Origin of the sequence: Methanoculleus oceani (assembly GCF_023702065.1) — an archaeon.
Taxonomy (GTDB): Archaea; Halobacteriota; Methanomicrobia; order Methanomicrobiales; family Methanoculleaceae; genus Methanoculleus; species Methanoculleus oceani.
In genome coordinates, this window is record NZ_QFDM01000001.1 from 498,119 (window position 1) to 611,341 (window position 113,223).

At 61.5% G+C, this 113,223-nt stretch carries 109 protein-coding genes, 4 tRNA genes and 1 pseudogene (2 of these 114 only partly in view); 60 read left to right on the forward strand and 54 right to left on the reverse strand.

Annotation, left to right across the window (positions count from 1 at the left end; translation table 11 throughout):
* The 3 genes from DIC75_RS02650 to DIC75_RS02660 all read left to right on the forward strand — a co-directional run.
* Positions 1-92, forward strand: the 3' portion of a protein-coding gene (locus DIC75_RS02650; protein ID WP_250986459.1) for a glycosyltransferase. It extends 781 nt beyond the left edge of the window; 92 of the gene's 873 nt are visible here — the last part of the coding sequence; its start codon lies beyond the left edge, outside the window; it ends in the stop codon at positions 90-92.
* Positions 89-1,387: a glycosyltransferase family 4 protein gene (locus DIC75_RS02655; RefSeq protein ID WP_250986460.1), complete on the forward strand. Its 1,299-nt coding sequence runs from the start codon at positions 89-91 to the stop codon at positions 1,385-1,387. Before DIC75_RS02650 ends, DIC75_RS02655 begins: the two co-directional genes overlap by 4 nt.
* A gap of 306 nt (positions 1,388-1,693) precedes the next feature.
* A complete protein-coding gene (locus DIC75_RS02660; RefSeq protein WP_250986461.1) occupies positions 1,694-2,395 on the forward strand; it encodes a class I SAM-dependent methyltransferase in 702 nt (233 codons plus the stop codon).
* A gap of 163 nt (positions 2,396-2,558) precedes the next feature.
* Here DIC75_RS02660 and DIC75_RS02665 read toward each other — a convergent pair whose 3' ends face one another.
* From DIC75_RS02665 to DIC75_RS02680, 4 genes are all read right to left on the reverse strand, one after another.
* On the reverse strand, positions 2,559-4,796 hold the full coding sequence (locus DIC75_RS02665; RefSeq protein WP_250986462.1) for a sulfatase-like hydrolase/transferase: 2,238 nt from the start codon (positions 4,794-4,796) through the stop codon (positions 2,559-2,561).
* Positions 4,797-4,889: 93 nt separating this feature from the next.
* The gene (locus tag DIC75_RS02670) at positions 4,890-6,269 is read right to left on the reverse strand and encodes a class I SAM-dependent methyltransferase (protein ID WP_250986463.1); all 1,380 of its coding nucleotides are present in this window, start codon (positions 6,267-6,269) and stop codon (positions 4,890-4,892) included.
* A gap of 509 nt (positions 6,270-6,778) precedes the next feature.
* Complete coding sequence (locus DIC75_RS02675; protein WP_434220817.1) at positions 6,779-10,093, reverse strand: S8 family serine peptidase; 3,315 nt, start codon at positions 10,091-10,093, stop codon at positions 6,779-6,781.
* A gap of 309 nt (positions 10,094-10,402) precedes the next feature.
* The gene (locus tag DIC75_RS02680) at positions 10,403-10,807 is read right to left on the reverse strand and encodes a hypothetical protein (protein WP_250986465.1); all 405 of its coding nucleotides are present in this window, start codon (positions 10,805-10,807) and stop codon (positions 10,403-10,405) included.
* A gap of 223 nt (positions 10,808-11,030) precedes the next feature.
* On the opposite strand from DIC75_RS02680, the gene DIC75_RS02685 reads away from it, so the two are divergent.
* The 6 genes from DIC75_RS02685 (at position 11,031) to ablB (ending at position 15,833) form a co-directional block, all read left to right on the forward strand.
* Positions 11,031-11,198: a hypothetical protein gene (locus DIC75_RS02685; protein WP_250986466.1), complete on the forward strand. Its 168-nt coding sequence runs from the start codon at positions 11,031-11,033 to the stop codon at positions 11,196-11,198.
* Between the two features lie 267 nt (positions 11,199-11,465).
* Positions 11,466-11,657, forward strand: a complete 192-nt coding sequence (locus DIC75_RS02690; RefSeq protein WP_250986467.1) for a hypothetical protein — start codon at positions 11,466-11,468, stop codon at positions 11,655-11,657.
* Complete coding sequence (locus DIC75_RS02695; RefSeq protein ID WP_250986468.1) at positions 11,654-11,983, forward strand: type II toxin-antitoxin system PemK/MazF family toxin; 330 nt, start codon at positions 11,654-11,656, stop codon at positions 11,981-11,983. Before DIC75_RS02690 ends, DIC75_RS02695 begins: the two co-directional genes overlap by 4 nt.
* Before the next feature lie 429 nt (positions 11,984-12,412).
* Positions 12,413-13,549: a glycosyltransferase family 2 protein gene (locus DIC75_RS02700; protein WP_250986469.1), complete on the forward strand. Its 1,137-nt coding sequence runs from the start codon at positions 12,413-12,415 to the stop codon at positions 13,547-13,549.
* 141 nt (positions 13,550-13,690) lie between these two features.
* Positions 13,691-15,004 carry a lysine 2,3-aminomutase gene (kamA, locus tag DIC75_RS02705; protein WP_250986470.1) on the forward strand — a complete coding sequence of 438 codons (1,314 nt, stop codon included), beginning with the start codon at positions 13,691-13,693 and terminating at the stop codon, positions 15,002-15,004.
* A complete protein-coding gene (ablB, locus tag DIC75_RS02710) occupies positions 14,994-15,833 on the forward strand; it encodes a putative beta-lysine N-acetyltransferase (protein WP_250986471.1) in 840 nt (279 codons plus the stop codon). Before kamA ends, ablB begins: the two co-directional genes overlap by 11 nt.
* A gap of 18 nt (positions 15,834-15,851) precedes the next feature.
* Here ablB and tfrB read toward each other — a convergent pair whose 3' ends face one another.
* Together tfrB and tfrA are read right to left on the reverse strand one after the other, a co-directional pair.
* The gene (gene tfrB, locus DIC75_RS02715; protein ID WP_250986472.1) at positions 15,852-17,315 is read right to left on the reverse strand and encodes a fumarate reductase (CoM/CoB) subunit TfrB; all 1,464 of its coding nucleotides are present in this window, start codon (positions 17,313-17,315) and stop codon (positions 15,852-15,854) included.
* Entirely contained in the window at positions 17,312-18,943 is a 1,632-nt protein-coding gene (gene tfrA, locus DIC75_RS02720; RefSeq protein ID WP_250986473.1) for a fumarate reductase (CoM/CoB) subunit TfrA, read from the reverse strand. Before tfrA ends, tfrB begins: the two co-directional genes overlap by 4 nt.
* Positions 18,944-19,015: 72 nt before the next feature.
* On the opposite strand from tfrA, the gene DIC75_RS02725 reads away from it, so the two are divergent.
* On the forward strand, positions 19,016-20,404 hold the full coding sequence (locus DIC75_RS02725; protein ID WP_250986474.1) for an aspartate kinase: 1,389 nt from the start codon (positions 19,016-19,018) through the stop codon (positions 20,402-20,404).
* Positions 20,397-21,395, forward strand: coding sequence for a phosphoribosylformylglycinamidine cyclo-ligase (purM, locus tag DIC75_RS02730; protein WP_250986475.1), 999 nt, complete (start codon positions 20,397-20,399; stop codon positions 21,393-21,395). The genes DIC75_RS02725 and purM overlap by 8 nt, the downstream gene beginning before the upstream one ends.
* A 275-nt stretch (positions 21,396-21,670) precedes the next feature.
* Here purM and DIC75_RS02735 read toward each other — a convergent pair whose 3' ends face one another.
* The 4 genes from DIC75_RS02735 to DIC75_RS02750 form a co-directional block, all read right to left on the reverse strand.
* The gene (locus DIC75_RS02735; protein ID WP_250986476.1) at positions 21,671-21,907 is read right to left on the reverse strand and encodes a hypothetical protein; all 237 of its coding nucleotides are present in this window, start codon (positions 21,905-21,907) and stop codon (positions 21,671-21,673) included.
* A gap of 78 nt (positions 21,908-21,985) precedes the next feature.
* On the reverse strand, positions 21,986-22,513 hold the full coding sequence (locus DIC75_RS02740) for a ZPR1 zinc finger domain-containing protein (protein WP_250986477.1): 528 nt from the start codon (positions 22,511-22,513) through the stop codon (positions 21,986-21,988).
* Positions 22,513-22,890, reverse strand: coding sequence for a cell division protein SepF (locus DIC75_RS02745; RefSeq protein ID WP_250986478.1), 378 nt, complete (start codon positions 22,888-22,890; stop codon positions 22,513-22,515). The genes DIC75_RS02740 and DIC75_RS02745 overlap by 1 nt, the downstream gene beginning before the upstream one ends.
* 50 nt (positions 22,891-22,940) lie before the next feature.
* Positions 22,941-23,438: an RNA-binding protein gene (locus DIC75_RS02750; RefSeq protein WP_250986479.1), complete on the reverse strand. Its 498-nt coding sequence runs from the start codon at positions 23,436-23,438 to the stop codon at positions 22,941-22,943.
* 110 nt (positions 23,439-23,548) lie between these two features.
* Between DIC75_RS02750 and DIC75_RS02755 the strand changes: the two genes are divergently transcribed.
* The 3 genes from DIC75_RS02755 to purF are packed head-to-tail and all read left to right on the forward strand — an operon-like array spanning position 23,549 to position 25,421.
* Positions 23,549-23,776 carry an LSM domain-containing protein gene (locus DIC75_RS02755; protein ID WP_011843085.1) on the forward strand — a complete coding sequence of 76 codons (228 nt, stop codon included), beginning with the start codon at positions 23,549-23,551 and terminating at the stop codon, positions 23,774-23,776.
* Positions 23,777-23,792: 16 nt separating this feature from the next.
* A complete protein-coding gene (locus tag DIC75_RS02760; protein WP_082122590.1) occupies positions 23,793-23,975 on the forward strand; it encodes a 50S ribosomal protein L37e in 183 nt (60 codons plus the stop codon).
* Between the two features lie 9 nt (positions 23,976-23,984).
* Positions 23,985-25,421 (forward strand): amidophosphoribosyltransferase, encoded by a 1,437-nt coding sequence (gene purF / locus DIC75_RS02765; RefSeq protein WP_250986480.1) that lies wholly within the window; start codon positions 23,985-23,987, stop codon positions 25,419-25,421.
* A 12-nt stretch (positions 25,422-25,433) separates the two neighbouring features.
* On the opposite strand, the pseudogene DIC75_RS12315 reads toward purF, so the two are convergent.
* From DIC75_RS12315 to DIC75_RS02775, 3 genes and pseudogenes are all read right to left on the reverse strand, one after another.
* A pseudogene (locus tag DIC75_RS12315) lies at positions 25,434-25,739 on the reverse strand (zinc ribbon domain-containing protein); the annotation flags it as partial.
* A gap of 12 nt (positions 25,740-25,751) precedes the next feature.
* A complete protein-coding gene (locus tag DIC75_RS02770; RefSeq protein ID WP_250986481.1) occupies positions 25,752-26,588 on the reverse strand; it encodes an RNA-guided endonuclease InsQ/TnpB family protein in 837 nt (278 codons plus the stop codon).
* 421 nt (positions 26,589-27,009) lie between these two features.
* A tRNA-Met gene (locus DIC75_RS02775) sits at positions 27,010-27,084 on the reverse strand.
* A 335-nt stretch (positions 27,085-27,419) separates the two neighbouring features.
* Between DIC75_RS02775 and trxA the strand changes: the two genes are divergently transcribed.
* Positions 27,420-27,836, forward strand: a complete 417-nt coding sequence (trxA, locus tag DIC75_RS02780; RefSeq protein ID WP_250986482.1) for a thioredoxin — start codon at positions 27,420-27,422, stop codon at positions 27,834-27,836.
* On the opposite strand, the gene DIC75_RS02785 is transcribed toward trxA, so the two are convergent.
* From DIC75_RS02785 to DIC75_RS02840, 12 genes are all read right to left on the reverse strand, one after another.
* Positions 27,833-28,180, reverse strand: a complete 348-nt coding sequence (locus DIC75_RS02785) for a 4a-hydroxytetrahydrobiopterin dehydratase (RefSeq protein ID WP_250986483.1) — start codon at positions 28,178-28,180, stop codon at positions 27,833-27,835. The genes trxA and DIC75_RS02785 overlap by 4 nt on opposite strands.
* A 112-nt stretch (positions 28,181-28,292) precedes the next feature.
* Positions 28,293-28,862 carry a flavodoxin family protein gene (locus DIC75_RS02790; protein ID WP_250986484.1) on the reverse strand — a complete coding sequence of 190 codons (570 nt, stop codon included), beginning with the start codon at positions 28,860-28,862 and terminating at the stop codon, positions 28,293-28,295.
* A gap of 1 nt (position 28,863) precedes the next feature.
* Entirely contained in the window at positions 28,864-29,967 is a 1,104-nt protein-coding gene (locus DIC75_RS02795) for a DUF362 domain-containing protein (RefSeq protein ID WP_250986485.1), read from the reverse strand.
* Between the two features lie 131 nt (positions 29,968-30,098).
* Complete coding sequence (locus DIC75_RS02800; RefSeq protein ID WP_250986486.1) at positions 30,099-30,581, reverse strand: GNAT family N-acetyltransferase; 483 nt, start codon at positions 30,579-30,581, stop codon at positions 30,099-30,101.
* 10 nt (positions 30,582-30,591) lie between these two features.
* The gene (locus DIC75_RS02805) at positions 30,592-31,998 is read right to left on the reverse strand and encodes a PAS domain S-box protein (RefSeq protein ID WP_250986487.1); all 1,407 of its coding nucleotides are present in this window, start codon (positions 31,996-31,998) and stop codon (positions 30,592-30,594) included.
* A gap of 66 nt (positions 31,999-32,064) precedes the next feature.
* Entirely contained in the window at positions 32,065-33,384 is a 1,320-nt protein-coding gene (locus DIC75_RS02810; protein ID WP_250986488.1) for a hybrid sensor histidine kinase/response regulator, read from the reverse strand.
* A 17-nt stretch (positions 33,385-33,401) separates the two neighbouring features.
* Entirely contained in the window at positions 33,402-35,888 is a 2,487-nt protein-coding gene (locus DIC75_RS02815) for a hybrid sensor histidine kinase/response regulator (RefSeq protein ID WP_250986489.1), read from the reverse strand.
* Between the two features lie 11 nt (positions 35,889-35,899).
* Positions 35,900-38,260 carry a methyl-accepting chemotaxis protein gene (locus tag DIC75_RS02820; RefSeq protein WP_250986490.1) on the reverse strand — a complete coding sequence of 787 codons (2,361 nt, stop codon included), beginning with the start codon at positions 38,258-38,260 and terminating at the stop codon, positions 35,900-35,902.
* Between the two features lie 148 nt (positions 38,261-38,408).
* Positions 38,409-39,383: a chemotaxis protein CheW gene (locus DIC75_RS02825; protein ID WP_250986491.1), complete on the reverse strand. Its 975-nt coding sequence runs from the start codon at positions 39,381-39,383 to the stop codon at positions 38,409-38,411.
* Between the two features lie 63 nt (positions 39,384-39,446).
* Entirely contained in the window at positions 39,447-40,313 is an 867-nt protein-coding gene (locus tag DIC75_RS02830; RefSeq protein WP_250986492.1) for a DUF4097 family beta strand repeat-containing protein, read from the reverse strand.
* Between the two features lie 25 nt (positions 40,314-40,338).
* On the reverse strand, positions 40,339-41,175 hold the full coding sequence (locus tag DIC75_RS02835; RefSeq protein WP_250986493.1) for an ABC transporter permease: 837 nt from the start codon (positions 41,173-41,175) through the stop codon (positions 40,339-40,341).
* Positions 41,176-41,182: 7 nt separating this feature from the next.
* On the reverse strand, positions 41,183-42,133 hold the full coding sequence (locus DIC75_RS02840) for an ATP-binding cassette domain-containing protein (RefSeq protein WP_250986494.1): 951 nt from the start codon (positions 42,131-42,133) through the stop codon (positions 41,183-41,185).
* Between the two features lie 347 nt (positions 42,134-42,480).
* Here DIC75_RS02840 and DIC75_RS02845 point away from each other — a divergent pair, with 347 nt between their 5' ends.
* Positions 42,481-42,975: a hypothetical protein gene (locus tag DIC75_RS02845; RefSeq protein WP_250986495.1), complete on the forward strand. Its 495-nt coding sequence runs from the start codon at positions 42,481-42,483 to the stop codon at positions 42,973-42,975.
* A gap of 37 nt (positions 42,976-43,012) precedes the next feature.
* Here the strand turns inward: DIC75_RS02845 and DIC75_RS02850 are convergent, their stop codons facing one another.
* Complete coding sequence (locus DIC75_RS02850) at positions 43,013-43,213, reverse strand: hypothetical protein (RefSeq protein WP_250986496.1); 201 nt, start codon at positions 43,211-43,213, stop codon at positions 43,013-43,015.
* A gap of 220 nt (positions 43,214-43,433) precedes the next feature.
* Here DIC75_RS02850 and DIC75_RS02855 point away from each other — a divergent pair, with 220 nt between their 5' ends.
* From DIC75_RS02855 to DIC75_RS02875, 5 genes are all read left to right on the forward strand, one after another.
* Positions 43,434-43,598, forward strand: coding sequence for a hypothetical protein (locus DIC75_RS02855; RefSeq protein WP_250986497.1), 165 nt, complete (start codon positions 43,434-43,436; stop codon positions 43,596-43,598).
* A gap of 5 nt (positions 43,599-43,603) precedes the next feature.
* A complete protein-coding gene (locus DIC75_RS02860; RefSeq protein WP_250986498.1) occupies positions 43,604-44,902 on the forward strand; it encodes an arginine deiminase family protein in 1,299 nt (432 codons plus the stop codon).
* Positions 44,903-44,906: 4 nt separating this feature from the next.
* Positions 44,907-45,851 (forward strand): carbamate kinase, encoded by a 945-nt coding sequence (gene arcC / locus DIC75_RS02865; RefSeq protein WP_250986499.1) that lies wholly within the window; start codon positions 44,907-44,909, stop codon positions 45,849-45,851.
* Between the two features lie 62 nt (positions 45,852-45,913).
* Positions 45,914-46,252 (forward strand): DUF5518 domain-containing protein, encoded by a 339-nt coding sequence (locus DIC75_RS02870; RefSeq protein WP_250986500.1) that lies wholly within the window; start codon positions 45,914-45,916, stop codon positions 46,250-46,252.
* Positions 46,253-46,317: 65 nt separating this feature from the next.
* Entirely contained in the window at positions 46,318-46,692 is a 375-nt protein-coding gene (locus DIC75_RS02875) for a DUF5518 domain-containing protein (protein ID WP_250986501.1), read from the forward strand.
* Here DIC75_RS02875 and DIC75_RS02880 read toward each other — a convergent pair.
* A complete protein-coding gene (locus DIC75_RS02880; protein WP_250986502.1) occupies positions 46,682-47,902 on the reverse strand; it encodes an MFS transporter in 1,221 nt (406 codons plus the stop codon). The genes DIC75_RS02875 and DIC75_RS02880 overlap by 11 nt on opposite strands.
* A 142-nt stretch (positions 47,903-48,044) precedes the next feature.
* Between DIC75_RS02880 and DIC75_RS02885 the strand changes: the two genes are divergently transcribed.
* The 4 genes from DIC75_RS02885 to DIC75_RS02900 all read left to right on the forward strand — a co-directional run bounded on the left by DIC75_RS02885 (position 48,045) and on the right by DIC75_RS02900 (position 51,770).
* On the forward strand, positions 48,045-49,421 hold the full coding sequence (locus tag DIC75_RS02885; protein ID WP_250986503.1) for an MFS transporter: 1,377 nt from the start codon (positions 48,045-48,047) through the stop codon (positions 49,419-49,421).
* An 87-nt stretch (positions 49,422-49,508) separates the two neighbouring features.
* Positions 49,509-51,125, forward strand: coding sequence for an ATP-binding protein (locus tag DIC75_RS02890; RefSeq protein WP_250986504.1), 1,617 nt, complete (start codon positions 49,509-49,511; stop codon positions 51,123-51,125).
* 85 nt (positions 51,126-51,210) lie between these two features.
* Positions 51,211-51,369 (forward strand): rubredoxin, encoded by a 159-nt coding sequence (locus tag DIC75_RS02895; RefSeq protein WP_250986505.1) that lies wholly within the window; start codon positions 51,211-51,213, stop codon positions 51,367-51,369.
* A 239-nt stretch (positions 51,370-51,608) separates the two neighbouring features.
* Positions 51,609-51,770 carry a rubredoxin gene (locus DIC75_RS02900; protein WP_434220818.1) on the forward strand — a complete coding sequence of 54 codons (162 nt, stop codon included), beginning with the start codon at positions 51,609-51,611 and terminating at the stop codon, positions 51,768-51,770.
* Positions 51,771-51,876: 106 nt separating this feature from the next.
* Here DIC75_RS02900 and DIC75_RS02905 read toward each other — a convergent pair whose 3' ends face one another.
* Positions 51,877-52,398 carry a RimK/LysX family protein gene (locus DIC75_RS02905; protein WP_250986506.1) on the reverse strand — a complete coding sequence of 174 codons (522 nt, stop codon included), beginning with the start codon at positions 52,396-52,398 and terminating at the stop codon, positions 51,877-51,879.
* Between the two features lie 157 nt (positions 52,399-52,555).
* Here DIC75_RS02905 and DIC75_RS02910 point away from each other — a divergent pair, with 157 nt between their 5' ends.
* Positions 52,556-52,924, forward strand: a complete 369-nt coding sequence (locus tag DIC75_RS02910) for a nuclear transport factor 2 family protein (RefSeq protein ID WP_250986507.1) — start codon at positions 52,556-52,558, stop codon at positions 52,922-52,924.
* On the opposite strand, the gene thiE is transcribed toward DIC75_RS02910, so the two are convergent.
* The 3 genes from thiE to DIC75_RS02925 form a co-directional block, all read right to left on the reverse strand.
* Positions 52,921-53,556 carry a thiamine phosphate synthase gene (gene thiE, locus DIC75_RS02915; protein ID WP_250986508.1) on the reverse strand — a complete coding sequence of 212 codons (636 nt, stop codon included), beginning with the start codon at positions 53,554-53,556 and terminating at the stop codon, positions 52,921-52,923. The genes DIC75_RS02910 and thiE overlap by 4 nt on opposite strands.
* Positions 53,546-54,394 (reverse strand): hydroxyethylthiazole kinase, encoded by an 849-nt coding sequence (thiM, locus tag DIC75_RS02920; RefSeq protein WP_250986509.1) that lies wholly within the window; start codon positions 54,392-54,394, stop codon positions 53,546-53,548. Before thiM ends, thiE begins: the two co-directional genes overlap by 11 nt.
* 85 nt (positions 54,395-54,479) lie before the next feature.
* Positions 54,480-56,348, reverse strand: a complete 1,869-nt coding sequence (locus tag DIC75_RS02925; RefSeq protein ID WP_250986510.1) for a PAS domain S-box protein — start codon at positions 56,346-56,348, stop codon at positions 54,480-54,482.
* Positions 56,349-56,920: 572 nt separating this feature from the next.
* Here DIC75_RS02925 and DIC75_RS02930 point away from each other — a divergent pair.
* A complete protein-coding gene (locus tag DIC75_RS02930; RefSeq protein ID WP_250986511.1) occupies positions 56,921-59,083 on the forward strand; it encodes a PAS domain S-box protein in 2,163 nt (720 codons plus the stop codon).
* 291 nt (positions 59,084-59,374) lie between these two features.
* On the opposite strand, the gene DIC75_RS02935 is transcribed toward DIC75_RS02930, so the two are convergent.
* Positions 59,375-59,459, reverse strand: a tRNA-Ser gene (locus DIC75_RS02935).
* 51 nt (positions 59,460-59,510) lie between these two features.
* Here DIC75_RS02935 and DIC75_RS02940 point away from each other — a divergent pair.
* Positions 59,511-59,714 (forward strand): ubiquitin family protein, encoded by a 204-nt coding sequence (locus tag DIC75_RS02940; RefSeq protein ID WP_250986512.1) that lies wholly within the window; start codon positions 59,511-59,513, stop codon positions 59,712-59,714.
* Between the two features lies 1 nt (position 59,715).
* On the opposite strand, the gene thsA is transcribed toward DIC75_RS02940, so the two are convergent.
* From thsA to DIC75_RS02965, 5 genes are all read right to left on the reverse strand, one after another.
* On the reverse strand, positions 59,716-61,305 hold the full coding sequence (gene thsA / locus DIC75_RS02945; protein ID WP_250986513.1) for a thermosome subunit alpha: 1,590 nt from the start codon (positions 61,303-61,305) through the stop codon (positions 59,716-59,718).
* A gap of 191 nt (positions 61,306-61,496) precedes the next feature.
* Positions 61,497-62,111 (reverse strand): orotate phosphoribosyltransferase-like protein, encoded by a 615-nt coding sequence (locus tag DIC75_RS02950; RefSeq protein ID WP_250986514.1) that lies wholly within the window; start codon positions 62,109-62,111, stop codon positions 61,497-61,499.
* A 22-nt stretch (positions 62,112-62,133) separates the two neighbouring features.
* Positions 62,134-62,589 carry an NOB1 family endonuclease gene (locus tag DIC75_RS02955; protein ID WP_250986515.1) on the reverse strand — a complete coding sequence of 152 codons (456 nt, stop codon included), beginning with the start codon at positions 62,587-62,589 and terminating at the stop codon, positions 62,134-62,136.
* Positions 62,586-63,572, reverse strand: a complete 987-nt coding sequence (gene rtcA / locus DIC75_RS02960) for an RNA 3'-terminal phosphate cyclase (RefSeq protein WP_250986516.1) — start codon at positions 63,570-63,572, stop codon at positions 62,586-62,588. The genes DIC75_RS02955 and rtcA overlap by 4 nt, the downstream gene beginning before the upstream one ends.
* The gene (locus DIC75_RS02965; protein ID WP_250986517.1) at positions 63,559-64,416 is read right to left on the reverse strand and encodes a ribose-phosphate diphosphokinase; all 858 of its coding nucleotides are present in this window, start codon (positions 64,414-64,416) and stop codon (positions 63,559-63,561) included. The genes rtcA and DIC75_RS02965 overlap by 14 nt, the downstream gene beginning before the upstream one ends.
* A gap of 81 nt (positions 64,417-64,497) precedes the next feature.
* Between DIC75_RS02965 and lonB the strand changes: the two genes are divergently transcribed.
* The 17 genes from lonB (at position 64,498) to DIC75_RS03050 (ending at position 80,897) form a co-directional block, all read left to right on the forward strand.
* The gene (gene lonB, locus DIC75_RS02970) at positions 64,498-66,435 is read left to right on the forward strand and encodes an ATP-dependent protease LonB (protein WP_250986518.1); all 1,938 of its coding nucleotides are present in this window, start codon (positions 64,498-64,500) and stop codon (positions 66,433-66,435) included.
* Positions 66,436-66,441: 6 nt separating this feature from the next.
* Positions 66,442-67,770 (forward strand): TldD/PmbA family protein, encoded by a 1,329-nt coding sequence (locus tag DIC75_RS02975; RefSeq protein WP_250986519.1) that lies wholly within the window; start codon positions 66,442-66,444, stop codon positions 67,768-67,770.
* Positions 67,767-69,059 (forward strand): TldD/PmbA family protein, encoded by a 1,293-nt coding sequence (locus DIC75_RS02980; RefSeq protein ID WP_250986520.1) that lies wholly within the window; start codon positions 67,767-67,769, stop codon positions 69,057-69,059. Before DIC75_RS02975 ends, DIC75_RS02980 begins: the two co-directional genes overlap by 4 nt.
* Positions 69,060-69,323, forward strand: a complete 264-nt coding sequence (locus DIC75_RS02985; RefSeq protein ID WP_250986521.1) for a pro-sigmaK processing inhibitor BofA family protein — start codon at positions 69,060-69,062, stop codon at positions 69,321-69,323.
* A gap of 586 nt (positions 69,324-69,909) precedes the next feature.
* Positions 69,910-70,554 carry a ferric reductase-like transmembrane domain-containing protein gene (locus DIC75_RS02990; protein ID WP_250986522.1) on the forward strand — a complete coding sequence of 215 codons (645 nt, stop codon included), beginning with the start codon at positions 69,910-69,912 and terminating at the stop codon, positions 70,552-70,554.
* Positions 70,555-70,673: 119 nt separating this feature from the next.
* The gene (locus DIC75_RS02995; RefSeq protein ID WP_250986523.1) at positions 70,674-70,826 is read left to right on the forward strand and encodes a hydrogenase maturation nickel metallochaperone HypA; all 153 of its coding nucleotides are present in this window, start codon (positions 70,674-70,676) and stop codon (positions 70,824-70,826) included.
* The gene (locus DIC75_RS03000; RefSeq protein WP_250986524.1) at positions 70,810-71,346 is read left to right on the forward strand and encodes an alpha/beta hydrolase; all 537 of its coding nucleotides are present in this window, start codon (positions 70,810-70,812) and stop codon (positions 71,344-71,346) included. Before DIC75_RS02995 ends, DIC75_RS03000 begins: the two co-directional genes overlap by 17 nt.
* Before the next feature lie 51 nt (positions 71,347-71,397).
* The gene (locus DIC75_RS03005; protein WP_250986525.1) at positions 71,398-71,727 is read left to right on the forward strand and encodes a V-type ATPase subunit subunit G family protein; all 330 of its coding nucleotides are present in this window, start codon (positions 71,398-71,400) and stop codon (positions 71,725-71,727) included.
* Positions 71,714-73,657, forward strand: coding sequence for a V-type ATP synthase subunit I (locus tag DIC75_RS03010; RefSeq protein WP_250986526.1), 1,944 nt, complete (start codon positions 71,714-71,716; stop codon positions 73,655-73,657). The genes DIC75_RS03005 and DIC75_RS03010 overlap by 14 nt, the downstream gene beginning before the upstream one ends.
* A 4-nt stretch (positions 73,658-73,661) precedes the next feature.
* Positions 73,662-73,919 (forward strand): ATPase, encoded by a 258-nt coding sequence (locus tag DIC75_RS03015; protein WP_250986527.1) that lies wholly within the window; start codon positions 73,662-73,664, stop codon positions 73,917-73,919.
* 11 nt (positions 73,920-73,930) lie between these two features.
* Positions 73,931-74,509, forward strand: coding sequence for a V-type ATP synthase subunit E family protein (locus tag DIC75_RS03020; protein WP_250986528.1), 579 nt, complete (start codon positions 73,931-73,933; stop codon positions 74,507-74,509).
* 12 nt (positions 74,510-74,521) lie between these two features.
* On the forward strand, positions 74,522-75,580 hold the full coding sequence (locus tag DIC75_RS03025) for a V-type ATP synthase subunit C (protein ID WP_250986529.1): 1,059 nt from the start codon (positions 74,522-74,524) through the stop codon (positions 75,578-75,580).
* Between the two features lies 1 nt (position 75,581).
* A complete protein-coding gene (locus DIC75_RS03030; RefSeq protein ID WP_250986530.1) occupies positions 75,582-75,887 on the forward strand; it encodes a V-type ATP synthase subunit F in 306 nt (101 codons plus the stop codon).
* Positions 75,884-77,638 (forward strand): ATP synthase subunit A, encoded by a 1,755-nt coding sequence (locus DIC75_RS03035; protein WP_250986531.1) that lies wholly within the window; start codon positions 75,884-75,886, stop codon positions 77,636-77,638. The genes DIC75_RS03030 and DIC75_RS03035 overlap by 4 nt, the downstream gene beginning before the upstream one ends.
* 2 nt (positions 77,639-77,640) lie before the next feature.
* Positions 77,641-79,026, forward strand: coding sequence for an ATP synthase subunit B (locus DIC75_RS03040; protein WP_250986532.1), 1,386 nt, complete (start codon positions 77,641-77,643; stop codon positions 79,024-79,026).
* A 6-nt stretch (positions 79,027-79,032) separates the two neighbouring features.
* Positions 79,033-79,659 carry a V-type ATP synthase subunit D gene (locus DIC75_RS03045; RefSeq protein WP_250986533.1) on the forward strand — a complete coding sequence of 209 codons (627 nt, stop codon included), beginning with the start codon at positions 79,033-79,035 and terminating at the stop codon, positions 79,657-79,659.
* Positions 79,660-79,682: 23 nt separating this feature from the next.
* Positions 79,683-80,897 carry a phosphoglycerate kinase gene (locus tag DIC75_RS03050; protein ID WP_434220819.1) on the forward strand — a complete coding sequence of 405 codons (1,215 nt, stop codon included), beginning with the start codon at positions 79,683-79,685 and terminating at the stop codon, positions 80,895-80,897.
* A gap of 825 nt (positions 80,898-81,722) precedes the next feature.
* On the opposite strand, the gene DIC75_RS03055 is transcribed toward DIC75_RS03050, so the two are convergent.
* From DIC75_RS03055 to minD, 4 genes are all read right to left on the reverse strand, one after another.
* Positions 81,723-82,580, reverse strand: a complete 858-nt coding sequence (locus DIC75_RS03055; protein ID WP_250986534.1) for a damage-control phosphatase ARMT1 family protein — start codon at positions 82,578-82,580, stop codon at positions 81,723-81,725.
* 42 nt (positions 82,581-82,622) lie between these two features.
* Positions 82,623-82,696: transfer RNA gene (locus DIC75_RS03060), tRNA-Pro, on the reverse strand.
* Between the two features lie 62 nt (positions 82,697-82,758).
* Positions 82,759-82,962: a hypothetical protein gene (locus DIC75_RS03065; protein WP_250986535.1), complete on the reverse strand. Its 204-nt coding sequence runs from the start codon at positions 82,960-82,962 to the stop codon at positions 82,759-82,761.
* Positions 82,959-83,744 (reverse strand): cell division ATPase MinD, encoded by a 786-nt coding sequence (minD, locus tag DIC75_RS03070; protein ID WP_250986536.1) that lies wholly within the window; start codon positions 83,742-83,744, stop codon positions 82,959-82,961. The genes DIC75_RS03065 and minD overlap by 4 nt, the downstream gene beginning before the upstream one ends.
* A 356-nt stretch (positions 83,745-84,100) precedes the next feature.
* Between minD and DIC75_RS03075 the strand changes: the two genes are divergently transcribed.
* Positions 84,101-84,460 carry a roadblock/LC7 domain-containing protein gene (locus DIC75_RS03075; protein ID WP_250986537.1) on the forward strand — a complete coding sequence of 120 codons (360 nt, stop codon included), beginning with the start codon at positions 84,101-84,103 and terminating at the stop codon, positions 84,458-84,460.
* Complete coding sequence (locus tag DIC75_RS03080; protein ID WP_250986538.1) at positions 84,460-85,095, forward strand: response regulator; 636 nt, start codon at positions 84,460-84,462, stop codon at positions 85,093-85,095. The genes DIC75_RS03075 and DIC75_RS03080 overlap by 1 nt, the downstream gene beginning before the upstream one ends.
* A 125-nt stretch (positions 85,096-85,220) precedes the next feature.
* Here DIC75_RS03080 and DIC75_RS03085 read toward each other — a convergent pair whose 3' ends face one another.
* A complete protein-coding gene (locus DIC75_RS03085) occupies positions 85,221-85,652 on the reverse strand; it encodes a phosphate-starvation-inducible PsiE family protein (RefSeq protein ID WP_250986539.1) in 432 nt (143 codons plus the stop codon).
* 189 nt (positions 85,653-85,841) lie between these two features.
* On the opposite strand from DIC75_RS03085, the gene DIC75_RS03090 reads away from it, so the two are divergent.
* From DIC75_RS03090 to DIC75_RS03130, 9 genes are all read left to right on the forward strand, one after another.
* A tRNA-Lys gene (locus tag DIC75_RS03090) sits at positions 85,842-85,915 on the forward strand.
* A gap of 78 nt (positions 85,916-85,993) precedes the next feature.
* Entirely contained in the window at positions 85,994-86,245 is a 252-nt protein-coding gene (locus DIC75_RS03095; RefSeq protein ID WP_250986540.1) for a DNA-directed RNA polymerase subunit H, read from the forward strand.
* A 25-nt stretch (positions 86,246-86,270) separates the two neighbouring features.
* Positions 86,271-87,830 carry a DNA-directed RNA polymerase subunit B'' gene (locus tag DIC75_RS03100; RefSeq protein ID WP_250986952.1) on the forward strand — a complete coding sequence of 520 codons (1,560 nt, stop codon included), beginning with the start codon at positions 86,271-86,273 and terminating at the stop codon, positions 87,828-87,830.
* On the forward strand, positions 87,827-89,641 hold the full coding sequence (gene rpoB / locus DIC75_RS03105; protein ID WP_250986541.1) for a DNA-directed RNA polymerase subunit B: 1,815 nt from the start codon (positions 87,827-87,829) through the stop codon (positions 89,639-89,641). The genes DIC75_RS03100 and rpoB overlap by 4 nt, the downstream gene beginning before the upstream one ends.
* A gap of 21 nt (positions 89,642-89,662) precedes the next feature.
* Positions 89,663-92,311 carry a DNA-directed RNA polymerase subunit A' gene (locus DIC75_RS03110; RefSeq protein WP_250986542.1) on the forward strand — a complete coding sequence of 883 codons (2,649 nt, stop codon included), beginning with the start codon at positions 89,663-89,665 and terminating at the stop codon, positions 92,309-92,311.
* Positions 92,312-92,319: 8 nt separating this feature from the next.
* Complete coding sequence (gene rpoA2, locus DIC75_RS03115) at positions 92,320-93,480, forward strand: DNA-directed RNA polymerase subunit A'' (RefSeq protein ID WP_434220821.1); 1,161 nt, start codon at positions 92,320-92,322, stop codon at positions 93,478-93,480.
* An 11-nt stretch (positions 93,481-93,491) separates the two neighbouring features.
* Positions 93,492-93,779, forward strand: a complete 288-nt coding sequence (locus DIC75_RS03120) for a 50S ribosomal protein L30e (RefSeq protein WP_250986544.1) — start codon at positions 93,492-93,494, stop codon at positions 93,777-93,779.
* A 3-nt stretch (positions 93,780-93,782) separates the two neighbouring features.
* Positions 93,783-94,232 carry a NusA-like transcription termination signal-binding factor gene (locus DIC75_RS03125; protein ID WP_250986545.1) on the forward strand — a complete coding sequence of 150 codons (450 nt, stop codon included), beginning with the start codon at positions 93,783-93,785 and terminating at the stop codon, positions 94,230-94,232.
* 225 nt (positions 94,233-94,457) lie between these two features.
* Positions 94,458-95,924 (forward strand): hypothetical protein, encoded by a 1,467-nt coding sequence (locus tag DIC75_RS03130; protein WP_250986546.1) that lies wholly within the window; start codon positions 94,458-94,460, stop codon positions 95,922-95,924.
* A 291-nt stretch (positions 95,925-96,215) separates the two neighbouring features.
* Here DIC75_RS03130 and DIC75_RS03135 read toward each other — a convergent pair whose 3' ends face one another.
* The 3 genes from DIC75_RS03135 to DIC75_RS12320 form a co-directional block, all read right to left on the reverse strand.
* Positions 96,216-97,292 (reverse strand): DUF1786 domain-containing protein, encoded by a 1,077-nt coding sequence (locus DIC75_RS03135; RefSeq protein ID WP_250986547.1) that lies wholly within the window; start codon positions 97,290-97,292, stop codon positions 96,216-96,218.
* An 85-nt stretch (positions 97,293-97,377) separates the two neighbouring features.
* Positions 97,378-100,782 (reverse strand): anaerobic ribonucleoside-triphosphate reductase, encoded by a 3,405-nt coding sequence (gene nrdD, locus DIC75_RS03140; RefSeq protein WP_434220822.1) that lies wholly within the window; start codon positions 100,780-100,782, stop codon positions 97,378-97,380.
* 221 nt (positions 100,783-101,003) lie between these two features.
* A complete protein-coding gene (locus DIC75_RS12320; protein ID WP_352151424.1) occupies positions 101,004-101,165 on the reverse strand; it encodes a hypothetical protein in 162 nt (53 codons plus the stop codon).
* A 339-nt stretch (positions 101,166-101,504) separates the two neighbouring features.
* Here DIC75_RS12320 and thpR point away from each other — a divergent pair, with 339 nt between their 5' ends.
* Positions 101,505-102,044, forward strand: a complete 540-nt coding sequence (thpR, locus tag DIC75_RS03150) for an RNA 2',3'-cyclic phosphodiesterase (protein WP_250986549.1) — start codon at positions 101,505-101,507, stop codon at positions 102,042-102,044.
* Positions 102,041-103,414 carry a CCA tRNA nucleotidyltransferase gene (cca, locus tag DIC75_RS03155; protein WP_284738349.1) on the forward strand — a complete coding sequence of 458 codons (1,374 nt, stop codon included), beginning with the start codon at positions 102,041-102,043 and terminating at the stop codon, positions 103,412-103,414. The genes thpR and cca overlap by 4 nt, the downstream gene beginning before the upstream one ends.
* Positions 103,415-103,601: 187 nt before the next feature.
* On the opposite strand, the gene DIC75_RS12325 is transcribed toward cca, so the two are convergent.
* From DIC75_RS12325 to DIC75_RS03170, 3 genes are all read right to left on the reverse strand, one after another.
* The gene (locus DIC75_RS12325; protein ID WP_250986551.1) at positions 103,602-104,765 is read right to left on the reverse strand and encodes a chloride channel protein; all 1,164 of its coding nucleotides are present in this window, start codon (positions 104,763-104,765) and stop codon (positions 103,602-103,604) included.
* Between the two features lie 76 nt (positions 104,766-104,841).
* On the reverse strand, positions 104,842-104,979 hold the full coding sequence (locus tag DIC75_RS03165) for a hypothetical protein (RefSeq protein ID WP_250986552.1): 138 nt from the start codon (positions 104,977-104,979) through the stop codon (positions 104,842-104,844).
* An 82-nt stretch (positions 104,980-105,061) separates the two neighbouring features.
* Positions 105,062-106,420 (reverse strand): PAS domain S-box protein, encoded by a 1,359-nt coding sequence (locus tag DIC75_RS03170; RefSeq protein WP_250986553.1) that lies wholly within the window; start codon positions 106,418-106,420, stop codon positions 105,062-105,064.
* A 456-nt stretch (positions 106,421-106,876) separates the two neighbouring features.
* Between DIC75_RS03170 and DIC75_RS03175 the strand changes: the two genes are divergently transcribed.
* Positions 106,877-107,293: a hypothetical protein gene (locus DIC75_RS03175; protein WP_250986554.1), complete on the forward strand. Its 417-nt coding sequence runs from the start codon at positions 106,877-106,879 to the stop codon at positions 107,291-107,293.
* A 148-nt stretch (positions 107,294-107,441) separates the two neighbouring features.
* Here the strand turns inward: DIC75_RS03175 and DIC75_RS03180 are convergent, their stop codons facing one another.
* Genes DIC75_RS03180 through DIC75_RS03190 form a run of 3 tightly spaced genes read right to left on the reverse strand, consistent with a single transcriptional unit; the run spans position 107,442 to position 109,490 of the window.
* A complete protein-coding gene (locus DIC75_RS03180) occupies positions 107,442-108,191 on the reverse strand; it encodes an ABC transporter permease (RefSeq protein ID WP_250986555.1) in 750 nt (249 codons plus the stop codon).
* A gap of 2 nt (positions 108,192-108,193) precedes the next feature.
* Positions 108,194-109,177, reverse strand: a complete 984-nt coding sequence (locus DIC75_RS03185; RefSeq protein ID WP_250986556.1) for an ATP-binding cassette domain-containing protein — start codon at positions 109,175-109,177, stop codon at positions 108,194-108,196.
* Between the two features lie 52 nt (positions 109,178-109,229).
* Positions 109,230-109,490 carry an AbrB/MazE/SpoVT family DNA-binding domain-containing protein gene (locus tag DIC75_RS03190; RefSeq protein ID WP_250986557.1) on the reverse strand — a complete coding sequence of 87 codons (261 nt, stop codon included), beginning with the start codon at positions 109,488-109,490 and terminating at the stop codon, positions 109,230-109,232.
* Positions 109,491-109,865: 375 nt separating this feature from the next.
* On the opposite strand from DIC75_RS03190, the gene glnA reads away from it, so the two are divergent.
* Positions 109,866-111,194 (forward strand): type I glutamate--ammonia ligase, encoded by a 1,329-nt coding sequence (gene glnA, locus DIC75_RS03195; RefSeq protein WP_250986558.1) that lies wholly within the window; start codon positions 109,866-109,868, stop codon positions 111,192-111,194.
* Positions 111,195-111,274: 80 nt separating this feature from the next.
* On the opposite strand, the gene DIC75_RS03200 is transcribed toward glnA, so the two are convergent.
* The 3 genes in view from DIC75_RS03200 to DIC75_RS03210 are tightly spaced (at most 5 nt apart) and all read right to left on the reverse strand, a layout consistent with a single transcriptional unit that may run on beyond the window.
* Positions 111,275-112,294, reverse strand: a complete 1,020-nt coding sequence (locus tag DIC75_RS03200; RefSeq protein ID WP_250986559.1) for a Coenzyme F420 hydrogenase/dehydrogenase, beta subunit C-terminal domain — start codon at positions 112,292-112,294, stop codon at positions 111,275-111,277.
* A 5-nt stretch (positions 112,295-112,299) separates the two neighbouring features.
* Entirely contained in the window at positions 112,300-113,037 is a 738-nt protein-coding gene (locus DIC75_RS03205) for a GltB/FmdC/FwdC-like GXGXG domain-containing protein (RefSeq protein ID WP_250986954.1), read from the reverse strand.
* Between the two features lie 5 nt (positions 113,038-113,042).
* Positions 113,043-113,223, reverse strand: partial view of a glutamate synthase-related protein gene (locus DIC75_RS03210; protein WP_250986560.1) — the end only. It continues 1,331 nt past the right edge of the window; the window shows 181 of its 1,512 coding nt (coding positions 1,332-1,512); its start codon lies off the right edge, out of view; its stop codon occupies positions 113,043-113,045.

Sequence of the window (113,223 nt, forward strand, 5' to 3'; positions counted from 1 at the left end):
GAACTATGGGTGAGAATGGCTATCAGGCAATGAGGAATATGAATTTATCGTGGGATCATGTTGTCGATAAACTTTTGGGGCCGATGCGATGAAAATAGCGTACTTCTCGCCTGTATCCCCCCAGAAAACTGGAATTGCCGATTATTCTGAAGTTGAGTTGCTGCCATACCTCCCCCATCACTTGGATATTGATATTTTCATTGACACGAAAATACGGCCAAATAATGACGATTTAAAGAAAAAATTTAATATCTATCCATATACCGATTATGAGAAAATGAAGGAATCCTATGACATCCCACTCTATCACGTGGGGAACAACGAGTGTCACGACTATATCTATCGTTCTCTAATAAAAAACCCTGGAATTACTATTTTCCATGACATCTATTTACATAACTTCTTATGGAGTGTTTCTATTGGTCAAGGCAGCACTGATCGCTATAGAGAAGAGTTTAAATATTGTTATGGTGAAGAGGGGTTGAATATAGCAGACCGCGCGATTGGAACAGGTGCATATCCGGAGTTTGACTATCCCCTCATTAAAAGAATCCTTGACCACAGTTTGGGAGTCATTTGCCACAATGATTTTAGCATACAGGTTGCCCTTAAAGAGAAACCCGACGCTAGTATCACGAAAATTCACCATCCTTTGACGATCCCCCAAGAGATAAAAGATCTGGAAAGTCAGAATGCCCGGAAGATTAAGGAAAACCTTTCAATAGAGGCGAAGAAACCGATTATTGTAAGTTTTGGTTTCATATCGTCGCATAAGCGGTATCATGTCTTGCTGAGAGCGTTTAAGAAACTATTAGTTGAATTCCCTGATGCAGTTCTTCTCCTCGTTGGAAAAGATCTCATGGGAATTGATAATCTGATCACCAGTCTCGGCCTAGCAGGATCAGTTATTAAGGCTGGTTTCGTTCCTTTCACAGACATCGTCAAATTCCTTGCCATTGCAGATTTTTGCGTCAATCTCCGGCACCCAACGGCAGGTGAGACCAGTGGAAGTGTTCTGAGAATCATGGCAGCGAAAAAGTCCGTCATCGTCTCAGATGTGGGATGGTTCTCTGAAATCCCAGAAGATTGCTGCCTTAAGGTGGCAGTAGATTCCCATGAAGAGGACCTCCTCCTTGCATACATGCAGACTCTCGCTGCGAATGCTAGAATGCGCGAGGCCATCGGAGAGAACGCACTGCGATGGGTAGAGCGTGAACATAACCCCCAGAGAATAGCAGAAGAGTTTTATCGGTATATCAAGTCGGTTGTTGACGGGGATGAGATCGTGATGACACGGGTATCAGAAGCGTTGCTGCATCTGGGTGTTGACGAACAGGATGATAATTTGCTGAGGCACGTCTCAGCATCAATACGGGGTATACTGTAGGAGGGATAAACGGGAGTACAGCGGAAATCCCAGTTCTCCAATGGTACCCTAAAACCTTTCCCTGTAGTGTAAGCCTTCAATAACAGATTGTAGTTTTAAACGGATACGATACATTTTTTAGTGTTTGATGTGAATTTTGAGTCAGATTCACTTAATTAGAAATATTTAGCGAATTACTAGGGTAATGATGTTTGGTGAGAACTATGAACATTGAAATAGACTATCCCATAAATCCGAGGTCGAGATGGACCTCGCTTAAACCGAATAAAGCTCTGCATGATATCATCGAACTCAATGGAGATATCTATGGCAGGTACTATCAGACGATTTCTGCAATTCAAAGAAAAATTCCGGGTAATTTCCCGGGACTTAGATCCTAGAAATCCCTCTGAGCCAAATTGGTTCAATGGTTTTATTCCGGGGCTGGATGCTATTTCACTCTATGGGTTTCTTTGTGTGAATAATCCCAAGCGATATGTGGAAGTAGGTTCTGGTAATTCCACCAAGTTTGCCCGGAAGGCGGTTCAGGACAATCACTTGCAGACAAAGATTACCTCGATCGATCCGTACCCTCGGGCGGAAATCGATAAAATCTGCGATGAAATCGTCCGTAAACCTGTCGAAGATGTCGATATTGCTCTTTTTGAAGGACTTGAAGCAGGGGATATCCTCTTCGTGGATAACTCACACCGCGTATTTACGAATTCGGATGTCACAGTGATATTCCTCGATGTTCTGCCGTGCTTGAAACCGGGCGTCCTTGTGGAGTTTCATGACATCTTCCTCCCATATGACTATCCGGAAGAATGGAATGCCAGATACTACTCAGAACAGTATACGTTGGGGGCGTACCTTCTTGGTGGTGGAAAAGATACTGAAATCCTGCTGCCGAATTGCTATATTTCTCATATTCCCGATCTGCATCGTATATTGTCTCCAATCTGGGGCGATCCCTTGATCGATATTGTTGAAACGTATGGGGGTTCATTTTGGGTTATAAAAAAGTGAATATCCTCACGAGACATCTATCATTGAGGCCGTATCCCCTCTAACTTTTGATTTCGGCAAGCCCGATCACATAGTTGCTCTGTCGAAATTTATCACCTTCGAATCCGGCCAAGGTTTTTGGGATGCTATAGGGCCGGGCGCCGATCTGGAGTATCCCGTTCTATCATGTTTGTGTCCATAGTTGTCCACCTTCTATTTCCATTGAGTGAACAGCTATTGCTAAATCCCTTTCATCCTCCGATCGCCCCAGATCTTTAGGTGATGTAGCATCAGGGAACTCAAAGGCAATATACTGGATTTCTCCCTCCAGTACATTATGAGGTATTAATACTGTCTTTTCCTGGGTTCCAGGTTGATCAAACAGCCACTCGCCTACCCAGTGCTCATTCACGTAAACAGTCACCCGCTGCTGGTCTAATGCCTCCCCACTGAGATAGGGAGATGCTGTGATTTTAAGAGCGAGGTCTGAATCTGTGTTTTCCGGTTGAACTGCCAGTACAGCATTATGACCATCAGTCCAGGTAAATCCCTCTTCTGGACCAGACCACCCGGCGAGTTGATATGTCTGTGCGTTCCCCTCTTTTCCAAAGAGAATCTCTGTTTCAGATTTATATACCGGTAAAGGTATAAGGCCTTGCCCAGGCTCGTAGATCTGAACAGTTGGTGCCCAAGAGTTACGGAACCAACTATGACCATTTATGGAATATTCTCTCAAAGGGGGGAGGTAATCTAACTCAAGATAATACTGCCCACTTTTGTTCGTACTTAAATATTGGAAGTATTTTCGCTCCCTTGTGTCTGATTCATTGATCGATAAAATTGACTGCCCAGAAAATTCATCTGGTATCTGTAGTTCGGAAGTTATTGTTCGTGGAACATCCCCAAGCGAAACAGGTGCATCGGATATAGATAGATGCCCGCTAGCATTAAATGGCTTTACAAGCACAAGTGGTGTTCCTTGTGCAACCATTCTCCAGTTCTCCCGGTATTCGTCGCCATCCAATGCGGGGCCTATACTCAATAGATCCGTGTTCACTATGTTTTGGACTCCATGACCTGCGCTAAGGGCGCCGTGATCACCAACAATGATTATTAATGAGTCCTCGTAAATGTCATGCTCCTTTAGTTGCTTAACTAACTCTCCTGATATTTTCAAAGATGCTTTCGCCTGCTCTTTATAACCTGTTTCGTTAAATGGTAGATCCTCATAATGCAAATCCGCATTTAAGTTAAGTGGGCCATGAGGTCCTACATTGTGATAAAACTTGAATGTTTTCTCTTCGCTTGATACATTAAATTCTGAAATGAGTGTATTATAGAAGGCAAGGTCATGGGGAGTGCTATCGCCTCTATTCGTCCCTACGAATGGCATAAAATGAAAATGGCTTTTTAAAAAGTGCGGCATGTATCTAAACAGGGTAAGATGTTGTAATTCTATCGTCCCCTTCATCGCGTCAGTAACTCTATCCACCTGACCTCTTTCTGAAATCCCTATGTTCGATGCAACTTCCTTACTCTGATATATTGTGTGCTGTAATAGAGGATATAAATCAACTCTATAGCCATTCTTCATCAATGTCTGTGGGATGGAATTATTCGAGAATGTGGTTTTAACAAATTCAGATCTAGGAATTGAATTGTCATAATATTCGCCGGTTAATATTAACGGAATCGAAGCGTCTGTATGTGGGTATCCTCCGGCAGCATTTCTGTAATAGATAAACCCATCAAACATCTCACGATATTCATCATTCTCATCAATGATCTCTTGAAAGATGTCTGATCGGAAAGCATCCAGCACCAAAATAACAACATTCTGTTCCTTTGAGAATTCAAACATAGTTGTATCGTCATATCCGATGGCGTAACTCTTCCACTCTGGCTCATCGGGTGCTTGGTATACTTCGGCAGCCAGTCCTCCTCCCTGGACCAAGAGCAAAAGAACGCTTGCTACAGCGATATGTTTGTAGATGGAGGGGGCTTTGAAGAGTGCAACACCCAGAACCGCAATCCAAACTGCCGAATCGATGATACCATTGAGGAGATAATCATTCCAGATAATCTCTCGCCCATCAAGTACTCCATAGTCCCAGACCAGAACGTGGCCCTGAATCCAGAATAATAGCCCTAATGCAGATACGAGGGCCACTGCGCGCTGGTGGATTGTCCCTTTAAGGATGAGGAGGATTGCCGAGATTATGGCTGCTGCGGCAAGAGAATAGGCTAAAAAAATCCAGATCATATCTGAATAGAAGTACGGGATCTCCAGGATATTCCCGTAATACATATATGACGGGCCAAAAAACAGTACCGTAAGCGACAGGAGAAATGCCGCGCCAATAGATGGGGCCCTTTTTCCCGGGTCACTGAGAGTGTTTTGAATTCTCTCTTTAATCGTCATGAAACTCCTCATTGAATTATGATTCGTTTTGATTTTCTAGCACAAGGCACATATTCCCATGGAATCGGTTTCCCGACAATATGCAGTATCAAATTACCTCTTCTTCATGAGATAGAGCACACGCAAGGAATCCTCGATAGGCTCTTTCCTGATGATGGAGAACTGTTCCCCGAACCTCTCCTCAAATGCATCCTGCGAGTAATCCACAAACACATCCTCCCGGTTCGCGAGCAGCTTCCGGACTTGCGAATCCCCCTTCGGCACGAATTCGATCACGAGATGTTCCGCGATCTCAGCGAAGAACCCGGCAATCCTCTCGAACGGGACGTTGTTGGAGATGGCGAGGTGGTGGATCAGGGCAAGTGCAAAGACCATGTCCACGGGCCCCCGTCCGATCAACGAATCCCGTTCTGCATTCTGCCAGCCTATCCCCGGGCTCGGGTTCGTGAGATCGAGCATGAGAGGGAGAAGGTTCTGCTCATTGCTCTTCCGGATATCGAGGGTGTTTAGCTCCACACAGGCAGGGTCGATGTCAAACGCAACAGTGGGGATGCCGCGTTCGCTTGCAAGCCGGGAGAAGACCCCGACATTTGCTCCAAGGTCCCAGACCGACCGGGGACGGTCCATGTCCAGAAACTCGCCGACAAGCTTCTTCTTGTGCTCTAATCCGGCCGCCGAGTAGTTTGTCTCGGTGTAGTAGTCGGCCCACTCGGTCCCGGCGGGCCGCCAGTCCAGGCCCTTGACGGCGTTGGACAGACTGTCGAGCAGACCCAGTAGAGCGTTCCTAGCCAGGTTCGGGCGCTCGATGGTCTCGTGGGTATCCGCATACTTTGCCTGGCTCTTCGCGTGCATGTGGATGTGCATGGCGAGGCCCGGTTTGAGCCGGGTTCGCCCGGGCAGGAGAGAACTCGCGAGATCCAGGGGGACGCCGTCGATGTAGACCCTCAGCAACTGGCCGAGCCGGATATCCCGGTGGGCCATGAGTGCCAGCGGTGCAAGGAAGTGCTGGCAGAACTGCCGGTATGCCACCCAGGGATCCCCTTCCCGGTAGCGCTCGAATGAGAGGGTATCGATGAAGAGCGCTCTCCCTCTGTGGAACTGGATGTTGTAGGCGCTGGCGTCCTTGAGGGTCATCCCGTGCTCCAGCGCGATCCGCTCGACATCCAAAGTGACCAGCGCAGCTTCTTTGAGCTGGCTGAATGACCACTCGTAGGGATAAGAGACGAAGGATATCTCTTCGGGTTGGATGACGATGTACGCATTTCCGGGTTGTTCCGAAGGGATATCGACCTCTTTGTGGGGGATCAGGGCCTGTCTGGAGACAAGGTTCTCATACAGGCCGGACTGCATGAGGCAGTCATAGTCCTCACGGCAGGAGTTGTTGATCTGCCGGTATAATACATCGTCCCGTCCAAAGAGAAAGCCGCCGGGATCTCTGAAAGAGCTGGGAAGAACACCGGATTTAGTCTTCATGGTCAGCGGACTTGGGTCTGAATCGATCCTTGAGTTTCTGCCAGTACATCTTTAGTGTGAATGCTACGCCCAACCCGACTGCGACCAGTAACTGCCAGATCATACTCCCCACACCGGGATCCAGATATGCAGAAACCGATTGAGGGATAACGATCAGCGCAATGAGAACTAGTAAAAAGTGCCGTAACTGCAACATGATCACCTAGTGACTAATTACTTAAATTGTTGATAGAACATGGTATATACCGCTTACGAATCGGCTGTCGATAGAGTTAAGCTCAGCTAACTGTTGTCTGCGACCCGTAAGATCTTTTAAGCAGAAATGCCTGCTGAAGAGGCGGTTTTGTAAATATCCCTCATAGAGAGGGAGTGGATATGTCTGGAAAATGTTGAAAATCTATCAGCCCTTTCTTCACGTGGTCGGGATCAAAACCTCCATTGGTCAGAACAGTGTCATATCATCCCTTTCATCGCCTAGCACCGCTCAGCGGGATCTGGTTACCCCCGAATCAGGTCTTTGTGCTGGTGTTCTGCACGATGACAGAAATTGTATCATTCTGTCCCGCGGTCATGGTTGTAGGGATAGTTGTAGGGATAGTTGTAGGGATAGTTGTGGGGATGGTTGTAGGGATGGTTGTAGGGATGGTTGTGGGGATGGTTGTAGGGATGGTTGTGGGGATGGTTGTAGGGATGGTTGTGGGGATGGTTGTAGGGATGGTTGTAGGGATGGTTGTGGGGATGGTTGTAGGGATGGTTGTAGGGATGGTTGTAGGGATGGTCTCATTTACGACGACCGTGTCCACCGTTGGCGTTGCTGCGGTCACCTGCACGGTCTTTGCGAGGGTCTCCCCGAACCACTGGTGTGCCTCCCAGACCATGCGGTACTGGGGAGTGTAGGTGCCTGCCGTTGCGGGTGCGGTCATGGTGAAGGTGAAGGTGTGGGACGCTCCCGGGGCCACGGTCACTCCTGCGGGAAGTGGAACCCGTCTTGGCCCGAACAGAATCGCTTCACCCGCGGTGCCACCGGCAGCACCCAGCCGGATCTGGTCTCCCTCGGACCAGGTTTTTGTGCCGGTGTTCTGCATGGTGACGGACACCGAGGAGCTCTGTCCTGCAGTCATGGTTGCGGGGATGGTGTCACTTACGACGACTGCGTCCACCGTTGGCGTTGCTGCGGTCACCTGCACGGTCTTTGTGAGGGTCTCCCCGAACCACTGGTGTGCCTCCCAGACCATGCGGTACTGGGGAGTGTAGGTGCCTGCCGTTGCGGGTGCGGTCATGGTGAAGGTGAAGGTGTGGGACGCTCCCGGGGCCACGGTCACTCCTGCGGGAAGTGGAACCCGTCTTGGCCCGAACAGAATCGCTTCACCCGCGGTGCCACCGGCAGCACCCAGCTGGATCTGGTCTCCCTCGGACCAGGTCTTCGTGCCGGTGTTCTGCATGGTGACGGACACCGAGGAGCTCTGTCCTGCAGTCATGGTTGCGGGAACGGTATCACTTACGACGACTGCGTCCACCGTTGGCGTTGCTGCGGTCACCTGCACGGTCTTTGTGAGGGTCTCCCCGAACCACTGGTGTCCTTCCCAGACCATGCGGTACTGGGGAGTGTAGGTGCCTGCCGTTGCGGGTGCGGTCATGGTGAAGGTGAAGGTGTGGGACGCTCCCGGGGCCACGGTCACTCCTGCGGGAAGTGGAACCCGTCTTGGCCCGAACAGAATCGCTTCACCCGCGGTGCCACCGGCAGCACCCAGCTGGATCTGGTCTCCCTCGGACCAGGTTGTCGTGCCGGTGTTCTGCATGGTGACGGAAACTGCGTAGCTCTGCCCGGCAGTCATGGTTGTGGGGATGGTGTCGGAAACAACTGCGGCGTTATTCACTGTGGCAACGGAATTTACTGCGTTGTACGCGTTGATCCGTCCCCCGGTCGCAACCTTGCCGGTAAGCGAGGGTTTGGCATCGACGGTGTTGAGGATGGTCTGCTTGATCTGACTGGTGGAGAGGCCCGGAGCGGCGGCTTTGACGAGCGCTGCAAGTCCGGAAACGTGCGGTGTCGCCATCGACGTGCCACTCATGTAGCCGTAGGTGTTCGCGTTGACGGCGTTGCGAGATACCTCTACATCATCGATGTAGTAACCGTCGTAAGTATAGATATCGTCAGATATGAACCTGAACCGCAGGTAGACACTGGAATCGCCGCAGTAACTGGAGAGATCGACGCTGGCGATATACCATGCATTACTGTAATCGCCGGTAACCACAGAAATGACGTCCCACGTAGCTCCGTCATGAGAGCACTCGATAAGAAGCCCGTCGTAACTGTACTCGGCGTTGCCCCGTAGGTAAAAAGTCAGCACCGATGCAGAGGAGGGAGAGAGGTCGATCGGGTTCTTCCGGGTTAGTGCGCAGTTAGCGTTGTTCGCATAGTAACCGCCGGGGCTGTCGGTGACGCTCGAGGGAGCGCTGTAGTAGGCTGCCGTGGTCAGCCCCCACGGGCTCTGGACGTTCCAGTTGGCAAGCGTCGTCATGCTGTCCGAAAAAACTGTCGTGTAGCCCGGAACGGTGCTGTAGATACTGGCCCCCGGTGCGGCGACGTCGACGGTGGTGGCGCCGTAGTTCGAGAACGACGCCAGGTTGTCGTTATGGTCGGTCGCCGCCACCGCGATGATGTTTGCGCAGTTGTAGTTCGCCGGGTAGTGAGGGATCGCGTCGTTGTTTGTACCGTCGTTTCCTGCCGCGCAGACCACCACGGCAGGAGAAGCCGCGATAGCGGTTTGGACGGTAGAAACATAGTTAGTTCCTCCGAAAGAACAGCTGATGACGTCGGCGCCCATCATGGTGGCGTACGCGAATGCCTCGAGTTGATCGACTGTGGTAAGCGCTCCTGCCGCAGATCCTGCCTTCAGGGGCATGATCTTCGTGTTCCAGTTCACCCCGACGATGCCCTTTGCGTTGTTGCCGACTGCAGCGATTGTTCCGGCGCAGTGGGTGCCGTGCCCGTTGTCATCGTAGGGGTCGTTGTCGTTGTTGACGAAGTCCCACCCGTGGACATCGTCGATGTAGCCGTTCCCGTCGTCGTCGATGCCGTTGCCGGGAATTTCACCGGGATTTGTCCAGATATTTGCTGCAAGGTCCTGGTGGGTGCAGTCTACGCCGGAATCTATCACGGCCACGACGACACCCGTCGAGCCCTGTGCGAGATTCCAGGCTTCCGGCGCGTCAATGTCGGCGTCTGCTGTCCCTCCAGTCTGGCCGGTGTTGTGGAGGCCCCAGAGGGCATTGAACTGAGGATCGTTCGGTGTTTGATCGAGCCGGTCGATGTAATTCGGCGATACGGAGAGCACGTTCGGATCGCTCCGGTAGAAGTTCACCGCTTCCTCGACGCTCGTCTCGGAGGAGAGCTGGACTAACTGAACGCCGGCAAGTCCGGTCCGGGTGAAGTCCTTCTTGACACTGCTTCCGATGCGTGAATGCACGCTCTGGGAGATCTCCTGACCGTTTGCCGATTTGATCGTAGCGGTTGGTTTGAACTCGACGATCACCTCCCCAGGAACGTAATCGAGACCTTCAGGTCCCGCATGGGCATCGAGTTGACCGACAACGGGAGCGAGGTCCGTGAACGAATCTTCAGTAAAATATGGCGATGTGTTATTCTTGGTTAACGGCAATTTTCCGCTTTCGTTCACAGGCACCAATTCGGAGGTCGAATAATTACCGGACTCAGTGAATGATGCGTTGTCGTCGGGCTGCGCGGACGCAGTGGCACTTAGAGTGAAGAAGATAAGCAGAATTATGAAAATGAACATTTTTAAGAATTTTCTTGCCATTTGTTTCGCCTTCTGAGTTCTTTATTAATTACAATGGGGTGTATTTTTCATTATAAAAGTATTTCGAAAATAAAAGTTAACATCTGCGGGTTTTTTGGAAAAATAAAATTCACTCGATATATTTATCGGCAGGAACTCAACTAAGAATCACGCGATATCACCAGGAATTAGGACTCAATCGTCTGCCCCGCAATCCACATCTCCAACATCCGTTTCGGCATCTCAGCCTTGAACCGGGGGATCGGGAAAGGGACGGGACTATTCGCCTGCACCACTCCTCAGCCGTCAGGGGACTCCATGCGGATGCGTCTATATCGACGCTCCAGATTTCGTCGTCCCCGGCGGCACCGTGCTCTTCACGACGACGGTGTGGGGGTCCTTTCCGCCGCAAAGCGCCTCCCCGATCGACCGGCTCGCCGCGGCGACCATCGAGAGGTCGGCGCTCCCGTCGGCTGCCGGCGGGGTGCCGACGCAGATGAAGGAGAGGTCCGCGGCGGCGACCGGATCGTAGTCCGTCCCCGCGCCGAGCCGCTTGCCGGCGTGCTTTTCGAGAAGTGCATCGAGGCCCCGCTCGTGGATCGGGGCGCGCCCGGCGTTGATCGCCGCTGCCTTCCCCGCATCGATCTCGACGATCTCGACGGTATGCCCGAGTTCGGCAAAGCAGGCCCCCGTGACAAGGCCGACGTAGCCGCCGCCGACGACAGTTATCCGCATCGTTTCGTGATCCTCCGGTCCGTTACGTCAAAATTGGGTTTAGGAAAGTTAAAAGATATCTTATTGGAGAAAGGGATGCCGCCGGGTTTTGGGCGGTGTATAATGATTATAGTGCGAGTGAATGGATACATCGGGACAATGCCGGTAAAGTGGGTGCCCCGTCTCGCCCATTGCAGTCTGTCCCTATGCATCAGCTGCCCCCGGATAGCCGGTTCCCCTCCATATGAACGATGCCGCGACGACGCCTGTGGTCACTCCGGTCAGCGGCGTTGCTGCTGGCGGCGACCTGGATTTCATGGGGATGAGCGTTCAGGGAATAACTCATTCTCTCTTCTTCGGTTCTGCTGAAATGCTCCTGGCAACCGATATTGCCCGGTTATCGATGAGGTAAGCGATATGATTCCTGTAAATGGGTGTGTGAACCCCCCGATCAGGAGAGCAACGACCGGAATGGACAACATTTGTTCTGCATGGAACATAATTGGACCAATGAGTGGAAAAGGTTCTGTGCGTGTTCAATCGCATATTCCACGTGCGAAAAAGAAGAATTCCGGGGAGATGGCCGATGCCTGGTCCCGAGACTGTGCAGACGATTGCCAAACGCAAAGATTGATAGGATATCCCACCGATCATCTGCATAATTCTTGTGAGGACACTCATGACCAGCATCGAAGCAGACGTCAGGGAGATCAAGGAGAGCATCAGGGAGCTCACCAAGAAGATCGATCTTCTCCTCGATGAGCGGGAGAGGATGGCAGTAATGAAACTCTCTGAGCGGTCGCTCTCTGCCTTTCTCCTTGAGGAGCCCGACCTCTATACCGTCCGGGATGTCAGGGCTGTGTACCGATGAAAGGGACGATCGTTCTGATACCGTTTCCCTTCACCGATCTCACGGCAACAAAGCTGCGTCCTGCACTCGTCCTCTATGAAGGTGACCGCGATGTTGTCCTTGCCTTCATCTCGTCAAAGATCCATGCCGGACCCGCTTCGGCAGGGGTTATGGTGACCACTTCCCACGCAAGTTTCTTGAAGAGCGGTCTCAAAGTCGATTCAGTGATCCGACTGGACAAGATTGCAACAGTCTTGAAAGATTTGATGGTCGGTGAACTTGGAGAACTTGATGACGACCTCAGGGCTGAGGTCAATGCAAAACTCGCTGTGCTGTTCCGGCTCTGACCCGAAGCGAAGGCTGACCCTTCGGACTCTCCAATCGACGAGACCCCCGGGCTTGTAGAGATATCCACTGCAAACGGATCCCTGTAACCCGAATCGGGCCTCTATATTGTGATAGCGGTGTTCCCCTGCTTTGCCGCAAGTCAAGCAGCCGGATTAGTGTTGAGGTCATTCTAAAATGCGGTGGGGAAGTGCTCCTCTCTCTTCTGTTCCGGTCCCGGGTATCTGGGGAAGCCGTCAGATGTGAACATCCCCGGCTGCCAACTGCCCGTGCGGACTCTCCTGGGAGCACCGACCACCCTGGTGGTACTTGAATAGTCGGGTTCGGAAAAAGTGGGGTTATTCCCTGAGCACATGCCGGTTCCAGTCCACCAAACCCCGCACTCCAATCGATACACTCTATACGCCCAGAGGCCGATACTATTCCAGAAAATGGATACCCCCGCCCTCTCCGTCGTCCTCCCCGCACTCAACGAGGAAGCCACCATCGGCGAGTGCATCGAAAAGATCCGGCAGGTCTTTGCCGATCTTTCGATCGACGGCGAGATCATCATCGCCGACTCGTCCGACGACCGGACGGCGGCGATCGCCCGGGACCTCGGGGCCACGGTCGTCCGGCCGGAGAAGCGGGGCTACGGGAACGCCTACCTCGCGGGGCTCGCGTGCGCCCGGGGGGATTACATCGTCATCGGGGACGCGGACAACACCTACGACTTCCTCGAGATCCCGAAGTTCCTCGCTCCGCTCGATGCCGGCGCCGACATGGTCCTCGGCTCCCGGCTCCGGGGAGAGATCCGGCCCGGGGCCATGCCCGCCCTCCACCGCTACGTGGGTAACCCCCTCCTCACCCGGCTCCTCAACCGGGTATTCGGCATCCGGATATCGGATGCGCACACGGGCCTCCGGGCGTTCCGGCGGGAGGCGCTCGAGCGGCTGAACTTGAAGACCGGGGGGATGGAGTTTGCAAGCGAGATGATCATCGAGGCGGCGAAGGCCAACCTCCGGATCGACGAAGTTCCCATCACCTACTCCGCCCGGGTCGCGCCCTCGAAACTGCAGAGCTTCTCCGACGGCTGGCGGCACGTCCGGTTCATGCTCCTCTACCGGCCGATCCCCTTCATCACCGTCCCCGGGCTGCTCTTCACTATCTTCGGCTTCTTTTTGATGGTCATCTTCCTCTTCCGGGGCGACGTTGAGACCTCGTTCATCCACTCCTTCATCCTCGGCGCCCTCTTCTTCGTCGGCGGGCTCCAGGCGCTCTTTGCGGGGATCAACATCGCCGTCTACTCGGCCGTCCAGGGCTACGGCGAGGCAGGATCGTTCATCTCCCGGCTCATGAACTACCACAACCTCGAGTGGGAACTCCTCGCCGGTATCCTGCTGATGGCCGGCGGCGGCCTCGTCGGGCTCGGCATCCTCCGGGACTGGGCCGCCACAGGGTTCGGCCCGCTCTTCCAGATTGCAAACGCCGTCTGGGCGCTGGCCCTCTTCCTCGCCGGGATGCAGGTCGTCTTCTCCGGGATCTTTACGAGCATGATGCTCCTGAAACGCGGCGAAGGGCCGGACTGACGCCCCGCGAACCGCCGGGGCAGGGCGCTCCGTCCCGCAATATCGATTTTAAATGCTCTGTTTGCCATTCAGGGCCCGTTAATCTGAGATCGATCCTGTTATATATGGTTGGCGGTACAGTGTGACCCGGAGGAACTGCAAATGGTCATTTTATCAACCAACCAGCAGGAGATAGCAGAAAGGATCGATGCAGGCACCGCCGCGGAAGTCTGGCGGGACTGGAGGTGGCAGGTCCGGCATGCGATCACCGATATCTCCACGTTCGAGCGGCTGCTCGGCGTATCGTTCGGAGAGGACGACCGGCGGGCGCTGGAAGAGACCGCGAGCAGGTTCCCCCTGCGGATAACACCGTATTACCTCTCGCTCATCGACGCGAAGGACATCTGGAACGACCCGATCTTCATGCAGTGCTTCCCGTCGCCGGCCGAGCTGCAGGTCGAGCCTGATGATCTGGCGGACCCGCTCGCCGAGGACGCCGACAGCCCCGCCCCCTGCATCACCCACCGCTACCCCGACCGGGTGCTCTTCCTGGTCAGCAACGTCTGCGCCATGTACTGCCGGCACTGCACCAGGAAGCGGAAGGTAGGGGACGTCGACTCCATCCCGTCGGAAGCCGAGATCGTCGAGAGCCTCGACTACATCCGGGAGAACCCCGGTATCCGGGACGTCCTCCTCTCCGGGGGCGACCCGTTCATGCTCCCCGACGACTACCTCGACTGGATCCTGACCGAACTCGACGACATCGAGCACGTCGAGGTGGTCCGGATCGGCAGCCGGATCCCGGTCGTCCTCCCCTACCGGGTCACGGAGGACCTCGTCGCGATGCTTGCCCGCCACCACCCGCTCTGGGTGAACACCCACTTCAACCACCCGGCGGAGATCACCGCGTCCTCGGAGAAAGCGCTCGCACGGCTTGCCGATGCCGGCATACCGCTCGGTAACCAGACCGTCCTCCTGGCGGGGGTGAACGACTGCCCCCGGATCATGAAGACCCTGGTGCAGAAACTCGTCCGGAACCGGGTCCGCCCCTACTATCTCTACCAGTGCGATCTCTCCGAGGGGCTCGCCCACTTCCGCACCCCGGTCTCCAAGGGGATCGAGATCATCGAGAGCCTCATCGGGCATACCAGTGGTTTTGCGGTCCCGACCTACGTCATCGATGCTCCCGGGGGCGGCGGGAAGATCCCGGTGATGCCCCAGTACCTCATCTCCTGGGCCACGAACCGGGTGGTGCTGCGCAACTTCGAGGGGGTGATCACCACCTACCGGGAGCCCGACTCCTACGAGCCGGTCTGGTGCGACCGCAAGTGCGCGACCTGCGGGCAGTACCTGAGGCTCGAGGGTGCGGACGAGTCCAGAGCGGTCGGGATCGTCAAACTCCTCTCCGACGAGGACCCGACGACAGCGCTCGTCCCGGAGCACACCGAGCGGTTCGAACGGAGAAATGACAACTGATACTGTCACGACGATCGGCGGCACCCTTGTCCAGCACGGGCGGGTGAGCGACCGCATCTACGTGATGCACCTCTCCCCCCGCGACCTCCCCGGCATCCTGGACGACCTGGACGGGCTCGCACAGAGAGAGCGCTACACAAAGATATTTGCCAAGGTGCCCGCCTCCGCCCTCCCCCTCTTCCTCGCCCGCGGCTACGTCGTCGAGGCGCGGGTTCCCCGGTTCTTCCGGGGCAGGGAAGACGGCTGTTTCGCATCAAAGTTCCTCGACCGGAAACGCCGGCAGGAGTCGGCCGATACCGCCGGGGTTCTCGCGGCCGTCCGTGAGAAGGCCGGCGATGCCCGCCCTGCCGGCCTCCCGCCGGGCTGGAAATACTCCGTGGCAACGGAGGACGACGCCGACGACCTTGCCGCGCTCTACGGTGAGGTCTTTGCGACCTACCCATTCCCCATCGCCGATGCCGGCTACCTGCGGGAGACGATGGCCGGGGACTACCGCTACTTCAGCGTCCGCACCGCCGACGGCAGGCTTGCCGCGGCCTCCTCGGCGGAGATCTACCCCGACGACGAGAACATCGAGATGACCGACTTCGCCGTGCACCCGGACTTCCGGGGCCGAAACCTCTCGGGCTATCTCCTCTCCCGGATGGAGGAGGAGATGTGGGCGGCCGGGATGAAGACCGCCTTCACCATCGCCCGGGCGCTCTCGTATTCGATCAACATCACGTTTGCCCGGGCCGGGTATGCCTGGGCCGGAACCCTGGTCAACAACACCAACATCTGCGGCGGGTTCGAGAGTATGAACGTCTGGTATCGGCCGCTCGCCGGGTAAAAAAGAGTTCTTCGGAGTTTACGCAGAGCCCTTCCGCTCCGCGTCCTTCTTTTTGTAGCCCTCAAGCAGGATCGTCGTCAGGTTCTTCACGGGTGCGTCCGTACTATCCGCAATATGGAACTCGCAGAACGGACAGACCGTCACCACCACGTCCGCACCGGTCGCCTTCACGGCCTCGTCGCGCTTCGCCCCGAGCGCTTTCGCCTCCTCCGGCACCCCTGACCGGACGCCGCCGCCGGCGCCGCAGCACTGCGAGGGCATCTCCACGAACTCCCGGACGGCCTGCCGGAGAAGCACCCGCGGCTGCTCGCTGATCCCCTGGCCCCGGAGGAGGTGGCAGGGGTCGTGGTAGGTCGCCCTGACGTCGAGCTTCGCCGGGAGCTCGATCCCGTACTCCGTCAGGATCTCGGTGACGTCTTTGACCTCGAACGGCGTCTCGTAATCGTTCTTCAGCGTCGCCCCGCACCCGGCGCAGATCGTCATCACGGTCTTGATCCCCCGGCGGGCGAAGGCCTCGATGTTCTTCCTCTTCAGGTCAGCGACATACGACGTCTGCCCCGTCCGGATCAGCGGCGAGCCGCAGCAGACCTGGTCGTGGGGGACGATCACCCGGATCCCGTTGCGCTTCATGACCTCCATCGCGTCGAGCGCCGTCTGCGGCACCCGGCCGTTGAACATGCACCCGACGAAGAACCCCACCTCGCCGCGGACGGGGCCGTCGGGCTCGATCACCTCGGGCACCTGCTCGAGGAAGGTCGGCTGCGTCCGCTCGACGCTCCGTCCCGTCTCCTGCACCAGTCGCGCCACCTCCTGGTGGCGGGGGAGGGTCAGCCCGCGGCGGTTCGCGAGCTCCCTGAGCTTCTCGATCGCCTTGCCCGGGACGTCGATCTCCTTCGGGCAGACCTCCGTGCACCGCTTGCAGGTCGTGCAGTAGAAGAGCCCTTTCTCGATGGCGTCGGTGATCCGGTCCCCCGAGTCCCGGGGGTCGAGGGCGAGGCGCATCTCCTGCCGGAGCACCGTCGGCCCCGCGAACTCCGTCACCTGGAGGGCCGGGCAGGCCGATACGCAGGAGAGGCACTCGATACAGTCCCGGAGCGGCTTGATCGCCTCGATCTCCTCCAGGGACGGGAGTCCTGCATCCGGCGCCGGACATATCCGGGCGATCTTCGCGATGACCGGGCTCATGTCCACCGTCAGGTCCTTCAAGACCGGGAGGTCCAGCGGCTCGATCGTCATACCGTCGCGGGCCTCCTCCATGCAGGCCAGGCCGGGCTTCCCGTCCACCCGGACGGCGCAGCTCCCGCACTGCCCGGACCCGCAGCAGTAGCGGTAGGCGAGCGTCGGGTCGTGCTCATCGTGGACCGCGTGGAGGGCGTGGAGCACCCGGGCACCCTCATTTACCCGGACGGCGTACTCCTCGAAGTGCGGCTCCGCGTCCACGGCCGGGTCGAAGCGCGAGACCCGGATCGTGATCTCCTTCATGCCGGCACCTCCCGCCGCTCGATCCCTTCATGCGCGAGCGAGACGTAGGTGTGGGAAAACGGCGAAGTCGCCGGGTCCGTCGCGACCTCAGCGTCCAGCCGGACGTGAGCCCCCCGGTTCTCGGGCCGCAGTAGAGCGCACCTGACGATCAGGGACGCCGTAGTGCACATGTTCCGGATCGTGCAGCACTCGAGAAGGTTCGCGGTCGAGGCAGCGCAGAGCCGCTTGTCCGCCAGTCGCCGGACGTGCCCGAGCGCCGTCCGGAGGTCGGGGGCGTTCCGGAAGATCCCGGCCTGGTTCCACATCGTGAGTTTCAGGTCCTTCCTGACCTCTGCAGGGCTTATTACTCCCTCGAAGAACCCATCGAGCATCCGGGTTACCTCATCGACCCGGGCGGGATCGATCCGGCCGCTCCGTTCCGGTGCCTTCCCGGCGAACTCCCCGGCGCGCTTCCCGAAGACCTGCGTATCCGCGAGGGCATTCCCGCCGAGGCGGTTTGCGCCGTGCACCCCCCCGGTCACCTCCCCGCAGGCGAAGAGGCCGGGGATGGTCGTCCGGCACTCCGGGGTGATCCGGAGCCCGCCCATGATGTGGTGGGCGGTGGGCGCCACCTCCATCGGTTCCCGCCGGATATCCACGCCGAACGCGAGGAACTGCTCGAGCATCACCGGGAGCCGGGTCTCGATCCTCTCTCTCGGGAGGTGGGTCACGTCCAGGTAGACCCCGCCGCGGTTCGTCCCCCGGCCCTCCAGCACCTCGGTCGCGATCGCTCTCGCAACCACGTCCCGGGTGGAGAGTTCCATCCGCTCGGGGTCGTAGCGCTCCATGAACCGCTCCCGCCGCGCGTTTAAGAGGATACCCCCCTCGCCCCGGACCGCCTCCGTCACCAGGCGACCGCGGGCGTCGTAGGGGTAGACCGCGCCGGTCGGGTGGAACTGGACCATCTCCATGTCGATCAGTTCCGCACCCGCCCGGTAGGCCATGGCGAACCCGTCCCCGGTTCCGGCGGCGGAGTTCGTGGATATATCGTAAGCCTGCGTCCCTCCGCCGGTCGCGAGCACCGTGGCGTCGGCCCGGAAGAGCATGGGGTTCCCGTCCCGGTCGAGAGCGACGGCGCCGGCGACGGCGCCGTTCTCGTCTTTTACGAGGTCGACGACCGAGACCTCCTGGTAGAGGTGTGTATCGGTCGCGTCGAGCCGGTCGAGGAGCGTCATGATCATCTCGTGGCCGGTCCGGTCCCCGGCGTAGCAGGTCCGGGGGAACCGCTGCCCGCCGAACGGCCGCTGCGCGACCTGTCGGTCTTCCGTCACGTCGAAGACCGCACCCCACCGGACGAGGTCCGCCATCCGTTCGGGGGCCTCACGGGTCAGTGCGTCCACCAGAGCGGGGTCGTTGAGGTATGCCCCGCCCTTCAGCGTGTCCTCACGATGAACCTCGACGGAATCCCGGTCGCGCAGCACGGCGTTAAACCCGCCTTCCGCCATCGTCGTACACCCGCCCTTGCCGGCGATGGTCTTGGAGACCAGGACCACACCGCCGTACCGGGAGGCCTCGACGGCAGCCCGTACCCCGGCGCCGCCACTTCCGATAACCAGCACGTGCGCGTCCACAATCTCGTCTACAAGCATCTTATTAGTCGGTGCGTTGTATAATACCATAAAGTAATTGCAGGGGACAAGTGAGCCAGAATGAGGCTTTTAATGAAATTTGGCGGCACCTCCGTCGGTGAGGCAGACTGTATCCGGCGGGTCGCAGACATCGTGGAATCGCACCGTGCAGCAGATGACGAGGTCGCGGTAGTCGTATCAGCATGCTCGGGGATCACCGACCAGATCATCGCGGTGGCCGATGAGGTCATAACGAGCAAGGAGCAACCCCCGATCGGGACGCTTCTGTCGGCGATGCGGACCCGGCACACCCGGCTCCTCGGCGAGACGGCTCCCGACTACGTCGACGAGGTGACGGCGGTCATCGACGACCGGCTCACCCGACTGCAGAACATCCTCACCGCGGTGCATACCCTCAAGGAGCTGACTCCCCGGTCCCGCGACTACATCATCTCCTTCGGAGAGCGGCTCTCCGCCCCGATCGTGAGCGCCGCCCTCCGGCAGCGTGGCATCTCCTCGGTCGTCCTCGACGGCGCCGAGGCCGGGATCGTCACGACGGCGAACCACGGGGACGCTCGCGCCCTCCCCGCGAGCGAGACGAGCATCCGGAGCCGGGTCGCCCCGCTGCTCGTCGATGCCGTCCCGGTTATCATGGGCTTTATGGGAGCGACCGAGCAGGGCGTCATCACCACGCTCGGGCGGAGCGGTTCCGACTACTCGGCCGCCGTCGTCGGCGCCGGGATCGATGCCGACGAGATCTGGATCTGGACCGATGTCGACGGGGTGATGACCTCCGATCCCCGGATCATCAAGGATGCTCGGGTCCTCGACGACATCTCCTACCTCGAGGTGATGGAACTCTCCTTCTTCGGTGCAAAGGTCCTCCACCCGCGTTCGATCGAACCCGCGATGCAGAAGGACATCCCGATCCGGGTCAAGAACTCTTTTAAGCCCGAAGTCCCCGGCACCCTCGTCCTTCGCGACAAGCACCAGGAGAAGCGGGTGGTCAAGGCCATCGCCCTGATCGAGAAGGTGGCGCTGGTCAACATCAACGGCGCCCAGATGGTCGGCCGCCCCGGCGTGGCGAAGACGATCTTCTCCGCGCTTGCCGAGCGGGAGGTGAACGTCATGATGATCTCGCAGGGCTCAAGCGAGGCCAACATCTCTCTCATCATCGACGAGTCTCACCTGGACGCCGCCATCGGGGCCCTCAACCCGATAGCGAAGCAGGGTATCGTGCGAGAGGTCACCTACGACCGGGACGTCGCCGCGGTCGCCGTCGTGGGTGCGGGGATGGCCGGCACCCCGGGGACGGGGGGCCGGATCTTCTCCGCGCTCGGCCGGGCCTCTATCAACACCATGATGATCTCGCAGGGCTCAAGCGAGGTGAACGTCTCGTTCGTCGTGACAGACGGGGACGGCAAACGTGCCCTGCAGGTACTGCACGACGAATTCCGTCTCTCGGAGAACTCAGATGACTGAAGAAGAACATACCTACCGCAAAGCCGGGGTCGATATCGACCTCGAGGCCCGGGCGGTCCGGGCGCTGATCGACGGCCTCACCTACCGGAGGACCGGCGCGTTCCCGATGCTCGGGAAGGTCGGCCACTTTGCCGGGCTGATCGACTGCGGGCCGTACGTTCTCGCGCTCGCGGTCGACGGCGTCGGCACCAAGATGCTCGTCGCGGACGCGCTTCGTGACTGGAGCACCGTCGGGATCGACTGCATCGCGATGAACGTCAACGACCTCTACGTGATGAACCTCGAACCGGTGGCGTTCGTCGATTACATTGCGACCGACGCGCTCTCGCCCGAGAAGATGGCCCAGATCGGCGAAGGGTTGAACGAGGGGGCGAGGCTTGCGAACATGAACATCGTCGGCGGCGAGACCGCGACCCTCAAGGGGCTCGTGAACGGCCTCGACCTCGCGGGAACCTGCCTCGGGGTCCAGAAGAAGGAGAAGGTCGTCACCGGCGAGGGGATCGTCCCCGGCGACCTGATCGTCGGGGTCCCCTCGAGCGGCGTCCATAGCAACGGCTTAACGCTCGCCCGCAAGGTCGTCGAGGACTGCGGATCCTACGATACCCGTCTCTCGAACGGCAAGACCCTCGGCGAAGAACTCCTGACGCCGACCAGGATCTACCACGAGGTGCTCCGGGTGACGGAGGTCTGCACCGTCCACGGGATGTGTCACGTCACCGGCGGGGGCCTCCTGAACTTCCAGCGGCTCACGGAGTACGGGTTCTCCATCACCGATCCCCTCGCCGTCCCCGTCATCTTCCGCTGGCTGCAGGAGACCGGCGGGATCAGCGAGATGGAGATGTACCGCACCTTCAACATGGGCATGGGCTACGCTTTCGTCGCCCCGGCCGAAAGCGTGGCCGCAATTCAGGCGGTCATCCCCGACGCCCGGGTGGTCGGCGAAGTGACGGAAGAACCCGGTGTGCGGTTGAGAGGTGCGACGGTTCGTTAGAACCGGAGCTTGAGAGAACGCGAAGCGTTTTCGAATGCGACGGACGGAACGTCCGGAGCACGAGCACCGCAGGAGCGGAGTTAGGGCACCATTAGATGCCAATAACTCTCATCTCCCTTTAAGTTCTGTACGTCCGCGCTGTTATCCGCAAGATCACGGCACTCATCGTCTCTTCGGTCGTGCTCGCACCTGGAGGTGCTCACTACGTTCACGTATACTAATGCTTCACGCGAAGATGCGACCAGTCATGTTCCGTTCGCCACATTTTCTTCCGTTCACGCCCCGCCGCCTGCCTCCTCGAAGTAGTGCAACGCCTCGGGGACCTGTTGCCGGACCCGCTGGAGGAAGTGGTTTGTAAGGTCTGGGTCGGCTATCCTGAGCGAGTGCTGCATCGCCCGCTCCGTCTCCTTGGTGAGTTCGCCCCGCTGGTCCATCTCCGTCTTGATGTCATGGACGGCGTTTTCGACCTCCTCTTCGCTCTCCCATTTCAGCACAGATATCGTTCGTGCCATTTGCATTCACCTCAGGGCGTCGCGTATGGGAGGAGGTCCTACTTTAGATTAACCCCTGAGGGGCAAAAAAGAAAGGTATCAGGTTTCTTCCCGATCAAGGAGCATCTTTTCGGCTTTTTCACTGACAAGCGCGCTGTTCCCGGCGGGGTCCTCGAGGATCACCGTGAATGGGAAGGCCACCTCCCGTGCAGCGCCGATCGTCTCCTGCATCCGGAGTGCGGCCGTCCGCTCGTCGTCGCTCTCGGGGTTCGCGAGGATCGTCTCCAACGCCTGCTCGAAGCGGGAGAGGACTCCCTCGATGTTGGTGACGAACCCTTCGCAGGCGGTGCCGGGCTCGACCTTCAGCCCGAGTTCCGGGATCTCGATCGTCCCCGTCGTGCTCCGCGCCACCCGGATGGCGAGGTCGTCGGGCTCCTCGACCCGCACCGTCCACCGGACCGGGTCGCCCTCCCCGAGGATGATGGTGTCGGTATGCCGGTAGCCGCATGCGTCGCAGGCGATTGCGACGAGCAGGAGGTCGGAGAAGTGGGGGATCTCCAGGCGGTGATAAACGATCCGGATCTCGCCCCCGCACGCGGGGCAGGTTCCCTGATAGGAATCCCGCACTAGATGCCACCGCCGATCTTCTCGCGGGAGACCTTGACGGACATGGGCGTGATGAGGACGTATTTCTGCTCCCCGAGGCCGACGATGTCGCCGTTCACGTCCTTTGCCACGTCGCGGAGATCCTTTAAGACCCGCTCGAACGTCACTTTGTCCATCTTCAGCCGCCCGATATCGACGATGACGATGTTGCCGTTGTAGACCTCGTCTTTGACGCGGGGGGTGTCTTTGAGGTCGGCGATGGTGGCGATCTTGATGTACATGGATGCCGGTGCTTCTTCGTTCGATCCCTCGTAGGAAGCGAGGTCGAGTTCCATGTAGTCCTCTTCATTTTTTGCGGGACTTTTACCGAGGATGCTGTCAAAGAGCTTTTTAACCATAGAAAAAGTGAGGAATGAATTTTATTTAATAGTATCTTTTAATTTCTCCGTTATATCTCAAGATTCCAGATATCGTCCCCGACATAGTGGACGCTTTTGACCGACTTGCCCTTCTCCTGCCGCTCCATATCGGCGGCATCGAAGAGCGCAATCCCGATTGCGAGCGGTTTGCCATAACGCTCCTCGACGACCTGTACGGGGTGTCCCGCCCGGATATCCGGCGAGATCGAGACGATCCCGGGGCGCATGGCATCCGCGCCGTTGGCGACGAACCTGACCGCACCGGCGTCGACCACCACCCGCCGCTCGGGGATCGGGTGCTCGATGAGGCCCCGCAGGCTGGGAAAGGCCCAGTCCCCGGAGGCTATCAGGAGCGGCTTTTTATCGACGAGGTAGATCCCGACGGAAGCATCCGTCTCCACCCGCTCGATCCGGTCGGATCGAAAGAGGTCGGCCGACGCTCCGATCTCGTCGGCAAGCTGACCCAGGAGATCGGCGATCTGTGACTTCCGGATGACGTGACGTTTTTTTACGGTGATCTTTGGCATGTAATCGATACCTCGAGGAAGTGTTAACCCTCGCGCAACAACGCGGTTATATTTAAGTAGCTTCCTCACTCAAATATATTACTCCAGAAAGGACGGCACAGGGTAATCATATGACGCCAAGACCGTTGGATATTTTAGATCAGGTACTGAATCGTCAGCCCGTCATCATCAGCCTGAAAGGTGGGAGGGAGATCCGGGGGATCCTCCAGGGATACGACGTTCACATGAATCTGGTATTGGATAAGGCAGAAGAAGAAGTGGACGGCGCGGCGCAGAAACTCGGCACGTTGATCGTCCGCGGTGACAATGTGATCTACATTACCCCTTCAGTTGAATAACATTAGGTGAGAGAGAATGTCAAAAGGCACACCCTCAATGGGCAAGCGGCAGAAGCGCACCCACATCGCCTGCAGGCGTTGCGGCAAGATCTCGTTCCACGCACAGCACAAGGTCTGTGCGGCCTGTGGCTTTGGCAGAAGCCGGAGAATCCGCAGTTACCGCTGGACAGAGAAGAAAGCAAAGGTACCGACGCATTAGAGTTGTATCATGTGTGGTATCGTTGGCATCGTCGATGCTGGCGGTGTCTCGTTTCCGTTGTATTATGCCCTGTACGCTCTCCAGCACAGGGGGCAGGAGAGCGCAGGGATCTCTACTTTTGAAGGCACGACCCTGTACACGCATAAGGACCAGGGGCTCGTTGCCGAGGTGTTTAACAGCCACACCCTGCAGGAACTGCGGGGCAACGCCGGAATCGGACACGTCCGCTACCCGACGACCGGGTCGAAGGTCCCGGAGAACGTTCAGCCGTTCAACTTCAGGTACCGGGGGCTCGACCTCTCTATCGCCCATAACGGCAACCTGGTCAACACGGACGAACTCCGGGAGGAGTACGAGCGCCGGGGGCAGATCTTCTGCACTACGACCGATACCGAGATTATCGGGAACATCATCGCCGATGCGCTCCGGACCTCAAAGAGCATGGAGGATGCCGTCCGGCTCTGCATGCGGCGGCTGCGGGGTTCTTACGCCACCGTCGCGCTCTTGAACGATACCATCTATGCCTTCCGCGACCCGCTCGGCATCAAACCGCTCTGCATCGGGAGGCTCGACCACGGCTACATCGTCGCATCGGAGAGCGTGGCGATCGATGCACTGGACGGCACGTTCATCCGGGACGTGCTGCCGGGAGAACTCATCCGTATCGATGCAAACGGGCTCTCGTCCGTCCAGGTCGCGACCGCGAACAGGAGGGCGCACTGCATCTTCGAGTACATCTACTTCGCACGCGCCGACTCGGTCATGGACGGGACGCTGGTCTATGACGTGCGGCGCCGGATCGGGCAGAAACTCTATGATGCGAACCCCGTCGAAGCGGATACGGTCTGTCCGGTCCCCGACTCCGGCATCGCGTACGCCGCCGGTTACGCCGAGCGGTCCGGGATCCCGTTCGTCGAGGGGCTGATGAAGAACCGCTACATGGGCCGGACGTTCATCATGCCGACCCAGCAGCAGCGGGAGCGGGCGGTCCGGATCAAACTCAACACCGTCAGGGGAAACCTCAAAGACAAAAGGGTGGTCCTCATCGACGATAGCATCGTCCGGGGGACGACGTCCCGCCGGATCGTGAACATGATCCGGGACGCGGGGACGGAAGAGATCCATCTCCGGGTCGGCTCCCCGCCGATCGTTGCCCCCTGCTACCTCGGGGTAGATATGCCCACCCGCGCGGAACTGATCGCGAGCGGCAAAGAGATCGAGGCGGTGCGGGCGAGCATCGGTGCGACGTCGCTCACCTACATCCCGCTCGAGGATCTGGTGGAGGCGATCGGGTGCGGTGAGCGGAACCTCTGTATCGGGTGCCTGACCGGGTGCTACCCGGTGGATATCAACGGGGAGAAGAGCTGCCACTCTATCGTGGACTACGTGGCCGGAACCCACCAGTCCGACCTCTCGACCTTCAGGACCGGGAAGGAACGGACTTGACACTCTCCCCGGCTAAAGTCGGGAGATTCTTGCTTCGTTGACCGGGACTTGCACCGCCGGAATTGGCGGTGTAGCGATCCCGATCTCCACAAGCGTAGATTCGGGTGTGCCCCACCCTACGGATGCTCGTTTCAGGATATTTTGTGCGGCGTTCAGATCCCGGGGAACAGTACACCCACAGACCGGACATGCATGGGTCCGCTGCCCGAGATCCTTCTTCTCTCGGTGCCCGCAGCGGAAACAGTCCTGAGTCGTATAGGCTGGCTCGACCAGATGCACATACTTACCAGCATTCGCAGCTTTGTACTGTATGAACTCTCTGGCCTTATACTACGCGGCATCGAGAATAGCTTTGGATCTGCCGCGTAGCTTCGACTCTAAAGACTCGACCATCGGTTTGATGTTGAGGTGTTCCAGAGCAATGTAGTCGTAGTTATCGACATAGTGTCGGCTCCACTTGTGCAGGAAATCGTTTCTCCGGTTCTCGACCAGCTCGTGGATCCGAGCGACCCGGATCCGCTGTTTCCGGCGGTTCCGGCCCCCGTCCACTGCCCGAGATAACTTTCTCTGGGCCCGGCGGAGCCGTTGTGCGGCCTTCCTGACGTTGTGCGGGTGCGGGAAGACCGTGCCCTCGGTGTCGGTAGAGAAGTTCTCCAGGTTCAGGTCGATCCCGACCGCCCGGGTGCCGGTCGTCGGTTCCGGGATATCGGGGGTTTCGGAGATGATCGCCACAAACCACCGGTGAGCGGGAGTATGCTTGATCACGATCTGCTTGATCCTTCCAGGAACCGGGCGGCTGAGCTCGATCCGCATCTCCCCGATCTTGCTCAGCCAGAGGCGGTTGCCCGTGAGCCGGAACCCCGTCTGTTCGTAGATCATCGAGTTGACCCACTTCTTCCGGAGCTTGCCGACCTTTCTCCCCTTTTCCTTCAGTTTTCTGAGAGCACGGAGGTTGTGGACGATCTGCTGGATGACGTTCTGCAGAACCTTGCTGTGGACCTCCTTCAGCTCAGGATACTCGGCTTTCAACTTCGGGAGACAGGAGTCCCGATACATCTTGTTCTCAAGACACCAGTTCCGGACAAAGGAGCATCTCGCAAAGCCGGTGAACAGCCGCCCGGCAACCTTCTGCGAGGGGTAGATCCGATATCTGGTGACGTATCGCATTGCGAACTCTAGGGTTCCATGGGCGCTCAGCAGGCTATAGAGTATCGCGTGCGGGGTGAAAGTGTTCTGACCAAGGGGTGCAATTCATCCCCACGGCTCAAGCCGGGGGCTTTCTTGCACCCCTTGAACCCCGGATCTGTAAGCGACTTCTCCCGGCTGTGGTTCTCCCCCCTCTCTTTTATCTCCGGGACCGAGCGCGCTTCTCACCGAGAACTCCCAGGCACCGCCAGAACCGCGGATCTCGGGAAGAACCGGTTGCTCCGGTCACTCACATCGGCCGGGCCACCCGTCCTAAAGCACCTGCGCGCGCGTTTGGGGGCCGTTTTCGGGCCCATTGGCACAGAGCGTGCAGGAAAACGGCATTGTGGAGCGGAAGACAAACAACGAATACAAAAGCGCGAAACCATCAGAGAACCGAACATAGCGAGGGATGGATTTGAACCATCGATCTACGGGTTATGAGCCCGCCGGGATTTCCTGACTACCCCACCTCGCTTCCCATCTGTGAGGTATATACCATTGTTTTCAAGAGGATATATACCTTTCCGCGGGCCGAATCGGCGCATCGAAGCCTGATGGCTTCTCACACTCTGGTTCTCGAAACCCGAAGGGTTTCTCAAACTCCGTCCTTTCGGGACGTCGTTCTAACGAACCCTCGCATCCTGCGGAGCGTCGCCGTTCGAAACCCTTCGGGTTTCTCATGCTCCGCTCCCGCCCGTCGTTACTCGAAAACGCTTCGCGTTTTCTCGAACTCCCGCCGCTCGCCATGCTCGCGCCAGTCGTCCCCATAATCCAATCATTTAATACGAGCGGACAGCATAATTCCGCTGTATGGAAGAAAAGAGGCCGGTGGACGACGACCTGCAGCGTCTCCGGGAAGAGCGCCTCCGGGAACTCGAAGCGCGGATCCAGGGCACCACGGGCGGTGTCATCGAGGTCGTCGACGACACGTTCCGGGAGACTCTACAAAAGCATCCTTCGCTGGTCGTCGACGTCTGGGCGGAATGGTGCGGTCCCTGCCGGATGGTGGCCCCGGCTATCGAGGACCTTGCGCGTGATTTCTCCGGCAGGGTGACCTTCGGCAAGTGCAACGTCGACCAGAACCCTGCCATGGCAGGGAGCTTCAGCATCACCGCGATACCGACGCTCCTGTTCTTCGCGAACGGCATGCTTGTCGACCGGGCGGTCGGTGCGCTCCCGAAAGAGGCCATCAAAGCAAGGGTCATGCGGGCCTTCGACACCGGTTAAAGGTCCGCCCCCTGCCGGGACCTGAGCCACCCGGAGAGCCGTGCGGCCATGATAAAGTCGTTCCGGGAGAGCCCGCCGATGGCGTAGGTGTACCAGGCGACATACACGAACCTGCCTTCGTGGATGCCGATATCCGGGAGATGGTTCTCCCGCGCGGAGAACACGGCGACCTCGCGGAGGAATTTCACGGCGTCACAGAACTCCTTGCAGGCGAACCGGGCGCAGAGGCGCCCGCCTTCGATCGACCAGTCCGGGACCTCCGATGCGAGGTCGGCGATCTCCCGCCGGGTCAGCGGTGCCGTATCCGCGACATCCGGGCTGATCGCCTCAGACGAAAGATCCATGGTGATCCCTCACCGGGCAGGGTGAAAAAGGTTCTTCTTCAGCAGGGGGCCGGGGAGACGCTGCCGTTCCCCCCCGGGCCGCATGTGGTTCCGGCAGAAGGTCCGCCAGGCTTCAGTGCAGTTTCCCGATCAGGAACGCCACGTTCGCGGCGAACCGCCGGACCGTTCTCATCCCTTCTTCGTCGTTTAAGGCTTCTCCCGGCGCTCGCCCGAAGACCATGTTCCAGTAGGTCGAGCCCGGCACGATCATGTCGTTGATCAGGTAAAACATCAGCATCTCCTGGAGCGTGGCGGTATGCCCGCCCCGCCGCGCCACGGCGATCGGGCCGCCCACCTTCCGGGAGAGGAACGAGTCCGACGACATCGAGACCATCCCGATCCGTTGCAGCGCCGACATGACGTCGCCCCGTGCAGTCCCGAAGTAGACCGGGGCGCCGACGATGAACCCGTCAGCCTCCCGGATCTTCGCGATGATCTCGTTTAAGCCGTCATCGAGGGCGCACTCCCCCCCGGTGCAGAGCCCGCAGGCGGTGCAGGAGAGGATGCGCATCTCCGCAAGCAGTACGGTCTCGGTCTCAATACCCTCGCGCTCGAGAACCTTTGCACACTCCCTGAGCACCAGTGCGGTGTTCCCCTCGAGCCGGGGACTCCCGCAGAGGAGCAATACTTTTCCGTTCGTCATCTTACACCTCGATCAGCCGGTAAGAGGCATCGCCAAGCCCGATCCGGGCAGCGTAGGCGATCTGGTATCTGCCGTCCGTGTAGTCCCAGACCCCCTTAAACTTGTCCTCCCCGGGAGCGAAGTTCTCCGCAAGCAGTGTCCGGGCAAACCCGAGCTCGCTGTTGACGAGGTCGAGGCTCGCGTGGTCGATCGCAACCGGGTCGGTGGAGGCGAGGATCCCGATGTCGGGGACGATCGCCGCGTCGCTCCAGGGGACGCAGTCGCAGTCGGGGGTGATGTTGAGGAGGAAATTGATGTAGCCCACCCTCCCGGATTTACCGCGGACAGCACCGAGAGCGTATTCACAGAGCCTCTCAAGGAACGGCCGGATCTCCGTCGTCCAGTCGAACTCGATCGCTCCCGCCTCGCAGGATCGCATGCAGTCGCCGCACCCGACGCAGTGCTCCGGGTTGAACTGCGCCCGTCCGTCGACGATGGTCATCGCCGCCTGCGGGCAGACCTGGGTGCACCTGCCGCATCCGATGCAGTTCTCGCTCTCCAGGAGCGGCCGGCCGGCGTGCTGCTCCGCCTTCCCGGAGGGCGGGGCACAACCCATCGCCAGGTTCTTGATCGCCCCCCCAAACCCGGCGAGGTCGTGGCCTTTGACATGCGAGAGGACGATCATACTGTCGGCGTCGAGGATGTTCCCGGCTATACGGACACTCCGGAAGTGGCTGGCGTCGATGGCGACTTCTCCCCAGTACCCGCCCCGCAACCCGTCGGCGACGATCACCGGGGCGCCGACCACGGCGTAGTCGAACCCGTGCTCGATGGCAGTGACGGTATGCCTGACGGCGTCGGCCCTGCTCCCCGCATAAAGGGTGCCGGTATCGGTGATGAACGGGTGCGCCCGACGCTCCTTCACCTTATCGACCACCTGCCGGGCAAAGACCGGGTGGACGTAGGTGTCGCACCCACGCTCCCCGGCGTGCAGTTTGATGGCCGCAAGGTCCCCCGGCCGGATCACCTCCGCAAACCCGGCTGCATCGAAGAGGCGGCGGATCTTCTGTACTTTGCTCTCGTGGTGGCTTCTCGCCCTGAGATTCGCGAAATAGACGTCTGCCATCGCTATCTGCTCCCTCTGGGGTACTCTCTCGCCGGAAGATAAGGATTGTGCCTGCACACCTCCCCTCCGGGTTGCTGGAAGCCCGGCCGCTTCTGCACCGGCAACCCTGCGGTGGGGGTAACGGCCGGGGTCTACAGCCCGGCTCTCCGGCGCATCGGCCGAACTTCCGCGCCCTCCAGGTTCCCCGCCGCCCAGGTGTAGCGTTCGCGGGTACCGGATGGAAGGTCGCGTTCCGGTATCGAGATGAACCCGAACCCCGCGTAAAATCCGGCCAGGCTCTCGACTGCGTACATAAAGAGGTCGTCGTTGTGGCAGGCCACGACCAGAGCGTTCACCGCCATGCGGGCATACCCCCTGCCGCGACAGGTTTCGGACGTGAAGACGCCGTCCACCTCCATGCTGCCGTCGGGGTGTCTCCTGCACCGGGCGAGAGAGACGATTGTCCCTGCAAGGAAGACCGCAAAGACCCTGTCCCGGTCGGGGTCGCCTACCGTACCGTGGTAATCGCGCCAGACCTCGTTCGCCGCGGAGAACTCCACGCTCCCGAGTTCACGGACCACCGGCCCGATGCCGGCCGCCCTGATCTCAATTCCTGAAAGAACAGCAGTTATCATTCCGAGCACCTCAGACAATCCTGTATCCTTCGGACGGCACGAGGATCTCAAACTTCGCTCCTGATCCGAATGTTCCGGTCTCGCGAATTGCGATCCCGGTTATGGCAAGTATCTCGTGGGCGAGGAAGAGTCCGTGCCCGTACCCGTCCGGGTTCTGGATGAAGAGCTTCTCCTTCTCCGCGTCGGTGATGCCGGTCCCGTCGTCCTCGACGATGATTGCACAGCCTTCCGGGCGCAGTTGATAGGTGATGACGATCCGGGTCGCCCCCGTCGCCGGATCCAGGGCGTTCTCAAAGAGGTGGGTAAAGACCGTCTCCAGATGGGGGTCGGCGAAGACCTCGAGCCGCTCCGTCCATGCCTGGAGGGAGACGGCACCAAAGGAGAGGCCCTCGGCCGCGTTCCGGATGGTCTTCTGCACGGGGATCCATGCCGGCGGCGATGCCCCGATATCGCGGAACTCGCGGGAGATCTCGATCTGCCGCCGGATACCGTTTGCAGCATCGTTTAAGTCGTCGATGAAGGAGAGGATCTCGGGATCGTCGAACTTCATCACGCCCACCGAGAGATGCCCGTACAGGATTGCAAGCCGGTTCGAGAGGTCGGTGCGAAGGATTCCCGAGAGGGTGTTGAGCTGGCGGCTGGCGTTCTGAAGCGCAGCCTCCGTCATGACCTCGTCGCTGACGTCCCGGATGGACTCGATAGCTCCGGTGACCTTGCCGCTCCGGTCGAGAAGCGCGGTCGCTGCGAACCTGATATGTGCCCCCCGCCCGTTCCGGAGACAGGGGGCGAGGACCTCCGAGACGAGAGTGTTCCCCTCTCTCCTGATCGAAGGGTACCCTGCCTCGGGGTCGCCACGGAGGATCCGGTCTGCGAGCAGCGCCCGTCGCTCGCCGTAGAAGGGCAGTGCGTAATCATAGTCCCCCCGGCCGAGCATGGCATCCTTCTTCACCCCCGTCATCGCTTCGATCGCGCGGTTCCAGGCGATGACCCTCCCCTCGCGGTCGATGGCAAAGGTCGCGTCGGGCAGAAACTCGATGATCTCGTTCATCTGCTGTTCGGACTCCCGGAGTCTCGTTGAGAGGAGCGCGACCACGCCGCCGACGAGGACGAGGAAGACCGCACGAGGGAGTATGGTGAGAGCAAACAGCGGAGCGGACGGGGAGAGGAGGAAGACCGTGACGGCGTAGGCCGCCGCGAGGCACACGGAGAAGATGATGCCGCGCCGTGGATACCAGTAGCTCGCGAGGATGATCGGGATGCTGAGCGGGAGGGCGGGGAGGGGGAGGAGACCTTCCGGGGCACCGAGGACCAGGCCGAGCAGGTTCCCGCCGAGGGTCAGCACGGTCAGCACTGCGATGAGCGCGATCCGGTTACGCGCATCGGGGAGGAACGTGGTGAGGGAATTTCCGACGTTCATGGGAAGACCTGCGGCTGTGGTTTCGCCCTGGATCGGGAGTTCGCTCCCGGCCGGCGGTGCCTGTGTTCATTCCGTGTGCTGGCCGCCGGCACGGATCACCTCCACCGGACAGAGGAGTTCGAACCGTGCTCCCCTCCCCGTCTCACCCGTCTCCCGGATGGTGATCCCGGTGATGGCGAGGATCTCCCGTGCGAGGAAGAGGCCGAGGCCGGTGTTCATGCCGTGCGCGTAGGAGAAGATCTTCTCCTTCTCGTCGGGAGGTATCCCCGCTCCGTCATCTTCACAGAGGATGACATATGCGTCCCCCTCCCGTTTGAGGCTGAAGGTGATGGTGGTGACCTTCTCCCCGTAGCGCAGTGCGTTCTCGATGAGGTTTGAGAATACCTTCTCGATGAGCGGGTCAGCGTAGATCTCCACCCCTGCCGGAACGGCGTTCTCAAGGGTTACCGTGCCCACCGAGACGTACTTCTTCGATCGATCCACAAGCGTTCGGACCTCCTGCCAGAGGGGGGACGTCGCCCCCACCTTCTGGTATTCGGCCGTAAACCGGAGGGTATTGCTGATCCGGTTCACCATCTCGCCGGCGCTCTCGACATGGTGCCATGCATTCGCCGGTTCCCTCTCGCGCAGCGTCCGGCCCAGGTCGAGATACCCCCCGAGCGCCGAGAGCTGGTTTAAGAGGTCGTGGCGGGTGATGCTCGCCATGAGCTGGAGTTTTCTGTTGGCGTCCGCGAGCGCCTTCTCCACGCGTCTCCGTTCCTGGTTCTCCGCCGCAAGACTCTCGTTGCTGCGCGAGAGATCCTCGACGGCCTCCCTGAGCTGATCGTTCAAGGAGTGCAACTGTTCCTGCGCTTCCTGGAGCTCGGCGTTCTTCGTCACCGCGACGGTATATGTTGAGAGGAGCGTGTTCAGGATCTTGCGCCTTCCGGCAGCGATGGTATAGGTGCTGCCGGAGAAAGGGACCTCCAGTCCTGCGGGAGAACCGTCCGGGTCGGGCATCTCTCGCGTCCGCAGGACGGCGTCAATCTGGGAGCGGACGTGTCCCGGGTCGACAGGCTTGACGATGAAACTGTCGGCCCCGGATGCAAGCCCTCGCATCACGTCGGCAGGATCGTAGAGATTGGTGACCAGGATGACCGGGATATCCGGGAAATTCTCCTTGATCCGGCGGCAGAGCTCGTATCCGTCCATCCCGGGCATCATGACGTCGGTCAGGACGATGTCGGGTCGGCCGGTTCCTATCCGCCGTATCGCCTCGATGCCGTCCGCCGCCAGGGCAACATCGTATCCTTCCGTCTCAAGCATGTGACGGAGGAGTTCGGCCTGCGTCCGGCTATCCTCCACCACCAGAATACTCATTGCCGTTACATCGTGTTTATCTTCCATGTCGGCCCTCCTTTCCGTCAGCGGCGACGCATCAGGCGGTGGATCATCTCGAGAAAGTCCCCCGTCTCGAAACTGCTCTTGACGATATAGGCGTCCGCCCCGACCGCTTTCCCCCGCTCCCGGTCTTCGGGCGAGTCGAGCGAAGTGACCAGCGCCACCCGAAGCCCGGCAAGCTGCCGGCCTTCGGCACGTATCTTCTCGGTGAGCGTAAAACCGTTCATCCGGGGCATATCTACGTCTGACACGACCATATCAAACTCATGCTGCTTAAGCCTTGCGAATGCGTCGATGCCGTCGACGGCAGTCTCTACCTGATATCCAGCCCCTTCAAGAACCGTCTGCAGCAGGACCCGGGACGTAACCGAGTCCTCCACGACGAGGATACGCCGCCCCGTCTCTCCCGGGAGTGCCGGGGGAGGTGCCGACCGGTCCGCCTGCATCGCGTCCTGGATCAGCTCGAGGGGGTCGAGAACGAGCGCCACGCTCCCGTCCCCGAGGATCACGGCTCCCTCGATCCTTCGGACGGAACGGAGCTGGCTCCCGAGCGGCCGGACGACGATCTCCTGCACCCGGATAACCTCGTCGACCATGCACCCGATCTGCCCTGCCCCGTATGCGATGATGACGAGGGGTGTTGGACGCGACGGGTCGTAAGAGCCGGAGCGGGAGTACTGAAGGTGCGACTCGCGGTGGGCGGCGCGCCCGGAGCGGGAGCACTGAAGGTGCGACTCGCGGTGGGCAGCACGCCCGGAGCGGGAGCACTGAAGGTGCGACTCGCGGTCGGTGGGAGCGGTTGCCCCTCGTTCTCCAGGGTCATGAGAGCCGGATGGAGGGATACCCAGGGCATCGGTGAGCTGGATGACCTCGATCGTCTCCCCTGAAAGCCGGATCGTCGGTCGGCCCCTGGAGAGGACCAGGGAGCCGGGGCGAATCCGGAGGACCTGCTTGACCTGCTGCATCGGAAGGACGTACACCTGCTTCCCGGAGCGGACGAGCAGCCCGCGGAGGGTGGCCATCCTGACCGGAACGAAGAAGGTGATGGAGGTCCCTCGTCCGACAGCCGAGGAGACCGTCACCTCTCCCCCGAGACGGGATACGGTATCCTCCACGATCGCAAGCCCGAGCCCTCTCCCCGAGAGGTCGGTGACGATCCGGCTCGTCGTCATCCCCGACCTGAAGATGAGCCAGATCGCCTCGCTGTCCGTGAGGCCCTCGTCCTCATCCTCCGTGATCACCCCGTTCTCGACGGCGGTTCTCCGTATCGCGCTGCTGTCGATGCCGGCGCCGTCATCGGCCACCTCGATGCCGACCCTGCTGCCGGAGCGGGGAAAGACCCGGATCCGCACGGAACCGGTGGCCGGTTTCTTTCGGGTTAGCCGGATATGTGGATCCTCGATGCCGTGGTCGATACTGTTGCGGATAAGATGCATGACGGGCTCTTTCAGCGCATCGAGAATGCGCCGGTCCACCTCGATCTCCCCCCCCTCGATGGTGAGGTCAACCGATTTTCCCGAGGTTCGGGAGAACTCTCTCACGAACGCGGAGAACGGTGTGAGCATGCTTGAGGCCGGGAGCAGCGCGGCATCGTGGATCAGATCGGAGATCTCGGAGGTGCTCGTCTTGAGTGCCGACTGGTCGATCTCCATGGCACGGAGATGCGTGGCGAGGTCGTGCTGCAGGTAGGTCACGAACTCCCGGTTGTACTCCAGGAACTCGACCGCCCGCTGGAGCGGCAGGACAAGGTCGGGTGGGATCGCTGCCTTCTCCTCGCCGAAAACCTTCCTGCGGATCAGGTATAGGTCGTTGAACGCCTGTGAGTGGTTCCACTGCCAGAGGGCAAAACGGGCCGTCATCTCCTCAAGTTCGCGTATTCGCTGCGTGATGAAGAGCCGTGCCGTGAGGAGATTGTCGGCCCCGGTGGTGAGCCGGTCGAGTTTGTGGGCCGCAATCCGCACCGTGCCCCCGTCCGGTCCCGGCCCGGCCGGCTCGGCACCGTTACGGACCCCTGCCGTGTCGGGGGCGTGGCTCTCCCGGAAGGCCGGGCCCGGTTCGTCCCGCCGGTCGTCCGGGGGACCATTCCCGAAAGCCCTGTCGTCACGGCTCTCTTCGGCCGGCCTCTTCCTGCCGGGAAGGGCCCGGAGCGCCCCGTTGATCTCCGCCGGCGAGATACCGGGTCTCTCTCCGCGGAGAAGCGCCTTCACGACCGCAAGTGTCCGGTGGAAGAGATCGAAGTCGTCCACGCCGGGTGTGTACTCGCCCCGTTTCACCAGGGAGAAGACAGTCTCGAGGTTCTGGCAGAGTGACTCGATCTCCCGGAGGTTAACCGCACGTGCCGCGCCCTTCAGACTGTGGATCCTGCGGTAGACCGACTCGATCAGTTCGGGCGTCGGCCCCGCCTTCTCAAGCTCGATCAGCCCTTCGGTGATTGCTTCAAGGTACTCGTCCGCCTCCTCGCGGAACGTCTCGAGGAGACGGGCACGGAATACATCGTCCGATCCGGTCATGGCAGGTCGTGTTAGACCCGGTACTGCTGGGTGATCCTCTTCAAGCGGTCACCGAGCTCGTGCAGGTCTCCGGCAGTCTTCTCCGCCTTGTGAGTGGTTTCAAGGTTCTTCTGTGCCGCGTCGCGAATATTCTCCATCGCGCGGGAGATCTGGTCGACCCCCGATGCCTGCGTCTGGATCGAGGCGGCGATCTCGATGACCTCCTGCGAGGTGTCTGCTATCGACCGGGCGAGCACTTCGATCGCTTCCTGCGCGTTGCTCGTCAACCGGGCTGCATCCGCGACGGATCGTATCCCCTGCTCGGTCGAGACCGCAGTCGAGGAGACCCCCTGCTGAATGTCGGTGAGGATGACACGGATGTTTGAGGTCGCCTTCTTCGACTGCTCGGCGAGGTTGTGAATCTCGTTCGCGACGACTGCAAACCCTTTCCCGAACTCCCCGGCCTTTGCGGCTTCGATAGAGGCGTTCACCGCGAGCAGGTTGGACTGTTCGGAGATATCGGTCACGGTCGCGATGATCTCGCCGACGGCCTGGCTCTGTTCCGAGAGCCGGATGACATTCATCCGGACGATATCCATCTGCCGCTGGATCTGGTTCATACCCTCCAGGATCTCACGCACGGACTTCTGGCCGTCCTTTGAGACGTCGAGCGCCCGCATTGCCTTCTCGGAGACGCCTTTCGTCTTCTGGTTCACCAGTTCGGTCTTCTTCCGGACGCTCTCGACCGAATCCGAGGTCTCGTTCACCGTTGCGGCGGTCTGCGAACTGGCCGCGGAGAGCTGGGTCGTGACCGCCAGGATCTCGTTCGATGCCAGAGAGAGCACCGAGACCCCTTCGTAGAGTTCCTCGCTGATCAGTTTCATCAGCCGCGAGAGTTCGATCCCAATGGTATTGAGGGCGTCACGGTAAGCGACAAACTCCCCGGCAACCGGGATCTTCTCGTCGAACCGGGCGGTAAAGTCGCCGGAAGCATAGAATCGCGCAAGCCGCATCGCCTCGTTCACCGGTTCCGTTATCGATTCAAGGGTCTTGTTGAACCCGGCGATGATCATCCGGTATCCGCCGCGGAACGCCTTCTCATCCCCGCGAATGGAGAGGTCGCCTGCGCGGGCGGCGTCCGTGAGTTTGAGCGTCTCTTTATGGAGATGGTCGAGGGACTGGACCATCAGCGCGAGCGCGGGGCGGATCTCGTCGCCTTCATCGGTGACCGGGAACTCCTGGACATACTCGCCGAGGGCGATCTTCTTCAAGTTCCCGACGACGTTCGTCTGGAGGTCGCCGGCAAACTCATCCATCGTTTTAGCCATGACCCCGATCTCGTCCTGCCGCTTGATGTTGAGCCGGGCGGAGAGGTGCCCGTTGCGGAGCTCTTTGAGCATCAGCACGACCTGCTGCAGGGGCTCAGAGATCGAACGGCCGAAGAGGATGGCTATGGCGACACCGATGGCGATGGATGCGAGGACGACGACGATGATCGTATTCCTTATGGTATCTATCGGTCCGGTGAAGTCGGAGAGTTCGGCACGCGAGACGATGTGCCAGTCGAGCGGCTCGAAATAGGTATAGGCGTCGATGATGTCGGTGCCGTCGATCTCGTGGCGGATGACCCCGACCTTATTCTCGAGCATCTCCTGGACGAAGTCCTCGTCGGACCAGTTCTCTCCTTCGAGGGACGGATGCACGAGCAGCTGGCCGTTGCTGTCGATGACGAACATGTAGCCGTTCTGGCCGATGACCGTCTCCCTGAGGCTTGCCTTGACGACGTCAAGCGTCTCCTCCTCCTCGGTTCCGACGAAGAGAACCCCTACCGTCGTGCCGCTGCTGTCCTTTATCGGTTCGTATGCGGTGACGTAGCGCTTGCCGAAGAGGTCTCTGCTCCCGTAATAGGTCTCCCCCTGGTTCACCACGACATCGTAGACGTTCTGGGTCAGTTCGGTTCCGACTGCCCGGGTACCGTCGGTCCCGATGACGTTCGTGGATACCCGGACGGCATGGTCGTCATACACCTGGAAGACCGTCGCTGCGCCGCCGACCAGGGACTGCACCTGATCGACGATCTCGAAGTTATCGTTGATGACGTACGGATCGCCGCCGTCGTTCACCAGCGTCAGTTTCCCGTCGATGATCTCGGGGGTGCCCCGGGCGTAAAAGTTCTCCCGGAGGACGTTGAGGTCGCTGTTCACCTTATTGCGCGTGAGTTTGTAGACATCGTTGGTCCATCCCCTTGCGTCGTGCACCTGCGTCTCGAGCAACGTCTCGATCTGGTCGTTGATCACACCGCTCGAACTGGTATACGCTACTATGCCGAGCATAAGCGTCGGGATGATCGCCAGAAACAGGCAGATGACGAGGATCTTCGTCCCGACTTTCATGTCTGAAAAAAATGTGAACATACTACTTCCGTTCCACTCGCTCTTGTACGCCTGAATAGATTGATCTGCACTTCGGGTTAAATAATGATCCGTCCGTAAAAGAACGATTCCTGGCGAGCTTTCTGCATAACGACCGGATAAAGTGGCGTTACTTCCTGGTTTCGTTTATCACCATCGCGGGATCGGCAAGGATCGCCGCCGCGTCAAGGACGATCACCGATCCGTCTGTAGCGCCCAACAGGTAACGCCGTTCGATAGGTGTCATGCCGGGGTCTACGGGGGAGAACTGGTCGGTCGGCCTGATGCCGATATCCGTGATATAGTCTGCAAGGATTCCGAAGGTTACCGTTCCGTCGGTCAGAACGATGACCCGGTTGAGGTCTGTCAGCCCATGCTTCGGGATCGAAAAAAGCGTGCGGAGATCGACGATGGAGATGATCTCTCCCCTGACCGTACAGATCCCGGCGATGAAGTCGGGCACCCCGGGAACCGGGGTGATCTCACGGATGATGAAGACTTCCCGGATGTACTGCGTCTTGATGGCGTATTCCTGGTTGGCGAGGCGGAACGTGAGGATCTCCGAGAACGAGGTTTCAGGCGGCTCCTCCTCCGGCTGCGCGAACGCTCGCGCCCGGGCCGCGAGGATAGCCCCGGCTCTCCCGGGATCACAGGAAGGCTCCTCCCCGCCGGTTCCGACCGCGCCCGGGAGGGGGAGCTGCCCGTTCTCTTCCGCCGCAAGGAATGCGGAGAGATCGTAGATGAGAACCGTTCCGTTGTCCGCCACCAGAACACCCGGAGAGGAGGAGATGTCGCCGTCGGGCGGGAGCGGCACCGTGCTCTCCTGCACCCCCTTCACCCTGTCCACCCAGAGGGCTACGCAGTCAGGACCGGGATGCGCGATGATGAGGGCGTCGGTGGGGAGGGGAGGGCGGTCGGGGAGCCCGAGGAGCATCCGGAGCGAGTAGACCGGGACGGTCCTGCCGTGCAGGTTCATGGTCCCCGCTCCTCCCCTGCGGTTGCCTGCTTCGGGCCGGAGTTCCACCATGCCGACGACCTGCCGGGTCTCGGCGAGAGGGAGCGCACAGGCTATCCCCTCAACGGTGAAGGACAGAAGGTGTGTCATGGCGGATCACCGGATGTTCGAAGGTTGGTCCGGAGCGGATAAAAGGTTACGGGGGCCTGCCGGTCAGAGCCTGGTGAGTTCGATACCCCCGTTCGAGGTGGTGACGGTGATCGTCGGCCCCCCTTCGCCGAGGGTGCCAGAGACCCGGGTTCCCGACGACTCGTCAAGCAGGAGCGGGAGGTCGCTTGCCACGATCCTGCCGTTTGAGGTGGTGGCGACCACCCGGGCATCCAGGCTCTCTGCGAGCCGGAGCGTGACGGCGCCGTTGCTCGACGATACCGCCACGTCCCCCCGGACGGCAGGAATCTCGGCAGATATCGGGCCGTTCGAGGTTCGCAACTCTGCGATCCCTCCGGCCTCCTCCACCGTGATGGGGGCGTTGCTGGTCCTTGCGGTGACGTACCCTTCGGCGCCCCGCACCTCGATCCCGCCGTTCGAGGAGGCTGCCGTGAGATCGCCGCCGGGAGCGCCGTCAACCCGCACGGGGCCGTTCGACGTCCGGAGTTCCGTTCCGTTCACCAGCACTCCGGAGAGATCGATGGGGCCGTTCGAACTCTCGACCCGCTGCAGGACGACGGTGGGCGGCAGGTGTATCGTGTAGTCCACGCTCACCTGCGGGTTGAACGCGGTATGCACTGTCTCGATCCGGAGAGGATCGCCCTCCGTCACCTCTATCCGGACCTTCGCGAGTTCACCCTGGCCGTAGACGGACCGTTTGACCGCACTGACGGCGACGCTCTCCCCCTCCCGGACGTCTACGTTCACGCCCCCGTTCCGGTTGATCACGACGACACCGCTCTCCGGCTCAACCGTGACCGTCCGGTCGAACTCCTCCGTCGACTCGAGCCCCGGCACCCCGACGCACCCGGGGAGAATGGCGAGGACGGCGAGGACGGCGAGAGCCAGCAGCGCATATACGGTTCCCTGCATGGTTGTCCTTCTCTGTGGCCGCCCGTTATGTAACTATCGCCGTCTCAAACGTCCGGCGGGCGAGGAGGTACATCACCGCCGCAAAGGCCACGAGGTAGGCGAACGATGCGAGGACGTCGGTCGTGGTGGAGGAGTAGTGGGCACCGACGGCGAAGAAGTCGTTTCCGAGGGCGAAGTAGCGGACCCCGTTGACCAGGTGGGTGAGCGGGTTGTAGATCGAGAGAGCCTGTAAGAGCGGCGGGAATGCCTGGATCGGGTAGAGGGCGTTCGAGACGAAGAAGAGCGGCAGGGTGAGGAGCGTGATGACCCCCTGCAGGCCTTCCGGGCTCTCGAGGCGCATCGAGATGGTGGAAGAGAAGAGGAGGAATCCGAGTGAGAAGACGCCGACGAACGCGAATATGCCGAGGACAGAGAGGGCGATCTGCGTGGCCGAAAACCCGGGGAAGAACCGGACCCCGAGGAGGAGCCCGAACGCCATGATGATCGTCACCTGGATAAACGACTTCGTCATCCCCGAGAGGCTGACCCCCAGCATGATGTGGGTCCGGGGCATGGGGCTCGCGAGCATCTCCCGCATCAGGCCCCAGTTCTTATCGAAGAGGAGGCTGATCCCTCCAAAAAGACTCGTAAAGAGGGTCGTCATCGCGATCACCCCGGCGGCCATGAAGGTGAGGTAGTCGACCGGGACGACGCCTGCCGGGACCGGGATGGCGGAGGCGAACCGGTCGAAGTTCGAGGACATCGCGACGCCGAAGAACGCCATCCAGAGCGCCGGCTGCAGGAGCGATGCAAAGAGCTGCGTCCTGAACCGGACGAACCGGATCATCTCCCGCCAGTAGACGGTGAGGAACTCCCATGCCACCTTCCGTTCACGCCCCTGTATCCCGCAGTTCTCTCCCCGTGTAGTGGACGAAGACATCGTCCATCGTCGGTTTTTTCAGGTTCACGCTCGAGATCCCGATCCCGGCGCCCCGCACCGCATCGACGATCCGCGGGAGACAGTGGCTCCCGTCGGCCGAGATCGTGATCGAGAGGCCGCGGGGGGACGTGGTGATCGACCGGATCTCCCCGATCCCCCGGAGGGACTCGCGCGCTTTCCCGTCGTCCTCGGTCTCCAGGTAAACGACGTCCTCGCCGAGTGCGTTCTTCAGCTCCCCCGGGGTGCCGGAGACGATGATCTTCCCGCCGTCGATGATGCTGATCCGGTCGGAGAGCATATCGGCCTCCTCCATGTAGTGGGTCGTCAGGAATATCGTCGTCCCGGCCTCGTTCACCTGCCGGACGTATTCCCACATCCGCATCCGTGTCTGGGGATCGAGCCCCTGTGTCGGCTCATCGAGAAACAGGACTTCCGGCCGGGTCATCAGCCCCCTGGCGATCTGGAGCCGCCGTTTCATGCCTCCGGAGAGGTTCTTCGTCCGCTCGTCCCGTTTGGAGCCGAGTTCCACGACCCTGAGCAGATCGTCGATCCGCCGCCGCCGTTCGTCCCGGGGAATGGCGTAGAGCCGCCCGTGAAACTCCATCGTCTCCCAGACGGTAAGGTCACGGTCGAGCACGTCTTCCTGGAAGACGATGCCGATAGCCTCCCTGACCCTCCCGGGCTCTCGCGCGACGTCGTGGCCGGCCACCCGCACCGTACCTTTCTGGAGGGGGAGGAGCGTTGTCAGGATGTTGATGGTGGTGCTCTTTCCCGCGCCGTTGGGACCGAGGAATGAGAAGATCTCGCCTCTCCGGACGGTGAAACTGATGCCGCGCACCGCCGTAAAACTATCGAACGTATGTTCGAGGTCCCACACTTCGATGACATCGTCCCCTTCCATCGATCACCATCCGCTCCCTGCGGTCCTGCACCTCATGCACGGTGCCGTCATATCTCCCTTTCCCTCCCGGAACACGGCAGTCTGCCCGGAGGCGCGCGTTCCGTGTTCTCCTCTCCCCGTCGCACTCCGGAGTGCGGGTCCGGGTGGTAAATGCACTCCCGCATCCCTCCCGCGGCCGGCCCGGAATAGATATTCTGAAATACCAGAACTCCCACATCCATCCTCAGAGACGGAATGTGCGGCTGCTGCTTGCTCGCCTGCAGAGGCGATCTGAGGGCCCGATCCGGGTATAGCATCACTCCCGGCACCGGCGCGCCGGAACCCGGCGAGCGTGCGGGAGGGCGGCAGTGACCCCACCCCTCCGGGCGGTCTTCGCTCTCCTCCTCGTAGCGCTGACGCTTGTGACGGCGGCAGGCGGGCTCGTGGTCGACAACGCCGACCTGACCCCGGCAGAAGTGAAGCTCCTCTTTGCGATGCGGGAGTATACCCTGACCTACAACGAGTATGCCGACCGGCTGCCGGGATGGGTGACCGGCCCCTTCGAGGACGAGAAGGTCAACCTCTATGTCACGTCTCCCGACGGCGTGCTGGTCATCGGGATCACCTTTCATGACAGGAAGATCGTCCAGTTTGACGCGAAAGGCTGCCCGGACCCGATCGTCACGGTGACCACCGATTCTGGGACGGTGGAGGGGGTTATGGTCTCCGACCGACCGTTCGACACGTTCCGGGCGGCGATGCGGAACGGCACGGTCACGATCGAGGGGAACAACCTCCTTGGGGTGTTGCGGTCGGGGATGGTCCGGTTCGGGCTCTGGACGATGGACGTCCTCCGGTTGTGACGGAGCCTAAAAAGATATAGTTGACGGGCTGCCGCCCTCACAGCCCCACGAGGCGCATGCAGAACCCGAGGGTCAGCCCCGACATGGAGGATGTCGCCGAGAGGGCCGCGAGCACCGCGGCGTTCACCAGCGGGCCGGTCCTGAGCGGGGTGTAGGTCGGGTTGCACTGCAGTCGCCGCACTATCCTGAACGGTTTTGCGGTCGTCGAGATGGGGGATTTGTAACGTCTGATCCTCATGTGAACACCTCCTCGTGCCGGGTAGATATTATTTCCTGAGTGTCGATTGTTCCTCTGAATAATAATTATTGCGGTTTCACTCTCCGGAGGGGGGGCGGCGACAGCCGCTCCGGAGCAGGCAATCGACGGGGATGCGTCACTCCGGGATCAGGTGCGGATAGCCCCTGGGAACCCGGCCCGCGACAGGTTTATCCGTTCTCCGGGCGAGGGGGTCCCATAGATGCATCGATACGCAAAACTCCTCCTCTATGGGCTGCTGGCGTTCGCCGTCTTTGCCGGGGTCAGTTTCGCCGTCGGCGGGCGGGTGAACTGGGCGCTCGGGATAGCGACGGCCGCCGGGGTGATGATCGCGTACTTCTTCGCCGCTCTCCGGCGGGGGAGGTGAACAGGATGGCGCCGGGAGTGCGGGCAGAGTGGGAGCGGCTCCGGAGTGTGGCCGTCCACCGGCCGGGAATCGAGATGTTCTTCGGGCTGCTGGAACCGTATGCGGCGCTCTACGAACGGGCGTTCAGCCGCTACGAGGCCCGCCGGGAGCACGACGGTCTCGAGCGCACCCTCCGGGAGGAGTTCGGGGTCCGGGTGCTGCGGCTCAAGGAGACGATCCTCGATGCCGCCGACCGCGACCCGGCGGTACGCCGGCGGCTGGTCGATTGGGCGCACGAGACCGTCACCCTCCGGGGCGGCAGAAGAGAGGTGGCGGAGGCCCGCCGGAGCATGGAGCAGAACGCCGACGCCCTGGACTCGCTGCACTTCTTCACGCTCCTACTCTTGAATCCGGTCATCGACGTGGGGCGGGGGCGCGCCGGCGGTGGGGTGGACGTCCACATCCTGGAGCGCCAGCCGCTCGCAAACCTCTATTTCATGCGCGACCAGCAGGCGGTGACCGACTGCGGCCTCGTCGTCGCACGGCCGGCAAAACGGCAGCGTGCCCGGGAGCCCGAGATCACCCGGTTCCTCTGGGATATCCTCGGCATCCCCATCGCCGGAGCGGTCCGGGAGCCGGGGACGTTCGAGGGCGGGGACTTCATGCCGATGGGGGAGTTCGCTCTCGTGGGCACCGGAGACCGGACGAACCGTGCCGGGCTACACCAGTTTCTCGGCTTCGCTCCGGGGTTCGACGAGATCGGCGTGGTCCACCAGCCGGGCCACCCGCTCATCCCGGGCGACCGGCCCGACCCGATGGTCGATATGCACCTGGACACCTACTTCAACGTCGCGGGAAGCGGGGTGGTGATCGGATCCGTAGTCCTCCTCCGGAGGGCGCAGGTCGACGTCTATTGCCGGACGGACGGGGGCTACGAGTTGTCGGGCGAGGTCGCGAGCCTCTACGATTACATCCGGTCCAGAGGATTTTCAGTGATCGATCTCTCGATCCTGGAGCAGCTCTCCTACGCCGCAAATGTCCTCTGCGTCCGGGACGGGAGCATCCTCGCGGTGGAGGGGGAGCGGGTGATGCAGACGGTGCTCCTGAACCTGGAGCGGAAGGCCGCACGGGACCCGCAACGCTACGGGAGGCTTCTACGCCATGCTGAGGAGGACTACCGCCGGATCGGGAGCGCCGGAAGGTTCTTCCCGCACAAGGGGGAGTTCTCCCGGCACGGCATCGAGGTCTGTCCGCTCCACCTCGAGAACCTGACCGGGGGCTACGGCGGCCCCCACTGCATGACCTGCACGCTGGAGCGGGGGTGACGGGATGACGGGGAAGGCCGTGGTTATCGCGCTCGGCGGAAACGCTATCCTGCGGCACCGGGAGACGGGGACGGCCGAAGAGCAGTTCGCAAATGTCCGGAGAGCCTCGCGGCATATCGCGGGGATCGCGAGCGACGGATACGCCGTCGTCATCACCCATGGGAACGGCCCCCAGGTGGGTGATATCCTCCTCCGAAACGAGATCGCAAAGGATACCCTCCCGTCGATGCCGCTCGACGTCTGTGGGGCGGAGAGCCAGGGGATGATCGGCTACCTGCTCCAGCAGTCGATGCAGGAGGCCCTCGGCGAGGCCGGGCTCGACTGTCCGGTCGCGACGGTGCTCACCCAGACCCTGGTGGACAGCGACGATCCGGCGTTCGGGAACCCGGAGAAACCCATCGGGCCGTTTTATACGGCGATGCAGGCGAGACGGCTCCAGGAAGAGCAGGGCTGGCGGATGGTGCAGATCCCGGGGCAGGGCTACCGGCGGGTGGTGCCCTCGCCGCGCCCGGTTGCCCTCGTAGAGGAGCAGGCGATAGTCAGGCTTTTTTCGGCCGGGACGGTCGTGATCGCCGCGGGCGGCGGAGGTATCCCGGTGGTCACGGATTCAGGCGGCCGCCTCCGGGGCGTCGAGGCGGTGGTGGACAAGGACTACACCGCGGCGCTCCTCGCCCGGCTCGTCGGCGCCGGGGATCTCCTGATCCTGACCGACGTCGAACGCGTTGCCCTGAACTACGGACGGCCGGACCAGCGGGATATCGGCGAGATGACGGTCCTCGAAGCACGGGAGCATCTCGCGGCGGGGCAGTTCCCTCCCGGGACTATGGGGCCGAAGATCGAGGCGGCCGTTGGGTTCCTCGACGCAGGAGGGGGGCGGGTAACCATCGCATCGCTTGAAGAGGCCTCGCAGGCCCTCGCCGGCCTGGCCGGGACCCGGATCTGCCCGTAACCGGTTCTCCTCCCCAACACTTATATACTACATTCCCGAACTCCCGGCGGTGATGGAAGAATATGGCGGATAACTTCTGGACAGGTGTCATCGTCGGGTGGCTCGTGGGGCTCATTCTCGGCTTCCTGCTGCCGGTCATCGGACCGCTGATCGGCGGTTTCGTCGCCGGCTGGATGGTCAGGGGCGGCATAGGCAACGGCGCGAAGGCCGGGCTGTTTGCCGGCATCCTCGGTGCCATCGTCATCGCGGTGCTGCTTCTTCTCGGCGGCACGCTTCTCCTCGGGGCATTCGGGTTCATCGCGGGTCTCGGGACGTCGCTCGTCATCATCGTGGCGGCGTTCGTCTATCAGGGGCTTCTCTCCCTGATCGGCGGTGCCATCGCCGGAGCGATCCGGCGGTAAGACGGTAGCGCGGAGCAAACACCGGGGAGGGCGATCTCCCCGGCTCTTCTCGACCGGAGGCGGAATTGGCAGAAGGCAGGGGTTCATACTGGCTCTCCGCGCTTGTGGGGATCATCTTTATGCTCTTCATCAGCCCATTCTTCCCGGTGGTGGGCCCGATCGCCGGTGGGATCGTCGGCGGTTACCTCGGGCCCCCCGGGGCGGTCAGGGGCGCTCTCGGCGGGCTCCTGGACGGACTCATCGTCGCCGCGGTATTCTCGGTCATCGCCGTCGTCGGGGGGACGGCGTTTCTTGGCCCCGTCGGCACCCTCATCGGCCTCGGGATCGCTGTTCTTCTCTTTGCTCTCGCCCTCTACTTCGGGATTCTCGGTGCCGTCGGCGGTGCGATCGGTGGGGCGCTGAAAGCGTGGATGATGTCGCGCCGGATGGTTACGGGATGAGGCCCCCGATCTCCTCCTGGAGCCTTACTGCGATGCGGCAGCGGTACATCCAGAGGTAGGCGATCACCGCTGCGGTCTCGACGATGACGACGTACGCGACGATATGCCCGATCGATACGTCGTAAAGGATGCCCATCACGACGCTTCCTGCGAACCACGCCGTCCCGAAGACCGCGCTCACGGCGCCGTAGACCTTCCCCCTCCGGTCCGCCGCCGTGGACTCCGCGATCGATGCCCGAAGGGCGGTCTCGAAGATCCCGATTCCGGCCCCCCAGGCGAGCGATCCTGCGATCGCCACGCCCGGGTCGGGCGAGAAGGCAAGCAGAACCGTCGCGGTACTGAGGACAGGGATGGTGAGGAGGACATGGGTACCGATGCGGTCGAAGACCCGCCCGACGAGCAGCGCCACCATGACCGAGACCACCATCGCGGATGCGTAGAAGAGGGGGATGACGGCATCGGGGACGATCGACTGGGCTTTTAAGTGGAAGGAGATGAGCGGGAAGCTGGCGAACCCGGCCATGCCGAGGAAGATGAACGCTGCATACGGGATGATCACGGGCGGATCGTCCATATTCTCCCTGGTCCCGCCGTTTGCTTCCAGGCGTCCCGGCTTCGGCACCTTTGATTGGGCGAGGAAGAGGACCACAGCAACGCCGGCGAGAGGGATGCCGAGCAGGAGAAAGCCCGGGGCGTATCCACCGGTGAGGGCCAGGGCAGCGACCATGATCAGCGGGCCGATGACCGCACCGACCTGGTCGAGCGCCTTGTGAACCCCGAACCCCCACCCTCGTCCGACGGTCGTCGTCGCGTGGGAGAGGATCGTGTCCCGCGCCGGTGTCCGGACGGCCTTCCCTATCCGTTCGGCGATGATGAGGACGGCCGCGGTCTCCCACCGGCCGGCGACAGCGAGAAGCGGGATGGCGGCGAGCAGGCCGTAACCGGTCATCGCCACCTTCCAGTAGCGGTGACTCCGGCCGACGTAAGCACCGGTGGCGGACCGCAGTGCGTATCCTATGAGTTCGCCTGATCCGGCGACCAGCCCGACGACGGCCGCACTCCCCCCGAGGAGGAGGAGGTAGGGGCCGGTGACGCTCCGGGCGCCGTTCGAGACCAGGCTCCCCAGGAGACTTGCCGCGCCGAGCAACAGGATGAGCCGAACAGAGAGGTCGCGGACCTCCTGCCGGTTTTCCGGAGAGGGATCGGGCATACTCCCCGTGGTCTTGGAGGACCGTTCTCATTAAGTACTGCACGGAAGGCAGCAGTGCCCTTATTTGCGCTCGCCGCGAATACCTTCTTAGCACAACCCCCGGAACGGGATCGGACCGTCTGGGGAGGCACGAGGGATACCTGTGGAGCAGGAGGACAGCCGGCCGTATTCGCGCAGATTCATCCTGATACTGGTCACCGTCGCCACGTTCTTAAACCCGTTCACGGGCTCCGCGATCAACCTTGCCCTGCCCGCCATCGGGGTTGAGTTCTCCGCAGACGCCGCCACGCTTGCCTGGATCTCCAGCGCTTACCTCCTCGCATCGGTCATCTTCCTCCTCCCCGCCGGAAGGCTCGGCGACTCCCGGGGAAAGGTCACCGTCTTCGTGATCGGGATCGTGGTCTACACCGCCGGGGCCGTTCTCACCATCTTCACGCCCACGATAGGCCTCCTCCTCCTCTTCCGCTTCCTGCAGGGGATGGGCGGCGCCATGATCTACGCAAACAGCGTGGCCCTGATCACCCATCTTTACCCGCCCGGCGAGCGGGGCTACGCGATCGGGCTCAACACCACCGCCGTCTACGCCGGGCTTTCGCTCGGCCCGTTCCTCGGGGGCGCCCTGACCCAGTTCCTCGGCTGGCGGAGCATCTTCATCGTAACAGCGCTCCTCGCCGTCCCGGTCCTCCTCTACGCCGGTAAGTTCCCGGCATTCTTGAACGAGCGGCAGCGCGAGCACTTCGACGTCGCGGGGCTGGTCCTCTCCTCCGCCCTGATCTTCTGTCTCTTCCTGGGCCTGGCCTCGGCGACCACCCCGACCGGCGCGGTACTCCTTGCGGCGTCCCTCCTGCTCGGGGCGGCCTTCTTCCGGGTGGAGCGGCGGCAGCCCTGCCCCCTCCTCCCGGTCTCGCTCCTCGAGAAGAACAGGGTCTTTGCCGCCTCGAACGGCGCCGCCCTGATCAACTACAGCGCCACGTTCGCGGTCGGGTTCCTCCTCTCTCTCTACCTCCAGTACATCCGGGGCTACGAACCCGTCGCTGCAGGCACCCTGCTCCTGGTCCAGCCGATCATCCAGGTCTTCGTCGCCCCGGTGGCGGGCCGCCTCGCCGACCGGATGCAGCCCGGGCACGTCGCCTCTGTGGGGATGGCGCTCTCGGCCGCGGCACTCTTCGGCTTCTCCATGCTCGGCGAGACTACATCGATCGCCGTGATCCTCATCCTTCTGGTCCTGCTGGGCGTGGGGCTCGGGCTTTTTTCGTCCCCGAACACCACTGCCATCATGGGCTGCGTGGAGAAGCGGTTCTTCGGCAGCGCATCGGCGATGGTGGCGATGATGCGGTCGCTCGGAATGATGCTGAGCATGGGGGCGGTCCTCGTGGTCTTTGCGGTCATCATGGGATCGACGACCGTCACACCGGCGATATTCCCGGAGTTCCTCGTGAGCGTGCGGCTGATTTTCCTCGCCTTTGCGGTCCTCTCGGTCTTTGGCGTCTCCTTATCGCTCCGCAGGAACAGATGTTGACGGAAGGCTCCGGGCTTCCCGAAATAATCCCTCTGGAACGAAGAGGAAGCGTTAAAACTCCCGACATCCTGTGATCTCTTTGAACTGATGGAACTGGTGATCGGAAAGAACGGCGACCGCGACGTCGCCGTCGATGCCCAGGAGCTCGTCACGGGCAGGACCTGTGTCATCGCGCAGTCGGGTGCCGGGAAGAGCTGGGGCATCGCGGTTCTCTGCGAGCAACTCCTGCAGGCGCGTGTGGGGTTCTGCCTCATCGATACGGAGGGGGAGTACTCTTCGCTCAGGGACCGGTTCCCCCTCCTCTGGATCGGTTCCAGCGATGACTGCGACGTGGATATCGGGCAGGCGAACCTCCGGGAACTGATGCAGAACGCGATCTGTTCCCGGACGGCGGTGATCTTCGACGTCTCGGAGGTCAATATGCAGGAACGGGTCTCCTACCTCGCGGAAGTTCTCTACGACCTTGCGAGCGAGTTAAAGCAGCCGTTCCTGCTGATCGTGGAGGAGGCGGACAAGTTCATTCCCCAGTCGGGGGAATCCATCAAAAAGATCGAGGAGATCTCCCGCCGGGGGCGCAAACGCGGGCTCGGCCTCTTAGTCGCGACCCAGCGACCGTCACTCGTGACAAAGAACGTCCTCTCGCAATGCAACAGCCAGATCCTCGGGAAGCTCTCGATCGAGAACGACTTGAAAGCGGTCAGCCTCTTCTTTCCGTCCAGGAAAGAGGCCGGAGAACTCGCGGATCTTGAGCCCGGGGAGTTCTTCGTGATGGGTAAACTCTCGGGGGAGATGACGAAGATGCGCTTTGGGGCCCGGCTCTGCGAGCACCGGGGGCTGACGCCCAAACTCGTGCCCGCGCAGCCGGTCAGGCCGGCCGAACCGCCCCGGGCCGAACCGTGCGGCGGCGCCGCCCGGGAAGAGCCGGCGGTGCCGCCCGCTATCACGGATGTTGCGAATACCCCGGATGCCGCGGATGCTACAAATGCAGTGATCCCGGTACTTCTCCGCGAGGAGGCGCTCGATATCGCGAAGGCCAAACGAAAACGCCGGTTCCTGATCCTGGAGCCTGAAGAGCGGATCGTCTCGGGAGAGCGGGTCTACCGACCGCTTCACAGGGTGGAGATCCGCTACATCGGCGGGCTCATCCGCAAAGCGACGAAGACGGCGTCGTTCGTCATTGACGCGCTCACCGGCTGCATAGTCGAGGTGGACCGGGGGCTGAAGGTCAGGCCGGGGTTCTCGGAGCTCCTGGGGCTCGACGAGGCCGCAGTGAAGATCGTTGCAGGGCTCGCGAACGGCGGCTCGACACTGGTCGAGATCGAGGCCGACACACACCTTTCGCCCGCCGTGGTGAAGAAGGCGATAAAGAGCCTTGCGGAGGCGAAACTCATCACCGAGATGAAGACGGTAGGCGACACGAGGGTCTACGTGCCCCTGCTGGCAGACGAGGTTCCGGCGTTTTCTGCCCTCCGGCCGGGGACCGACCTCCCGATGGAACCCCTCCGGGAGGAACCTCTCGAAGCGAAGGTCACGGAATCCTCTCTCCGGATCATCCTGAAGGGACTTGAGCCGACGGCGGAGATCGTCGGGTTCGACACGATCTACTACCCGGTCTACCTGATCCGGTTCGCATCGGATCGCGGAGAACGCTCGATCGTCCTCGACGGCTGCACGGGAAAGGAACTTCTCTTCCCGACATCGTGACCGGAGTACTTATCCTCACGCGGGAGTACAGGAGATCTTATGTCCTGCCGCCCTCGCGGCCGGTGGGCGGAGAGGTGAACGAGTTATGGATTCATACCGATGCGGCCTCTGCGGCTACGTCTACTTCCCGGCAATTGGCGACACCGACCACGGCGTCAAGCCTGGCACTGCGTTTGAGGACCTGCCCGAAACCTGGAAATGCCCCCGGTGCGGCGCGGCGAAGAGCCGGTTTGTGAAGATCTGAGAGTGGTGGACACTTTCGGACCTCTATCATCTTCTCTCTGACGTGACGGTGAGAGCATCCGCTACGCCGGCGTTTTTTTCTCCGGAAGGCGAAGGAGGCGGTTTTCTTCGTCCCCGAAGGGCGAGCCCGCCGGGAACTCCATCCCCCGATCTCCTGACCGGAGTACTTATCCCCACGAGGATACATGGGTGCCGTGCCCCTGTCGACGTTGCGGCCGGTCGGGGCGGTGAGGTGAAGAGATGATGGATTCATACCGGTGCGGACTCTGCGGCTACGTCTACAACCCCAGGGCCGGCGAGCCCGGCCACGGTATCGAGCCCCGCACGGAGTTTGGAGACCTGCCCGAGAACTGGGCATGCTCCCGGTGCGGTGCGGAGAAGAACCTGTTTCGGAAGGTGTAAGGGGCAGGTTCGGGCTGGCCCCCCACTACAAATCTTCTCTTTTAGGGGTGTGTCCCCTCACGAGAATGTTGTATAGCGTCCTGTTCTCCCGGCTGCGCAGGCGCCCTCACCCGAACCGGAAGATCCTGAGCCCCTCCCCGCGGATCTCCCGCCCGGCGAGGTGCTCCATCTCGTGGTCGATCCCGTAGGCGGTGGAGCCCGAGAAGGCCATCTCCACGGCGCCGAGGTCTTCGGTCCGGATCGTCCGCTCGAGCGGGTGGACGGTCATCCGGATCGCCCGGCGGGCAGCAAGGCGCACCCGGTAGGGCCGCTTGACGAGCAGCCGGACGGGAGCGTTGCCGCACTTCTCGAGCCGGTGGACCGTTCCCTCCCGGTCCAGGAGGACCGGGTCGACGAAGAGGTAGATCTCCTCAAGCGAGTAGCCGGTCCGGCTCTCTTCGTCGTAGACTGTGGTCTTCGTGACGGCCGAGATGGCGGTGAGACCATCCGCGGCGTAGCTCCAGTCGCCACCGTAGCGGAGCGAGAAGAGGAGGGGGACGAGCGCATCGGCGGGTATGCCGAACCGGTCCGCGAGGGCGGCCTCCGCGGCGGCAAAAGCGAGTTCTTCCCGGATCTCGTCGGTCTCCATCGGTCGCCCCTGCGGCCGGGACGCGGATAAATGCTCCGGCGGTCAACAGAACCTGCCGTCCGGGCGCACGGTGCGGGGGTCTTTCGTGGCCGCGGCCAGCCGCCCGAACAGACCGTGAGAAACGGTTATTATCGACCCCCGCGTCTACCTTCTCCCTATGAAAGACCTGTTGACGGTTCTGCTGGATATCGAGAAGCGGGCCTGGGAGGCTGCCGACACCCGGGACGTGGAGTTCTACCGTGATTATCTCGCGCCGGAAGCCCTTGTCGTCAGCCCCCCGGGCATCCTCTCCCGGGAGGGGATTCTCGAGGATCTCACACAGAACCCCCATGAACTGCCCGCGTACACCCTCAGGGACCCGAAGGTCGTGCCCCTCGGGGAGGAGAGCGCCGTTCTCGTCTACACCGTCTCTTTCGGCGGGCAGACGCTCTTTGTATCGACCGCGTATACACGGAACGACGGCCGGTGGCGGGCGGCCTTCCACCAGCGGACGCCTGCTTCTCCTGTGACCGAACCGGCGGATTAGCGCCTGCCGGCCTTCGCAACAGCGATCCGGTTCCGGAGGTCGCGTGCGGCGGCGGTGACGTCCTCCTGCCCGACGATCGCAGATATCACCGCAACCCCGTCTGCTCCCGCGGCGATGACGTCGGAGACGTTCCCCGCGGTGATCCCGCCGATCGCGACGAGGGGGAGGGGGACTGCGGCCCGGATCGCCGAGAGCACGGCAAGCCCGTGGCCCGGGCCCGCATCGTCCTTTGATCCGGTCGCAAACGTCGGGCTGAGCGCCACGTAGTCGGCCCCCTCCTCCCGTGCCCGGACTGCTGTCGCGACGGACCCCACCGAGGCCCCGATGACGAACCCCGGTGGGGCGAGCCGCCGCGCATGCCCGATGGGGAGGTCGCTCTCCCCGAGGTGGACCCCGTCCGCACCGACCGCGAGGGCCACGTCCAGGCGGTCGTTCACGATGAAGAGCGCTCCGGCGTCATGGGTGACCTCGCGGATTTCGGAGGCCGCATCGAAGAGCTTCCGGCCGGAGAGTCTCTTGTCGCGGAGCTGGACCGCGTCCGCGCCGCCGGCGACGGCCCGGCGGGCGAGCTCCGCGTGCGAGAGGCCGCGGCCGATCGTCTCGTCGGTGATCACGTAGAGGTCATACGCCATACGGTTCCTCAACCCGTGCATGCCCGGCAAGGTCTTCGAAGGTAAGCCCGGCAAGTTCATCGAAGAGTGCCGTCCGGAACGAGTAGGGCCCGCGTGCCCCCGCCGCGGCCCGCTCCCCCGCCCGGCCGAAGGCCGCGAGCGCCGCCGCCGACGCAACCGCACAGTCGTCTGCAACCGCGACGAACGCCCCGGTGACCGAAGCTGCCATGCACCCCGTCCCGGAGAGCCGGTCCATCGCCGGGTTGCCGTTTTTGACCAGATACACACGTTTTCCATCGGTGACGACGTCGACTGCTCCCGTCATCGCCACCACGGTCCCGGTCGCCCGGGCGCACTCCCGCGCCGTCTCGACGGGGTCGCCCGTGACCCCGCCGGAGTCCACCCCCCGGACACTCCCGCCGGTCCCGGCGAGGACGCCGATCTCCCCGGCGTTCCCCTTCAGGACGGCGATATCGAGGGCGTCGAGGAGGCGCCGTACGGTCGCGGTCCGGAACGGCGTCGCCCCCGCACCGACGGGGTCGAGGACGACCGGGACCCCGAGATCGTTTGCCCGGCGGCCGGCGATGAGCATGGCGTCGACCTGCGCCGCCGAGAGCGTCCCGATGTTCAGGACGAGGGCGCCGGCGGCGGCGACCATATCGGCGACCTCCTCGGCCGCCTCGGCCATCACCGGGGCGGCCCCGGCAGAGATCGTGATGTTCGCGCAGTCGTTGATCGTGACGCTGTTCGTGATATGGTGCACAAGCGGCCGCTGTTCCCGCACGGCGGCGAGGAGGGCGGCGGTGATCGCGCCGTCCATGAGGCGTGTCGGAGAGTTATCCACAGTATTGGTCGGCATACGTACCTATTTCGACGGCAATTTCTTAAACCCGGTCGTTGTCGGCGGGGGCGTCGCCGGCCCGCCGGGCGGCGGCATCCCGGGCTCACTCCCGGTCGTGCCGCCGGAGGAACTCGCGGACCATCCGGGACTCCACCCACCCCTGGTCCAGCTGTCTGATGTACCCGTTGATCCGCTCGACCTGGTCGCGGATGACCGCTGCCGTCTCCTCGTCATCCAGCAGTTCCGCTCTCCCCAGGGTCACCTGCAGGGGCTGGCGGATGTGGTCGCCGAGGACGGCAAACTGTTCGATGTTTCGTTCGATCTGCCTGAATGCCTCCCGGTGAAGCTGCTCGATCTGTTTCCGCTCGGTGATGTCCCTGCCGACTGCCTGGACGCCGACAACTTTTCCGTGCTCCACGATCGGGGATTCGTTCAGTTCAACGAACGCTGTCGTCCCGTCTTTGCGGCGGAACTCGACCTCGAGCCCCTCGACCGGCTCGCCCCTGGCCATCTTCGCCTGCCCTTCCTCCCACGCGGCACGAGAGAGGGGGCTGACGTAGTCGCGACACCTGCAGCCGATGAGTTCTCGCGGGGTGTAGCCGAGGATGCGGATCACGGCCGGGGAGATGTAGGTGATCCCGCCGTCGTGATAGCAGGTGTAGATCATATCGAAACTCCGTTGCGCGATCTCGCGGAACTTCTCCTCGCTCTTTTTGAGCGCCTCTTCGGCTGTTTTTCGCTTGATCCCCTGCGCCAGAACGTTTGCGGCCGCCTGGACGAAGTTGATGTCGTCCAGGGTGAACCTGCGCAGGGTCCGGGTATGGGCGCCGAGCACCCCGTACGGCGCCTCGTCACCCTGGACGATGACGCTGATGCCGCTTAAGATCCCCTCGTTCCGGAGGAGGGCCGGGCCCCGGAACCGGGTCTCGGCGTCGAAGTCTTCGACGATCACCGGTTTGCGGGAGAGAAGCGTATACCCCGCCTGGGAGTCGGTTCCCCCGTTCACTTTCTCGGTACCGATCCGGACTCCGCTGAACCCCACCGCCGCCTCGAGGATGAAGAGATCCTCTTCGGGCAGGTACCGGAGCACTTTGGCACACTCGACCTCCAGGTGCTCGGTCACCGCCCGGATCACGGCGTTCATCAGTTCGGGAGGCTCAGCCCCTGCAAGAGCCAGCTGGCCCAGCGCCGCGATGGCCGCCTGTTGTGCAACCCGGGTGGCGGCGAGGCGCTCGGCCTGTCTTCTCGCGGTGACGTCGAGGTTGACCCCGGCCCAGAGGACTATCCTCCCGTGCCCGTCACGGACGGGGGCACCCCGGGAGAGAATGGTGCGATACCCTCCCCCGGGTTCAGGAATCTCGAGTTCGTGGTCCCACTGGCACCCGGAATCGAGGCACCGTTTCCATTCGGCGCGTGCCGCTGCCGCGTCCTTGAGCGGTATGCATTCCATCCATCCCTGGCGCCGGCAGTCCTCGAGCGTCCTTCCCGTCAGATCGAGGAATGAGGGCGAGATGTAGAGTGCAGTGCCGTCCGGCTCGCAGGTCCAGGTGCCGTAGGGAATCAGTTCACCGATGCAGGTATAGACCGATCCGGGCTTGATCCGCGCTGCTTCGTCGCGTTCGGGGGTTACGTCCCGGAACCGGGCGAGCACCATCCCGGCGTACGGCTCGTCGGACATCACCCGGCACGAGAAGGAGAACCAGCGCACCTCACCGGTGGAGGTTCGCATCCGGCAGGCGGCGTGCGCTACCTCCCGCCGGCACCGGAGCGCCTCGAGCACCTGGCCGGCAGTATCTTCCTCCTCGATGAGCGGCGCAAGGTGGCGGACGATGAGGTCGCCTGTCTCCATACCGTGGGTCACTTCACTGCCGATCCCGAACGTCTCCCGAAACGACCGGTTCAGCAGCGCAACGGTGTTGTCACGGTCAAGAATGACGACGGCGTCGTCCAGTTCGTCAAAGCAGCGGTACACTGAGGACCTCCGTGGCCGGCATATGCGGAACCCCGGAGTGTGGGTGCCGCATGTCAGGTAGTATAGTACCTGTTCATGAACCTAGTGCTTTTCGGAATCCCTGCATTCGCGGCGATACAGGGAGCGCGGGTAGAACCCTGGAGAATAATGTTCTGCAGATATGGGCCGTCCTATGATGAAGCGTTGTCGCAGGGTCGCATCGGGCTCCGGTGCGAAACCTCGAAGTTCCCGGGTCTGCATTAAAACGCGGTGGCGAAGAGTGGGAACAGGCGACCCGGTCTCTCCTTAATAGGATTCCCGAAGGCATGCTGATGTGGATCTTCGAGGAGGTCCTTAAAGGTCCCGATTGGCTGATTACCCGCCGTTTCGGGATCGGTATGGAAGTCCGGAACCTCCTGCGCGCCGGCGTGATGACATTGCCGCCAGAAGATGCCATATTTAAGAAAAACGCGGTATATATCAATTTATATCGTGAAAATCGGATCCTATGTTGTGGACAATCGTTTCCGTTACAGTTATTACACCCCTCAGTGTATTCACTGCATAATCCAGATTGGAGTTTACTTTTTCCGATGTCCACACCCCCAGGAACTACTCGGACGGGAGCCGATCCCACCAGACGCGACGAAGAGACGCAGGGTATCTCCGCCGAAGTAGAGCGGCTCGTTCGCGAGCGGACTGCCGAACTCCTGGAAGAGAATGAAGCGCTTCGGCAAGAGGTTGGGGAACTCAAGCAAGCCGGAGAAGTGCTGAAAAAGGCCTATACCGAGCTCGACGACCGTGTCAGGGAACGGACGACTGAACTGGAGCGCGCCAATACCCGGCTCTTAGTCGAGATCGAGGAGCGTAAGCGAACCGAAGAAGTCCTCCGAGAAAGCAAGGAACGGTTCATAGCATTCATGGATAACAGCCCCGCAGGCGCCTGGATGAAAGACGAACAGGGGCACCTCGTATACTTAAATAAAACCTTAGAGGCCCATTTCAAAGCCCGACTCCAGGTATGGCGGGGTAAGACGGATTTTGAACTATGGCCTCTGCAGGTCGCCGAGCAGTTCCGGGAGAATGACCTGACCGTCCTCAAGGAGGGCAGGGTCATCGAGGTCGTGGAGGAGACGCCCAACCCGGAAGGCGGTTCTACCTATTGGTGGAACTTCAAGTTTCCCTTCCAGGACGCTTCGGGTAAAACGTATGTGGGGGGCATCGGGATCGATATCACCGCCTGGAAGCGGACCGGGGCGGCATTGCAGGAGAGCGAGGAGAAGTACCGGAACCTCGTAGAACTCGCGCCGGAGCCGATCGCAGTCCATCGTCAGGGTAAAGTTGTCTACGTCAATCCTCCCTGCGTCGCGCTCTTCGGTGCAGAGAGACGGGACGATCTCATCGGTAAACCGACCCTCCAGTTTGTCCATCCGGACGACCATGAAGTGGTCAAAGGACGTATCCGCCAGATGGCGGAAAAGGATACGACCGCGCCTCTGATCATAGAGAGGTTCGTAAAACTCGACGGTCAGGTCATCGACGTCGAGGTCGTTGCTACCCCGATAATGTACGAAAACATGCCTTCAGTGATGGTCCTCTTCCGGGACATCAGCGAGCGCAAGCAGGCTGAGGCGAAACTCCGTGCCGTCATGGAAAGGGAGCATTTGAGAGCCACCGAGCTGGATGCGACTCTTGCATCGATCGCATCGGGCGTCATCATCTACGATACCACCGGGGCTATCGTTCGGGTGAACGAAGCGGTGCGTAAGATGATCGACAGAACATCGATATCTCTCGATCCTATCCATTTCGAGGAGCGCCAGGCGGGTTTTGGGGTCCTGCGGGAGGATGGGACGCTGCTCTCTCTCGAGGCGACCCCCTACTACCGGGCGTTGCGCGGAGAGACCGTGCAGGGAGAAGAGGTGATGGTTACCCGCCTGGACCGAGAACCGCTCTGGGTGGACACGTCGGCAGCTCCTATCCGCGATGGCGGCGGTGCTATCGTCGGGGCCATTGCCATCCTCACGGACATCACCGAGCGGAAGCGGGCTGAGGCAGCGCTTCAGCGATATGCAGAGAACCTGGGCCGTCTCCACCACGATCTGGAGACCTCGAATCGGGAGGCGAACCTCTACCTGGATATCCTCACCCACGACATCGGGAACACCGAGAACGTCTCGAACCTCTACGCCGACCTGCTCATCGAGTCCCTGAATGGAGAGGCAGCCGGATACGTGAAGAAACTGCAGCGCAGCGTCCAGAAGAGCATCGAGATCCTGGGCACCGTCTCCACTATCCGCCGGATCCATCGGGCGAAGACCGAGCTGAAACCGATGGATCTTGATGCCGCAGTCCGGGGGGTAATGGAAGGCTATCCCGACAGTATCTTCTTCTATCACGGCGCGCATCACCAGGTCGAGGCCGATGACCTTCTCACCGTGGTCTTCAACAACCTCATCGGCAACGCCGTCAAGTTCGGTGGTCCCGAAGTCGTAGTCACCGTCCGGACGGAACAGGATGACGGGTTCGTCCGGGTATCGGTCGAGGATACCGGTCCGGGTGTCCCGGATAAAGGTAAGCAGGAGATCTTCCAGCTGTACGAAATGAAGAAGCGAGGTGTCGGTAAGGGACTCGGTCTCTACCTGGTACAGATCCTCGTGGAACGCTACGGCGGCAAGATCTGGGTCGAGGACCGGGTGCCGGGCCGCCCGGGAGAAGGCGCGGCGTTCAAATTCACATTGAGACCTGCCCTGTAAACCCATTGATCGGGCTAATTCCGGCAGATGATGCCGACACTCCTGTTTACCCTGAGAGTGCCGACGCTTCTCTGTGGCTTGAATTCAGCGATGAGTTCTTCGACGAGATCGACATAGTCCTTCTCGAACCTTCGTTCTTCGAATCCGCGGGCAATTGAGTTGTACGCGTAGACTCCTTCGGCGCGATGGAGTTTCCTGTCCTTTAGAGACAGTGGGCTAAGCTCTGCATGCAAGAGGGTCAGAAGAAGGGTGGATGTGCTTTTCGGCAGCGATTTGAACGTGAATGGTAAACGCCGAGGGGGAGATTTGAACTCCCGAGGTGCCAGGCACCAGTGGCTTTCGAGGCCACCGCCTTCCCGGACTAGACTACCTCGGCACAGAATCAGCCTAGAGTATTTAGGTTCTTCGACTATAATAGTATCGAGATATGCTCTGTCGATTCACCCTTATCCCTGACGGCAGCGTGCTGGTCTACCAGGTGCGGCCGGGGGACACCTACGAGACCGCCCTCCTCTCCTTCGGGCTCAACCCGGATGCGGCGTTAATCTTTTTCCGCGGAAGGAGCCTGCCGCAGGATAAAAAAATCGAGGAGGAGGAGGTCGGCATCTTCCTGACCTCCTCACGTGGATGACTTACTGTGCGCCCGGTCTTCCGGACTGGGTGACCATCATGTCGTCGACCCGGACGAGGAGCATGGTCGTCTCGGTCGCGCTCTTGATCGCCTGGGTCTTCACCCGCAGGGGCTCGATGACGCCGGCCTCGCGCATGTCCACAACCTCGCCGGTGTAGACGTTGAGCCCGGCGTGCTTCGCGCCGTCGGCGTGGGCCTTCCTCAGGGCGACGACCTTGTCGATCGTGTCGAACCCGGAGTTCTCCGCGAGTGTCTTCGGGATAACCTCGAACGCGTTCGCAAACGCCTCGATGGCAAGCTGGACCCGCCCGCCGACAGTTGCGGCGTAGTCGCGGATGCGGAGCTGGAGTTCGGTCTCCACCGAACCGCCGCCGACGACGAACTTGCCGTCCTCGATGGCGTCCTGAACGACCCGGCATCCGTCGTAGACCGCCCGCTCGAGTTCGTCCAGCAGCAGCTGGGAAGTGCCCCGCAGGAGGATCGTGACGGCCTTCGGGTTGTCGCAGCCGGAAATGATCGTCAGGTCGGCATCAGGGACCTCCCGGGTCGCTTCCGCGTGGCCGAGCGTCGCTGCGTTGAGTTCTTCGGGCTTGTTGACGATGGTGCCGCAGAGCGCTTTCGCGGCGAACTTCATATCCTCCTCCTTCACGTCTTCGATGGCGTAGATGCCGTGTTTGGCGAGGTAGTACTGCACCGCATCGGCGATCCCCTTCTGGCAGAGGACGACGTTTGCGCCGGAGGCAACGACCTGGTCGGCAAGTTTCCGGAGAGACGCCCGCTCCTGCTCGGAGAACGCCTTCATCTGGTCGGAGGAGGTGATCTTGATCTTCGACTTCACCTGGGTCTTCGTGATCTCGAGCGGCAGGGCGAGCAGGGCTACTTTAGCGTCCGTGACTTTGGTAGGCATCTGCTCGAAGACGCGCTTCTTGTCGATGACGATACCCCGGATCAGTTCGGCGTCATGCATCGAGTCGCCGACCTGCATCTTGATCTTGACGTCGTCCTCGTCCACGATGTAGGTGCCCTTGCCCGTCTCGGTGGCGACCTGCCGCACCGCGTCCACCACGATGCCGGAGATCTTGTCCTTGACCGCTTCGATGGACTTGCCGGTCATGGCGGTGTCGGCGATCTTCAAGAGGTCGTCGCGGTCGCCGAACCCGACGGTGATGGCCAGATCGTCGAGGAGCAGAAGGGCCTTCTCCATGCCGAGCTGGTAGCCGTTTGCGATGATCGTGGGATGAACCTCCTGGGCGAGCAGTCTCTCCGCCTCTTCCATCAGCGACCCGACGAGTACGGTCGCGGTTGTGGTGCCGTCGCCGACCTCGCCGTCCTGGGTCTCTGCAACCTCGACGACCAGTTTGGCGCCGGGGTGCTGCACGGACATCTCGTGCAGGATGGTTGCTCCGTCGTTCGTGATCACCACGTCACCGCTGGAGCTGACCAGCATCTTGTCCATTCCCCGGGGACCGAGCGTCGTCCGAACGGCGGCCGCAATTGCCTTTGCAGCCATGATATTCGAGCGCTGCGCCTCGAATCCGCGCGTGCGCTCAACATTTTCCCGTAAAATAATGATGGGCTGTCCAGCAAGCATTGTATAATCCTCCTTTGTCCGTTAGGTTTGTTCAGAGGTTCTATATATACTGATCGATAGGTCCCGTCCTCCCCCGGGCGCACCCGCCGTTCGGCGGGGGTGGATCGCCTGTCAGCCGACGGTACGCGCCTGGTACCCCGGCAGATGCACCGCCCTGTTCCGGCCCTCTCAAAAAAGCGTGTTCGGGTTCTTCACCCGAGCCTCGATATCGCGAAGAGCGAGTGGACCGGGACGCCGTCGATCTCCCGGACGCCCTGCTTGTCGAAGAGCGACCAGACCGCCATCGGCACGGCTCCGTGCCGCCGGAGGAACGCTATCGCCTCGGCAAGCGTCGTCCCGGTCGTGACGACGTCGTCGATGATGATGCAGCGCTCCCCGGCAATCGTGGAGAAGGTGCCCGAGAGGGATCCGGTAGGGGCCTCGCTCCGGCTGTGTTTCGCCGGGAGGTAAACCGCGAGTTTCAGCCCCTCCTCCGCGGCGATGAGAGTGGCGAGCGGGACTCCCGACAGCGCGATGCCGACGACCGTGTCGGGGACTTCTCCAGCGGGATACACGGCCTCTTCCTCAGCCAGGTAGAGGAAGCGCTTGAGCATCATCATCGCCATGTCGCCGAGGAGGACCCCATGGCTCCCTATCGCCGTCCAGTCGATGTGAACATCTTTCGGGGCCTCCATGCCCTTTTGCTGGGTGAGCAGCCAGGTGACTGTCTCCATCGAGAGGCCCAGCTCATCGGAGATCTGGCCGGGCGTGTGCCCTTCTGCCTGGAGCGCCTTTGCCTTCGTGATCAACTCTTCAAGGGCGGACATGGAGAAGAGATCTCCAAGGAATCTATTTAAGTTTTCTTTTGATTGCTGCGCCGCAGACCGGACAATCCCCCGGCTCCCGCCAGTACCGGCCGCACCCGCTGCACCGGTAGCGCCACTTAATAGCCCGGGCGGGCCGCTGCCGGATGCTCCGGGTCTCGATTTCGAGGCGGTGCGCGACGTTCTGGACCGCAAAGTCGTCGGTGACGAGGACGGCCGATAGTTCCAGCGCGAGCGCGAGGATATCCCGGTCGGTCCCGGAGAGCACCCCGGCATCCCCTGTCCGGAGTGCGGCCGCGTCGACCCGTATGAGGTCCTCCTCGCGTGGCTCCCGGACCCGGAGTCCCGTGGCCGCGAGCGCCGTAAAGCGGCACTTCGCGTGGAGGTCGCCGAGTTCCCCGACAACCGAGGGGGTGGTCCATGCAGCCCCCTCTATGGGCATCTCCGAGAAGAAGACCGAAGCGTCGAGGACCAGCGTCATGCCGAGAACTCCACGATATCATTCTCCCGGCACCGAACCCGGTACCCGAACTCCGCGAGGAGCCAGCAGGCGGTCTTCGCGTGCATCGAGAGGGTGTGGGTGCTGTACTCCCCGCCGTAGCAGGCGAGGTAGACGAGGAGCTGGTCGGCGAGGTGGACATCGGTCTCACCTGGGCTGCGGCACTCTTCGATCAGGGCCCGTGCGGCCGTCCGGCCCACCTCTTCGGCGGGAAGCCCCCTCTTCCCGAGAGCGACGGCGCCCTTCGCCCCGCTCCATACCGTGATGGAACTCCCGGTGCTCGTCCCGCCCCCCCGGGGGTCGAGTGCCGCGGCGCAGGTGAGACCGAGGTCGCTCCCGATGAGGTCCCGGGCAGCGGCCGCCTGGCGCTCGACGACGTGCCCGGGGAGGTCCGCCGAACAGGAGACAAGCCCGCACCCCCCGTCTTCCTCCTCCGGGATCGCGATCGGGCCGGGCCTGGCCGGCTCTACCCGGACGTGCACCCGGCCGCCTCCCCGGGGATAGTAACCCCGCTCGAGCACCGTGATCTCGATCGAGGCCCCGGCACGGCGGAGCACCGGTGCGAGGACGCAGTCTACGTAATCGATCGTCGGGCTCCACGCCACCTCGGTCCCGCCCGTGACGGTGATGCTCCCGCCGGCGTGGAGGGCGACCGGGAGCCACGCCTGCAGAATGAGGGGGATGCTCCCGGCGGTTCCGGGATCTATCTGGAGATCGGCCTGCCGGAGCCGGCCGGGAGCGAAGACGATCTCGCCGCTCCCGGGATGGAGACCCGTGCATTCGGCTTCGCAGGCCCCGGCGACCGCCCTGACCGCGGCGATGTGCTGGGGTGCGAGCCCGGGATTTGGCCGGTTCTGCCGGATCCGGGTGACGGTGACCGGAGTCGTAGAGATCGCCGATAGAGCGACCGCCAGGCGAAGGATCTGCCCCCCTCCCTCCAGATGGGTTCCGTCAACGATGAGCATCTTCCCTGATCGCGGTGACGATGGCGCTCGCGGCCGATATGAAGCTTGAGGCGTTCTCGTAGGTATCGCTGGAGACGACCGAGGAGATCCCCGCTGCCCGCAGGCGCGTATAGGCGCCGCTCGAGAGCACCCCGTGAACGCAGGCCGCGTGAATGGATGCGGCTCCCTGTTCCCGGAGCATGCAGGCAGCGGTCGCGAGGGTCCCGCCGGTGGATATGATGTCGTCCACGATCACGACCTCCCGCCCGGCGGCGTCGATGGTCTTTGGGGCGATCCGGACCTCTTCACCCGAGAGCCGGGTCTTTTCGAGGTGGTCGCAGTCCCACCCGCCGACCGCCGCAACGTCGGTCGCAAAATTGTTCGCCCCTTCGTCCGGAGCGAGAATCAGGGGATTCTTCAGGCGCAGGTCGCCGATGTACCCCCCGATGGCCGGGGCAATGGTGACATTCTTTGCCGGGACGCCGAAATGATCCAGTACGCTCGTGTCGTGGATGTTGATGACGAAGACCCGCTCGATGCCGGTCGAGAGGGCTCGTGCGATCGCCCGGGCGCTTATCGGCTCGCCCGGAAAGAAGCGCTTGTCCTGCCGCGAGTAGCCGAGATACGGGACCACCAGCGTGATCCGGGATTGGTCGGCGGCATCGATCGCGAGGAGGGTCTGCACGAACATATCGTTATCCACGATGCTGCTGACGACCAGGGTCTCGTCGTCCAGTTCTCCGCACCGGAGGTACATCTCTCCGTCGGGAAACCGGGTGAATTTCGTCTCGACCAGCGGTATTCCCAACTTTTCGGCGATGCGGGCTGCCAGGACCTGGGACCGTTCCGTGCTGATTATTCTCATAGGACACCTTTGCTAGAAAGTATTTGAACGAGGATGAATAAATTATATAAGTATCAGTGCAGCAAAGAGGTAAACTCGACGATGGATTCAACGACTCCAGCAGAAATCCCCAATATCGAGCTCACGAACGACGAGCTGGCAGAGACGGATGTCTTTTCCGGTCTTGAGCTGAGCGCATCGTCAGATATCGACGTACCCCCGAGTCTCATCGATCAGGTCATCGGCCAGGAACACGCCGTCGAGGTGATCCGGAAGGCTGCGGTCCAGCGCAGGCACGTAATGATGATCGGCACCCCCGGAACCGGCAAATCGATGCTGGCGAAGGCTATGGCCGAGCTCCTCCCGAAAGAAGAACTGCAGGACATTCTGGTCTATCCGAATCCCGAGGATAACAACAACCCCATCATCAGGACCGTGCCGGCGAGCCGCGGCAAACAGATCGTCACCGCCCACAAGGTGGAGGCGAGAAAGAAGATCCAGATGCGGAGCACCCTCATCATGCTCCTCATCATCGGTATCATCGGTTACGCGATCATCACCTACCAGTGGCTCATGGGCATCATCGCCGCCGCGTTCATCTTCATGGCGCTGAAGTACTCGACGCCCCGCGAGGAGACGATGGTCCCGAAACTCCTGATCTCTCACGATCCGAGCACCCCCGCGCCCTTCATCGACGCCACCGGCTCGCACGCAGGCGCCCTGCTCGGCGACGTCCGGCACGACCCCTTCCAGAGCGGCGGCCTCGAGACCCCTTCCCACGACCGCGTCGAGGGAGGGGCCATTCATCGGGCGCACGGGGGCGTGCTCTTCATCGACGAGATCAACACCCTCACCCCGCACTCCCAGCAGAACCTGCTGACCGCGCTCCAGGAGGGCACCTTCCCGATCACCGGCCAGAGTGAGCGCTCGAGCGGTGCGATGGTCCGGACCGAGCCGGTCCCCTGCCGGTTCGTGATGATCGCGGCAGGCAATATCGACGCCATCCAGGGGATGCACCCGGCACTCCGGTCGCGTATCCGGGGCTACGGCTACGAGGTCTACATGCGGGAGACGATGGAGGACACCCCGGAGAACCGGAAGAAGTTCCTCCGGTTCATCGCCCAGGAGGTCAAGAACGACGGGAAGATTCCCCATTTCGATCGCAGCGCCATGATCGAGGTGCTCCGCGAAGCCCGGCGCCGCTCGAACCGGAAGGGTCACCTGACCTTAAAACTCCGTGATATGGGCGGGCTCATCCGGGTGGCGGGGGACCTCGCCCGGCAGGAGGGCACGGAGTTCACCTCGGTAAAGCATGTCCTCGCCGCGAAGTCGGCCTCCCGCTCGATCGAGGACCAGATCTCCGATGAATACATCCGGCGGAGCCGCGACTACGACCTCGCCGTCGTGGAAGGCACCAAGGTCGGCCGGGTGAACGGGCTTGCGGTGATGGGGAGCGACTCCGGTTCGGTGCTTCCCGTCATGGCCGAGTGGACGCCGCGCCAGGGGGAGGACGGCACGGTCGTTGCGACCGGTATGCTCCAGGATATCGCCAAGGAATCGATCATGAACGTCAGCGCCTTCATCAAGAAGTTCACGGGCAAGGATGTCCGGGAGATGGACATCCACGTCCAGTTCATCGGCACCTACGGCGGTGTCGAGGGCGACTCCGCCTCCGTGACCGTGGCGACGGCGGTGATCAGCGCCATCGAGAACATCCCGGTGCGCCAGGACGTCGCAATGACCGGGTCGCTCTCGGTCCGGGGCGACGTTCTTCCCATCGGCGGGGTCACCTACAAGATCGAGGCGGCCGCGAAGGCCGGGATCAAGACGGTAATCATACCGCGGTCGAACTTAGACGACGTCCTCATCGAGGACCGCTACCGCGAGATGGTCGAGATTTTGCCGGTCGACCACATCAAGGAGGTCCTCCAGAACGCGCTCGTGCCCGAGAACCGCGAAGGATTCCTCTCGAAGCTCCGGAAGATGGCGGTCAATCCGACCGGCATCTTCGATCCGAGTCTCGGGCGTTCTCCGGTCTGATGCCCTATGGCTGAAGTGAGATACTACGACATCAGGTGCGTACGGGGCGAGATCACCCAGGTCGATATCGACAACGGGGTGATCGAGTCCGCAGGCACCTCGTTTTTCGACAAAGCCGTGATCCGGGTGCTCGGAGCGAAAGGCTGGGGCATCCTCACCCGCGACCATGTCGACATCGATTCGAAGCGTGAGTTGAACTCCCTCGTAGAGTCGGCAGCGCGCCTCGCTGCGGTCACGGAGGATCGCCTTGACCTCGCCGATGCGCCGCGCGGCTCTCTCCCGGCCCCCTCTCTTGAGGAGGATCCGCGGGACGTCGACCTCGAGGAGAAGACCCGGCTGCTTGCCGGGATCGAAGGGGCGGCACGGGTTTCCGGAGTGGTAAACACCCGGGCCCGCTACACCGAAGGTATCGACTCGGTCCGGTTTTTAGACTCGAGCGGGAACGAGTATTCCTACGAGGCGGTCCGGTCCGGGTTCTCGGTCCTCGCGATTGCGTCCAGAAACGGGGTGATGCAGATGGGAAGCGAACGCGACCACATCATCACCGGGTTCAACCTCCGGGACAAGCAGGACCTCGGGCAGAAGGCGGGCAGGGTCGCGGTCTCCCTGCTCGATGCAAAACTCGCGAAAGGCGGGACACGACGGGCCGTGCTCGACCCGGAGCTCGCCGGTGTCTTCACCCACGAGGCGGTCGGTCACGCGAGCGAGGGCGACCTCGTCCGCGAAGGCGCATCGGTGCTCGGAGGGAGGATCGGCGAGCGGATCGGCTGTGCCGGGCTCGTCATCGTCGACGATCCCTCCCTCCACGAGTTCGGATTCATCCCCGTGGACGCCGAGGGCGTGGCGGTACGGCGGACCGAGATCATCCGCGACGGCATCCTTGCCTCCTACCTCCACAACCGGGAGACCCTCGCGGCGGTCGGGAACGGAATTCCCGGCCACGCCCGCTCGGAGCACGGGGCCCCGCCCATCGTCCGGATGAGCAACACCTTCATCGAGAACGGCGACGCGGCATACGACGAGATCCTTTCCGAGTGCAGGGACGGCATCCTGCTGATCGGGTCGCGGGGCGGCCAGGTCGACCCCGGCCGGGGTGTCTTCCAGTTCAACGCGGAGTACGGTTACCTGGTCGAGGGCGGCGAGACGACCGACATGGTCAGGGACGTCTCGCTCTCGGGCGAGATCCTCTCGACGCTCCACAACATCGCTTTGATAGGAAACGACCGGAAGATGAGCCCGGGGTACTGCGGCAAAGGCGGGCAGAGCGTGCCGGTCAGCGACGGCGCGCCGCACCTCCTGCTTGAGAGTGCAACCATCGGGGGGCGCGGGGAATGAACGGCGAAGACCTTATCGAGAGGGTCCTCCGGGAGGGCGAGCGCCGGGCCGACGAGGTCGAGGTCTTCTACGCCCGGGGAGAGAGCGTCAGTACCGAGATCAAGAAGGGGATCCTCGGCACCGCCGAGGAGTCGGAGGCCTGGGGCATGGCCGTCCGGACCGTCAAAGACGGGCGGATAGGGTTCTCGAGCACCGGTGACCCCGACCGGTGGAAGGAATGCCTGGATGCGGCGCTCGCGAGCGGTGGGCTTGCCACCCCGCAGCAGTGGGGCGGGTTCCCGAGACCGGCCGGTCTGACGAGCACCGCGTCCTCATCGGACGGCGACCTGATCGTCGCGGTGGAGGATGCGGCGAGGATGGTCGGCGACCTTCTTTCCGGTGCAGCAGAGCACCCGGTGGAGGTCGTCGGCGGCGGCGCGAACCTCGCCCGGTCGTACCTCATGGTCGCGAACACGAGCGGCGTCCTCTACGGCATGGACCGGACGGTGGCGGCGGTATCCCTCGAAGCGATCCGGGAGCAGTCCACAGGCTACGAGTTCGATGCCTCCCCGTTCCGTGCCGATATCGACGCCCGGTCGGTCGGGGAGCAGGCGGCCTCGCTTGCCGCACGCTCTCTATCGGGGCGCGATATCGAGACCGGACGTTACGATGTCGTCCTCTCCCCGGTTGCGGCGGGAAGTATCCTCGGCCAGGTTGTCCTCCCGGCCATATCCGGGCGGAACGTGAAAGCCGGCCGGTCGTTCCTTGCGGACAAACTCGGCGAGCAGGTCTTTGATGAGTGCCTCAGTATCTACGACGACCCGTTTGCTCCCGGTCTCGGGAGCACCACCTGGGACGCGGAAGGCGTCCCCACCCGCCGCCTGGTCTTCGTGGAGCAGGGGGTGCTCCGGCAGTTCGCCTACGACCTCAAGACCGGCTACCGCTACGGCGAGGGGAGCACGGGAAGCGCCGTCCGGTCCGGGGGCGAAGGTCCCGGGATCGGGTTTCACAACCTCTTCGTCGACGGGCCGAGAATGAAGGAGCCCGGCGACGAGCGGGCGGTCTGGATCCACGACGTCGTGGGCGCCCATACCGCGAACCCGTTCTCCGGCGACTTCTCGGTGGAGATCTCAAACCCCTTCTGGATGGAGGGCGGGGACCTCGTCGAGCCCATCCGGACGGCGATGCTCTCCGGGAACGTCTTTGAGATGCTCCGGGAGATCGGGGGACTCGGAAAAGACACAAGACGCGTCGGACGGCTGACGATTCCATCAATACGGTTAAATAACCAGCAGATCATTGGTAAATAAATGATGGAAGAGATCCTTGCCATCCTTCTCGCGGTCGCGATAGCCGCGGCGCTCTACTACCTTATGAAGAAGGCCATGACGCTCGTCATCAACGCCATCGCCGGACTCATCACGCTCTGGCTCCTGAATTACTTCAACGTCCTCGCGTGGTTCGGCGCCCCCGACATCCAGATCAACCTGGTGACGATCCTCATCTGCGCCCTCGGAGGACTGCCCGGCGCCCTGGTCCTGGTTCTGCTCCACCTTGTGGGGATTCCACTCTGAGGGGTGGTTCCAGAAGATTCCCGGCCGCCCCGTCGGCCGGGATTTGACTTTAGGTCTATTTCTCGACAGTCGGAAAGTTTCGTTTGTCCACCATAGTTAAGGCAAAACCGAAGCGTTGGAAAGCCCCGTACAGTGGACCGTGGGAATATCGCCACGGGGGGAGGGGCTGACGGGGAGGGGGGAGCATCCCCCCTCCCCTGTCTCCATCCCATAAGGAAACATGTAACCCCCACCCCGCCCGGCCTTCGGCCTCCTCACCCGCACCTGCGGTGCTCATGCTCCGGCCCTACGGCCCGTCGCACCCCACACCTCGGGGCGGGGGCAGTGCGTGGCGATATCCCCTCGAAATCCGTGCCCGGAGTGCAATCTGAGGACGCTCAAGTCCATTCAGTCAAACAAACCCAAAGAGAGCGGCGTCTATCTCTGTGCACCGTTATTCAATCCCTCCGAATGTCTGAGGCTCCGAATGCTTGCATGTTGCACCTCTCAGGTGCTCGAACTCCGGATGTCCCCCGGACCCGGCCGGCCCGCTCCCATGAAGCATCCGGGCGAAACCCTTATCCCCTGCCGCGAGTTCTCTGGAACCGTGACTCTGCCCCGGGCGGGTGCGGTTTTTGCAGCCGTCGTCCTGGCCCTGTATGCGCTTGTCGCCGCAGTGGTGCTGACCGCGCCCTATGGAGATCCGATCCATGTTATAGCGCGCCTCACCGCTCTGTGGGGTTTTCTTGCCCTCGCCATCGCAGCCATCCTGACACCGTTCCTCCGGGAGATCATGAAGGTCTTCGGCAGGCCGTTTCTCGCGGTGCACCACACCTTCGCCGCCGTCGGGCTTCTCCTTCCGACAATGCACCCGGTGGCCCTCGCCATAGGGGCGATGAACCCTGCCGTGTTTATTCCTGTCTTCTCCCCCTGGGGGAGGTTCTGGGCACTCGCAGGCCGGCCCGCACTCTATCTCATCTACATCGCGTTTGCCGGGATCCTGCTCCGGAAGTACATCCCGAAATACTGGCGATGGGTGCACGGCCTGATGTACGTCGCGCTCCTCTTTGCTATCGTGCACGGAAATCTGATCGGAGACGATTTTGAGAACCCGATCATATGGGTGCTCTTCAATACGCTCTTCGCCCTCGTCGTCGCGGCGTTCGTTCTCAAGCGGTGGCAGATGACACAGAAGAAGAGGGCATCTGTCCGGAGCGACACTTCGAAGAAGCGGAGCTCGAGAAACCCGTAGGGTTTCGAGCGCGGCGGTGCACGGAGTTGATCCTGTTTTGAGTCACGAAATCGGCTCTCCCGGGAGTGCCGCGATAGGGTTTTATCCTCTGCCTTCCTTCTCTCTCCTGGTGATGCCAGATGTGTACAGTCGGTGGACCTGTCGATATCGAGTTCAATGAGCGGGTGAAGGGCACGAATTACCGCTGCAAAGAGTGCGGCGAAAAGTTCAAGGGCGTTGGAAAGCGACCCATGTGCCCGAGCTGCCAGTCGGAAGATGTCGAAGAAGTCTGAAGGCGGTGCTTCCGGAGTCTCCTCTGCCGGGCCGGACGTGACGACCGTTCCTCTCGGCAGCGAGCTCCTCCTCGTCCGGGGAGAGCGTTCTTTTCTGCTGGTCGCGAAAGCCGGTTCCCTGTTTACGCTCTGCATCGAGACCCCCGACGACGAGTACTGCCTCACGGTCGACCCCGACGACCTGATCGCCGTCTCCATGCCCGAAGGCGGTCCCCTTGAGCAGGCACGCATGATGCTCGAGCTGGTCCGGCGATACCACATCCCGCTCGTCGTCCTTCCTAAAGACCATCCCGGGTCGAAGCGGCTATCGATGGTCGTCTCGGTCGCCCCGGAGATCCTCCTCGCCTGCGATATCCGCCGGGGAACCCATCCCGAGCAGCACCTGCTCTGCTCATCGGCGGAGTTCTCCGGGCTCTCGCTTGCCGGGGTTCCCGGGGGTGTTACGATAAGAAACCTCCCACCCGGGGTGGAAGTGAAGCATCTGGATGCGGAAAAATCCTCAGCGGACAAACAACAATAAATATATGCTCAATTTCATCAAATATTCATACGCCGTGAGAAGGAGGGTTTGATGAAGACCGATGTCCTGAAAAGCATCAGGGAAACTGAAGAAGAGTATCAGGCGATGATCCGTGATGCGCAGGCTGAGAGGAAGAAGAGCCTCTCGGATGCCGAACTGGAGGCTGAAAACCTGGTCCTGAAGGCACAGAAAGATGCCGGAGAACACAGGAATCAGCGCCTAGCGGAGGCACGGGCCCAGGCGCAGAACAGATATGCAGAGATTGTCAGGGAGGGTGAAGCGCGCGCAGAGGCGCTGAAAGCAACGGGCAACAAGAACCTTGCAGAAGCTGTAGACTTTATTGTTACACGGTTTAAGGAGCAGCTGCATGTTAAGGCCTGAACAGATGCGCCGGCTGCTCATCGCGGCCCCGAAGGGCGAGATCGATACCATCATCAGGGAACTCTACCGCCACCACGTCTATCACATCGAAGACTTCGTGGCGGAGAGCGAGTCTCCTGAAGCGTTATCGATCGGTCACCCGCTCTCCGGGGCGAGCGATGCGGCTTCGGCGCTCATCAAGGTCAGGGCAATTGAAAATGCGTGCGGGATAGACCCCGACAGCGTAGAAATCAGGGCGAAGCTCCCCGCATCGAAGGTCAGGGAGATGATCCGGACGGATCTACCCGCTATCCAGAAGGAGGCGGAAGATCTCATCGGTTCGCGCTCGAGACTGGAGGCGCGTCAGAAAGAGCACGAACAGCGCGCGCGGGAACTTGAACCGTTTGCCGCGGTGCCTCTGGATCTGGAACTGTACCGCGGGTATACACGGTTTGCCGTCTTTACCGGGCACATCACGCACGACGTCGCTATCGACGTCCCCCATGAGAAGTATTTTTCCGACAAAGTGCCCGGCAACATGATCGTCGTCGTGGCGCAGACAGAGCACCGTGAGCAGGTCGAGCGGACTCTTCTCGACGCCGGATTCCAGGCGATCCCCGTCCCGGAGGAGACCGGGGCTCCGGCCGACCTCATGAAGGCTCACGCCGAAGAGGCCCGGCGGATCGGGAACGAAATTGTCGAGGTCAACGCAAAGATCGCGGGAATCCGCGACAGGCATACCGATTTCCTGGTAGCATGTGATGAACTACTCACGGCTGACGTAGAACGGGCGGAAGCCCCATTGCGGTTTGCTACCACAGAGGAGACCTTCATCACCGAAGGGTGGGTGCCTGGCGACCGGGCGGACAGGATCCGCCAGGCGCTGGAGAGTGCGACAAACGGCCGGATCTACATCGAGGAACTGGAGATCGACGACGATACCAAAGTCCCGGTGGAGTACGAGAACCCGTCGTTCGCCTCACCGACCCAGGTGCTCATGGATATCTACGCACGGCCCCGGTACTCCGAGCTCGACCCGACGCTGATGGTAGCCATCGTGTTTCCCATCTTCTTCGGGCTGATCCTCGGCGATGTGGGCTACGGAGCAGTCCTGCTCTTCCTGAGCCTAGGGCTGCGGAAGTTCCTGAAAGGCGACGAAGGAAGGATGCTCCTTCGGGTGCTCGGTTACGCAAGCATCTCAAGTATTGTCTTTGGCATACTCTACAGCGAATTCTTCGGGTTCGCGCTCCCGTGGAATGCAGTGCTCTTCTCCCGACACCTCAACATCGGAGGGGAAGTGCACGGTCACGGCCCGCAGGTAGCCGAGCTCATGATCATCTCGATCTGGATCGGTGTCCTGCACATCACGCTCGGGCGCATCCTCGGCATGATCAATGCCCGGAAATTCCACCACGGAAAGCACGCGACAAAGGCGGTAATCGCCAATGCCGGCTGGCTTGGAACGATGTGGGGTATCCTCATCCTGATCTGGTCGTTCTATGCCATCCCGATGATGCCCGACCTGACAGGTTTCCCTGTCGCCATCGCGGTCGGTGTCGTCCTCCTGGTGGCAGGCGTCCTCGGGATCGCGCAGGAGAACCCGCTCGAGATCGTCGAACTTCCGACGATCATCAGTCACGTATTGTCCTACGCCCGTCTTGTGGCGGTGGGCTTATCGTCGGTCGCCATCGCTATGGTGATCAACTTCATCGCGATCGGCATGATGATAGAGCCCCAGCTCGAAGCGATCACTCCGCTCGGCGTGATCTTCATCATCGTCGGCATTTTCGTCTTCCTGGTGGGTCACGTGCTGAACACGGCACTCGGCCTCCTCGGCGGCGGTCTGCACTCAATTCGTCTTCACTATGTTGAATTCTTCACCAAGTTCTACAAAGGTGGAGGAAAGAAGTACAACCCATTCGGTATGAAATCCAAGTTTACGGAGGAATAAAAAAATGGTAGATTTTGGCACAGCAGAACTGACTCTTGAAATGGTACAGGCATCGCAGTTGGGAATGAGGGCACTCGGCGCAGGTCTTGCGGTCGGTCTGACCGGCATCGGCGCCGGTATCGCAGAGATGGCGATCGGTTCTGCAGCCGTCGGAGCGACGGCAGAGAACCGTGACGTATTCGGTCTGGTGCTGCTCCTTACAGTTATTCCCGAAACCATTGTCATCTTCGGTCTTGTGGTTGCACTGCTGCTTCTGTTCTGATGGAGTGAACCATGGGACTCGAAGCAGTCGTCAACGAGATCCGGGAGAAAGGGCGAAAAGAGGTCGAGGCGGTCCGGGCGGAGACCCGGGCCGAAGTCGAAGAGATCCTGAAGGACGCACAGGCCCGCGCCGCCGAGATTAAACTCTCGGCTGAAGAGGAGGCGGACCGGGCGGCCACCCACATCACCAACCAGGAAGTCTCCGCCGCGAACCTCGTCGTCAAGCGGCAGGTCTTAAACGCCCAGAAGACGCTCCTTGATCAGGTCTATTCGGCCTCGCTCGCCGCTGTCGGTGATCTGCCTGCTGAGTTCCACGAGAAGGCGCTCACAGACCTGTTGAAGAGAGCGGCAAAGGAGATCAAGAAGGGTGTCGTGCATGCAAACGAGCGGGATATCCCTGTTGTCGAGAAGATCCTCGGCGCGACGAAGTCCCTCTCGGGCTACACCGTGGGCGACCCGGTTGACATTCCCGGCGGCATCATCGTCGAGAGCGACGACGGCGATCTGCAGCTCGACTACAGCTACGGCACGTTCCTGAGCGAAGTCTGGGAATCCGCCCTGAAGGATGCGTCAGATATCCTGTTTGCGTGAGGAGGTTCATACATGGCAGGGATAAGTAGCGGATTGGCAACCAACTACATCTACGCCTGCACCCGCATGCGGGTACGGCGATCACTGCTGATACCGCGCGAAGATTATCTCCGGATGCTGAATATGAGCCTGCCTGAGATCACCCGGTTCATCGGCGAGACCACCTACCGGTCCGAGATCGATGAACTCGGCACCTCCTTCTCCGGTATCAACCTCGTCGAGGTGGCCTTGAGCTGGAATCTCGCCAAGGAGTATCAGAACATCCTGGAGCTCGTGCCCGGGGAACTGAAATATTTCACCGCCAGCTACCTGCGCAGGTGGGATATTCAGAACGTCGTCACCATCCTGCGCGGTAAGATGCAGGGGGTGCAGCCCGGCAAGCTCAAGGAAGTCCTGATACCGGCCGGCAGGCTGGACAAGGTCGCTCTCGACCGTCTTCTCGCCGAAGAATCACCGGAACGGGTCGTCGAGGCGCTCAAGGGCGAGCGGTTCTATCCTACCCTCGAGAAGGAACTCCCTCGCGCGATGGAGACCGGGTCGTTTGCTCACCTGGAGAATGAACTCTATAAGGGCTACTACGCACGACTCATCGCCGACGCCACGGGAGGCATCAAGGGCGGGAGTATATTCCTGAAGTACATCAAGCTCGAGATCGATACCCGGAACATCCAGAACCTCTTCCGCCTCCGGGCCGGGCACGTCCGCGAGGACGTGCGGGAACTGATGATCCCCGGCGGCTCGTTCTCGGTGGAAGAACTGCAGCGGCTCTCGGGGCTTGAGGACCGGGACGAGTTCATCGACGCCTTAAAGAGGCAGGTGAGGTCGACCCCGCTCTTAAACACGCTCGAGGCTATCCGGGGCAAGACTGCCCTCCATGAGGTCGAGGTTGCGCTGACCCGGGTCCAGCTGGACCAGATGGAGCGGATGTCGAAACGGTACCCGTTCTCGGTCCTGCCCGTCATCGTCTACCTGGAGGAGAAGAAGTACGAGGTCGCGAACCTTCGCGCCCTCGCCCGGGGCAAGGAAGCCGGCCTCCCCGGTGAGCGATTACAGGGCTACCTGGTGATGTAGAATGGAGATCGCAATTGTCGGTACCGGTGAATTCATCCTCGGTTTCAGGCTCGCGGGCGTCAGGAAGACCTACGCGGCCGAGACCGACGAGCGGCTGGTCGAGCAGATTAACCAGGTGCTCCAGGACAGGGACGTCGGCATTCTCGTGCTGAAGGGCAGCGACATGGAGCGGATCCCCCTGCGACTTCGCACCACCCTCGAGAACTCCGTTAAGCCGACGGTAATCGCTATCGGCGGAGAAGAGGGCGGCCTGTCGATGAGAGAGAAAATCAAGAGATCGGTGGGTGTTGATCTGTGGAAGCAATGAAGAAAGGACAAGAAAACAGGGCTCAGGGTGCCCTGAAACGAATTTCAGGGCCGGTCGTCACTGCTGTCGGTCTCGACGCACACATGTACGACGTGGTGAAGATCGGCAATGAGGAACTGATGGGGGAGGTCATCAAGATCCAGGGTGAGAACATCATCATCCAGGTCTACGAAGATACCGCCGGCATCAGGCCCGGTGAGCCGGTGGAGAATACCGGCCTCTCGCTCGCAGTGGAGCTCGGGCCCGGTCTGCTGACCAGTATCTACGACGGGATCCAGCGACCGCTCGAAGTGCTCGTGGACAAGATGGGCAACTTCATCGAACGCGGCGTCTCGGCCCCCGGCCTCTCCCACGAGAAGAAGTGGGAGTTCGTGCCCACGGTAAAGAAGGGCGACGAAGTCAAGGCCGGCGACATCCTCGGCACGGTCCAGGAGACGAACATCGTCCATAAGATCATGGTCCCGCCCAAAACAAAGGGCGGCAAGATCAAGGAGATCTCGGGCGGCAGTTTCACGGTCGACGAGACGATCTGCGTCCTCGAGGACGGCACCGAGATCACGATGCTCCAGCGCTGGCCGGTCCGTGTGCCCCGCCCCGTGAAACAGAAACTGAACCCGGACATCCCGCTGATCACCGGTCAGCGGATTCTGGACGGCCTCTTCCCCATCGCCAAGGGCGGAACGGCGGCCATCCCCGGACCGTTCGGGAGCGGCAAGACGGTCACCCAGCAGCAGCTTGCGAAGTGGTCCGATGCCGAGATCGTCGTCTACATCGGCTGCGGCGAGCGCGGCAACGAGATGACCGAGGTTCTGACCGAGTTCCCGGAACTCGAGGACCCGAAGACCGGCAAACCGCTGATGGAGCGGACGGTGCTGATCGCGAACACCTCGAACATGCCCGTCGCGGCCCGTGAAGCGTCCGTGTATACGGGCATCACGATCGCCGAGTACTTCCGTGACATGGGCTACGACGTCTCGCTGATGGCCGACTCCACCTCCCGGTGGGCGGAGGCGATGCGTGAGATCTCGAGTCGTCTTGAGGAGATGCCCGGTGAAGAAGGGTATCCCGCATACCTTGCGGCACGCCTCTCGGAGTTCTACGAGCGTGCGGGCCGTGTCATCGCCTTGAACGGTGCCGGCGGTTCCGTATCGGTCATCGGCGCGGTCTCGCCGCCCGGCGGTGACTTCTCCGAGCCGGTCACCCAGAACACCCTGCGTATCGTCAAGGTCTTCTGGGCACTGGACGCGAAGCTCTCGCAGCGCCGGCATTTCCCGGCCATCAACTGGCTGAACTCCTACTCGCTCTACCTCGACGCGCTCAACGAGTGGTACGACAAAGAGGTCTCGCCCGAGTGGAACCCGCTCCGGGCGTGGGCGATGGGCGTCCTCCAGAAAGAGGCCGAACTCCAGGAGATCGTTCAGCTGGTCGGTTCCGACGCCCTGCCCGACGAGGAGCAGGTCACCATCGAGGTGGCGAGGATGATCCGCGAGATCTTCCTGCAACAGAACGCCTACGATGCGGTGGACACGTTCTGCCCGATGTCCAAGCAGTACGACATGATGAAGGCGATCAAGCACTACGCCGACCTCGCGCGTACCGCCCAGACGGGCGGAGCGACCCCGCAACAGGTCATCGGCATCAAGAGCAAGAACGAGCTTCCGCAGATCAAGTTCATCAAGGACTACGAGCCCGAACTTGAGAAGATTATGAAAGACATGGAAGCTGAATTTGACGCGATGAGGGCGGTGTAACCATGAAGGAGTACAGAACGGTTGCACAGATTGCAGGCCCCCTGGTCTTCGTCGAGAAGACGGAGCCAGTGGGCTACAGCGAGCTCGTCAACATCGTGACCGCCGACGGCACGGTCAAGCGCGGCCAGGTGCTGGATACGAGCGACGAGATCGTGGTCGTCCAGGTCTTCGAGACCACCGCAGGCATCGGCAGGGACTCGGGCATCCGCTTCACCGGCGAGACGATCAAGATGCCGGTCGGAAAGGACATGCTCGGTCGTATCCTCTCCGGCGGCGGCAAGCCGATCGACGGCGGCCCGGAGATCGTGCCCGAAAAGCGGCTCGAGATCACCGGTGCGGCCATCAACCCCTACGCCCGCTCGTCCCCCGAGGACTTCATCCAGACGGGTATCTCGACCATCGACGGGACGAACACTCTCGTCCGGGGTCAGAAACTCCCGATCTTCTCGGCTTCTGGTCTGCCCCACAACGACGTGGCGCTCCAGATCGCGCGGCAGGCGAAGGTGCCCGGCTCGACGGAAGAGTTCGCCGTGGTCTTTGCGGCCATGGGTATCACCCGGGAGGAGGCCAACTACTTCATGGCCGACTTCGAGAAGACGGGCGCTCTCGAGCGTTCGGTCGTCTTCCTGAATCTTGCAGACGACCCGGCCGTCGAGCGGACGATCACGCCGCGTCTCGCGCTGACCACAGCCGAGTACCTGGCGTTCGACCTCGGCTACCACGTGCTGGTCATCCTGACGGATATGACCAACTACTGCGAGGCGCTCCGTCAGATCGGCGCGGCCCGTGAGGAAGTGCCCGGGCGGCGCGGCTACCCGGGATACATGTACACGGACCTTGCAAGCATCTACGAGCGTGCCGGTATCATCAAGGGCGTCAAGGGCTCGGTCACCCAGATCCCGATCCTGACGATGCCGGGCGACGATATCACCCACCCGATCCCGGACCTGACCGGCTACATCACCGAAGGACAGATCGTGGTCAACCGTGATCTGCACCGGAAGGGTATCTACCCGCCGATCAACGTGCTGCCTTCGCTCTCCCGTCTGATGAACCTCGGTATCGGGAAGGGGCACACCCGCGAGGACCACAAGAAGGTCTCGGACCAGCTCTACGCGGCATACGCGGAGGGCAACGATCTCCGGGGCCTCGTGGCCATCGTCGGCAAGGACGCGCTCTCGGAGCGCGACAGGATGTTCCTCGAGTTCGCCGACCTCTTCGAGGACCGGTTCGTCAGGCAGGGCCTGTACGAAGACCGGGCGATCGAGGAGACGCTCGACCTCGGCTGGGACCTCCTCGCGACGCTGCCGGAGGAGCAGCTCGTGCGTATCGACCGCGAACTGATCCAGAAGTATCACCCGAAGTACCGGAAGAAGGCCCAGGGGTAAGTGTCCATGGCGCTACGAGATATCAAGCCGACCCGTTCGGAGCTGATCAACATCAAGCGGCGGATCAAGCTCTCGGAGCGCGGCTATAACATCCTCAAGATGAAGCGCGATGGGCTGATCCTGGAGTTCTTCAAGGTGCTGCAGCAGGCGAAAGACAGCCGCGGCGCACTGATGGAGCGGTATACGCGTGCGATGGAGATGATTGCCCTCGCCGAGACGGTCGAGGGCGCTATCGGGGTGAAGGCCGCCGCCTTCTCGACGGCGGACGTCCCCGCAATCTCCCTCAAAAGCAAGAACATCATGGGCGTCGTCGTCCCGGAGATCCAGGCGTCGTCGGTCCGGAAGGGCGTGCTCGACCGCGGCTACGGGATGCTTGGCACCTCTGCCGTCATCGACGAGACCGCGGAGGCGTTCGAGGACCTGCTCGAAGCCATCATCGAGGCGGCCGAGATCGAGACGACCATGAAGCGGCTGCTCGATGAGATCGAGGGCACCAAGCGGCGCGTGAACGCGCTCGAGTTCAAGGTGATCCCGGAGCTCACGGAAGCCAGAGACTTTATCAAGATGCGGCTCGATGAGATGGAGCGTGAGGAGCTCTTCCGCCTGAAAAAGATTAAGGCGCGGAGCACCTGATCGAGAGAAACAGGTGATACCCGGTGGAGATCGGTACGCTCGCTGATGCTGGGAAGTTGACGGGAACGGTGATGTTGCGGGTTGATTTCAACTCGCCCATCAACCCCTCGTCAAACCAGATTCTGGATGACAAACGGTTCAGGGAGCACCTGCCGACGGTGCAGGCACTCGAGGATGCGCGGCTTGTCGTCCTCACGCACCAGAGCAGGCCCGGCAAGAAGGACTTCACGACGCTTGAGGCCCACGCGGAGAAACTGGAGCGGCTGCTCGGCCGCCCGGTGACGTACGTCGAGGATATCTTCGGGCGATGTGCCCGGGAAGCGATCCGGAGCGCAAAGCGCGGTGATGTCCTGATGCTCGAGAATCTCCGGTTTGCCGCCGAGGAGAACCTGACCTTAAAGCCCGAGGAGGCGAAGAAGACCCTCCTCGTCCGGAGGCTGGCGTCGATGGCCGACTTCTACGTCAACGATGCCTTCGGCACGGCGCACCGCTCACAGCCGTCGATCGTGGGACTGCCGCTCGCGCTCCCGTCGGTGGGCGGCCTTCTGATGGAGAAAGAGGTCGCGAACCTCTCCCGGGTATTTTCCGGCGCCCCGCGTCCCGTTACGTTCGTGCTCGGTGGGACGAAGGTGGACGACTCGATCGCGGTCGCAGAGAACGTCCTCGAGCGGGGGACGGCCGACCGCGTCATCGTGGTAGGTGTGGTCGGAAACGTCTTCCTGCTTGCGGCGGGCTACGAGATCGGGCGGCCTTCGGCCCGGCTGATCGACGACCTCGGCTACCGGGGCGAGGTCGATAAGGCAAAAGACCTCCTCGAGACCTACCGGGACCGGCTCTCTCTGCCGCACTCGGTTGCTGTTCGTGAGGACGGCGAGCGGGTCGAGTACCCGGTGGATGCCGTCCCGGAGAACGCCCAGGTGCTCGATATCGGGCGCGATTCGATCGACCTCCTCTCGCAGGAGATCTCGAAGTCCGGGACGGTCGTGGTGAACGGGCCGGCCGGGCTCTTTGAGGAGGAATCGTTCGCCGTCGGCACCTTCGAGCTCTTGAAGGCGGCCTCTGCCGTGGAGTTCTCGGTGGTGGGCGGCGGGCACTCCGGTGCGGCCATCGAACGGCTCGGTATCGAGGATCGGTTCACCCACATCTCCACCGGCGGAGGGGCGGCGATCGAGTTCCTGACCGGGAAGAAGATGCCCGCCATCGAGGCGCTGGAGATGTCCCGGAAGATCTTCGGCTGAGAGGCGCGGCACGACGGTCGGAGCAGAAGCACCGGAGGTGCGAGTCGCTCCTATCTTCTCTCCGGCTTTCTGTTTCCTGCAACCGCTCTTCTTCCTTTCGCGTCTTTGTGCGAGGTAACTGGAAAAGGATGCGACGAGATCACACGCGAAGTAAGCGCTATTGTTAGCACTCTCTTCGCGGCTTCGCGTTTTCGAAGAACTTCGTTTTTCTCAAGCGTGAGATTGTATCGGCACTGCTCCACAGTCACTTCACGTCGAACTGCGAAGGCCTTACCCGAGAAACCAGGTTATACTGCACCGAACCGGGAGTATCCCCGGCATAACGGCCTGGCCTCAGGCTGCTTGCGATCCGGGTGACGATAAAAAGGAGGTGGGGTTTGGCCTTTATGGAATGAGGTGGGGGGCCACACCCGAAGATTTCATGGCCCGGTGTAATTGTGGTCGCTGAACACTGGTGCAGGAGCACCGTATACTCCGGTTTGCCCCTGACCGAACCCTTGTGTCTTCGGTAGGTGTTTTGGTGTGTGGGGTGTGGTGATTGCTGACTGGAATTGAGTAAACTGGTGATTGCTGGGTGTGGTCTTTCCCCAATCCAGTATCTATGGTGCTCATTATATAATATTATCTAATAAATATTTCGGCTTATATGTCGATTTAAATACTAAACCAGGTTGCGAAAAATTCCATTTAACCGATAGAACTGATTATATCGCAGAAAATTTTGACCGTCATGTTTATATGCGCCGCCGGTCGTCCGGCGATGTGTCGGGGGGGATCCCGGCGCCCGCGCCACCCGGTCTCGCCGTCCGTACCTGCCCGCCGGGGTCACTCGCGAAGGAGGGCGACGCGGGAACCGACTGGAATGCCGATATCCGTGCCGATCGGGCCGCACTTGACCGACATCAGGAAAGCCACGGGAGGGAGGTCCCGCTCGTCGGAGAGCGACTCGTAATTGGCCATGCCCTTGGCGATGACGAGCGTTGCACGGTCAAGGGCATCGGCAAGGAGGGGCGGGATGAGTTCCCGGTTCAGGCCGAGCTCGGCGATGCCGTCCGTGGTGGGGGTGAGCAGGTCGACACGGCGGTCGAGCCCGAGCACCACCGCATCCTCCATCGTCGCGTCGTTTAAGATCGGCGCGCCCCGGACGGCAAACGTGACGTGCGATCCACTCTTCCTGAGGTGGTCGGCGAGGAGGGTGTCAAAGACGATCTCCCCGCAGTTGTCGGCGAGGTAGACCACCCGGGAGGTGAGAGACTCCATGGCTTCGGTATCGTCGACGGTCAGTCCCGCCGCAAACTCCCGGCGAAAGAACTCAACGAAGTTGTCGGTGACGGTATGCGCCTTCGAACCGTAATCCAGCGTGTTACCGATGACCGACGCAAGCACGAGGTCATGGAACGTCGAGAGGTCGCCGCGCACCCTCCGGCAGACTGCCGTCGCATCCTCGTTGTTGCCCCTCTTCAAGAGCCGGTAGGGGTCGGCGTCGCCGATCATCCGGTAGGCGAGGCGGTGCACCCTGCTCGCGATGACGGGTGCGGGAACCGGGTCGACGGAGATGCGCCGGAGCAGGTCCCGGCACGCATCGACGATCGTCTGGACGCGCACCGGATCGTCGATACAGAGCCGGCTCTCGTACTCGACCCGGCTGATCAGGCAATCCGTGCAGCCCTGATAAAATCTCATGCTGCAGCTAAATACACCAGTGAAAGAGAAAAAATGGTCTGATGGGGCCACTGCGATTTGAACGCAGGTCAGAAGACCCCCAGTCTCCTAGGATGGCCAGGCTACCCTATGGCCCCTTCCTCATAATCTATGCTCGAATTACACATATATCTTCGCTTTGTGGGGGAGGGTAGAACTTCTATCCCCGGCTTCTCTTATACTCCTCGACGCTTCGTGTCAGCTGTTCAAGTTCGCTGCCGGTGATCTCCATCCTGCCTGTCAACGCATTGACCTCCGTGAGGAGCTGCTGGATGCGCACGTACATCACGTACATGATAAACAGCAGGCAGATGATGGTTACCGAGAGCAAGACTATCATGATTGCATTAATATCAGTCATCATGGTTCTCTCCTGAATAGTGCGCGGGCAAGCCGCTCGACAAACCCTTCCTGTACTTCCTGGGGTTCTTCTTCAACAGGGAAGCCCGCTAAAGAGGCTGCGATTCTTCTGAACGCTTTTGATGCTTCGGATCCTGGCGATCTCACGACGACCGGCGTCCTTGCCGCTGCCGCTCTCCGTATGTTTGCGTCTTCGGGGATCGTATCGATGATCGACACACCAAGGGTCTTCTCGATCTTTCTCCGGTTCATGTCGGTCTCCTCCAGGGTCACCCGATTGAGGATGGCCCCGCCGACGGCGCCGCCGATCGTCTCTGTCAGGATCTTGATCTTCAGGGCATCCACGAGCGAGGAGATCTCGGGGTTTACAACCAGCAGGACCTCGTCAGCCACAGTGAGCGGTACGACTGCATCAGTGCCGATGCCGGCAGGCGCATCAAGGAGCAGGAAGTCACAGCGGTCGGTGAGGTCGCACATCACGTCTTTGAGCAGTTCGGGATCTGCATTCTGAAAGCCCCGGAGCGACAGGCCGCTCGGCACAACTTTAAGGCCGTAGGGCCCCTCGTACATCGCATCGCGGATCAGCGCCTCCCCTGCCAGAACCTCATGGAGCGTGACCGGCGTCTCTGCGAGCCCCAGCACCAGCCCGAGGTTGGCCATGCCTATGTCCATATCAATGATGCAGGTCTCCCTGCCATGCTGAGCCAGCGCTGTCCCCAGATTTGCGGTGACGGTCGTCTTCCCGGTTCCGCCTTTCCCTGAGGCGATGGTGTAGGCCCTGATCATCTAAAACCGTCTCAAGGATAGATCGTAGTTGTTAAATTTATACTTATTTGTTTGACTCTCTCTCTAGCGAGACGTAAATTCGTTTTTAAAACCGTGAGGCGTCCTTTACCGGACAAAATCGGGGAATAAGCGTCTGAAGTTGTCTCCACTGTTCGATTCCGTGAAGATGCCCCCGGGCCTTTTAGTTCTGCAGCGGAAGTGTCTCCTGTCTTAGGGGCGGCAATAGCCCGGTGAGCGTTGAGAAAAGCGGGGTAAAAAAGGTCTGGAGCAATACTGATTCGATATTCATATATGATGCGACGCAAATATTTTAGTGAGATTATACCGGGGTTAATCAGATGAGTGGTCGTCCTTTCATGGAAGAGAATGCCCCGAGATACGTCGATGAGATCCGATCCGTCGCCGGTGTCGCTGCATGTGCTCTCGTATCTGATGAGGGCAGGATCATGGGTAAGTACTTCCGGGAAGGGAATCTTTCGTCGTCTCTATTTGCAGCAATGTGCGCAACGGTCCTTGCATCGGCGGAGGCAGCTTGCGGCAGTGCCAATATAGAGCGACCGTCCATGGTCACCATCTCCGCAGCCGACGCCACGATCCTCATCGTGAGTGCCGGGGAGACTGCCCTGATCACAGCGGTAATAGAGAAGTCTGCAGATCTCTCTACAGTACAGAGACAGTTATTGGATATAGCAGTCAGAATCGGAGAGGAGGCATAATGTACACAATACTGATTGTCGATGATAGCCCCATGATCGTCGACGTTTTTGTTACTATGCTGGAGCGTGGTGGGTATAGGCCGATCACCGCCTTTAGCGGCGAGGAATGTCTGAAGGTCCTGAATACGACCCCTCCGGATCTGGTTCTTCTGGATATCATGATGGAGCCGATGGACGGCTGGGAAACGCTTGGGAAGATCAAGACCAATCCTGAGACGCGGGATATCCCTGTCCTCATGCTGACGGCGAAACCCCTCACCCCTGAGGAGGCCAACGAATATGGCACCTACATCGAGGACTATATCCTCAAACCCACCACCCACCACCAGCTCTATGAGGCCATAGAGCATGTGCTGGCACGCCGGCACTCCATCGCTGCCGATATCAAGCGTGCGCGCGAGGCCGGCGTGGACCCCGGGATCGTCGACGAGTATGAGCGCCTCTCCAAAAGCGTCGATATCAACAGGCGCCTCCTGAAGATCCTGGAGACTACCTACAGCATCAAGGACGCCCGGGCGGGAATGGGTGAGGACATCACCAGGGCCATAAAGAGCATGGCGGCGAGCATCAGGCTCCAGGAAGAGCGCCTGAATCAGGTCCGGACCCAGTTTGCAGACCTCTTCGAGGTGCGCTGAGCGATCTCATCCCCCGCTTTGAAGAGGCCCTTCTCAGACCGGCGCGCTTGCAGAGAGCAGTGGGGAACGGGCGGCCGACATGGCGACGGGCAGTCTCTTCGGGTTCTCCTTTCTCATTCCATCCTCTACGAACTGTCCGCGCGTTCCTGCTTTCCGATGAAGACGATCGCGATCGTCAGCACGAGAATCGCTGCGAGTGTCAGGCCGACATCGACGGGGTCGATCTGTTCGACCCCGAAGGTCAGCACCCGCCGCACCATTGCGGTGATGCCTGCGATCAGAATCGGCGTCACCAGGACCCTGTTGGTCCTGAAATACGCCGTCACCGTCTCCAGAATCTCCACGATGATGAGGGTCAGGAGGAGTGCGTGCAGCACCTCAAGTACGCCCTGCGTCATGTCTTCGGCATGGATGAGCGCCACTACCTGCAGGAGAACATCGTAAAAGGAGAAGATCGCGAGCAGGGAGAGCGAGGCGGCGATGAGCAGGTATATGCTCAATGTTATCCCGGATATGGCCGATATGGCCGTATTGACATGGTCTTTGGAAGGAGTCATGCGGGCACCCTGATCCGGGAGAATATACATGAACAGGATATTTAGAGAGCATTAAACATTCCGGTGGGTCTGCAGGGAGTGGGGAATTGAAAAGTTTATATTGTTAGACTGCGAATTATATGATACGCCTGCAAGTAAATTATTTATACTATTCTCGCATTGTAATAATGCTGGATGGCAGTACGTGCGGGGTCTATAGCTCAGTTAGGTAGAGCGCCTGGCTTTTAACCAGGTGGTCGGGGGTTCAAATCCCCTTGGGCCCGTTGCCATGGGCGATGTCTATGGATTTTAACAAGGTGATGCATCTGATACGTAACTTTTTCGTCGGTGAGGTGTAGGCGATGGGCACTTCACTTGACGTACTTAACCATGAGATGGTGCCGGACCATCAGATTATGGACGCAGAAGAGGTCACGGACCTTCTTGCGACGTACCATATCTCTTTAGAACAACTGCCAAAAATGTATCATGACGATCCTGCAGTGAAGGCTATCGGGGGCGATGTCGGGAACGTCATCCGGATTACTCGTGACAGTCGCACGGCAGGCAGAGCCGAAGCCTACAGGCTCGTCGTGAAGAGACCGAAGAAATAATTCAAGAGGCCGGGAGCTGATCCATCTGTTAGACAGAAGTGTTTTATCGAGAGCATATTTTTCACGGGAGCATGTAGCGCGCCACCAGTTAGACTCTTATAATAACTTCCTCCTGTACAACCTCCAGAAAGTCGTCGACGAACAACGTATCATCGAGACCGACATTGAGACCCGTGGGAAGGGAAAAGAGGCCGTATGGGTTGAACTGGGCAAGATCGAGGTGAAGAAACCCCGGGTTCGCGAGGCGGACGGGTCGCAGTCCGAACTCTTCCCGAGCGAGGCGCGCCTCCGGAACCTCACTTATGCGGCACCCATTCAACTCGAGATGACGCTTGTCCAGGGCGAAGAGCCGCAGGATCCGATCGTCACGATCATCGGGCAGCTGCCGGTGATGGTGGGCTCGGCCGCCTGCAACCTCTACAACATGAGCGACGCCGAGCGGACCGAGCACGGCGAAGACCCCCTCGACCCCGGCGGCTACTTCATCGTCAACGGCACGGAACGGGTGCTGATGACGCTCGAAGACCTCGCCTCGAACAAGATCATGACCGAGTTCACCGAGCGGTACAACGAGCGGATCTACGTTGCCAAAGTCTTCTCGCAGTACCGGGGCTACCGGGCGCTCGTGATCGTCGAGCGGAACAGGAAGAACCTTCTCGAGGTCTCGTTCCCCTCGGTCGCCGGGCACCTCCGTTTCGTCGACCTGATGCGGGCGCTGGGGCTCCAGGGCGACCACGACATCGTGGAGGCGGTCTCCACCGATGAAGAGATCCTTACCTTCATGATGCAGAACCTCGAGGAGAGCGAGTGCGACACGGTCGACGACGGCGTCATGTATGTCGGGAAGAAACTCGCCCCCAACCAGACCCGGGACTACCAGCGCAAGCGGGCGGAGTTCGTCCTCGACAACTACCTCCTTCCGCACTTAAACTACCTGATGCCGATTGGTTTAAAAGAGGAAGACCCTGCATACCGTTCGACGGTCGAGGGTGTCCGCCTCGCAAAGGCACACTTCCTCGGCCGCATGGCCGAGGCCTGTTTCGACCTGGTGCTTGACCGGCGCCGGATCGACGATAAGGACCACTACGCGAACAAGCGGCTGAAACTTGCCGGCGACCTGATGGAAGACCTCTTCCGGATCTCATTGAACCGCTTAACGAGGGACGTGAAGTACCAGCTCGAGCGGGCCAGCATGCGCCACCGCGACCTCTCGATCGGCACCGCCGTGCGCGCGGACGTCCTGACCGAACGGCTGCTGCATCCGCTTGCCACCGGCAACTGGGTGGGCGGGCGCACCGGTGTCTCGCAGCTCCTGGACAGGGTGGACCACATGGCGGTGCTCTCGCATCTCCGGCGTGTCATCTCCCCGCTCTCCCGTTCGCAGCCTCACTTCGAGGCCCGTGACCTGCACCCCACCCAGTGGGGCCGGATCTGTCCGAGCGAGACCCCTGAGGGTCCGAACTGTGGACTGGTGAAGAACTTCGCCCAGATGGTCGAGATCAGCAAGGGCGTTATCAACGAAGAGGAAGTGAAGAACATTCTGTATGATATGGGCGTCATCGCCCTCCGGAGAGAGACGGCATGAGGCAGTCACGTGTCTTCGTTGACGGAGCTCTTATCGGGCTCGTGGACGACCCCCGGGAACTGGTCGGGCGGATGCGCGATATGCGCCGACGCGGCGAGATCCCTCTCGAGGTCAACGTCTCGTACAAGGAGTTCAACAACGATGTCATCGTCCACACCGATCGCGGCAGAGCACGCCGCCCCCTGATCGTGGTCCGGGACGGCATGCCGCAGGTGATCGGCGACGACATCGAACGCCTCCGAAACGGCGAGATGACCTTCGCCGACGTGGTGCGGAAGGGCGCGATCGAGTTCGTCGATGCCGAAGAGGAGGAGGATCTCTTCATTGCCATCAATGAGGAGGACCTCAGTCCCGAACACACGCATCTCGAGATCGATCCCTCGCTCATCCTGGGTATCGGTGCGGCACACGTTCCATTCCCCGAGCACAACGCCAGCCCCCGTGTCACCATGGGCGCCGGGATGGTCAAGCAGGCGCTCGGCTTTGGGGCTTCGAACATGAAACTCCGCCCCGACACCCGGGGGCACATGCTCCACTACGTCCAGAAGCCGCTCACCTTCACCCAGACCTCCGATGTGATTGGTTCCGACGACCGGCCTGCAGGCCAGAACTTCGTCGTCGCGATCATCTCTTATGAGGGGTTCAATATTGAGGATGCGCTGATCATCAACAAGGCCTCCATCGACCGGGGTCTCGGGCGCTCGCATTTCTTCCGCACCTACGACGGTGAGGAGCGGCGCTATCCGGGCGGCCAGGTCGACCGGATCCAGGTTCCGGACGAAGAGGTCTCCGGCGCGCACGGAGCCGAGTTCTACGCGAACCTCGACGTCGACGGCGTCATCAACCCCGAGACGGTCGTCCGCGAGAAGGACGTGCTGATTGGGAAGACTTCCCCGCCGAGGTTCCTTGAGGAGCCTACGAGCGAGTTGATCGCCGTCGAAAAAAGGCGCGACACTTCGGTCACGATGCGGAGCAACGAGCATGGCATCGTGGATACCGTCATCATCACCGAGGGCGAGAACTCCTCGCGCCTCGTGAAGGTCCGGACCCGTGACCTCCGGGTCCCGGAGGTGGGCGACAAGTTCGCGTCCCGGCATGGGCAGAAGGGTGTTATAGGGCTCATCCAGCCTTCGGCGGACATGCCGTTCACCGAGTCGGGTATGACACCCGATCTGATCATCAACCCTCATGCCGTCCCGAGCCGCATGACCATCGGGCACATGCTCGAGATGCTGGGCGGCAAGGTCGGTTCCCTCGAGGGCCACCGGATCAATGCGACCGCATTCCGCGGCGAACGCGAGGCGGACCTCCGGGGTTCGCTCAGGGAACTCGGCTTTTCGCACAATGGCCGCGAAGTGATGTACGATGGTATCACCGGCCGGCAGTTTGCGGCCGACATCTACATCGGCGTCATCTACTACCAGAAGCTCTACCACATGGTATCGAGCAAGATGCATGCGCGGTCGCGCGGCCCCGTGCAGGTGCTCACCCGCCAGCCGACCGAAGGACGTGCCCGCGAGGGCGGTCTCCGGTTCGGTGAGATGGAGCGGGACGTGATGATCGGTCACGGTGCGGCCATGGCCTTAAAAGAGCGGCTGCTCGATGAGTCGGATAAGGTGACCCAGTGGGTCTGCGCGAAGTGCGGCATGGTGGCGATGCTGGACCGGAAGAGGAAAGTTACGCGGTGCCTTGCCTGCGGCGGCGAGACCGACATCTACCCCGTCGAGATGAGTTACGCCTTCAAGCTGCTCCTCGACGAGATGAAGAGCATGGGCATTGCTCCCCGCCTGAGACTCGACGATATGGTGTAAGAGAGGGGGCACAATCAAACTATGACCAGTCCAAAACGTGTTGGAAGGATCGAGTTCGGGCTCTTCTCCCCGAAGGAGATCCGCAAGATGAGCGTCCGGAAGATCATCTGGGCGGACACCTACGACGATGACGGGTTTCCCTACCCGCAGGGCCTGATGGACCTGAACCTGGGCGTCATCGATCCGGGGCTCCGGTGTAAGACCTGCGACCAGAAAGCGGCCGATTGTCCGGGTCATTTCGGGCACATCGAACTCGCGAAACCCGTCATCCATGTCGGTTACACCCGGTTGATCCGGAAACTCCTGCGGGTGACCTGCAGGTCGTGTTCCCGGCTGTTGATGACGGCCGAAGAGGTCGAGAAGATCGTCGGGCCCGAGGATAGCGAACTTGCGGGCGAGATCGTCTCCGAAAAAGACATCAAGAAAGAACGGGTCTGCCCCCACTGCGGAGAGCAGCAGCTCAAGATCAACTTCGAGAAGCCCACCACTTTCTCTGAGGTCTTTGTGGAAGACGGAAGGAAGGTGGAGCACAAGCTGACCCCGGCCGACATCCGGGCGCGCCTCGAGAAGATCCCGGACGAGGATCTGCGGGCTCTGGGTGTCAACCCGGACGTCGCCCGGCCGGAATGGACGATCCTCACCGTTCTCCCGGTTCCGCCGGTCACGATGCGCCCCTCGATCATCCTCGAGAACGGGCAGCGGTCCGAGGATGACCTGACCCACAAACTCGTGGACATCATCAGGATCAACCAGCGGTTCAAGGAGAACCAGGACGCCGGCGCGCCCCAGCTGATCATCGAGGATCTCTGGGAGCTCCTGCAGTACCACGTCACCACCTATCTCGATAACGAGGTGGCGGGGTGCCCGCCCGCCCGGCACCGGAGCGGTCGGCCCCTAAAGACCCTCTCGCAGCGTCTCAAAGGGAAGGAAGGGCGGTTCCGCGGCTCGCTCTCCGGCAAGCGCGTGAACTTCTCGGCCCGTACGGTGATCTCTCCCGACCCGAACCTCTCGATCGGTGAGGTCGGGATCCCGCTTGCCATTGCAAACGAGATGACGCTTCCCATTCGGGTGACCGCGTTCAACATCGAGGAGATGCGGCAGTACATCCTGAACGGCCCCGAGCGCCCCACTATCAAGTCGCCCTGCGGCGCAAACTACGCTATTCGGCCGGACAACAGGAGGATGCGTCTGTCGGACGCGAACCTGGAGACGGTCGCGGAGATGCTTGAGCCGGGCTGGACGGTGGAGCGGCAGTTAAAGGATAACGATATCGTCCTCTTCAACCGGCAGCCCTCGCTGCACCGGATGAGCATCATGGCCCACCGGGTCGTCGTGATGGACGGGAAGACGTTCCGGCTGAACCCGGCCGTCTGTCCGCCCTACAACGCCGACTTCGACGGCGACGAGATGAACCTGCATATCCCGCAGACCGAGGAGGCGCGGGCCGAGGCCGAGATCCTGGTCTCGGTGTCGTCGAACATCCTCTCGCCGAGGACCGGCGGCCCGATCATCGGGGGTATCCACGACCACATCTCGGGTATCTTCCTCCTGACGCACACGGTTCGTCACTTCAGCAAAGAGGAGACGCTTTACCTCACCCAGCATCTGCCCATCGAGCACCTGCCCGAGCCTGCCGGGATGGACGACGACGGGAACCCTCTCTGGACGAACAAGCAGGTCTTCTCGCTCGTCCTCCCCGACGACCTGAACATGCTCTTCCAGGCCTCGTCGTGCCAGAACTGCGAGACCTGCCGACGGGAGATGTGCGAGAACGATGCGTTCGTCCGGGTCGTCAACGGGAACCTGATCACCGGCACCATCGACAAGAAGGGGATCGGCGCGTTCGACGGCCAGATCCTGCACCGGATCATCAGGCAGCACGGCATGAAGCGTGCCGCCCGGTTCATCGATGACGTGACCAAACTCTCGATCAGGGGCATCATGCTCGAAGGCTTCTCGTTCGGTATCGACGACGAAGATCTGACCAGGACCGAGTACGGTCAGATCGACGAGGTGCTCAACGGTGCCCTCGGCGACGTCGAGCGCCGGATCAAGATCTATAACGAGGGACAACTCGAGCCGATGCCGGGCCGGACGCTTGAAGAGACGCTCGAGATGCAGATCATGCAGGTACTCGGCAAGGCCCGTGACCGCACCGGTGAGATTGCCGGGCGGCATCTCGGGATGGACAACAGCGCCGTGGTGATGGCGGTCTCCGGTGCACGTGGGTCGATGCTGAACCTGACACAGATGGCCGGGTGTCTCGGGCAGCAGTCGGTTCGTGGCGAGCGGATCATGCGTGGCTACGAGGACCGGACCCTGCCGCACTTCCGGCGGAACGAGCGCGGTGCGGAGGCGCACGGGTTCATCACCAACAGTTACAAGAGCGGCCTCTCCCCTACCGAGTTCTTCTTCCACGCTATTGGTGGACGTGAGGGTCTTGTGGACACCGCGGTCCGGACGTCGCAGAGCGGGTACCTCCAGCGGCGGATGATCAACGCCCTGCAGGACCTCAAGGTGGCATACGACGGCACCGTCCGGACGACGGGCGGCCGGATCATCCAGTTCTGCTACGGCGAGGACGGAACCGACCCCGGAAGGAGCAGTTACGGCGCCCCGGTGGACGTGAAGGGCATCATTGAGAGCGTGCTCAAGGAGGAGGTCAAATGAACAGCGATATGGAACAGCGGATCGATACCCTCGATCTACCCTACCGGACCCGGGAAGACCTGAAGGCGAGCCTGAAAGAACGGGATGTCACCGACGAGGAGTTCGACCGGATCCTCGAGATGGTCTTCTCCGAGTACAGGAAGAGCCGGATCGAGCCCTGCGAGGCTGTCGGCGTCGTGGCGGCGCAGTCTATCGGCGAGCCCGGCACCCAGATGACGATGCGAACCTTCCACTACGCAGGTGTGGCCGAGATCAACGTTACCCTCGGCCTCCCCCGCCTCATCGAGATCATGGACGCCCGGCGTGAGCCGAGCACCCCCACGATGGCGGTCTACCTGCTCAACGACTGGGCGTTCAACCGTGACCGCGCCCGTGAGGTGAGCTGGCAGATCGAGGCCGCGCCGCTCCACGAGTTCGGGGACATCACCATCGACATGGAGAACATGCAGGTTCTCGTCATGTTGAACAAGGCGGTCTGTGACCGGCGGAAGATCGGGGTGGATGAGATCCTTGAGACCGCCCCGAGGAAGATCCGGGAAAAGCGGCACTTCCGGGACTTTGATGTCGAAGGAGACCCGAAAAAGGTCTCGATCACGTTCACCCCGAAGAACAGGGAGAGCTACCAGAACCTCTTCCAGCTCGCAGAGCATGTCAGGAACGTCATCGTTCAGGGTCTCGACGACATCGAGCGGGTAGTCGTCAGAAAGGAAGGCGGAGAGTATATCCTTTATACTGAGGGCTCCAACCTAAAAGATGTCTTCGAAGTCGAAGGAGTCGATACCTCCCGCACCCGGAGCAACAACATCAGCGAGATCGCCGATGTGCTCGGTATCGAGGCAGGCCGGAACGCGATCATCCAGGAAGCCTTAAGTACCCTGAACGAACAGGGTATCGGCGTCGATGTCCGTCATATCATGCTCGTTGCCGATATGATGTGCATGGACGGCGAGGTCAAGCAGATCGGCCGGCACGGTATTGCCGGCGAGAAGGAGAGTGTCCTTTCCCGGGCTGCATTCGAAGTGACGGTCAACCATCTGCTGGATGCGGCAATCGCGAACGAGGTGGACGAATTAAACGGCGTCACCGAGAACGTGATCGTGGGCCAGCCTATCCAGCTTGGCACCGGTGATGTGAAACTCATCGCAAAACCCATAACCCTGAAAATCTAGGAGAATCATCTATGGACTTTAATGCTTCACTACGTAAAGCCGTGAAGACTGGTACCGTGTTCCTCGGTCAGAACAAGACCCAGGAATGCATCGAGGAAGGCAAGGCAAAACTCGTCGTGGTTGCCAAGAACAGCCCGGAATCTGTCAAGAATCTCGTGAAAGAGACCGATATCCCTGTCTACGTCTACGAAGGCTCGAGTGTCCAGCTCGGGAAAGCCTGCGGTATGCCGTACGTCGTCAGCGCGCTTGCCGTGGTCGAGCCAGGCGAATCCGATATCCTGAGTGCTGCGAGAGTGTAGACAATGCCACAGGTCACGCTGACTGAGGAGTGCATGCGCCTCATCTCCCAGTTCGAGAGCCTTACCGGCGCAGGCAGCCGCGATTGTATCGTTGATAACCGCAACGAGCGGATCATCTTCGTGATCAATCCCGGCGATATGGGACTTGCCATCGGCAAGAGCGGGTCGAGTATCAAGAAGGCTTCCGACGTGATGGGCAAAAGGATCGAGGTCGTGGAATACTCCGCAGACCCGGGCCAGTTCCTCCGGAACTGCTTCCTTCCTGCTCAGGTCACCGATATCGACTTCGATACCAACGAGGAGGATCAGCAGGTCGCCCTTATCGAGGTCCGGGACGAGGACCGGGGCCTTGCCATCGGCAAAGCGGGGAAGAATATCTTCAAGGCAAAAGTTCTCGCACAGCGGCAGCACGACATCGCCGATGTCCAGCTGATGCAGAACGAGATTGCCTGAACACTTTTTTTTGCAGTACTCCGGCAACATCCGGGGGTATCCCGGGGCATAGGCAAACAGTTCTCCCCGGGGCGATTTGCAGGGGGTTTTTAGCGCGCTCCTGCCCGGAAATTATTTATATCTGTGTGCGCTCCATGAGTCTCCTATGAATGGTGTCCTCGCCCGGATAGTTAATTCTGCGTCAACTGCGCCAGAACCGGCGAACGGGGTTTGCGGAGTTCCTGGATGCCCGGGGTGGTGTCGTTGAAGGGATATCTTCTCATTATCGGGGCCCTGGTGCTCTGTATCGGCATGGCTGCCCTTCTTACGTCCGCTCTCGCTGGCTCCGACGAGAACGGCACCGTCGATGCACCGGGCGAGAAGCCCGCCGTTAATAAAGTGCCGATCACGCCTGCAGAGAGTCCGGCGCCTGAAGAGGCAGAGGATAAAGCCGTCGAGGAGAGAGAGCCCCGCTCCCTGGCAACCGGGGAGACTACGTCGCCACCCGGAGAAGCACCGGAGACGACAGAACCGACTGCGGCGCTCACTTCTTCCCCGGCCGCAACGACCCGGTCGGAGTTTACCGGAGTTGTGCTCACAAACACCAACGAAACCGACGGTTCAGAGACAGAGGAGGTGCCGTCAGCAAATGCAACAGCCTCCCCGGAACCTGCCGCTACGTCGACCGCGTACGTTGACTACTCCAGCGACGAGGAGGCGGAGGAGACGGTGGCGACACCAACCCTGGAGCGGTATGCCCCCCCGCGCCCGAGCGCGACGATGGCGAAGGCGCACCAGTCCGGCGACCGGCCGCTGGTCCAGAGCGGCCACCAGATCGTCAACCCTTCCTCGTCCTCCACCCCCGGGGGGAATGAGATCGGAACGGCGTCTGCATCCGTCGAGCCGGACAACGGTCTGCTCATCAAGGGTGTCGGAGTGCTCCTCGACCGGACCCCGGAGAACGTCGCCCTCACCCGGAGCGGGGTGGAGATCGCGAACCTCGACTGGCTGCTCGACCCGGCCATGCGCCTCGGCGGTCGGCACCCGCGGGTAGCGTTTGAGGGGGAGACGTTCACCGTCACCGTGACGGTCGAGGCCAGGAACCTGACGGTCACGGGGGTGGACCCGGCCTATGTCGTCCTGGTCCCGCCGCCGGACGAGACCGGGGTCTACGAGATCACACGGGTCCGCGAACCCCGGGGCCTCCTGGATGGGGAACGCGGCGTCTGGGAGTTCTCGGTCGCCACCCGCACCGGGAGGCTGACGCTTGCAAACCTCACCCTTCCCGAAGAACGGCTGGTCACCAACCTGACGTCGAACCCGGATGTCTTCGCTTTCCGGGCATACGCATTTGCTGGCAGCCAGGAGATAATCTCGACGGGTGTCTCCGACCCGATACTCGCCATCCGGCCCGATGGGAGCGCGGGCATGGCAGAGGCGTCTTCCCTCCCCGAACTTTACGCGCTTGCAGGCATCCAGGACTCGATGCTCCGCCCGACGGAGACGATGGCCGGGGCGTGGGCCCGGGGCGCCGACCACGACACGATCGTCGCCGGGGCGGTCGGGCACCTTGAGGCCTTAAGCGATCTCGGGAAGGAGGAGATAGCAGCCGTTTACGACCTGGAAGGAGGAGATGAGGGTGGAGAGCAGTCCGCGACCTCGTCGTCGATAGTCGACCAGATCATGGAGTTCTTCGGGGGACTGTTCGGGTGAGCGACGGACGTAACGTCCGGAGCTCGAGAAAACCCGGAGGGTTTTCGAGTTGCGATGATTGGCCCTACGGGCCAATCGGAGCTTGAGAAGCCGTCAGGCTTCGAAGTGCGACGCGTGCCCCGCTAGGGGCAGGCGGAGTTCGAGCACCGAAGATGCGAGACCATGAGGAGGCGTTACAGCATCCTCTACCAACATCGCACCTCGCACCTAACAGTGCCCAAACTCGGTTCCTCGAAACCCTTCGGGTTTCTCGAACTCCGTCCCTTCGGGACGTCGTTCTGCGGAACCTCGCTACTCGAAAACGCTTCGCGTTTTCTCGAGCTCCGCTCTTTCAGAGCGTCGCTCCCTGAACTCCTTCCAGAGGTGCATCAGCCCGAAGCACCCCGAGAGCATCATGTCCCCGAAGGGTGCCGCCTGGTATGCCTCCGGCAGCAGCCGGAGCCGGTTCGGGCCCGTGACGACCACGGCACCGGTGGCGAGGGGTTTTCTGACCGCCGCCCCGTGGCCGCCGTCATCGAAGATTTCTTCCGAGGTCAGCGTGCCGTCGGCGAGCCGCCGGATGTAATGCTGGAGTTTTTCAGGGTCGAGCGCGCCGGTGTGGTGCTCGAAGAGCCCGTGGATCTCCCGCCCTTTCAGGGTGAAGCAGAGGGTGTGCCCGTTCCCGGCGTTGACGAGGGTCACCCCTGCCCCGGCCATGCCCCGGACCACCGGGTCGCAGAGCACCCCTATCAGGGCGACGGGGCCGGTGTCGGCGACGAGCGCGCCCGGCGCCTGGTGTCGGACTGCCTGCATCCGGGTCATATCGGCGAGCGGTGGGTCCACGGCAAGCGAGAGGAGGTCCCAGTCGCCGGCGTCCAGCCGCTCCCGCATCAGTTCGAACCGGTGGATGCGGTTGCTCCGGTGCGGGGAGTAGCCGTGGTCCTGGACCGCGATCGCGACGTTCTCCGGATAATCCACGCCGAAGAGGGAGAGCGCTTTTTGCAGTTCCGGTTTCATGTAATCGGTGGTGCGGACGATCATTGCGTCTCCCGGCGGAGCGGAGCGGATCTCGACACCCGTCGCCCGCACCCTTTCTAAGTCGTCGTGGATGGTCCCGGCGGCCTCAGGCGTGGCGTAGACGGGGAGACCTCGGGCCAGGTGCTCTCGTATGGCACCGGTGTTCGCGCCGCCGCCCATCAGGAACCCGTCCAGGAAGACCGGGCGTCCGGCCCCGGTTGCCTGCCGGATCTTTGCCGCCGTCACCACGGTCGGAGAGGGGAGGACCAGTTTGATGCTGTTCTCGATCGATCGGCCGGGCTCGTAGACCAGGATATCCTGGGTGCCCCTGCCGACATCGATGGCGAGGAGTGGCGTCGTCAGATCGATCATGGATGGCCTCAGGTACCGCCGTAGCCCCATGGCAGGCGGTTCCTATCTGAGTCTCCCCGCAAAACCAAAAAAGGTACTCTCGTGGTCAGGCATCCGCCCGGTCTGCTGCCGGGGACACCCCGCCCGCCTTCCCCTGATCCGGACGCCCCGGTTTCAATTCCCGGTACTCCTTCAAGGAGACCGTCAGGTCCCGGGTGAAGGCGAAGTAGCCGATCTGGGTCGTCCGGCAGAGGTTCATCGCCATCTCCATCAGCCCCCGGGGATCGGGGCGCGCTTCCCCGAGCCATACGTGGAAGATGTTCCCGCCGTCCACGATGGGGAAGAAGATATGCTCGATCTCGATCCGTTTGGTGAGCGGGACCGGGGCTCCCGGGGTGACGTGGGTCCCGTTGGTGTAGTAGATGGGGAGGTCGAGCGTCGTGCCGAGCATATCGACCGCCTGGTTGGCGTCGCCCTTGATGACCCGGATGGCGTGGTCCCGGAACCGCTCGTCGAGGAGATCGGCGACCGCAAACCGCTGGCCGGTCGTCTCCGCCGGGGTGCGGGCGAGGGCGATCGTCATGTTGTGCTTCTTCGAGAGTTCGCGGGCATACATCTCGAGTTCGGTCATGGCCCGGACGGCGAGGCGAAACGCCTCCTTCGACTCGTGGAGCTGGTGGCCGGTGAAGTGCTGCACCATCTCGTTGACACCGACCATGCCGATGGTGTAGACGAGCCCTTCGAGGTCCACGGCAACCGCACCGCGCTCACCGGTGTTCGGGTCCTTCGGGCGCTGCATCGCAAACGGCATCCGCCCGTTCGTCCGGATCAGGGACATCCAGCGCCGCTTGATCCGGTAGAGGTCGACGGCGATGTCCATGAGTGACTTGAGCTCGGCAAAGAGGCGTTCCTGGTCGCCTTCGGCCTTATAGGCAGCGCGCGGGCAGTTGATGGACATCACCTGCCAGGAGCCCATCGAGAAGTGTTTCCCATCACGGAAGTAGAGTTTGTCCTCGAACTCGTCGTCCTCGTCGGCGAGCGACGAAAATTGATAGGCACAGCATTGATAGCATGAGATCCCCTCTCCGGCGCCCCGGTAGCCGGGGATCTGGTTGTCGTAGTAAGGGGTGCCGTATTTTGACGCGAGTTCGAAGGTCATCAGGTAGAGGTCCTGATAGGTTGGGAGGTCCGGGTGCTCGCGGTTGAACTCCTCGTTCTCGGTGAGGAAGTCGGGCTCGATGCTGATCTCGGGCTTCGGGAAGGAGAAGGGCTTGCCCCAGTAGTCCCCCTCGAGCATCACCTCCATCAGCGCCTTGAAGAGGAGCCTGACCTCACGCTCGAACTCGCCGTAGGTCCGGAGCTTTGCCTGCTTCCCGTCCCAGACCTTGCCGCGGTAGACGCAGGGCTTGTCCTTCCAGAGAGTCGGGACGCCCGGGGAGAGCTGGACCGACGAGAAGACCACCTGGCCGCCACGGGCGACCATCATCTGGGTCATCTCGTAGACGAACATCTGCATCAGCTGCTTGATCTCCTCGTAGTCCATCCCTTCGAAGAAGGGCGCCATGAACGTGAGGAAGTTGTAGTAGCCCTGGCCGCCGGCGAAGTTCGTCTGGGCGGAGCCGAGCGCCTTGACCGCGTGGAGGACCGCCACTTCGGCCCTCTTGGCGGGGCCGGCGACCGACGCTTTCGTCCCGTTGCCGTCGGGCATCAGGCCGTAGTAGAAGAAGTAGCGCAGGTCCCAATCCTGGCAGTTGTGGACGAGCAGGCCGTCGGAGGCAAAGAACGTATGGCTCTCCTCGGTCCCGTCGCCGTCGAGGAAGAGGTCGTAGACGTACGCTCCGGTCGGCTCTGTCACAGAGACCTCGACGACGGTCTCCTCCCGCTCTCCAACCTGCCTCTCCTTCACTGCAGAAAGGAAACCGTCGATGTGGTCCTGCCGCTCGTCGAGGAACGTGGCATACCGGGCAAACGTCTCGATATTCCTCCGGCCGTTGAGCTGGAGCCGGTAGAGCGTCCGCCGCTCTTCCTCTCCGTAGAGCTCGACGATGTGGGGTGTCATCCCGAGCGATGTGAGCAGGAGCGAGAGTTCCTGCCGGAGGGTCGGTGACGCGGTGGTGTAGTTGACGATGCAGTCCGATTTCTCCGGGCGGTAGTAGGCCGAACCGTCCCCGGTGAAGAGGGCGGAGAGGAACTCGTGGAGGAGCACGTCGTCGAGATGGTATACGATCCAGGGGAGGCGTTTTCCTGCTGCCCCCTCCGGGATGCCGAAGACGTAGCGGAAGAGCAGGTAGGCCGCCTTGCCGCCGAAATAAACCTGCAGCGCCCGGTTGCGCTCCACCTCGACCCCGTAGATGGCCGTGGTGCCTGGATTGCCGCCGGCGACTGTCGCATAGGTGTTCAGGGCGGCGCGTGCCGCAGCCTGAATCGCGGGCGCCTGATGGTTCTCGGTGATCGCGAGGTTGTATTGCCCGGCCGCCGGCGCGGCGTTGTAGTTGCCCTCGGCGACGAAGAACCCGAGAAGGCGGATGAGTTCGGGTGTCAGCGTGAGAAGGGCGGGCAGTTCGTGCTCGCTCCCGGTGACCCCGATAGTGACCCCGGCATAATCCTCGATGCCATAGTGACTGCAAAAGGCGTTGAAGAGAGCTACCGGCATGATCCCGCGCGTATACCACTGCTTCCGGTGCTCGACGCCGAGGGTTCGCGAGATCCCGGCATACGAGACAGCCCGTCCGGTTCGCACCGCAGCGGCAAAGATCTCCCCGGCACCGCGGACGTAGACGTTCTCGAGGAGGTGGGCCGGGACCGATGCCGGCAGTTCCCGGACGAGATCGATTGCCCCGACCTTCTCCCCGCGGACGGCATCGGTCCCGGTGATCCTGTAGAGAGCATCCCCGGGGCATACCTCGTCGGCACGGCGGATGTCCATCCCCTCGCCGGTCCGCACCGGGATCCGGTGCTCGCCGGTGACCATCAGCGACTGCCCGCCGGATGTCCGTATCCGGAGCATCTCGCCCGGGTTCACCCGCCGCCGGGTCACCTTCGTAACCTGCCTCCATCCTCCGGGAGTGAGCGCACAGAGATCCTGTGGGCGCCACTCATCACCTTCGATCGGGAGTTCGTCGGGACGGATGCTCCGGATCCGGTTCTCCATCCGCACGGGTATGGCCGTGCTCCCGTCGATACAGAACGGGCGGGTACCAAAGTATTCCAGGTCGTGGATGTGGAGATCGCCGCGGAGGTGGTGGTCGGCAAGGTCCGGAGGGAGCTGCAGGAGGTACTGCTCCTTGCTGATCTTGTCCGCCTTCTTCTTATGCGAGGTCTCGGCGTTCTCCTGGAGGTTGGCGTTGTCATGCGCCTCGAACCCTCTCCCCACATCGATGAGATGCGCGTCGAAGACCGGGGTTCCCACCCGCGTACAGACGTTGCGGTAGGACGTAAGCCCGCGCTCAAGGAGCGTCATGTTGACGATCTCGCGGATCAGGGGGCCGGAGAGCGACTGCAGCCCAAGCATCTGGATCTTCTTCTCGACCCGCCGGGCGACATCCTGCGCGGTCTCCTCGTCGGCGCCCTCGTAGCCGTAGAAGACCTCCACGAGGCGGCTCTCCTCCACGATCTGCCTGACGATCCGGTTCCGATTCCAGTCAAGGAGGTAGCCCCGCGAGGTACGGACTTTCGGGAAGGTGGGGACAAACTCCCCGAATAACGTCGCCTGCGTTGACTTGCGCGTCAACCTCATGCCCCCGCGATCAGGTCGGCGACAAGGTCTTCCCGGAACGCGCCCCCGCTAAAGAGATCGCCGGACGTATAAAATGCGTCGCCCTTCTGCAGCACCGGCGCTTCCTGGACGAATACGCCGTTCATGCGGAGTTCCGTCAGCCCCTCGGCGGACGCCATGTCGCACTCGACGAAGGGAACCCCCCTGGAGGCCAGGAACTCTTTGAGAATTTCGCAATTCGGGCAGAATTCTAGTGTATATACGATGAATTGCGTTGTATCGGAAATGGTAATACCCCCGGATTCGGTCACTATGTTTTCGCTCTGTGGTCTTATATAAAATCTCATTTGTGCGAGGACGCCGTTCATCGCCGGGTGCGCACTTCCGCATGCCGGTGCGAATCGAAGGGATAACTCGTGCCGGATTCGACCTTGAGCCCTCTCCCCGCCGCATTCCGCCGGGTGCGCCTCTGCCGGACAATCACCATTTTGTAGGGTGAGGCACGATAGTACGGTAGTATGGTCAGGACGTTCGTTGCAATCGATCTCTCAGAGGAGATCCGCGAGAGGGCCCGTGAGTCCCAGGAGATCTTGAGAAGGTCCGGCGGACGGCTCGCCATCGTCGACCCTGCGAACCTCCACATCACGGTGAAGTTTCTCGGAGAGGTCGATCCGGCACGAATCGAGCCGATCGTCGAGGTGCTCCGGGCTGTCAGGGCCGACCCCTTCGAGATGACGGTCGGGTATGCGGTCTGCAACCCCCCACGGAGGCCGCGGGTGGTCTGGTGCGATGTCGCGGACACCGGGGAGAGCGCCGCCCTGGCCCGGCAGGTGGACGACCTCCTTCTACCGCTCGGGTTTCGCCGGGAGAACCGCCCATTCCGCCCCCATGTGACCCTTGCACGGGTAAAAGAGTTCCATCCCTCCCAGTGCCGAGAGGTGGAGCGCACACCCCGCGAACCGCTCGGGACGTGCCGGGTGGAGAGCATCAAACTCAAGAAGAGCACGCTGACGCCTCGCGGATCGATCTACGAGGATCTTTCGGAGGTCCTGCTTTGACCCGGTGCCCCTGCGAGGAGGAGGTGCTCAGGAGGATCCGCCCCACGCCCGAAGAGCGGACCTACATCCGGGCGATCGGACAGCGCCTGATCGAGGCGGTGGAGCGGTCGGGAATGGCGAAGGCGATGATGGTGGGGTCGGTCGCCCGCGACACCTTCGTCCGGGGCGACCGGGACCTCGACGTCTTCATGCTCTTCGACCCTGCTCTCTCCCGGGAGGAGTTGCAGGAGCAGGGGCTTACCCTCGCACACCGGATCGCGGAGGAGTTCGGCGCGACCTGGCGCGAGAAGTACGCGGAGCACCCCTACGTCAACGCAACGATCGACTCGCTGGATATCGATCTCGTCCCCTGCTACGCCGTAGCGAGCGCCACCGAGATCCAGAGCGCCGTAGACCGGACCCCGTTCCACACCCGCTACATCCTCTCGCACATCGACGACTACGCCGACGACGTCCTCCTCTTCAAGCAGTTCGCGAAGGCGGGCGGGGTCTACGGATCGGACCATATGACCGAAGGGTTCTCCGGCTACCTCTGCGAAATCCTGACGATCTACTACGGAGGGTTCCACCCGCTCATCGAGGCCGCCGCCTTCTGGAAGCCCGGGGAGACGGTCGATATCGAGAAGCACGGGACGAAGAGTTTCGAGGACCCGCTCGTCGTCATCGATCCGGTCGACCCCGAGAGGAACGTGGCGGCGGCGCTCTCGCTCTCGCGGATGTTCGAGTTCGTGGAACTCGCTCGCGGCTACCTGGAAGAGCCGTCGGAGGCGTTCTTCTGCAGGGGGCAGTCTCCGCCGCTCACCCCGGAGGTCTTCTCCCGCCTCCTGTCCGCGCGGGGGACGCACCTCTTCGCGCTCATCTTCGCGACGCCCGAGCACACGCCCGACACGGTGGTCCCCCAGCTCCGGAAGTCCGCCGAGTCGATCCGGGAACTCCTGGAGCGGAGCGGGTTTCCGGCCAACCGCATCGACGTCTGCATGCAAAAAGAGCGGTGCATGCTCCTCTTCGAACTGATGGCCGGGACCGTCCCGGTGATGCGCCGGCATATCGGGCCGCCGGTCTCATCAAGGGAGAACGCCGAGAAGTTCCTTGCGAAGTACGTCCGGGAGGAGGTCTTCGCCGGCCCGTACGTCGAGGACGGCCGCTACGTGGTGGAACTCTCCCGCCCGTTCACCCGGGCCGTCGACCTGTTGCGGTCGAAAGTCCTCTTCGAGGTCGCGCTGGGCAAGCACGTCCGCCGTTCGATGAAGCAGGGGTGGACGGTGAAGGCCGGTGCGGAGTGCTGGGACGAGGAGTTTGCCGTGTTCGTCTCCAGGTTCCTCGATCGCTCGTCGCCGCTCGCGAGGATTAAGAGGACGACGGGGCGGTAGGTGACTCACCCGGACCACGATAATCCTCTCCACCACGGTTATGCCGTATCTTCAGTCTCGACAAAGTGGTTGACGGGCGCGTCACGGACTATCCGCTACTGTTCTGTAGGCATCATCGACCGTTGCACCGGCTCTCCCATTTCGTCGGGAGATTTCGATCAAAACAATCCGACAGAAGACCTGCGTTTTACGGGTCGGCCGCCCCGCTCCCTCCGTTGCCCTCGTGAGGAAACATCACGACGCTCCGGGTGGTGTAATACCCGGCTACGGCCGCGATAGCGACGATGATCAGAATCTCCCACTGCAGGAAGACAAGTGCCACGAGAGGGATCACCACGGCCGGCATCTTGAGGACGCAGACGATCATCCCCGCCATGACGGCGGGAACGGCGACGGCGGGCGGAATCGCGGGAACGAGGAGGCTGACGGCGAGACCGAGCGTCCCGCCCGCAAAGATCAGCGGGAAGATAGGCCCGCCCTTGAAGATCGTCGCCATGCACCATGTGCTTGCGAAGATCTTCGCCGCGACGAGCAGGAGCAGCACGGCCGCACCGGCAGTTGCTCCCGTCTCGAGGACGGTCTTGAACTCGTTCTGTCCCGAGAAGAGCACGAGCGGGAAGACCGTCCCGGCAACACCGAGCCCGACACCCCCGGCAAGCCCCCTGACCAGGTGCCGCCCGGTGATGGGCGTCATGAGGCGGCTGAAGAGGCGGAATGCTCCGATGAAGAGGACGCCCGCCGCAGCACCGGCAAGCCCGAGGATCGCGGCGTAGAGGAGGTACAGCGGGAGCAAATCTCCGAGCGGCGGAAGCGGATAGAGGGCGCCGCCTGCGGTCCTGGTGATCTGAAGGTAGATCGCAAACCCGACCAGGGCACCGACGATGCCGGCGCTCGAGAGCGTCCGCACCCGGCTCCGCAGCCGGTCGCCGGCAAGGGTGCCCATGCTCCCGCCCATATCGATGGCAGCCACCTCGGGTCCGAGGCTCGCCCCGAAGATCAGCGAGAGGTAGATGGCGAGCAGCCCGGCGGGAAGGTGCCGCGGCTCGAACCGGCCGGTCTTCTGAAACTCCGCAAGACTCTGCTGGAGCAGCAGTACGTGGTCGCCGAAGACGTGCAGGCAGAGCCCGACCGCGAGGCCGCCCGCGGTCGCGAGGATCAGGGCAAAGAAGGGAACGGGAAGTGAGTCCGGCCAGAGAAGAGCCTCTCCGAGGCTCTGTACCTCGAGAAAGAGCACCATCGCTCCGGCGGCCGCGATGGCGATCAGGATTGCGGCGAGCACGAGCCGGAGGGAGTATCGCCCGACCCCGGTTCCGCCGGTCGGGGCGGCGCTGCTGTCTGCGGGATGGTTCACATCTCCCCCTCTGGTCGGACTGGTATATATGTCGACCGCGAGCGGTTCCGTGGCGAGGGAAAATAGGGGGATCCGACTACGCGAGCCGATCCCAGATCGTGGCGTAAATGACGCCGATGAGCGGAAAACCTGCTACTCCAACGAGGAGGGTCTCAAGGTAGAACCCGGCCGGGTAGTTCATCGATGTGAAGGTGATGAAGGCGTTGGGCACCATGTAGGTCAGGAAGAGTGCGCACCGAAGGCTGCCCCTTTGCTGCCCGCCGCGCCCTGCAGGGACCCTGCACCTCTGCGCGTCGTCACCGGTTCGAATCCCCCGGGTCTTCGAGAGGGGCCTCATGGAGCGTGAATCGGAACGCCGCCCCTTCCTCAGGGCGGCCCGGCACCCGATCTTCCGCCCATATGGCACCGCCGTAGCGCTCGATGAGCACCTGCACGAGAAAAAGCCCGAGTCCTTCGCCGACGCCCCTCCTCCTCTTCTCGTAGCGGTGGAAGACCTCCTGTTTCTGATCGTCCGGGATTCCCGGGCCCGTGTCCTCGATCGAGACCCGGACGAACCCGTCTTCGTCGTCCACCCTGACCGCAATCTCGACGCCCGGACCGCCGAACTTGACGGCATTGCCGATGAGGTTTGCAAAAACTTCCGGGAGGAGGTCGTCGGCCAGTACCAGCCGATTGGTCGTATCGTAATGGATGATAGTTTCTGGGAACTGTGCAATCTCGCCGCGGATAACCGTATCCAGGTTCACGCATTTGTGCCCGCCGGACGGCTGGTGAATCCGCCGGATCGTGGAGACGTTGCCCAGGATCTCGATGCTTTTTTTGATGCTTCGCTGAAGTTTTTCCACGTATGTCCGTGCATCCCCGTCCAGGGTCTCGATGAGTAGATCGGTGTAGAGGTTCGCGACGTTCTCGGTGTTGCGGATGTCATGGGTGAGGATATCCAGGTAGAGGTTCGCCTCCCTGTTCGCTGAGGCGAGTTGTTGATGCAGCAGGGCAAGGTCTTCGGTGTGGCGCTGGAGCGCTTCCTCGGTCCGTTTCCTCTCGGTGATGTCGGTAAACATGGCAAAGGATCCGGCAAACCTGCCCTCTCCGTCTTTTTGGGCGGTGGCGGAGACCAGAACCCACCGGACGCTCTCGTCTCTGTGTCTGAGCCGGCACTCGTATCTGCCGCCAAGACCCTGCTCTCTTGCCTTCATGCGGCTGTGGTGCAGGTCGAGATCCTCTGTAAAAAGGAAGTCGGTCAACGGTCGGCCGAGCATCTCCTCGATCGAATAACCGAGCATGCCGGCCATCGTATGGTTGACGTAGGTGATCATGGAGCGGCTGTCTATCTGCAGGATCCCCTCGTTCGCCAGCTCTACGATGGAGCGGAACTTCTCCTCGCTCTTTCGCAGCGCTTCCCCCGTCACTCTGCGCTCGTTCGCTTCGGTTACCAGCATCGCAAGGAGGTCCTGCTGTTTGCGGAGGGCGAAGAAAGCGGCGGTCACGGCCAGCAGGGTGGTGAAGATGATGGTATGCATGTGCGAGTCCGCGAGCGAGATGTCGGGATAGAAGTAATCCTTGAGATACTGGTATACACTCATCAGGACGAATGCGAATACTCCCACCTTTCCAAGCGTGAGATAAAGGTTGACGGATCGGAACTCTTTATTCATGTGCGCCCCACGGGGAAGCAGTACAGGATCTTCTGCGTACCGCGGTATCGCCGATGTACGGGGATTTCATGCAATGCTGTATCTGGCGGCTTCACTAGCCCAGATTCCACTCATCTCGGCCTTATTCCGCGTATGGATGCCGAAACCGGAATGACCGTGGCGATCCGGTTCCCGATTGCATTCTCCCCTGCGATTCAATAAACCTTCCCCGGTGGTGCAGGTGTTCGTGCCCCCGGTTTGGAGTCAACGGTGCGAGTAGCCTGACGGTCCGTCGGAGGCATCCCGTGGGACAGGCCGATGGCCTGCGATGCACTGCCCCCTCCGCGTCACCCGTACCGTGCCGGGGAGGAAACTGCGTCATGCCCGGGAAGACGCCGGCAATGAGGGCGGTTGCCCTCGCCTTCCGTTCAGGCACACTCTCGATCGGTATATCCTGCCGGAGTACCATTCTTCTCCATGAGCATGACGGAATATGCAAAACTCATCGGCTTCGGCATCCTCACCTGGCTCCTCCCCTTCCTGCTTGCGATTCCTCTCTATTCGCGGGAGGGTGAACCGCTCCACGATATCTTCCTGATCAAGTCGGTCCTGCTCGTCTTCTCGGCCGCGCTCGGGACCTTCCTCATCCTGATCTATTTCAGGGGCGTGCATGCCCGCTTCGTCCGGGAAGGCGCCCTGCTCGGCGGCGTATGGCTCCTGATCAACTGGGTGCTCGACGCCGTCGTCCTCCTGCCCCTCTCGGGGATGGACGCCGGCACCTACATGGCGCAGATCGGCCTGCGCTATCTCACCATCCCGATCATCGCGGTCGGGATCGGGTATGGGATCGAAGAGGCCGTGCGGGGTGCGACGGGCCGCCGGGCCGGAGCATGAGAAGACCTTCGGTCTTCGAGCAACGACGGGCCGCCGGGCCGGAGCATGAGAAGACCTTCGGTCTTCGAGCAACGACGGGCCGCCGGGCCGGAGCATGAGAAGACCTTCGGTCTTCGAGTGGGGTAACCCCCCGGCACCCGCCCGCCACTCAGGTGCTGATCTTCCGGAAGAGGTACGCCCCGACGACGGTCATGAGCACGGCGCAGCCGGCCATGACGGCGAGGCTGACGAGCGGGTGGATCTGCGCCGTCCCTGAGATGCCATAGCGGATTCCCTCGACGCCGTAGGTCAGGGGGTCGGCGAGCGTCAGCGGCCTGAGCCAGGCCGGCAGACTGTCGATGGGGAAGAGCGCGCCCGAGAGCCCGAAGATGGGGAAGATCACGAAGTTCATGACGAGCTGGAAGCCGTGCATATCCTCCATCCTCGATGCAATGGCGATCCCGAACGCGGTGAAGGTCACGCCGATCAGCGCCATGAACCCGATGGCGACCAGGAACCCGGCGATTCCGGCGGGCTCGAGCCCGATGAAGAGCGCAAACACCATGATGATCAGCCCCTGGATGACCGCCGTCGTCGCTCCCCCAAGCGTCTGGCCGATCATGATCTCGAGGCGCGAGACCGGGGCGACGAGTGTCTCTTTCAAAAACCCGAACTGTTTGTCCCAGATGATCTGGATCCCGGAGAAGACCGAAGTGAAGAGGACGCTCATGGCAACGATGCCGGGGATGATGAATTCCATGTATCCCTCTTCCATGCCGGGAATGCTGACGATCGAGTTCAGCCCGAACCCGAGCACCAGCATGAAGAAGAGGGGCATCCCGAGGCTGCCGACGATCCTGCTCTTCGATCGCAGGTAGCGCTTGACATTCCGCAGCCAGATGGTGTAGACGATATCCATGCCTATCGCCTCCCTGCCCGGTGGAACATCCGCATCGCTTCTTTGCCGCTCGCCTCCTCCTCGCGGATCGTCCTCCCCGTATAGTGCAGGAAGACGTCCTCGAGCGTCGGTTTCCGTACCGAGAGCGAGGTGATGCCGATTCCGCCCCGGTGCAGGTCCGTCACGATCCCGGGGATGTGCCGGTCGGCGTCCTGCATCCGGATCGTCACCGAGCCGTCGTGACGCTCGATCCCGGAGACCCACGGGGCGGTCAGGAGGCCGGCGATTGCGCCGGGGTCGGGCGAGGCTATGGTGACGACGTCGCCGCCGATCGAGGCTTTCAGGTTCTCCGTAGTGTCGAGCGCGACGATCGTCCCGCGGTCGATGATCGCCACCCGGTCGCAGAGCCGGTCGGCCTCCTCCATGTAGTGGGTGGTGAGGATGATGGTGATGCCCTTCTCGTCGTTTAACCGCGCGATATAATCCCAGAGATGGTTTCGCGTCTGCGGGTCGAGGCCGAGGGTGGGTTCGTCCAGGAAGAGCACTTTCGGCTCGTGGAGCAGCCCCCTGGCGATCTCGAGCCGGCGGCGCATGCCGCCCGAGTAGGTCTTGACGAGGTCGTCTTTCCGATCTTCGAGCCCGACCAGAGCCAGGAGTTCGCCGATACGCTCTCGGCGCTCCTCCCCGGCTATCCGGTAGAGGCGGCCGTGGAAGTCCATGTTCTCGTATGCCGTCAGTTCCTCGTCCAGGCTCTGGTCCTGGAAGACGATCCCGATGGACTTTCGGACGTCGTCTTCTCCGGTCACGATATCATGGCCGTTGACCGTCGCCGTGCCCGAGGTGGGTTTCTGCATCGTCGAGAGCATGGAGATGGTCGTTGTTTTTCCTGCCCCGTTCGGGCCGAGCAGCCCGAAGATCTCGCCGCTCTCGATGGTGAACGAGATGCCGTCGACGGCGACGAGATCGCCGAAGGATTTCGTCAGGGTATCGGCGTGTATCGCCGGCATGGAACCGGTTCCCCGGTGTGGTGTATCCGTGTGCATCCGGGTAACTCCCCTGTCACTCTTCCGGCGGCTCTTCCGGCGTTTTTTCGAAGATCCGGAGCATCTCCTCTGCTATCCGGCGGAACTTCTCCGCCTTGACAACGGCGATCCCGTGTTCTTCGTCGCCGAGGACCATCAGCGTGTCACCGGGTTTAATATCGAAGATCTCGCGTGCCTCTTTCGGGATGACGATCTGGCCGCGTTCGCCGACCTTGACCGTCCCGAAGATGTGTTTCCTGCCGTCATGGTTGTGGCGGCAGCGGTGGTCGTGGAACATATTTCTGGTCACCTCATCAGTGCAGTTTCAGTCTAAGCCTGCAACGGCCGGCATTGCAGGCAATCGCCGGCCTCCTCCCCGTGCAGACCCCGGTGCGCCGGTGTGACGGTTCTGGTACATCGCCTTCGACCGCGCCGGCACACTCATACTTTTCATACAAATATGATTGGTCATACCATATGAATCTCTCTCCCGGTCGGTGCCCTCCGGCTCTGCGCGCCGCTGGACGCCGCACCTCTCCGGATCGCGAGGTCCGTGACGATACCGCTCTCCGGCGATGAGCCCCGGGCCTGAAGGGGTGCGCCGGGGGTGACGCTCTTTGGGCATACTTGCTTCAATAGCTATTTATTTCATCAGAATGAAGTAGAATTCCACATGTCCCGTGATGCCATTTCTGAAATGCTTGAGCGCATCGAACAGGATAACGTCCGATTCCTTCGCCTGCAGTTCACCGACCTCCTGGGGCTGCCCAAGAACGTTGCGATCCCGGCCAAGCAGGCCGAGAAAGCGCTGACCGGTGGCATCGGGTTTGACGGGTCGTCGATCGAGGGGTTCGTCCGGATCGAGGAGTCCGACATGGTGCTCAGGCCCGACCTCTCAACCTATACCCTCCTTCCCTGGGGGTCCCGGGAGTGTGCAGAGGCACGCTTCGTATGCGACATCTGCAAGGCCAACGGTATGCCGTTCGAGGGCGACCCACGGTACGTGCTCCGGAAGGCGATGGAAGACGCGGCACGGGACGGCTACGTCTTCAACACCGGCCCGGAGCTGGAGTTCTTCCTCTTCCGGATGCTCGAGGGCCGCCCGACGACGCAGTTCCAGGACGTCGGGGGCTACTTCGACCTGGCGCCGACCGACCTTGCGGAGGATGTCCGACGCGAGATCATCCTCGCCCTCACCGAGATGGGGTTCGAGATCGAGGCGTCGCACCACGAGGTCGCCGAGAGCCAGCACGAGATCGACTTCAAGTACAGCGACGCCCTCCACACCGCGGACAGCGTCATCACCTTCAAGTTCGCGGTCAAGACGATGGCGCTGATGCGCGGCCTGCACGCCTCGTTCATGGCGAAGCCCATCTACGGCATCTGCGGAAGCGGGATGCACGTGAACTGTTCGCTCGCGAAGGACGGTAAAAACGCTTTCTACGACGCGGATGCTCCCATGCAGCTCTCAGAGACCTGCATGCACTTCATCGGCGGGCTGCTCAAGCACGCGCCGGCCATCACCCGGCTCGCCAACCCGACGATCAACTCCTACAAGCGCCTCGTCCCCGGCTACGAGGCGCCCTGCTACGTCAGCTGGAGCGCCAGCAACCGGTCGGCCCTCGTCCGGGTTCCGGCGCCGCGCGGCAACAGCACCCGGGTCGAGTTCCGCAGCCCCGACCCGACCTGCAACCCGTATCTCGCCTTCGCCGCGATGCTCGCGGCCGGGATGGAGGGCATCCGGGAGGAGATCGAGCCCCCGGCCGGGGTCAACAAGAACATCTATCATATGACGCTCAATGAGCGGAAACGCGACGGGATCGCGACGCTGCCCGGCGACCTGGCCGAGGCGCACCGGGCCCTGCTCGCCGACGACCTCATCTGCAAAGCGCTCGGGCCCCACGTCGTCGAGGCACTCACGAGCGTCGTGGACGCCGAGTGGGACGCCTACCGGACGATGGTCCACCCCTGGGAGATCGACCGCTACCTGGCAACATACTAACCTCCTTTTTTTATGAGTTCGGATACCGGAAGCCCCCGTGACCCGGGATGAATGACTGTGTAGCGACGGTAAAAAAAGTATTATTCAGCCCGACGCTGTGCTTTTCTCGCGGCCAGGCGCTCGATGGCGGGGAGGTCGACGCTGCCGCCAGTCTCGAGTTTTCCCCGCCGTATTGCCCGATCGACGAATCCGCTGCCGGTATCGTTCCTGACGACAAGCGTCGTGTATCCTTCCGGCGACCCGACGGCCCCGGCCGAGAGATCGGCGCTAACCGCCGTAAAGTCGGTGCAGACCCGGCAACCGGGCCGGATGGCCTCTTCCAGGTCTTTGAGCGGGATGGAGACCTGTCGATCGTCCTGCAGGTAGACCTCCAGCCTCCCTTTGATGTCCAGGCGCCGGATCTCCCAGGGGTCGATCCGGAGATCTGACTGCAGTTTTCCCTCGACCAGGTTCGTGTAGTCAAATATCTCCGTGCAGAAGAGGCCGATCACGAGCCGGATCGCCTTCGCGTAGGGTCTGAGGAGTTCGTGGTCGCTTGTCCGGATCGTCTGCGTCGCCCGTGCCACACAGGGCACGCCCACGACGGCGATCCGCCGGTACTTCCGGGTGACCACCGCCTCCTTGAGGGAAGCGAGAAGCGGCACCCACCAGGAGTAGCGGCTCCCGGCGTGCCGGACGAGCACCTCTGAAGCGGTGATCACCGCCGACGACGGCTTCATGGTCCAGGGATCGGCGGTCACCGTGACGACCGCGTCGATCAGCCCTTCATCGAGAGCGCTTGCGAGGATCGCCGTCACCGCCCCGCCGCTCTGCTTGTGCTCCACGGGTAATACCGACCGGGCCGCGACAATCTCACGGTAGGACCCGAGCATCTCCCCCGGCGATGCGAGGTCGACCCGCGGGCAGGCCGCGTAGCATGCCCCGCAGGGTACGCCGTCGTTATCGGCCTTGCAGTAGCCGATGTTCACCGGTGTCGCGGTCTTCCCCGGTGCGAACCGGAGCGCGTCCGCCGGGCAGACCGCCACGCATGCTCCGCACCCGGAACAGCGATCCGTAGCCCAGACCTCGGACTCCAGATTCTTGAACGTCTTCATCTCCATGCCACTCACTCCCAGGTATACTTCCCTACGAAGGGTCTTGCACTCGCGGGGATGATCCGGGTGTACTCCGCGTTGACCAGTGGTTCCGGGTCGAGCCCGAAGTCGCCTGCAAACTCCCGGATGACCGGAGCAATCCTTGCCCTGTCCTCATCGGTGAGCGGCACCTTCGTTGCCCCCGTGGCAAGGCATGCGGTGTCCACGTCACCGCGGATGACGATCTCTCCCCCGTGGATCCCGCTGCCGATCTCGCGGGCCTTTACGGGGCCGTTCAGGCCGAGGACGATCAGCAGCCCGCCTGCCATGTACTCGCCGAGGAATGTCTGTGCGGACCCTCCGACGACCAGTATGGGGCTTTGCGCCTCATACTGCTTCATGTGGATCCCGCCCCGGTAGCCGATGTCTCCGCGGACGAAGACTTTGCCGCCCCGCATGCTGTGCGCCACCGCGTCGCCGGCGCTCCCGTGGATCACTACTTTCCCGGCATCCATCGTGTTGCCGGGTGCGTGCTCTGCGTTCCCGTGGACGATGATGGTCGGCCCGCTCATAAAGATCGCGAGATCGCCGCCGGGGACGCCATAGACATGGATGGTGACGTTGCCGCGGAGCCCGTCGCCGATAAACCGCTGGCCGAGAACGTTTGAGACGACGATCTCGTCGGCGCCGTCGGCCACGGCTTTGCGGATCTGCTGGTTTAGGGGGGTGTAGTGCACTCCTTTTCCATCGATCACGACCTGTTTGACCATGGTGCTCACGCCCCCACCTGCCTGACGTCGAGCACCTGCATCAGGCTCTCGTCCAGCATGTAGCCCCGGAGCCGGTCGCGGTTGCCCCGCAGGCTCTCTATGCTGTTGATGCCCGCTGCACCCAGCAGCTCGGCGAGTTCCAGGGTCCATGCATGGATCAGGTTCGCGACCTGTTCGGATGCCGCG

Coding starts and splice junctions, on each gene's coding strand:
- DIC75_RS03015 (WP_250986527.1), top strand. CDS start 73,662: ATGGTAGATTTTGGCACAGCAGAACTGACTCTTGAAATGGTACAGGCA.
- tfrB (WP_250986472.1), bottom strand. CDS start 17,315: ATGAAGGAGATCACGATCCGGGTCTCGCGCTTCGACCCGGCCGTGGAC.
- rpoB (WP_250986541.1), top strand. CDS start 87,827: ATGAGGCAGTCACGTGTCTTCGTTGACGGAGCTCTTATCGGGCTCGTG.
- ablB (WP_250986471.1), top strand. CDS start 14,994: ATGACAACTGATACTGTCACGACGATCGGCGGCACCCTTGTCCAGCAC.
- DIC75_RS03030 (WP_250986530.1), top strand. CDS start 75,582: ATGGAGATCGCAATTGTCGGTACCGGTGAATTCATCCTCGGTTTCAGG.
- DIC75_RS02795 (WP_250986485.1), bottom strand. CDS start 29,967: ATGGCAGACGTCTATTTCGCGAATCTCAGGGCGAGAAGCCACCACGAG.
- DIC75_RS02930 (WP_250986511.1), top strand. CDS start 56,921: ATGTCCACACCCCCAGGAACTACTCGGACGGGAGCCGATCCCACCAGA.
- kamA (WP_250986470.1), top strand. CDS start 13,691: ATGGTCATTTTATCAACCAACCAGCAGGAGATAGCAGAAAGGATCGAT.
- DIC75_RS02815 (WP_250986489.1), bottom strand. CDS start 35,888: ATGACCGGATCGGACGATGTATTCCGTGCCCGTCTCCTCGAGACGTTC.
- DIC75_RS02985 (WP_250986521.1), top strand. CDS start 69,060: ATGATGGAAGAGATCCTTGCCATCCTTCTCGCGGTCGCGATAGCCGCG.
- thpR (WP_250986549.1), top strand. CDS start 101,505: ATGGTCAGGACGTTCGTTGCAATCGATCTCTCAGAGGAGATCCGCGAG.
- DIC75_RS03120 (WP_250986544.1), top strand. CDS start 93,492: ATGGACTTTAATGCTTCACTACGTAAAGCCGTGAAGACTGGTACCGTG.
- DIC75_RS03180 (WP_250986555.1), bottom strand. CDS start 108,191: ATGGATATCGTCTACACCATCTGGCTGCGGAATGTCAAGCGCTACCTG.
- DIC75_RS03085 (WP_250986539.1), bottom strand. CDS start 85,652: ATGACTCCTTCCAAAGACCATGTCAATACGGCCATATCGGCCATATCC.
- DIC75_RS03130 (WP_250986546.1), top strand. CDS start 94,458: ATGCCCGGGGTGGTGTCGTTGAAGGGATATCTTCTCATTATCGGGGCC.
- DIC75_RS03040 (WP_250986532.1), top strand. CDS start 77,641: ATGAAGGAGTACAGAACGGTTGCACAGATTGCAGGCCCCCTGGTCTTC.
- DIC75_RS02785 (WP_250986483.1), bottom strand. CDS start 28,180: ATGGATCTTTCGTCTGAGGCGATCAGCCCGGATGTCGCGGATACGGCA.
- DIC75_RS02840 (WP_250986494.1), bottom strand. CDS start 42,133: ATGGAAGGGGACGATGTCATCGAAGTGTGGGACCTCGAACATACGTTC.
- DIC75_RS03135 (WP_250986547.1), bottom strand. CDS start 97,292: ATGATCGATCTGACGACGCCACTCCTCGCCATCGATGTCGGCAGGGGC.
- DIC75_RS02745 (WP_250986478.1), bottom strand. CDS start 22,890: ATGGTTAAAAAGCTCTTTGACAGCATCCTCGGTAAAAGTCCCGCAAAA.
- DIC75_RS02825 (WP_250986491.1), bottom strand. CDS start 39,383: ATGACACACCTTCTGTCCTTCACCGTTGAGGGGATAGCCTGTGCGCTC.
- DIC75_RS12320 (WP_352151424.1), bottom strand. CDS start 101,165: ATGGCGTCCGCCGAGGGGCTGACGGAACTCCGCATGAACGGCGTATTC.
- DIC75_RS02830 (WP_250986492.1), bottom strand. CDS start 40,313: ATGCAGGGAACCGTATATGCGCTGCTGGCTCTCGCCGTCCTCGCCGTC.
- DIC75_RS03165 (WP_250986552.1), bottom strand. CDS start 104,979: ATGGTGCCCAACGCCTTCATCACCTTCACATCGATGAACTACCCGGCC.
- thiE (WP_250986508.1), bottom strand. CDS start 53,556: ATGGCGTATGACCTCTACGTGATCACCGACGAGACGATCGGCCGCGGC.
- DIC75_RS03110 (WP_250986542.1), top strand. CDS start 89,663: ATGACCAGTCCAAAACGTGTTGGAAGGATCGAGTTCGGGCTCTTCTCC.
- DIC75_RS02685 (WP_250986466.1), top strand. CDS start 11,031: ATGAACGATGCCGCGACGACGCCTGTGGTCACTCCGGTCAGCGGCGTT.
- DIC75_RS02770 (WP_250986481.1), bottom strand. CDS start 26,588: ATGCGATACGTCACCAGATATCGGATCTACCCCTCGCAGAAGGTTGCC.
- DIC75_RS03045 (WP_250986533.1), top strand. CDS start 79,033: ATGGCGCTACGAGATATCAAGCCGACCCGTTCGGAGCTGATCAACATC.
- DIC75_RS02760 (WP_082122590.1), top strand. CDS start 23,793: ATGTCAAAAGGCACACCCTCAATGGGCAAGCGGCAGAAGCGCACCCAC.
- DIC75_RS02995 (WP_250986523.1), top strand. CDS start 70,674: ATGTGTACAGTCGGTGGACCTGTCGATATCGAGTTCAATGAGCGGGTG.
- thiM (WP_250986509.1), bottom strand. CDS start 54,394: ATGCCGACCAATACTGTGGATAACTCTCCGACACGCCTCATGGACGGC.
- DIC75_RS02755 (WP_011843085.1), top strand. CDS start 23,549: ATGACGCCAAGACCGTTGGATATTTTAGATCAGGTACTGAATCGTCAG.
- DIC75_RS02655 (WP_250986460.1), top strand. CDS start 89: ATGAAAATAGCGTACTTCTCGCCTGTATCCCCCCAGAAAACTGGAATT.
- DIC75_RS03185 (WP_250986556.1), bottom strand. CDS start 109,177: ATGCCGGCGATACACGCCGATACCCTGACGAAATCCTTCGGCGATCTC.
- rpoA2 (WP_434220821.1), top strand. CDS start 92,320: ATGGAACAGCGGATCGATACCCTCGATCTACCCTACCGGACCCGGGAA.
- DIC75_RS02870 (WP_250986500.1), top strand. CDS start 45,914: ATGGCGGATAACTTCTGGACAGGTGTCATCGTCGGGTGGCTCGTGGGG.
- DIC75_RS03190 (WP_250986557.1), bottom strand. CDS start 109,490: ATGTTCCACGACCACCGCTGCCGCCACAACCATGACGGCAGGAAACAC.
- purM (WP_250986475.1), top strand. CDS start 20,397: ATGACTGAAGAAGAACATACCTACCGCAAAGCCGGGGTCGATATCGAC.
- DIC75_RS02660 (WP_250986461.1), top strand. CDS start 1,694: ATGGCAGGTACTATCAGACGATTTCTGCAATTCAAAGAAAAATTCCGG.
- trxA (WP_250986482.1), top strand. CDS start 27,420: ATGGAAGAAAAGAGGCCGGTGGACGACGACCTGCAGCGTCTCCGGGAA.
- DIC75_RS03080 (WP_250986538.1), top strand. CDS start 84,460: ATGTACACAATACTGATTGTCGATGATAGCCCCATGATCGTCGACGTT.
- DIC75_RS02910 (WP_250986507.1), top strand. CDS start 52,556: ATGAAAGACCTGTTGACGGTTCTGCTGGATATCGAGAAGCGGGCCTGG.
- tfrA (WP_250986473.1), bottom strand. CDS start 18,943: ATGCTTGTAGACGAGATTGTGGACGCGCACGTGCTGGTTATCGGAAGT.
- DIC75_RS03020 (WP_250986528.1), top strand. CDS start 73,931: ATGGGACTCGAAGCAGTCGTCAACGAGATCCGGGAGAAAGGGCGAAAA.
- DIC75_RS03125 (WP_250986545.1), top strand. CDS start 93,783: ATGCCACAGGTCACGCTGACTGAGGAGTGCATGCGCCTCATCTCCCAG.
- DIC75_RS03025 (WP_250986529.1), top strand. CDS start 74,522: ATGGCAGGGATAAGTAGCGGATTGGCAACCAACTACATCTACGCCTGC.
- DIC75_RS02805 (WP_250986487.1), bottom strand. CDS start 31,998: ATGAACGTCGGAAATTCCCTCACCACGTTCCTCCCCGATGCGCGTAAC.
- DIC75_RS02975 (WP_250986519.1), top strand. CDS start 66,442: ATGGCTGAAGTGAGATACTACGACATCAGGTGCGTACGGGGCGAGATC.
- DIC75_RS02665 (WP_250986462.1), bottom strand. CDS start 4,796: ATGACGATTAAAGAGAGAATTCAAAACACTCTCAGTGACCCGGGAAAA.
- DIC75_RS02855 (WP_250986497.1), top strand. CDS start 43,434: ATGCATCGATACGCAAAACTCCTCCTCTATGGGCTGCTGGCGTTCGCC.
- lonB (WP_250986518.1), top strand. CDS start 64,498: ATGGATTCAACGACTCCAGCAGAAATCCCCAATATCGAGCTCACGAAC.
- DIC75_RS02955 (WP_250986515.1), bottom strand. CDS start 62,589: ATGACGCTGGTCCTCGACGCTTCGGTCTTCTTCTCGGAGATGCCCATA.
- DIC75_RS03005 (WP_250986525.1), top strand. CDS start 71,398: ATGAAGACCGATGTCCTGAAAAGCATCAGGGAAACTGAAGAAGAGTAT.
- DIC75_RS02700 (WP_250986469.1), top strand. CDS start 12,413: ATGGATACCCCCGCCCTCTCCGTCGTCCTCCCCGCACTCAACGAGGAA.
- DIC75_RS02695 (WP_250986468.1), top strand. CDS start 11,654: ATGAAAGGGACGATCGTTCTGATACCGTTTCCCTTCACCGATCTCACG.
- arcC (WP_250986499.1), top strand. CDS start 44,907: ATGACGGGGAAGGCCGTGGTTATCGCGCTCGGCGGAAACGCTATCCTG.
- DIC75_RS03200 (WP_250986559.1), bottom strand. CDS start 112,294: ATGGAGATGAAGACGTTCAAGAATCTGGAGTCCGAGGTCTGGGCTACG.
- glnA (WP_250986558.1), top strand. CDS start 109,866: ATGTCCCGTGATGCCATTTCTGAAATGCTTGAGCGCATCGAACAGGAT.
- DIC75_RS02895 (WP_250986505.1), top strand. CDS start 51,211: ATGGATTCATACCGATGCGGCCTCTGCGGCTACGTCTACTTCCCGGCA.
- DIC75_RS02850 (WP_250986496.1), bottom strand. CDS start 43,213: ATGAGGATCAGACGTTACAAATCCCCCATCTCGACGACCGCAAAACCG.
- DIC75_RS03010 (WP_250986526.1), top strand. CDS start 71,714: ATGTTAAGGCCTGAACAGATGCGCCGGCTGCTCATCGCGGCCCCGAAG.
- DIC75_RS02980 (WP_250986520.1), top strand. CDS start 67,767: ATGAACGGCGAAGACCTTATCGAGAGGGTCCTCCGGGAGGGCGAGCGC.
- DIC75_RS03170 (WP_250986553.1), bottom strand. CDS start 106,420: ATGAATAAAGAGTTCCGATCCGTCAACCTTTATCTCACGCTTGGAAAG.
- DIC75_RS02965 (WP_250986517.1), bottom strand. CDS start 64,416: ATGAGAATAATCAGCACGGAACGGTCCCAGGTCCTGGCAGCCCGCATC.
- DIC75_RS03205 (WP_250986954.1), bottom strand. CDS start 113,037: ATGGTCAAACAGGTCGTGATCGATGGAAAAGGAGTGCACTACACCCCC.
- nrdD (WP_434220822.1), bottom strand. CDS start 100,782: ATGCTTGGGCTGCAGTCGCTCTCCGGCCCCCTGATCCGCGAGATCGTC.
- DIC75_RS03095 (WP_250986540.1), top strand. CDS start 85,994: ATGGGCACTTCACTTGACGTACTTAACCATGAGATGGTGCCGGACCAT.
- DIC75_RS02890 (WP_250986504.1), top strand. CDS start 49,509: ATGGAACTGGTGATCGGAAAGAACGGCGACCGCGACGTCGCCGTCGAT.
- DIC75_RS02810 (WP_250986488.1), bottom strand. CDS start 33,384: ATGGAAGATAAACACGATGTAACGGCAATGAGTATTCTGGTGGTGGAG.
- DIC75_RS02940 (WP_250986512.1), top strand. CDS start 59,511: ATGCTCTGTCGATTCACCCTTATCCCTGACGGCAGCGTGCTGGTCTAC.
- purF (WP_250986480.1), top strand. CDS start 23,985: ATGTGTGGTATCGTTGGCATCGTCGATGCTGGCGGTGTCTCGTTTCCG.
- DIC75_RS02670 (WP_250986463.1), bottom strand. CDS start 6,269: ATGAAGACTAAATCCGGTGTTCTTCCCAGCTCTTTCAGAGATCCCGGC.
- DIC75_RS02690 (WP_250986467.1), top strand. CDS start 11,466: ATGACCAGCATCGAAGCAGACGTCAGGGAGATCAAGGAGAGCATCAGG.
- DIC75_RS02680 (WP_250986465.1), bottom strand. CDS start 10,807: ATGCGGATAACTGTCGTCGGCGGCGGCTACGTCGGCCTTGTCACGGGG.
- DIC75_RS02900 (WP_434220818.1), top strand. CDS start 51,609: ATGATGGATTCATACCGGTGCGGACTCTGCGGCTACGTCTACAACCCC.
- DIC75_RS03035 (WP_250986531.1), top strand. CDS start 75,884: ATGAAGAAAGGACAAGAAAACAGGGCTCAGGGTGCCCTGAAACGAATT.
- DIC75_RS03055 (WP_250986534.1), bottom strand. CDS start 82,580: ATGAGATTTTATCAGGGCTGCACGGATTGCCTGATCAGCCGGGTCGAG.
- DIC75_RS03065 (WP_250986535.1), bottom strand. CDS start 82,962: ATGATGACTGATATTAATGCAATCATGATAGTCTTGCTCTCGGTAACC.
- thsA (WP_250986513.1), bottom strand. CDS start 61,305: ATGCTTGCTGGACAGCCCATCATTATTTTACGGGAAAATGTTGAGCGC.
- DIC75_RS03075 (WP_250986537.1), top strand. CDS start 84,101: ATGGAAGAGAATGCCCCGAGATACGTCGATGAGATCCGATCCGTCGCC.
- DIC75_RS02790 (WP_250986484.1), bottom strand. CDS start 28,862: ATGACGAACGGAAAAGTATTGCTCCTCTGCGGGAGTCCCCGGCTCGAG.
- DIC75_RS03000 (WP_250986524.1), top strand. CDS start 70,810: ATGTCGAAGAAGTCTGAAGGCGGTGCTTCCGGAGTCTCCTCTGCCGGG.
- DIC75_RS02950 (WP_250986514.1), bottom strand. CDS start 62,111: ATGTCCGCCCTTGAAGAGTTGATCACGAAGGCAAAGGCGCTCCAGGCA.
- DIC75_RS02880 (WP_250986502.1), bottom strand. CDS start 47,902: ATGCCCGATCCCTCTCCGGAAAACCGGCAGGAGGTCCGCGACCTCTCT.
- rtcA (WP_250986516.1), bottom strand. CDS start 63,572: ATGCTCATCGTTGACGGAACCCATCTGGAGGGAGGGGGGCAGATCCTT.
- DIC75_RS02860 (WP_250986498.1), top strand. CDS start 43,604: ATGGCGCCGGGAGTGCGGGCAGAGTGGGAGCGGCTCCGGAGTGTGGCC.
- minD (WP_250986536.1), bottom strand. CDS start 83,744: ATGATCAGGGCCTACACCATCGCCTCAGGGAAAGGCGGAACCGGGAAG.
- DIC75_RS02905 (WP_250986506.1), bottom strand. CDS start 52,398: ATGGAGACCGACGAGATCCGGGAAGAACTCGCTTTTGCCGCCGCGGAG.
- DIC75_RS02750 (WP_250986479.1), bottom strand. CDS start 23,438: ATGCCAAAGATCACCGTAAAAAAACGTCACGTCATCCGGAAGTCACAG.
- DIC75_RS02725 (WP_250986474.1), top strand. CDS start 19,016: ATGAAATTTGGCGGCACCTCCGTCGGTGAGGCAGACTGTATCCGGCGG.
- DIC75_RS02735 (WP_250986476.1), bottom strand. CDS start 21,907: ATGGCACGAACGATATCTGTGCTGAAATGGGAGAGCGAAGAGGAGGTC.
- DIC75_RS02800 (WP_250986486.1), bottom strand. CDS start 30,581: ATGATAACTGCTGTTCTTTCAGGAATTGAGATCAGGGCGGCCGGCATC.
- DIC75_RS02820 (WP_250986490.1), bottom strand. CDS start 38,260: ATGAAAGTCGGGACGAAGATCCTCGTCATCTGCCTGTTTCTGGCGATC.
- DIC75_RS02675 (WP_434220817.1), bottom strand. CDS start 10,093: ATGGCAAGAAAATTCTTAAAAATGTTCATTTTCATAATTCTGCTTATC.
- DIC75_RS03175 (WP_250986554.1), top strand. CDS start 106,877: ATGAGCATGACGGAATATGCAAAACTCATCGGCTTCGGCATCCTCACC.